General features: G+C 60.2%; 77 protein-coding genes. 29 read left to right on the top strand and 48 right to left on the bottom strand.

All coding sequences use genetic code 11. From position 1 onward, the window contains the following. Nucleotides 1–103: 103 nt before the first annotated feature. The 5 genes from C4885_RS03355 to C4885_RS03335 all read left to right on the top strand — a co-directional run bounded on the left by C4885_RS03355 (nt 104) and on the right by C4885_RS03335 (nt 8,427). Entirely contained in the window at nt 104–2,962 is a 2,859-nt protein-coding gene (locus C4885_RS03355) for a glycosyl hydrolase 115 family protein (protein ID WP_113998991.1), read from the top strand. 51 nt (nt 2,963–3,013) lie between these two features. Further along, on the top strand, nt 3,014–4,411 hold the full coding sequence (gene mnmE, locus C4885_RS03350) for a tRNA uridine-5-carboxymethylaminomethyl(34) synthesis GTPase MnmE (RefSeq protein WP_113998990.1): 1,398 nt from the start codon (nt 3,014–3,016) through the stop codon (nt 4,409–4,411). Between the two features lie 153 nt (nt 4,412–4,564). Next, a complete protein-coding gene (mnmG, locus tag C4885_RS03345; RefSeq protein WP_113998989.1) occupies nt 4,565–6,451 on the top strand; it encodes a tRNA uridine-5-carboxymethylaminomethyl(34) synthesis enzyme MnmG in 1,887 nt (628 codons plus the stop codon). Nucleotides 6,452–6,666: 215 nt separating this feature from the next. Further along, the gene (rsmG, locus tag C4885_RS03340) at nt 6,667–7,371 is read left to right on the top strand and encodes a 16S rRNA (guanine(527)-N(7))-methyltransferase RsmG (RefSeq protein ID WP_113998988.1); all 705 of its coding nucleotides are present in this window, start codon (nt 6,667–6,669) and stop codon (nt 7,369–7,371) included. 135 nt (nt 7,372–7,506) lie between these two features. Further along, nucleotides 7,507–8,427, top strand: a complete 921-nt coding sequence (locus C4885_RS03335) for a ParB/RepB/Spo0J family partition protein (protein WP_113998987.1) — start codon at nt 7,507–7,509, stop codon at nt 8,425–8,427. 724 nt (nt 8,428–9,151) lie between these two features. Here C4885_RS03335 and C4885_RS03330 read toward each other — a convergent pair. Then, complete coding sequence (locus C4885_RS03330; RefSeq protein ID WP_333559382.1) at nt 9,152–9,334, bottom strand: helix-turn-helix transcriptional regulator; 183 nt, start codon at nt 9,332–9,334, stop codon at nt 9,152–9,154. Nucleotides 9,335–9,497: 163 nt separating this feature from the next. Between C4885_RS03330 and C4885_RS03325 the strand changes: the two genes are divergently transcribed. From C4885_RS03325 to serS, 4 genes are all read left to right on the top strand, one after another. Next, nucleotides 9,498–11,063, top strand: a complete 1,566-nt coding sequence (locus tag C4885_RS03325; RefSeq protein WP_113998986.1) for a PT domain-containing protein — start codon at nt 9,498–9,500, stop codon at nt 11,061–11,063. A gap of 224 nt (nt 11,064–11,287) precedes the next feature. After that, the gene (locus C4885_RS03320) at nt 11,288–12,055 is read left to right on the top strand and encodes a ParA family protein (RefSeq protein WP_113998985.1); all 768 of its coding nucleotides are present in this window, start codon (nt 11,288–11,290) and stop codon (nt 12,053–12,055) included. A gap of 36 nt (nt 12,056–12,091) precedes the next feature. Next, nucleotides 12,092–13,012, top strand: a complete 921-nt coding sequence (locus C4885_RS03315) for a ParB/RepB/Spo0J family partition protein (protein ID WP_113998984.1) — start codon at nt 12,092–12,094, stop codon at nt 13,010–13,012. A 69-nt stretch (nt 13,013–13,081) separates the two neighbouring features. Next, complete coding sequence (gene serS / locus C4885_RS03310; protein ID WP_113998983.1) at nt 13,082–14,389, top strand: serine--tRNA ligase; 1,308 nt, start codon at nt 13,082–13,084, stop codon at nt 14,387–14,389. A 268-nt stretch (nt 14,390–14,657) separates the two neighbouring features. Here the strand turns inward: serS and C4885_RS03305 are convergent, their stop codons facing one another. The 10 genes from C4885_RS03305 to C4885_RS03260 all read right to left on the bottom strand — a co-directional run bounded on the left by C4885_RS03305 (nt 14,658) and on the right by C4885_RS03260 (nt 26,309). Next, a complete protein-coding gene (locus C4885_RS03305; RefSeq protein ID WP_113998982.1) occupies nt 14,658–14,987 on the bottom strand; it encodes a zinc ribbon domain-containing protein in 330 nt (109 codons plus the stop codon). 51 nt (nt 14,988–15,038) lie between these two features. Continuing rightward, nucleotides 15,039–16,661 (bottom strand): recombinase family protein, encoded by a 1,623-nt coding sequence (locus tag C4885_RS03300; protein ID WP_014079459.1) that lies wholly within the window; start codon nt 16,659–16,661, stop codon nt 15,039–15,041. Nucleotides 16,662–16,768: 107 nt separating this feature from the next. After that, nucleotides 16,769–16,954, bottom strand: coding sequence for a hypothetical protein (locus C4885_RS03295; protein WP_004849804.1), 186 nt, complete (start codon nt 16,952–16,954; stop codon nt 16,769–16,771). A 270-nt stretch (nt 16,955–17,224) separates the two neighbouring features. After that, complete coding sequence (locus C4885_RS03290) at nt 17,225–18,565, bottom strand: virulence-associated E family protein (RefSeq protein ID WP_009321442.1); 1,341 nt, start codon at nt 18,563–18,565, stop codon at nt 17,225–17,227. Next, nucleotides 18,450–19,190: a CHC2 zinc finger domain-containing protein gene (locus C4885_RS03285; RefSeq protein ID WP_014079457.1), complete on the bottom strand. Its 741-nt coding sequence runs from the start codon at nt 19,188–19,190 to the stop codon at nt 18,450–18,452. Before C4885_RS03285 ends, C4885_RS03290 begins: the two co-directional genes overlap by 116 nt. 47 nt (nt 19,191–19,237) lie before the next feature. Continuing rightward, complete coding sequence (gene mobQ, locus C4885_RS03280; protein WP_074104019.1) at nt 19,238–20,710, bottom strand: MobQ family relaxase; 1,473 nt, start codon at nt 20,708–20,710, stop codon at nt 19,238–19,240. A gap of 2 nt (nt 20,711–20,712) precedes the next feature. Then, on the bottom strand, nt 20,713–21,030 hold the full coding sequence (locus C4885_RS03275) for a DUF3847 domain-containing protein (protein WP_008816380.1): 318 nt from the start codon (nt 21,028–21,030) through the stop codon (nt 20,713–20,715). A gap of 285 nt (nt 21,031–21,315) precedes the next feature. Further along, complete coding sequence (locus tag C4885_RS03270; protein WP_113998981.1) at nt 21,316–24,375, bottom strand: type III restriction-modification system endonuclease; 3,060 nt, start codon at nt 24,373–24,375, stop codon at nt 21,316–21,318. Next, nucleotides 24,375–26,078, bottom strand: a complete 1,704-nt coding sequence (locus tag C4885_RS17175; protein ID WP_256359657.1) for a recombinase family protein — start codon at nt 26,076–26,078, stop codon at nt 24,375–24,377. The genes C4885_RS03270 and C4885_RS17175 overlap by 1 nt, the downstream gene beginning before the upstream one ends. Beyond that, entirely contained in the window at nt 26,079–26,309 is a 231-nt protein-coding gene (locus C4885_RS03260) for an LLM class flavin-dependent oxidoreductase (RefSeq protein ID WP_113998980.1), read from the bottom strand. 612 nt (nt 26,310–26,921) lie between these two features. Here C4885_RS03260 and C4885_RS03255 point away from each other — a divergent pair. Then, nucleotides 26,922–27,764, top strand: a complete 843-nt coding sequence (locus tag C4885_RS03255) for a helix-turn-helix domain-containing protein (protein WP_113998979.1) — start codon at nt 26,922–26,924, stop codon at nt 27,762–27,764. A 153-nt stretch (nt 27,765–27,917) separates the two neighbouring features. Here the strand turns inward: C4885_RS03255 and C4885_RS03250 are convergent, their stop codons facing one another. The 16 genes from C4885_RS03250 to C4885_RS03175 all read right to left on the bottom strand — a co-directional run bounded on the left by C4885_RS03250 (nt 27,918) and on the right by C4885_RS03175 (nt 50,227). Further along, nucleotides 27,918–29,189 carry a cytochrome c biogenesis protein CcdA gene (locus C4885_RS03250; protein ID WP_113998978.1) on the bottom strand — a complete coding sequence of 424 codons (1,272 nt, stop codon included), beginning with the start codon at nt 29,187–29,189 and terminating at the stop codon, nt 27,918–27,920. Continuing rightward, entirely contained in the window at nt 29,179–29,634 is a 456-nt protein-coding gene (locus C4885_RS03245; protein ID WP_113998977.1) for an Rrf2 family transcriptional regulator, read from the bottom strand. The genes C4885_RS03250 and C4885_RS03245 overlap by 11 nt, the downstream gene beginning before the upstream one ends. A gap of 33 nt (nt 29,635–29,667) precedes the next feature. Then, on the bottom strand, nt 29,668–30,591 hold the full coding sequence (trxB, locus tag C4885_RS03240) for a thioredoxin-disulfide reductase (protein ID WP_113998976.1): 924 nt from the start codon (nt 30,589–30,591) through the stop codon (nt 29,668–29,670). A gap of 15 nt (nt 30,592–30,606) precedes the next feature. Next, nucleotides 30,607–30,930, bottom strand: a complete 324-nt coding sequence (locus tag C4885_RS03235) for a co-chaperone YbbN (protein ID WP_113998975.1) — start codon at nt 30,928–30,930, stop codon at nt 30,607–30,609. Between the two features lie 212 nt (nt 30,931–31,142). Then, nucleotides 31,143–33,461, bottom strand: coding sequence for a helix-turn-helix domain-containing protein (locus tag C4885_RS03230; protein ID WP_113998974.1), 2,319 nt, complete (start codon nt 33,459–33,461; stop codon nt 31,143–31,145). A 144-nt stretch (nt 33,462–33,605) separates the two neighbouring features. Further along, nucleotides 33,606–34,418, bottom strand: coding sequence for a polysaccharide deacetylase family protein (locus C4885_RS03225; protein ID WP_113998973.1), 813 nt, complete (start codon nt 34,416–34,418; stop codon nt 33,606–33,608). Nucleotides 34,419–34,423: 5 nt separating this feature from the next. Beyond that, the gene (locus C4885_RS03220) at nt 34,424–35,611 is read right to left on the bottom strand and encodes an oligogalacturonate lyase family protein (RefSeq protein WP_113998972.1); all 1,188 of its coding nucleotides are present in this window, start codon (nt 35,609–35,611) and stop codon (nt 34,424–34,426) included. A 3-nt stretch (nt 35,612–35,614) separates the two neighbouring features. Further along, on the bottom strand, nt 35,615–38,770 hold the full coding sequence (locus C4885_RS03215; RefSeq protein WP_113998971.1) for a GDSL-type esterase/lipase family protein: 3,156 nt from the start codon (nt 38,768–38,770) through the stop codon (nt 35,615–35,617). Between the two features lie 138 nt (nt 38,771–38,908). Then, a complete protein-coding gene (locus C4885_RS03210; protein WP_113998970.1) occupies nt 38,909–40,498 on the bottom strand; it encodes an extracellular solute-binding protein in 1,590 nt (529 codons plus the stop codon). Nucleotides 40,499–40,559: 61 nt separating this feature from the next. Then, nucleotides 40,560–41,498 carry a carbohydrate ABC transporter permease gene (locus tag C4885_RS03205; protein WP_113998969.1) on the bottom strand — a complete coding sequence of 313 codons (939 nt, stop codon included), beginning with the start codon at nt 41,496–41,498 and terminating at the stop codon, nt 40,560–40,562. Nucleotides 41,499–41,516: 18 nt separating this feature from the next. Next, nucleotides 41,517–42,524: a sugar ABC transporter permease gene (locus C4885_RS03200; protein WP_242979463.1), complete on the bottom strand. Its 1,008-nt coding sequence runs from the start codon at nt 42,522–42,524 to the stop codon at nt 41,517–41,519. Between the two features lie 453 nt (nt 42,525–42,977). Next, entirely contained in the window at nt 42,978–43,796 is an 819-nt protein-coding gene (locus tag C4885_RS03195; protein ID WP_113998968.1) for an MBL fold metallo-hydrolase, read from the bottom strand. Nucleotides 43,797–43,886: 90 nt separating this feature from the next. Further along, nucleotides 43,887–45,347 (bottom strand): alpha-N-arabinofuranosidase, encoded by a 1,461-nt coding sequence (locus C4885_RS03190; RefSeq protein ID WP_113998967.1) that lies wholly within the window; start codon nt 45,345–45,347, stop codon nt 43,887–43,889. 13 nt (nt 45,348–45,360) lie between these two features. Further along, a complete protein-coding gene (gene gnpA / locus C4885_RS03185) occupies nt 45,361–47,520 on the bottom strand; it encodes a 1,3-beta-galactosyl-N-acetylhexosamine phosphorylase (RefSeq protein ID WP_113998966.1) in 2,160 nt (719 codons plus the stop codon). Between the two features lie 21 nt (nt 47,521–47,541). Continuing rightward, the gene (locus tag C4885_RS03180) at nt 47,542–49,176 is read right to left on the bottom strand and encodes a GDSL-type esterase/lipase family protein (protein ID WP_113998965.1); all 1,635 of its coding nucleotides are present in this window, start codon (nt 49,174–49,176) and stop codon (nt 47,542–47,544) included. Between the two features lies 1 nt (nt 49,177). Then, nucleotides 49,178–50,227 carry a glycoside hydrolase family 88 protein gene (locus C4885_RS03175; RefSeq protein WP_113998964.1) on the bottom strand — a complete coding sequence of 350 codons (1,050 nt, stop codon included), beginning with the start codon at nt 50,225–50,227 and terminating at the stop codon, nt 49,178–49,180. Between the two features lie 325 nt (nt 50,228–50,552). Between C4885_RS03175 and C4885_RS03170 the strand changes: the two genes are divergently transcribed. The 3 genes from C4885_RS03170 to C4885_RS03160 are packed head-to-tail and all read left to right on the top strand — an operon-like array spanning nt 50,553 to nt 53,116. Further along, nucleotides 50,553–51,482 (top strand): AraC family transcriptional regulator, encoded by a 930-nt coding sequence (locus C4885_RS03170; RefSeq protein ID WP_158538791.1) that lies wholly within the window; start codon nt 50,553–50,555, stop codon nt 51,480–51,482. A gap of 14 nt (nt 51,483–51,496) precedes the next feature. Then, a complete protein-coding gene (locus tag C4885_RS03165; RefSeq protein ID WP_113998962.1) occupies nt 51,497–52,837 on the top strand; it encodes a glycoside hydrolase family 28 protein in 1,341 nt (446 codons plus the stop codon). A gap of 12 nt (nt 52,838–52,849) precedes the next feature. Then, nucleotides 52,850–53,116, top strand: coding sequence for a DUF6171 family protein (locus C4885_RS03160; protein WP_113998961.1), 267 nt, complete (start codon nt 52,850–52,852; stop codon nt 53,114–53,116). 121 nt (nt 53,117–53,237) lie between these two features. On the opposite strand, the gene C4885_RS03155 is transcribed toward C4885_RS03160, so the two are convergent. Genes C4885_RS03155 through C4885_RS03140 form a run of 4 tightly spaced genes read right to left on the bottom strand, consistent with a single transcriptional unit; the run spans nt 53,238 to nt 57,063 of the window. Continuing rightward, nucleotides 53,238–54,914: an ABC transporter ATP-binding protein gene (locus C4885_RS03155; protein WP_113998960.1), complete on the bottom strand. Its 1,677-nt coding sequence runs from the start codon at nt 54,912–54,914 to the stop codon at nt 53,238–53,240. Next, a complete protein-coding gene (locus tag C4885_RS03150) occupies nt 54,905–55,678 on the bottom strand; it encodes an energy-coupling factor transporter transmembrane protein EcfT (RefSeq protein ID WP_113998959.1) in 774 nt (257 codons plus the stop codon). Before C4885_RS03150 ends, C4885_RS03155 begins: the two co-directional genes overlap by 10 nt. A gap of 3 nt (nt 55,679–55,681) precedes the next feature. After that, nucleotides 55,682–56,281 (bottom strand): ECF transporter S component, encoded by a 600-nt coding sequence (locus C4885_RS03145; protein WP_113998958.1) that lies wholly within the window; start codon nt 56,279–56,281, stop codon nt 55,682–55,684. A 29-nt stretch (nt 56,282–56,310) separates the two neighbouring features. Then, nucleotides 56,311–57,063: a nucleoside phosphorylase gene (locus tag C4885_RS03140; RefSeq protein ID WP_113998957.1), complete on the bottom strand. Its 753-nt coding sequence runs from the start codon at nt 57,061–57,063 to the stop codon at nt 56,311–56,313. Nucleotides 57,064–57,237: 174 nt separating this feature from the next. Between C4885_RS03140 and C4885_RS03135 the strand changes: the two genes are divergently transcribed. Beyond that, nucleotides 57,238–57,795 (top strand): cysteine hydrolase family protein, encoded by a 558-nt coding sequence (locus tag C4885_RS03135; protein WP_113998956.1) that lies wholly within the window; start codon nt 57,238–57,240, stop codon nt 57,793–57,795. Between the two features lie 113 nt (nt 57,796–57,908). On the opposite strand, the gene C4885_RS03130 is transcribed toward C4885_RS03135, so the two are convergent. From C4885_RS03130 to C4885_RS03120, 3 genes are all read right to left on the bottom strand, one after another. Then, nucleotides 57,909–58,265, bottom strand: coding sequence for an MmcQ/YjbR family DNA-binding protein (locus tag C4885_RS03130; protein WP_199488070.1), 357 nt, complete (start codon nt 58,263–58,265; stop codon nt 57,909–57,911). Then, nucleotides 58,262–58,432: a DUF3873 family protein gene (locus C4885_RS03125; RefSeq protein WP_113998955.1), complete on the bottom strand. Its 171-nt coding sequence runs from the start codon at nt 58,430–58,432 to the stop codon at nt 58,262–58,264. The genes C4885_RS03130 and C4885_RS03125 overlap by 4 nt, the downstream gene beginning before the upstream one ends. A 102-nt stretch (nt 58,433–58,534) precedes the next feature. Continuing rightward, entirely contained in the window at nt 58,535–59,590 is a 1,056-nt protein-coding gene (locus tag C4885_RS03120; protein WP_113998954.1) for an alcohol dehydrogenase, read from the bottom strand. Nucleotides 59,591–59,715: 125 nt separating this feature from the next. Between C4885_RS03120 and C4885_RS03115 the strand changes: the two genes are divergently transcribed. The 3 genes from C4885_RS03115 (at nt 59,716) to C4885_RS03105 (ending at nt 61,967) form a co-directional block, all read left to right on the top strand. Further along, nucleotides 59,716–60,069, top strand: coding sequence for a gamma-glutamylcyclotransferase (locus C4885_RS03115; protein ID WP_113998953.1), 354 nt, complete (start codon nt 59,716–59,718; stop codon nt 60,067–60,069). 135 nt (nt 60,070–60,204) lie between these two features. After that, nucleotides 60,205–60,936 carry a YoaK family protein gene (locus C4885_RS03110; protein WP_242979462.1) on the top strand — a complete coding sequence of 244 codons (732 nt, stop codon included), beginning with the start codon at nt 60,205–60,207 and terminating at the stop codon, nt 60,934–60,936. A gap of 32 nt (nt 60,937–60,968) precedes the next feature. Beyond that, nucleotides 60,969–61,967 (top strand): Gfo/Idh/MocA family protein, encoded by a 999-nt coding sequence (locus tag C4885_RS03105; RefSeq protein ID WP_113998951.1) that lies wholly within the window; start codon nt 60,969–60,971, stop codon nt 61,965–61,967. A 43-nt stretch (nt 61,968–62,010) separates the two neighbouring features. Here the strand turns inward: C4885_RS03105 and hcp are convergent, their stop codons facing one another. After that, nucleotides 62,011–63,645: a hydroxylamine reductase gene (gene hcp, locus C4885_RS03100; protein WP_113998950.1), complete on the bottom strand. Its 1,635-nt coding sequence runs from the start codon at nt 63,643–63,645 to the stop codon at nt 62,011–62,013. Between the two features lie 17 nt (nt 63,646–63,662). Beyond that, nucleotides 63,663–63,995, bottom strand: coding sequence for a cupin domain-containing protein (locus C4885_RS03095; RefSeq protein WP_113998949.1), 333 nt, complete (start codon nt 63,993–63,995; stop codon nt 63,663–63,665). A 265-nt stretch (nt 63,996–64,260) separates the two neighbouring features. Here C4885_RS03095 and C4885_RS03090 point away from each other — a divergent pair, with 265 nt between their 5' ends. Beyond that, entirely contained in the window at nt 64,261–64,575 is a 315-nt protein-coding gene (locus C4885_RS03090; protein ID WP_113998948.1) for a hypothetical protein, read from the top strand. A gap of 140 nt (nt 64,576–64,715) precedes the next feature. Here the strand turns inward: C4885_RS03090 and C4885_RS03085 are convergent, their stop codons facing one another. Next, a complete protein-coding gene (locus C4885_RS03085) occupies nt 64,716–65,561 on the bottom strand; it encodes a PocR ligand-binding domain-containing protein (RefSeq protein WP_113998947.1) in 846 nt (281 codons plus the stop codon). Between the two features lie 79 nt (nt 65,562–65,640). Between C4885_RS03085 and C4885_RS03080 the strand changes: the two genes are divergently transcribed. Next, nucleotides 65,641–67,224, top strand: coding sequence for a xylulokinase (locus C4885_RS03080; RefSeq protein ID WP_113998946.1), 1,584 nt, complete (start codon nt 65,641–65,643; stop codon nt 67,222–67,224). A 16-nt stretch (nt 67,225–67,240) separates the two neighbouring features. Then, complete coding sequence (gene araA, locus C4885_RS03075; RefSeq protein ID WP_113998945.1) at nt 67,241–68,719, top strand: L-arabinose isomerase; 1,479 nt, start codon at nt 67,241–67,243, stop codon at nt 68,717–68,719. Nucleotides 68,720–68,802: 83 nt separating this feature from the next. Here the strand turns inward: araA and C4885_RS03070 are convergent, their stop codons facing one another. The 3 genes from C4885_RS03070 to C4885_RS03060 all read right to left on the bottom strand — a co-directional run bounded on the left by C4885_RS03070 (nt 68,803) and on the right by C4885_RS03060 (nt 74,589). Then, entirely contained in the window at nt 68,803–70,860 is a 2,058-nt protein-coding gene (locus C4885_RS03070; RefSeq protein ID WP_113998944.1) for a beta-galactosidase, read from the bottom strand. 19 nt (nt 70,861–70,879) lie between these two features. Continuing rightward, nucleotides 70,880–73,540 (bottom strand): glycoside hydrolase family 2 TIM barrel-domain containing protein, encoded by a 2,661-nt coding sequence (locus C4885_RS03065; protein ID WP_158538790.1) that lies wholly within the window; start codon nt 73,538–73,540, stop codon nt 70,880–70,882. Nucleotides 73,541–73,677: 137 nt separating this feature from the next. Next, nucleotides 73,678–74,589: an AraC family transcriptional regulator gene (locus tag C4885_RS03060; RefSeq protein ID WP_113998994.1), complete on the bottom strand. Its 912-nt coding sequence runs from the start codon at nt 74,587–74,589 to the stop codon at nt 73,678–73,680. Nucleotides 74,590–74,726: 137 nt separating this feature from the next. Between C4885_RS03060 and C4885_RS03055 the strand changes: the two genes are divergently transcribed. Further along, nucleotides 74,727–77,984 (top strand): DUF5107 domain-containing protein, encoded by a 3,258-nt coding sequence (locus C4885_RS03055; protein ID WP_242979461.1) that lies wholly within the window; start codon nt 74,727–74,729, stop codon nt 77,982–77,984. Here C4885_RS03055 and C4885_RS03050 read toward each other — a convergent pair. From C4885_RS03050 to aroD, 3 genes are all read right to left on the bottom strand, one after another. Beyond that, nucleotides 77,975–78,406, bottom strand: coding sequence for a hypothetical protein (locus C4885_RS03050; RefSeq protein WP_113998942.1), 432 nt, complete (start codon nt 78,404–78,406; stop codon nt 77,975–77,977). The genes C4885_RS03055 and C4885_RS03050 overlap by 10 nt on opposite strands. A 175-nt stretch (nt 78,407–78,581) precedes the next feature. Further along, on the bottom strand, nt 78,582–78,941 hold the full coding sequence (locus C4885_RS03045; protein ID WP_113998941.1) for a helix-turn-helix domain-containing protein: 360 nt from the start codon (nt 78,939–78,941) through the stop codon (nt 78,582–78,584). Nucleotides 78,942–79,329: 388 nt separating this feature from the next. Beyond that, complete coding sequence (aroD, locus tag C4885_RS03040; RefSeq protein ID WP_113998940.1) at nt 79,330–80,100, bottom strand: type I 3-dehydroquinate dehydratase; 771 nt, start codon at nt 80,098–80,100, stop codon at nt 79,330–79,332. Nucleotides 80,101–80,558: 458 nt separating this feature from the next. On the opposite strand from aroD, the gene C4885_RS16385 reads away from it, so the two are divergent. Continuing rightward, nucleotides 80,559–80,723, top strand: a complete 165-nt coding sequence (locus C4885_RS16385; protein ID WP_158538789.1) for a hypothetical protein — start codon at nt 80,559–80,561, stop codon at nt 80,721–80,723. A 264-nt stretch (nt 80,724–80,987) separates the two neighbouring features. Here C4885_RS16385 and jag read toward each other — a convergent pair whose 3' ends face one another. The 5 genes from jag to rpmH form a co-directional block, all read right to left on the bottom strand. Further along, nucleotides 80,988–82,100, bottom strand: a complete 1,113-nt coding sequence (gene jag, locus C4885_RS03030) for an RNA-binding cell elongation regulator Jag/EloR (protein ID WP_242979460.1) — start codon at nt 82,098–82,100, stop codon at nt 80,988–80,990. Between the two features lie 30 nt (nt 82,101–82,130). Continuing rightward, complete coding sequence (locus C4885_RS03025; RefSeq protein ID WP_113998937.1) at nt 82,131–83,195, bottom strand: YidC/Oxa1 family membrane protein insertase; 1,065 nt, start codon at nt 83,193–83,195, stop codon at nt 82,131–82,133. A 314-nt stretch (nt 83,196–83,509) separates the two neighbouring features. Next, a complete protein-coding gene (gene yidD, locus C4885_RS03020) occupies nt 83,510–83,770 on the bottom strand; it encodes a membrane protein insertion efficiency factor YidD (protein WP_207657580.1) in 261 nt (86 codons plus the stop codon). Further along, nucleotides 83,770–84,162, bottom strand: a complete 393-nt coding sequence (rnpA, locus tag C4885_RS03015; protein ID WP_113998935.1) for a ribonuclease P protein component — start codon at nt 84,160–84,162, stop codon at nt 83,770–83,772. Before rnpA ends, yidD begins: the two co-directional genes overlap by 1 nt. A 242-nt stretch (nt 84,163–84,404) precedes the next feature. After that, nucleotides 84,405–84,539, bottom strand: coding sequence for a 50S ribosomal protein L34 (gene rpmH / locus C4885_RS03010; protein WP_113998934.1), 135 nt, complete (start codon nt 84,537–84,539; stop codon nt 84,405–84,407). Between the two features lie 688 nt (nt 84,540–85,227). On the opposite strand from rpmH, the gene dnaA reads away from it, so the two are divergent. From dnaA to gyrA, 7 genes are all read left to right on the top strand, one after another. Then, complete coding sequence (dnaA, locus tag C4885_RS03005) at nt 85,228–86,544, top strand: chromosomal replication initiator protein DnaA (protein WP_113998933.1); 1,317 nt, start codon at nt 85,228–85,230, stop codon at nt 86,542–86,544. A gap of 483 nt (nt 86,545–87,027) precedes the next feature. Next, nucleotides 87,028–88,137, top strand: a complete 1,110-nt coding sequence (dnaN, locus tag C4885_RS03000; protein WP_113998932.1) for a DNA polymerase III subunit beta — start codon at nt 87,028–87,030, stop codon at nt 88,135–88,137. A gap of 4 nt (nt 88,138–88,141) precedes the next feature. After that, complete coding sequence (locus tag C4885_RS02995; RefSeq protein ID WP_113998992.1) at nt 88,142–88,357, top strand: RNA-binding S4 domain-containing protein; 216 nt, start codon at nt 88,142–88,144, stop codon at nt 88,355–88,357. Then, complete coding sequence (gene recF / locus C4885_RS02990; RefSeq protein WP_113998931.1) at nt 88,357–89,451, top strand: DNA replication/repair protein RecF; 1,095 nt, start codon at nt 88,357–88,359, stop codon at nt 89,449–89,451. Before C4885_RS02995 ends, recF begins: the two co-directional genes overlap by 1 nt. 312 nt (nt 89,452–89,763) lie before the next feature. Then, on the top strand, nt 89,764–90,036 hold the full coding sequence (remB, locus tag C4885_RS02985; RefSeq protein ID WP_113998930.1) for an extracellular matrix regulator RemB: 273 nt from the start codon (nt 89,764–89,766) through the stop codon (nt 90,034–90,036). Nucleotides 90,037–90,213: 177 nt separating this feature from the next. Further along, entirely contained in the window at nt 90,214–92,184 is a 1,971-nt protein-coding gene (gyrB, locus tag C4885_RS02980) for a DNA topoisomerase (ATP-hydrolyzing) subunit B (protein WP_113998929.1), read from the top strand. Nucleotides 92,185–92,524: 340 nt separating this feature from the next. After that, nucleotides 92,525–95,110 (top strand): DNA gyrase subunit A, encoded by a 2,586-nt coding sequence (gene gyrA / locus C4885_RS02975; RefSeq protein ID WP_113998928.1) that lies wholly within the window; start codon nt 92,525–92,527, stop codon nt 95,108–95,110. Nucleotides 95,111–95,482: the final 372 nt, after the last annotated feature.

Genomic DNA, 95,482 nt, shown 5'->3' with positions numbered 1-95,482 from the left:
ATTATCTGCGCTTTTGGCTTAGCAGCTGCCGCACCTCGCTCGCCGTATCGGCACTTAGAATTATGCGGTATTGCCTTTGATAAAAGCAGGAGGGAAACCAACTATGCCGCAGATCACGATCGGCAAAGGGCTTGCTTTTTATGAGGAAGCGCAGGCCCTGCCCGGTGTAAAACGAGTTGCCGGAATGGTAAAGCAGGATATTGAACTGGTGACAGGCATTCTGCCCGCCGGAATTACCGCCGGGCAGGGGAGTGGCTGTGCCGTGCTGTACGGTACCATCGGGCACAGCCCCATGCTGGATGCGCTGGAAGCCGCGGGCAAACTTGACCTGAATGCCATCCGGGGCAAATGGGAATGCTACAGCTTCCAGGTCATTGAGACCCCCCTGGCGGGCATTGGCGCCGCGCTGGTGATTGCGGGGAGCGACAAGCGCGGCACCATTTACGGGCTGTTCCATCTTTCGGAGCTGATCGGCGTTTCCCCGCTGGTCAACTGGAACCATGTCCTGCCGCGGCACCAGGACACTGTGGTATTGGATGATCGGGTGAACATGGTATCCAGGGTGCCGTCCGTCAAGTACCGCGGCTTTTTTATCAACGATGAATGGCCCGCCTTTGGCAACTGGGCCAAGACCCATTTTGGCAGCATGAACGCCGCCTGCTATGCGCCGGTATTTGAGCTGCTGCTGCGCATGAAAGGCAACTACCTGTGGCCTGCCATGTGGAATTCCAATTTCAGCCTGGACGGCCCTGGGCTGGAAAGCGCCGTACTGGCGGACGAACTGGGTGTGGTGATGAGCACCTCCCACCACGAACCCTGTATGCGCAGCGGGCAGGAATACAGCATGGTGCGGGGCAGGGATTCCATTTACGGCGATGCCTGGGATTACATTGCCAACCCAGAAGGCATTACCCGCTTTTGGCGCGACGGCCTGACCCGCAACAAAGATTTTGAGAACGTCATCACTCTTGGCATGCGCGGCGAAAATGACACTGCCATTATGCAGCACGCCACGCTGGAAGAGAACATTCAACTGATCCGCAATGTGCTGAAAACCCAGAACCAGCTGATCCGGGAGATTATTAACCCGGATGTCAGGCAGGTGCCGCGGCAGATCGTTTTCTTCTCAGAAACCGAAGAGTTCTTTTACGGCAGCAAGGAAACGCCAGGCCTAATCGGTGATCCGGAACTGGACGGCGTGACCCTGATGCTGAGCGACAACAACCACGGCTCCACCCGCACGCTGCCAAGCCCGGAAATGCGCAGCCACCCCGGCGGGTACGGCATGTACTACCACATGGACATGCACGGCGGGCCCCACTCATTTGAATGGGTGGGTGCCACCTACCTGCCCAAAGTGTGGGAGGAGATGACCGCCGCTTACGAATACGGCGTGCGGGAGATCTGGGTAACGAACATCGGTGATATTGGCACGCAGGAGTTCGGGCTTTCCTACTTCCTGGACCTGGCTTATGATATTGACGCCTGGGGCGGGCAGGATGCTGCCATTACCACCCAGTACACCGCACAGTGGGTGCGCCGCAACTTTGGCGCGGCTTTTGCACCGGCGGACCTGCCCCGCATTGAGGGCATCATCACCGACTACACCCGCCTGCTGGCCCGCAGAAAGCACGAGAAGATGGGGGAGAACACCTACCACCCGACCCATTACGGCGAGGCGGAGGAAGTGCTGCAAATTTCTGAGCATATCCTTACCGAATGTGATGCGCTGAAAACCGCCTGCCCGCAGGAGGACCTGAGCGCTTTTATCTCGCTGATCTACTTCCCGGCGTGCGGCACGGCCAATTTGATGAAGATGTGGATCCTGACCGGGCGCAACCATCTGTACGCCAAACAGAACCGCGTTGCCGCCAACCGGCTGGCCGATGAAGTGCAGGCCTGCATTGAAGCAGACGAAGCGCTGGTGAACGAATACCACACCGTGGACGGCGGCAAGTATTACGGGTTCGGGTTATCGGAGCACATCGGCTTTGTGTACTGGAACGACGAGGACAACAAGCTGCCCATCCGGATGTACATCACCCCGGCCAACCGGCCGCGGATGATCGTATCCCGCGTGGAAGATACCGAGTATGCCACCGGCTTTTGGTGGAATGGCCGCAAGCCGCAGGTATGGCAGGACTTTTTGCGGCCGGATGTCAGCCAGGTTGCGTTTGACGTTGCCTGCGGCAGCAAGTGCCCCATCAGCTGGCACATTGAGACCGACTGCCCCTGGATGCAGTTCAGCTGCACCGGCGGCACCGTGGCCGAAAATCAGCGCGTGACCCTGACGATTGACCGCAGCCAGATCACCGGCAAAGCGGCTGGACAGTTCGCTGTGGTGAATGAGCATATCCAGGAGGGGACCGGTGCGGCCAACATCATTGTGGAAGTGGACAATACGCCGGTCAGTTACCCCAAAGGAACTTTTGTGGAAGCCAACGGTTGCATTGCCATGGAAGCACAGCACTACACTGCCAAGCGGGATGTTCCCGGCGGCGGTTTTGCGCTGCTCAAGCCGTATGGCCGCCTGGGCACCGCGCTGAAAGTGTTCCCGGCTACCGCCAACTTTGAAAACAGTGAAGAGCGCCCCTATCTGGAATATGCGTTTGCTGCGGCAAAAGATGGAAACTATCACGTACAGTTCCATATGTCCGCCACCACACCGGTCACCTTTGAGCCAAAGCAGTATATCGGTTATTCGGTCAATGGCGGAGCGGTGCAGGTTGTAAACACCGTGCACGAGGAGAACCGACCGTTCTTTGGCAGCGAACAGTGGTACGCCGAGGGCTTTGCCAATGTAAAGCTGACCGAGGCCGTCATCCTGTGCCATGCGGGGGTCAACACACTGCGCTTTTATGCGGTCAGCCCAGCCATCATTCTGGAAAAGATCGTGCTTTGGCCGGACGGCACCACCCTGCCGGAATCCTACCTTGGCCCGCGGGAGAGTTACCGCTGCTGACGCAGCCAAGGCCGGCATAAAGCCAACAACAGATAAGTTCGAGGTATTGATATGAGTTCTACTATTTGCGCCCTTGCCACCCCACCGGGGGCAGGCGGCATTGCGGTCGTTCGGGTATCCGGACCGGAAGCGTATGCGGTGGTGGGGGAGATCTTCACCCCGCGCAACCCGGCAAAACGGGTTGCGGATGCCAAAGGCTACACCGCCATGCTGGGGCATTACCATCTGCGGGGTGAGGAGATGGATGAGACCATCGCCCTGTTTTTCCGCGCGCCACACAGCTACACTGGTGAGGATGTGATCGAGCTTTCAGTCCACGGCGGCAACGCCATGGCCCAGGGCCTGCTGGAAGCGCTGTACCTGGCCGGTGCTGCGCCCGCCGGCCCCGGCGAGTTTACCCGCCGCGCACTGGAAAACGGCCGCATGAGCCTGACCCAGGCCGAAGCCGTGATGGAGATCATCTCCGCCGAAGGGCGGCAGGGGGCAGCGCTGGCAAAGTCCGCTTTGGACGGCGCGCTGGCACAGCGCATTGCGGGCATCCAGGCCGCTTTGCAAACGCTGGCTGCCCACCTGACCGCCTGGATTGACTACCCGGAGGAGGATGTGCCGGAGGTATCGCAGGCAGAGCTGATCGCCACACTGAGCGAGCAGAAGAACACGCTGGACCAGCTGATTGCCGGGTACGGGGCCGGGGCGGTTTTGCGCCGCGGGGTGGACTGTGTGCTGCTGGGCCGCCCCAATGTGGGCAAAAGCACCCTGCTGAACCTGCTGGCCGGGTTTGACCGCGCCATTGTGACCCCCATTGCGGGCACCACCCGCGATGTGCTGGAGCAGGCCGTGATGCTGGGGGATACCGGCATCCGGCTGAACCTGTTTGACACCGCCGGTGTGCGGGATGTGGGGGAACACGGCGATGCTGTGGAAGCCGAGGGCATCCGCCGCAGCTGGAAAAAGCTGGAGGAAGCCGGGCTGGTGCTGGCCGTGTTCGACCTGGCCGCCCCGCTGAATGAGGAAGACCTGGAAATTGCACGCCGCTGCCAGGGCCGCCCTGCGCTGGCCATCCTGAACAAGCAGGATCTGGCCGGGCAGGGGGAAGCATTCACTGCCGCACAGCAGCAGTTAGTGCCTTACTTCAAGGCCATCATTCCGCTGACCGCGCGGGACGCCGCCAGCCTGCAGCCTTTGTGTCAGGCGGTCGCCCAACTGCTGGGCACCGCCAACCTGGACCCCAACGCTGCCGCGCTGTGCAGCGCCCGCCAGCTGAGCGCCGCCAAGGAAGCCCGCGATGCCCTTGCCGAAGCCCTGAACAGCCAGGAGGACGGCTTTGGGCTGGATGCTGCCGGGGTGTGCATCAGCGATGCGCAGCGTGCCCTTGCCCGCCTGACCGGTGAGGACGCCACCGAAGCTACCATTGACGAAGTGTTTTCTACCTTCTGTGTGGGCAAATAACCCACCTGTTCTTCTGCGTTTCAAGAGCGCCTGTTTACCCGCTATTTTCTGCGGGGGCAGGCGCTCTTTTATTGTGTTCCGGGCGCGGCTGTGATACAATGAAGTGACGAAAATTTCTTCCATCAAAGAGTTTTGATTTGAGGCATAGAGATTATGGATTTTTTGGGAAATTATGATGTGGTCGTGGTGGGTGCCGGACACGCCGGAATTGAAGCCGCCCATGCGGCAGCCATGCTTGGCGCCAAGACGGCGATCTTTACGTTGACATTGGATTTTATCGGCAACATGCCCTGCAACCCGTCCATTGGCGGCACAGCCAAGGGGCATCTGGTGCGGGAGATCGATGCGCTGGGCGGTTTGATGGGCATTGCAGCGGATGCCACCTTTTTGCAGAGCCGGATGCTGAACCGCGGCAAAGGCCCCGCGGTACACAGCCTGCGCGTACAGACTGACCGCAAGCGCTACCACATGTGGATGAAGCACGCGCTGGAACTGACCCCCAACCTGGAGATTCACCAGGCGGAGATCGTGCGGCTGGATGTGCAGAACGGCCATGTGTGCGGGGTGGTAACGGCGCTGGGCGGCTATTACAGCTGCAAGTGCGTGGTGATTGCCACCGGCACAGCGCTGGGCGGGCGCATTTTTGTGGGCGAAGCCCACTATGACGGCGGCCCGGACGGCACCCATGCGGCCACCGCGCTGACCAAGGATCTGACGGCCCACGGTGTGCCGCTGCGCCGCTTCAAGACCGGCACCCCGGCCCGCGTACACCGCCGCAGCATTGACTTCAGCAAATTGGACTGCCAGCCCGGCGACCCGGACGAGCTGCTGCAGCCGTTCAGCTTTATGACCCACAAGCCGATGCACAACAAGGTGGACTGCTACATTGCTTACACCAACCCGGAGACCCACAAGGTCATCCTGGACAATCTGAGCCGCTCGCCGCTGTACGGCGGGGACATTCAGGGTGTCGGCCCGCGATACTGCCCTTCGATTGAAGATAAGGTGGTGCGCTTTAAGGGCAAGGAACGCCACCCGGTGTTTGTGGAGCCCTGCGGCGAGGACACCGAGGAGATGTACCTGCAGGGGATGAGCTCCTCCCTGCCGGAAGCCGTGCAGAATGCCATGTACCGCACCATCAAGGGGTTTGAGAACCTGGAGATCATGCGCCCGGCTTATGCCATCGAGTATGACTGTGTGGACCCCACCAGCATGCTGCCCACGCTGGAAAGCAAGGTGATCGGCGGCATGTACGGGGCAGGGCAGTTCAACGGAACTTCCGGCTATGAGGAAGCCGCCGCGCAGGGCCTGCTGGCCGGCCTGAACGCCGCCCGCCAGGCTCTGGGCAAGAGCGAGCTGGTGCTGGCACGGCATACTTCCTATCTTGGCACGCTGGTGGACGACCTAGTAACCAAGGGCGTGATGGACCCCTACCGCATGATGACCAGCCGCAGCGAGTACCGCCTGAGCCTGCGGCAGGACAACGCCGATGAGCGCCTAACCCCCATTGGCCGGGAATACGGCCTTGTGGACGACACCCGCTGGGCGGCGTTCACCCATGATATGGAAGTGAAAAAGGCCGAGCTGCACCGGCTGGAAACCACCAAAGTACCGCTGGCGGAGCTGCGCACCGTTGCCCCGCCGGAAGTGCTGGAAACGCTGGGTGAATCCGGCGGCACGGCGGCGGAGCTGCTCAAGCGGCCCGGCGTACACTATGAGCTGCTGGCCAAGGTGATTGGCCGCGGGCAGGATGTGAGTGCTGCCATGGCCTTGCGCATTGAAACCGAGATCCGCTATGCCGGTTATATTGCCCGTGAGCAGCGCGCTATCCACGAGGTACAGCGCCACGAAAATGTGGTGATCCCCGATGACTTTGATTACGCCCCGCTGGAAACCGTGACGCTGGAAGCCCGCGAAAAGCTGGCGAAGATTCGCCCCCGCACGCTGGCACAGGCCGGACGCATTCCTGGTGTAAGCCCCAGCGACCTGGCCCAGCTGAGCATTGCCCTGATGAAAGCAGGGAAGACTGCGGCAGAATAAGGGGCGGGATACTCATTTTAAATTAAAAAAGAATAGAGAATAATGAATAATTGTTGTGTGATGCCCACGGCATCACATTTTAATTAAGTCAGCTGTTCCGGAAAAAATCATGGTCGCTCCATCGCAGCCAACCTATTTTATTTGCGCCGCAGCGGGCGGCGCACCGACATTGTTCTTTATTCATTATTATTTATTATTTTTATAAAGGAGCTTATATGATCGATAAAGAACGCCTTGCACAAAAATGTTCCACGTGGAACATTGTGCTGAGCGGTGCCCAGCTGGACCTGCTGGACCGCTATGCGGAAATTCTGGTGGATTACAACCAGAAGGTGAACCTGACGGCCATCACCAGCCCGGAGGGCATTGAGGACCGCCACTTTGCGGACAGCCTGCTGTTTGCCGCCCAGCCGGAAGTAACCGGCAAACTGGTGGACGTTGGCACCGGGGCAGGGTTCCCCGGTGTGGTGGCAAAAATTTTCAAGCCGGATTTGCAGCTGACCCTGATGGAGCCCACCGGCAAGCGGGTGGACTTTTTGAAGTACCTGTGCGGGGAACTTGGCCTGACGGGGGTAGAGTTCGCCAAGGAGCGCGCAGAGGAAGCCGCCCGCAAAATCTGGCGTGAACAGTTTGATGTCGCCAGCGCCCGTGCGGTAGCCGCCCTGCCGGTGCTGTGCGAATACTGCCTGCCGCTTGTGCGGGTTGGCGGGGTGTTCATTGCAATGAAAGGCCCTGATGCGGATGCTGAGTTGGGCGGTTCCGCTGCCGCCCTGAAAAAGCTGGGCGGTGCCTACGGCGATACCCGCGCGTTCACCCTGCCGGACGGCAGCGAGCGGCGGCTGGTAGTTTGCAAAAAGATTTCGCAAACGCCGACAGCTTACCCCCGCAACGGCGGAAAAATTGCAAAAAAGCCTCTTTAATTTAACAAAACTCCGGGTTTTACCTCGAATTGCGGCGAACGAATTTTCTTTCTAACCGGTTTGGCCTGTGCTATGCTTTTGATAAAAGGCAAGCACAGGCTTTTTTATTGCCTGTGCGGGGGAGGGAGAAGCCATATGTCCAAACCGGATAAAAAAGCCGCCAATCAGAAACCCGGCAAAATTGTTTTACTGCCGGTGGAGCAGATCGAGCCATCGCCGTTCCAGGCGCGCACCGCCTTTGATGAAACCGAGATTGCGGCGCTGGCTGTCAGCATTTTACAGAACGGGCTACTGCAGCCCATCAGCGTGCGCAAGACAGGCTACCACAAGTACCAGCTTGTGGCAGGGGAGCGGCGGCTGCGGGCCTGCCGCCTGGCGAAGCTGGAACGCATCCCGGCCATCATTCAGGACTTTGACGACAGCGAAACCGCTGCGCTGGGGCTGCTGGAAAATTTACAGCGCGCCCAACTGGATGCCTTTGATGCGGCAAGGGGCATCCGGGAGGTGATCCGGCTTTGGAACTGCACCCAGGCCGAAGCTGCACGCCGCCTGGGGTTAAGCCAGCCCGCGCTGGCCAACAAGCTGCGCTTACTTACCCTGACCACCGCCCAGCAGCAGCTCTGCACCGCTGCCGGTCTGACCGAGCGCCACGCCCGCGCTGTACTGCGCCTGCCGGAAAGCCGCCGCACCGCCGCGCTGGAAAAGATCGCACGGGACAAGCTGAGTGTGCGGGAAGCCGACCGTCTGGTGGACGCCATGCTGGCTGCCCCCAAAGACACCCCCGGCCCCTGCCGCAGCACGGTGCCGATGGTGGGGGATGTGCGGCTGTTTGTAAACACCTTACAGCACGCGGTTGACCTGATGACCCAGCGGGGCATTCCCGCCGTGACCAGCTGTGAGCAAGCGGATGGATTTTTGGAATACACGGTACGCATCCCCACCGCTACCCCTGCACCGCTGCCCGTGCCCAACACGCTGCCGGCGTGCCATGAGCCAGAGATGCCGAGCGGGGAAGGAAGCAGCCTTGGGGAAGTGGATGAGTTAGTTAGGAGTTAGGAGGGAGGAGTTTGGGCGAATGCGAAATTAGGAATTAGAAATGAGGAATTGGAGGTAGGGTGGGGGCACTTGACCCCGCCGGTACTATGGCTTACCTCGCCTGCAAATTTTGTGCCAACCTTTTCCCTGATTTTTGTAGTTGACGGCGTCCTCGACGTCCCGCGGACGGGCGTATATATCATTCGACGTTTGCGGACAATTACGCGGTAGGGCGGCCATCTCCGGCCTAAGAGCCGTGGCGTTGCCCCGGTTGGCCTCCGAAACGCGCCTGCGGGCGCAGAGCCCTCTGGCCGCCGGTGGGGGATTTGCACCATGAATTTTGGGGCACTACCTGTGGAACCACCCCTCAGGCCTCTCCGCGTCCAGCTCCCCTCTAGGGGAGCCATCATTTATTGAAACTTTGCGGCTAATTTAGTAATGGCATATATCGCAAGGCCTCGGAACGGTCGAGACCGTTCTCTACAGTGCATTTTATAATAGGCAATCAACATTTTACCATGCATCCCACCCGTAGGGGCGCACATTGTGCGCCCGCCGTCTCATACCATATAGCAGAATGAAATATTACACAAAGCCCGCCATGCGGGACGATGCAAGCATCGTCCCCTACAAACTGTTTTTATGCACAATCAATCTTACCGACAAAATAGATTTAGCTGAGGTTTGAGGTTCCCATACAAGAAGCGTTAAAATAGAAAAAGACTGGCTGTTCCGATGTGAACAGTCAGTCTTTTTTGGTATCTGGTATATATTCGATTACATCCCAAATTTCACAATCCAATATCCGGCACAAATCATCCAGTGTATTCGTTGTTACATTTCGTGTCTGTTTCAGTCTGTCTAATGTGCCCCGGCTGAACCCATACTGCGAAATTAAGGCATATGTTGAAACACCACGCTGCTTCATTGTCCGCCACAGCGGTGCGTAAGATATCATGGCTACATTTTCCTTTACTTGGTGCAATCCACTTTTATCTTTTATTATATTATGGAATTGATTCTTGACTATTCCCCATATACGGGGTATAATCCAGATATCAAGACGTTCAGCTTTTATAAAGGAGGTAATCATGAAAAAAGCAACTGCGATTCTTTTATCATCCGTAATTTTTGCATCCCTGTTGTGCAGCTGCGGCAAATCGGCGGATTCCTCTGCGGTTTCTTCTGCCGTCTCAACCAAAACTACTTCCCCCACAGCGGCACCGACCGAAGCACCCACGCCAGAACCCACCCAACAACCAGCCGGGCAGCCCGCCAGCCAGTTGTTCAGCAAAGTAACCGGTTTCAGCAGGGAATGGCAGGATGGAAAGCACGTTATCAACGGGCTTGATACTTCCGGTAACAAAATTTGCGGCATTATCGATGGCGGCGGCAACACCGTTTTAATGGATGGGTACACCGCGCTATATCCTTTGGCCGATGGGCACCTGATTGCTGCAACAGACGAAAATGTTTCCGGCGAATGCGTCTACACCGGGCGAACCATGGAGCTTTCCACCGCCGGTTTTGCCGGGGTTATTCTTGATGAAAACGGCAATGTGATTTATCAGCCGGATGAATCTCTGGGGTATGAACGGCTGTATCCGATCAATTCTCATCTCATTCTGTCCATCCGTGCCAAAACGGGTTTTGACGGGAAATCAGCATCCATGTGCGTATTGGACCAGGATGGTCAGTTTTTGTATGACTGCACCGATAGTTCCCACAATCTTGCTGATTTCATGGACTTTGATGACGATGGCATCGTATGGACTTTCTCCGGCGGTTTAATGTGGAAAATATCTTTTGGTCCTGATGATGATCTTGGTGAGAATCGTGTTCTCAAGATGGTCTTTAACTACGGTATTAACGGTATCACCTGCAACTTTTTTGAACATGATACTTACACTAGTAATTATATGTCCTTTTCTGAGTTTCCTTATCTACAAAACTATGGTACTTACTTTTCTTGTCTTGACCCCTATAATTCTTCCTGCTTTATTGTTGGAGGAAGAGCTTTTAATCCTGCAAGTGAGAGCACCTATCTTCTTCCTTGGAGTGCCTTTCCTTCTGACGCACTTGACTGTACCGCCATCAACACCTGGCAAGATACTCTCGCAAATGAAGTATCGAATAGTAAAATTTCATTTTTAGGTTCTGATTCTTCCGGTCTTGGCTACTTCTGCCGCACCATTTACCCTGATATGATGCTCCGCGATTCAACGAAAACTTACTTTACTGCGGCTGGAGATGAAATTGACATTCCTCAAAACTATATGGATGCTCTTGAATCTGTAAACCTTTTGGATAATAAATTTTTGCTTACCCTAAAGGGTGCCGATGGGAAAACTTATTTCACCCTGTTGGATCTTGCCGATGGCAGTACATTCGCTCCTGTCCTTATTCCGGATTCTCCACAAGTTGTCGCACAAAACGGTTCTGTACTTGCAATCTGTTCTCCCGGCAAATCTTTCCGGATTTACAGCGTTGAAAACGGAACGGAACTGGATACATTTGATATCTCTGAATCGGACGGCTACAGAGTTGATGACATTTTCTTTAGTGGTAACTATCTTATCATTTGCTGCTATGATGACAGCAATGAGGATTTTCTCTATCATGTATACTCTTTGAATGACGGCGCACTTATTATTTAAGCAACGCCACAAAAACAGGGTAACCATTTTTTCCTTTATCCATCCCATTCACATAAACCGCACAAAAATGAATCGTTCCCGGTAATTTTCCCCCGGGAATGTTCCACGTGGAACATTCCCGGGGGGATTTTTTGTGTTTTTGGGGGTTAGGACTTCCACAAAAGGGGCTGCTGTGTTATAATAAATAAGTTCTTAGCGGTTCCAAACGATACATGGAGGGTAAAATGGCAAAAGTAATTGCAATCGCAAACCAAAAGGGCGGCGTTGGCAAAACGACCACCTGCGTCAACCTTTCTTCCTGCGTGGCTGCGCTGGGCAAAAAGGTTCTCGTGGTTGACCTTGACCCGCAGGGCAATACCACCTCGGGTTACGGCGTTGCAAAAAAAGGCCAGCAATCCAACATTTACACCTGCCTGATCAACGATGATGACGTTCGGCAGGCCATCGTTCACACTAAGTTCAACGCAGACCTGATTGCTTCCAACACGCAGCTGGCCGGTGCTGTGGTGGAGCTGGTGGAGCTGCCCCGGCGCGAAAACCGCCTGCGCAGCATCCTGGCACCGCTGATTCCTTTGTACGATTATGTGTTCATTGACTGCCCGCCCTCGCTGGATCTGCTGACCGTCAACGGTCTTTGCGCCTGCGATACGGTGCTGATCCCCATTCAGTGCGAGTATTATGCGCTGGAGGGGCTTTCGGAGCTGATGAATACCTTAAAGATCGTGCGCAAAAAATACAACCATTACCTGGACATTGAGGGCGTGGTGTTCACCATGTACTCCGGCCGGTTCAACCTGACCATGCAGGTGGTTGCACAGGTCAAAAAGTACTATGGCAACAAGGTTTACAAAACCGTTGTGCCACGCACCGTGCGCCTTTCGGAAGCGCCCAGTTTTGGTATGCCCATCAATTTTTACGAGCCGAACGGCAAGGGCAGCGAAGCCTATATGGCCATGGCGCGTGAATTTTTGGAAAATAACGAGCGGGAATGACCCTGGTTTTCCTGTTTGGGAAAGGGAAGTGTGTGAATGGCAAAACGCAAATTGGGCGGCCTTGGCAAAGGGCTGGACAGCCTGTTTGAAGACCTGCCCATGACCGAAGATGCTAGCCCGGATCTGACCCGCCTGCCTGTGCGGGAGATTGAGCCGGACCCCGACCAGCCGCGCAAGAACTTTGACGAGGACGCCATGGCGGCCCTGGCAGAGAGCATTGGCGAAAACGGCCTGCTGCAGCCCATTGCGGTGCGCGCCAAAAAGACCGGGCCGGGCTATGTGATCATTGCGGGTGAGCGCCGCTGGCGTGCCGCGCGCATGGCCGGGCTGGATGAAGTTCCGGTTTTGATCAAAGAAGTTACCGATGAACAGGCCGCTGCGCTGGCCCTGATCGAGAACTTACAGCGTGAGGATCTGGACCCCATTGAAGTGGCTGAGGGCTGCAAAAAGCTGATTGAGCGCTATGGTTTAACGCAGGAAGAAGCCGCCAAGCGGCTGGGCAAAAGCCGCAGCGCCATTACCAACGCCATGCGCCTGCTGAACCTGCCGGAGTATGTGCGGGATCAGGTGCGGACAGGGGACATCAGTGCGGGCCATGCCAAAGCGCTGTTAAGCCTTAACTCACCGGAGCAGATGTCCGCCGCGGCGGACCAAATCATTGCCAAGGACATGAGCGTGCGCCAGGCCGAAGCTTTGTGCCGCAAAATGTCCAAGCCGCCGAAGCCCGCCAAGGAAGAGGATGCCTTTACCCGCCCGGTGCTTGCCGTGGAGGTGGAGGGTGCCCTGAAAGAGACCACCGGCAGTGAAGTGCATGTGGACTACAAGGGCGGCAAGGGCGTGCTGCACATTGCATTTTATTCTGATGCGCAGCTGCAGCAGTTCGCCGGGCTGCTGGGACAGTATGACCCTGAGCAGGCCGCCGAGGCGGCTGATCCGTCCGGTGAGGACGAGGCATAACTCTTTCATTTTATCACTTTAGATTTCAGGCATTTGCAAAATTACAAATAGAGGAAAGGATTTTGAATCATGTTGGATATTCGTTTTGTGCGTGAGCACCCCGACGAGGTCAAGGAGAACATTAAAAAGAAGTTTCAGGATGCCAAGCTGCCGCTGGTAGACGAGGTCATCAATCTGGATGCTGAGTACCGCGCCGCCATTGGCGAGGGTGACACCCTGCGCGCCAACCGCAACAAGCTTTCCAAGCAGATTGGCATGCTGATGGGCCAGGCTAAAAAGGACCCCAGCAAGGCCGCCGAAGCCGAGGAAATCAAGAAGCAGGTGACCGCACAGGCTGACCGCCTGAAAGAGCTGGAAACCAAGGAAGCCGAGCTGCAGGACAAGATCCGCGACATCATGTACACCATCCCGCAGATGATCGACCCCAGTGTGCCCATCGGCCCGGACGACAGCTGCAATGTGGAAGTACAGCGCTTTGGCGATCCTGTTGTGCCGGATTATCCCATCCCGTACCATGTTGACATCATGGAAAGCTTTGACGGCATTGACCTGGATGCTGCAGGCCGCGTTTCCGGCAACGGCTTCTACTATCTGCTGGGCGACATTGCCCGCCTGCACGAAGCTGTTCTGGCTTACGCCCGCGATTTTATGATCGACAAGGGCTTCACCTATGTCATCCCCCCGTTCATGATGCACGGCGATGTGGTGAAGGGCGTTATGTCCTTCCCCGAAATGGATGCCATGATGTACAAGATCGAGGGTGAGGACCTGTACCTGATCGGCACTTCTGAGCACACCATGATCGGCCGTTTCATTGACCAGACCCTGGACGGCGCCAAGCTGCCCCTGACCCTGACCAGCTACAGCCCCTGCTTCCGCAAGGAGAAGGGTGCCCACGGCATTGAGGAGCGAGGCATTTACCGCATCCACCAGTTCGAGAAGCAGGAAATGATCGTCGTCTGCAAGCCGGAGGACAGCATGAGCTGGTACGACAAGCTGTGGCACAACTCTGTTGAGCTGTTCCGCTCTATGGAGATTCCCGTTCGCCAGCTGGAGTGCTGCTCCGGCGACCTGGCTGACCTTAAGGTGAAGAGCTGCGACATTGAGGCTTGGAGCCCGCGTCAGCAGAAGTACTTTGAGGTTTGCAGCTGCTCCAACCTGGGCGATGCCCAGGCACGCCGTCTGCGCATCCGCTACAAGGATGAGAATGGCAAGACCCAGCTGGCCCATACCCTGAACAACACCTGCGTTGCCCCGCCGCGCATGCTGATTGCTTTCCTGGAGAATCACCTGCAGGCTGACGGCACCGTGACCATTCCGGCTGTTCTGCAGCCGTACATGGGCGGCAAGACCGTGCTGGTACCGAAGAAGAAGTAATTTTCTTTTTAGAGTTATTTTCCAGCCTTTTTTGAAAAAAGGCTGGGCGAAAAACTTTAATCAGACCAAATATAAAAAGCCCCGTGTGAAGGGAAAGGGAACAGGCGCAGGTCTGTTGAGCTTTCCCCTGCACGGGGCTTTTGGGGGTCAGCCTTTTTCAAAAAGCTGGGCCGCCGAAACAAAACGAAAATTGCAAAACAAAAATCTCAGCCGTGCGGTATCCTACCTGCACAACTGAGATTTTGTTTTGTGTCTGTTTTTATTGCGGTTACTCTTCCTCTTTCCAGTGCTTCAGCCGGGAAAGGTAAGTATCAAACTGGGCGCGGCAAACGGCGGCGGGGGCGTTATCCGGGTTGGGCATATGTGCCATCAGATAATCCAGCAGGGAAGCTTTGGTGGGATAGGCGAACTGGCCATCGGCATAGCACCACTTACAATAATCCTCGTTAAAGGCACCATCCGGCCCTTTGCTCAAGGTGGAATCATCCAGCGGCATGCCGCAGCACTGGCAGACCATGGTGCGCGGGCTGCCCAACAGGGTGTTGATGGAGACATCAAACAGCTGGGACAGCAGTTTCAGAGTTTCGGTGTTGGGCACGGTTTCGCCCGTCTCCCTTAATTAAAGATATTGTTGGGTAAAAAAGAAAGGTCAGTCGATTTTGCCGATGAAGCGGTAGTAGATTTCTACTTCCTGCTCACGGCTTCCGTCCTCGCCCTTGACAGCTTCGTGGACGGTTATTTTTTCAATTAGAGTGTTCAGAAGTTCGGCGGTCAGCTCCACAGGGTTGACATACTGTTTCATCAGGGCAATCCACTTTTCAGCATCCGCTGCGGTCTGTACGGCGGCTTCCATCGTTTCGTGAAGCTGTCTTATTTTTGTTTCAAGCTCCTTTTGCTCGTTCTGGTACTTCTCGGACAGCATATTGAAGTTATACTCGGTTATGCGTCCGGCAGACCAGTCCTCATACATTTTAGCAAACAGCCCGTCAACCTCGGCTTTACGCTTCTCTGCCTTTTTCAGCTCCGCAGCCTGCTTTTTCTTCGCAGAGTTTCTTTCCCTGTCGCTGGCATTGAGCAGGCGTTTCAGCAGATTGTCCTCGTCTTTCTGTGCCAGCATAGACCAGTATTGCAGTCTTGCAAGCACATAGGCATACAGTACATCATAGCGGATATAGTGCATGGAACACTGGCGTAATCCCTGCCCGTTCTTGCTGCAATGGTAGTACCCGTATGGGTTCTTATTCTGCTTGTTTTCCCCATAGGCTAAAGACCATCCGCAGTCTGCACATTTTATCAATCCTGCGAAAATCTGTGTCGTACCGTTTCTGCGTTTCCTGCGTCTGCTTGCAATCAGCTCCTGAACTTTTTGGAACACTTCTTCAGAAATGATGGCTTCGTGGGTATTTTCCACACGATACCATTCTTCCTGCGGCTTCCGCACCTTTTTCTTGTTCTTGAATGAAATGTTGCTCTGCTTGTTGTGAATGCTGTGACCGATGTAGGTTTCCTCTTTCAAAATGCTCTTGACCTGTGCTATCGTCCACGCATAGGCTTTTTCTGCGGGCGCACCGGCGTAGATATTGGCGAAAGTCCCGTATCTTTCATAGTTCAGCCAGCCGGGGGTAGGTACTTTTTCCTCCACCAGAATCCGTGTAATGCTGGCGGCTCCACGCCCGTGTACAGCAAGGTCAAAAATCTTCTCTACAATCCAGCGTGTTTCCGGGTCGATCAGAAGATGACCTTTTTTGTCCGGGTCTTTTACATAGCCCAGCGGTGCATAGGCTCCATAGTGTGCGCCATTGGCAAATCTTGTGTGCATGGCAGCCTTGACCTTTTTGCTGGTCTGTCGGGCGTGCATTTCATTCAGGATGTTTAAGAACGGTGCAAGCTCGCTTTCTCCGTTGATGGTGTCCACATTGTCATTGATGGCAATGTAGCGTACTCCCTTGCTGGGGAAATAGATTTCCGTGTACTGACCGGTCAGGATATAGTTTCTTCCCAGACGGGATAAGTCCTTTGTGACAACGCAGTTGATTTTCCCGTCTTCGATGTCATCAATCATCCTTTGGAAACTTGGACGCTCGAAATTTGTCCCACTCCATCCGTCGTCAATGTACTCGTCTACAACGGTCAGCCCATGCTCTGCGGCATACTGTCTAAGCATCATGCGCTGGGTCTGGATACTGCCGCTTTCCCCCTGTAATTCATCGTCACGGCTCAATCTCAAATATAGTGCAGTGTTATAAATCGTTGTATTGTATGGTTGTTTCACGGTTAAAAATCCTCCTTCTAAAAGAAACAACCCACGCTTATACAATACTCGCTGGTACAAGTATATCATAAGCGTGGGCTGATTGACAGTCGTTATTCCGTATTTTTTCAGGAAGCGGCGGCAGCGTGCTGGATCACATCTTCCAGCAGGCTGTCAAGCGGCTTCCCATCCTGTGCGAAATGCTCCGATACCTTGATACGGACTTTCCCCATGACAAAATACTGGGTGCCGTCTTTTTCGGTAAGCAGGGTGCCGCTGTTTTTGTTATTGCTCTCGTTTTTGCTTTTTGCCATAGGCAGTTACCTCCATAAATGAAATATGCCCGACAAGGGAATGTCAGACAGGTGTACAGCCGCAGACTGTCTCCGTGTCAACCAAACCGTGTCAACCGGCAGAAAAGACTTTGAAAACAATCCATAGGCGCTCTATTATTACTTTTTACTTTTTCTTTGATTTCTTGGTTGACATGGTTGACAAAGGAGAGAAATGCCCCAAATATCAGGCTTTTCCCCGTCAACCGGCTGTCAACCAAAGCGTCAACCAAACTGTCAACCGGTGGCTTTTCAGAATGGAAGTTCCATTTGCCGGGCTTCTTCTTCCGTGATTTCCTGAAAACCGTCCCCCTCCGGCGGAGCTTGGTTGACACGCTCCCAGCCTTTTTGAGAACCGTATTTCTTATACCGCTTCGGGCTTTTGTAGGCTACCCAGCCCTGTATGATGCCGCCCGCAATGCCGGTATTCATAATCTCGCAGATTGCCCGTGTCTCCCAGTCTGCCGGGGAATTTAAGTTCCCCAGCGCTTCCTCATAAAGCTGCTTGGAACATACCCTGTCGCCGGTGTAGTCCTCCAAATAGGCGTAGATCATGCCGGCCTGTGTGTCTTCCTGCATAAAGTCCTGCTGGTGGGCGTTCAGGTATCGGTTCATTTCCATGCTGAATGACAGCTTATACTTCCCACTGCGATAAACCGTCATGGCTTCCGCCCACATCTGTTCGATATACGCCCTCGCCGCCGCTTCATCGTCCAGTATGTGAACCTCCGCCCGTTCCGGGTACACCGTCACGGGGAGAAAGCGCCGGTTGCCGGTGCGGTCACGGGGCAAAAAGTCCTGCCGGTTGGTCGTCCCTCCAAATACACATTGCCGCAGCCGGTCTGCCGGATGTGTCTCATACGGCACTTTGTAGGTTTCTTTCTGGCGGCTTAAGAATGACTTGATTTCCTCAATACTCTTGGCGTTGGCTGTGGCAATCATCTCCGACATCTCGATAATCCAATGCCCTTGCAGCTTGCGGTACACATTTTCATCGTCCAGCTTTTTCAAATCGTCTGAAAACCATTCGTCCCTGCCTGCCAGCAGCCGGAAAAAGGTAGATTTCCCGGCTCCCTGACCACCAACCAGACAGAGCATGACCTCAAACTTGCTCCCCGGTCTGAATACCCGCCGGATGGCTCCCATCAGGAACAGTTTCAAGGCTTCATAGGTGTATTCGTCCGTATCGGCTCCCAGAAAGTGATGCAGGGCGTAACGGATGCGCTCTGTGCCGTCCCATTGCAGGCTGTTCAGGTAATCCCTGACTGGATGGTAGCGGTTTTCATTGGCAACAATCTTGATGGCGCTCTGCACCTTTTTCTCGCTGGTAAGCCCGTAATTTTCTTCCAGATACAAAAGCAGGTAGTTCATGTCCATGTCGGTCAGCGTGGTACTGGTGCGCTCCCAGCCCAGCGGCTTCACAATGTCAATCTGCTCCGTCAAAAGGTTCAGGCGCAGCGCCCCGCGAAACAGAGGGTCACGCTGGAACACCGTCAGGCAGTTTCGGATGCTGTTCTTCACGCCGCCTTTCTGCGTCCCCTCTAATGTTTCCCGGATTTCTGCCGGTGTCTGCGCCGGTTCCATTGTGTCCATCGTCCTTTTGACCGCTTCCTGCGTTTCCGGCGGCAAGCTCTGAAATTCGCTGTTCAAGCCGCAACACCTCCTTTCCCTGTGCGGCGATCAATGCCGCTTTTTCTTCTATTTCTCCGTATAACAAAATATCCAAAAGGTATTCTGTGTAGCTTATCCTCTGCAACGCTTCCACAAAAAGAGGATGCCAGATGGCATCCTGCGGCTGTGGGGCGTGTGCTGTTTTCCAATGCTCCAGCAGGCGCAGATAATCGCATAGCACCCGGAAACAATACCGTTCCGTTTCCTGAAATCTCTGCTCCGCTGATTTTTGTCGGGGCTGTGACCTGTTGTGACGCTTCCTATCTGGCGGCGCATTGCCGGATTTCTCATAGGAAACGCCGAAGTCCTCCGCAAGCCTGACCGCAGCTTCCCGTTTCCCCAATCCATGCAGCAAAGCGGCAAAGTCGATCACATCCCCGGAAGCCCCGCAGCCGAAGCAGTAAAAGCGGCTGTCCACTTTCATGCTGGGCGTGCGGTCATTGTGGAATGGACAGCAGACCATGCCGTTTCTCCCCACCCGGATTCCATAGAATGAAGCAGCCTGCCGGGTGGTAACAGACTGTTTCACCGCTTCAAATACATTCAAATGCTCCCTCCATAAAAATACTGGTAGCGGTAAAGCTGCCGGTTATATCATAGCTCCATCTCATGTTTCTTTCTCTGTACTGCCTGTGGCTGCTCCCTCCGGCGCAGTGCGGTATCTACGGCGTTCTGCACCTGCCGTAGCCGTATGACTTCCTCCCGGAGTGGCTTGTGCTGCGGAGACAGTTCGGCATACTCTGTTTTTAACTGTGCGTATTCCTGTTTCCATGCTTTCAGGGCAATGGGTTTTCCGTCCAGTTTTTCTTTCAAAATACGGCGGGCGGCATAAAACAGCCGTAACTCCGCATCGTGGGATGTTTCAAATTTCTCCCTCTGTTTCTTAAACTTGATATTGTTCAATTCCGTATGAACAGGTTTTAGCCGCTGGTAATTCTCGCCCTCCCGTATCAATTCCTGCAATTCCTTTATCCGGGCAGATTTCTTTTTCATGGAGTCGCTTAACGCTTCAAATTCTTCGTTGACAGAGGAAAGACGCTCCTGCAAATCCTCTAATGTGAGCAGCTTGTTTTCCGTCAGATAATTGACGGCTTCGGCAAACTGCTTTAAGTTTCCGGTTCTGGCTTTATTGCTCCATGCCCCTGCGTTGCGCTGGTTGTAATAAGCGATCAACAGGTCGGCAAGGCTCGGTGTCTGCGGTTTGGAAAGTTCTTCTTTTACCTCTGCCATCCAGACAAACAGGGCTTTGATCTTCTTCCTCACATCCTGCATGAGCCGGTTGGTGGCTTTAATCCAGCGGTTCAGTTCCCCTTTCTCGGTGCGGATGCCCTTTGCTTCCATCTGCCGGACATTAGCTCCCTCGTGGACAGTAGGTATCAGGTCAAGCCCCTGCCGCACATAGGAACGGTGGTCGATACGCACATCCAGCCCTTTTTCCTCAAATTTTGTATTAACGGCAGCCGCCCACTGCTCCCGCCAGTGTTCCAGCGTTTCCGGCTCATGCCAGTCTGTTGTATGGACAGCGTTAAACATATAATCGCCGTTTTTATCCCGGATTCGGTTTCCATCTTCATCAAGAAGATATTCCCGACGCTGTTTTTGTCCCCATGTGCCATCCGGGTTCAAAGGGCGCATGGTTGTCATCACATGAAAATGCGGGTTAGGGATGCCGCCGTCCTCTTTCTCCGGGCTGTGAAAAGCAAGGTCGGCAATCATGCCTTTTGTCACAAACTGCTCCTGTACGAACTTCCTCGCCAGCTCCATGTTTTCTTCCAGCGTCAATTCATTCTGCATGGCAATATCAAAGGAATAGGCAAGCTGTGCTTTTGGATGTTTCTCGCAGTTCTCCACAGCATTCCAGAGGGTCGCCCGGTCAAGATATATTTCCGGCGCATGGGGCGGCAGCATGATTTCCGAAGCGATCACGCCGCCCTTTTTGGTGTAGTCGCTGACTTCTCCATAGTAGCTGCTGTAAAGACGCTCCCCGGCTCGATAGGCTGCGCTGGCAATGGCGCTCTGACCGGCGCTGCGCTTGATCTGTGCGATTGAAAAATGATAAAGTGCTATCCTTAGTCACCGCCTTTCTCCTGCCCGGAAATACGGGCGTGGTTCTCTGTGGCAGACCGGATGAAATGCTCCGCCTGCGGCAGATTCAAAATGCTTTCCATGAGGGAATAAAATTCCGCTTCGGATAGCTCCTTTGTCTGTGGTGCAATGCTCTCAATAGCTGCCCCACGGGTAATCAGCCGGTGCGTCCTCTGTTTCCGGGAACCGCTTTCCAGATACGCCTGCCGGTTTTTCAAACGCTGCATTTTCCGTTTTTCCTGTTCCAGCAGGACAGTGGTTTTTTCATATTCCTGCTTCAACTGTTCCAAAGATTTTTCCATGTTCTCACATCCTTTGCTGATAAGATAAAGAAAGACCATCCGCAGACAGTCCGTGTGTCAGTGCTTCTATAAAACCCGATGAAAAGGGAAAACCGCAGAGCGGATTTCTCTTTGCGGCGGGTACACAGGGGATAGCCGCTTTAGCGGCGCAAGGGGGTGTAGCCACCTTGTCGGAGCGAAGCGAACGCAGACCTCGGATTGCTGATTTTATCAGCGGCAGAGGTAAGCTCCGCAGGACGCACGATACATGGTCTTTAGACTATGTATAGAAGTGCGCCCTTGGGATCAGTTACTTACCAGCTGCATCAAGGTGCTATAATTGTCTACCACGCTGTAAACCACGCTGCCATTGCTGATGGCAGCAAAATGTTTTTTGGCGCATTCGATCTTTGCATTTTCTACGCCGCGTAGCTCCATAGTGTCGAGATTGCCTTTGGTTTCGGCGACAAAGTAGATGTGCTTCACGCTGCCCTCGTTAAAAGCGATCGCCCAGTCAGGGTTGTATTTTCCAACCGGGGTCGAAATATAGAAACTACCGGGCAATTTTACATACACCGCCACTTGGTCACTGACATCCAGCTCTTGTGCAAACCTGCGTTCATTGTCCGAGTCGTAGATCACATGGCTGTACAGGCTGCGGTTGGCCTCCATGGCGTTGACATCCAGTTTGCCGCGCAGTGTAGCCCTGGTAAAAACATCCTGGTCGTAGGCTGCATCCAGCCGGTTATAGGTGATATGCTCGATGATCTGGGTGGCTTTCTCGTCATTAATCAAGCGGGCGGCTTTCAAGATGAACTCCTCCGGGTTGATGCGGAACTGGGAAAAGGTCTGCGGGGCGATTCCCCGCAAAATGGCGGCCACGGTGGCCCGCGTCAGACCGGTTTCCTCCACCAGCTTGCCGACAAGGTCGTACCGCACGCTGCCAAGCGGCGCATACTTGGCGGACTCGCGGTCGCTGCGGGCTTTCTGGAAGCCTTTTCCCTGCTCCAACTGTTCCCGCGATTCCAACCGCGCTGTCTGCTCTCCATATTCCAGGTTGATCTGCACGCGGGTCACATTCAATTTGGAGTCCAGCGCCCGAATGGAGTGGTCGATCAATTCCGGCGTGTCAAACTGAACAGTATAAAAGGACTTGTGGTTGATCCGATTCCATAGGTTTAGAAACTCAGCCTTGTGCAGTTTTTCTTCGTCTACGATGGCTTGCACATTGTTGCTGTGGGCGTTTTCCGGGGCCATGGTATGAGCATCGTATACGCCGGACAAAATCCGCACCACCGAATCTGCATATCCCGACACCTCGCTGGCAACATGAAAGCTCCCGATTTCTTTATCAGCAAAATATTTGTCGGTCAGTTTGCCGCGTTTTACATAATCGTTCTGGATCAGATCTTCGTAGATTGCGTTGGCCAGGTCCTGCGTAACATGGACCTGTTCGCCGTTGGCGTCGACCAGCGTGCGGCCTACAAACAGCTGGGTGTCCACCTTCTGCGGGCGGTCTGCCAGCGACTCCGCCAAGCCGGTTTGCAGTGCCTCGGCAAATTTTCCATACTCCAGGTCGGTGATCAGCGTCAGCTTGTTCAGCTCCTGCACGTCTCGGCCCAGGACGCTTTCGTCCATGCGCTCGCCCTGCTGGTTGACACACAGGCGTAGGCCGCGACCGATCTCCTGGCGGCTGCGGATCTCAGACTCGCTCTGAGGTTTCAGTGTGCAAATCTGGAACACGTTGGGATTGTCCCAGCCTTCGCGCAGGGCCGAGTGGGAAAAGATAAACCGCACCGGTTCGTCCAGGCTGAGCAGCCGTTCCTTGTCCTTCATGATCAGGTCGTAGGCATCCACATCATCGGACAGCTGCGTTTTGCGGTCGATCTTTCCTTCCACAAAGCGGGCTTTTTTGCCCTTCTTTTTGTCGATAGAAAAATACCCCTGGTGGGTCTTGTGCACGTCAATGCCGTCCAGATAATGCAGATAGGCGTCATCGCCAAACTGGCGCTGCATCTGGCCCACAACGTTTTCGTACTCCTCCTCGAACATTTTGGCATACTCGCCGTTGCGGCCATCGTCGTTGTCGCCGTCATATAGGCGGTACTTGGATACTTCGTCGATGAAAAACAGTGACAGCACCTTGATGCCCCTGGGATACAATTCCCGCTCCCGCTGGATATGGGTACGGATGGTCTCCCGGATTTGAATCCGGCGCTGCAAGGCTGTCATCTGCTCGTTGCCGCTAATTTGTCCAGCGTAGAGTTTGAGGCCATTGAGGAAGGTGACCGAGTTGTCCCGCCCATCGATGCCGTCCGGCAAAATCACAAAGCGGTCGGCGTATTCGTCCAGCTCGCCGGAGAGGGTGTACAGGTCGTCGCCGCCCTGCACCTTGCGCACCATGGTGCGGGTGCCGGTCTTGCCCTTTATCTCAAAACCCAGGCGGGCCGTGGGGGCCTTGTTCTTGTAAATGTCCACGCCTTCCACATAGACAAAACTATTGGTGGCGGTAGTACCTGTCAGCGTGATGCCCAACGCCGCGATCTTTTTGACAAGATGCTGGTTGTAGGCATCCATAGCGTCCAGGCGGTAAACCATATCATATTTTTCTTTGTGGGTGGCGGAATAGCGCAGCGTGAACAGAGCGTTGAACTTTTTTAGGCTTTCTTTGGTCTGTTTGCCCTCCACGCTCTGTGGTTCATCGATGATCAGGATCGGGTTGGTTTGGGCGATGATGTCGATGGGACGGCGGCTGCGGAAGCTGTCCAGCTTTTTGTCGATGATCTTCTGGTTTTTGCTGGAATTGAACGCCTGCATATTGATGATCATGGCATAGATGCCGCTGTCCGAGGCAAAGTTGTCCACTTCGGTCAGCTTGTCCGAGGAGTAGGTAAAAAAGCGAATCTTCTTGCCGTACTCATCAGAAAAATGCTGCTGGGTCGTTTCCAGCGATTTGGCCACGCCTTCCCGGATGGCCACCGAGGGCACCACTATAATAAATTTGCTCCAGCCGTAGCGGCGATTGAGCTCGTACATGGTTTTGACGTAGGTGTAAGTTTTGCCAGTGCCGGTCTCCATCTCGATGGTCAGGTTGATGCCGGGACCGGCCAAAGCATCGGATGGTTTCAGATTGTTACGGATCTGCACCGCGCGCAGGTTCTCTAAAATCCGGCTGCGGGTCAGCTCCGGCACCAGCGGATGATTGCGGAAGCCCACCTCGCTAAAATCCATGCGCTGCTGCATATTGGTGGTATCGCCCAGATCGATGCGGTAATTGGCGGTACGCAGCGGCTGGTCGTTGAATACATCACAGACCGCAGCTGCAGCCTCTGCCTGGAAGGGCTGATGTTTGAATTTGAGTTTCATCAGATCACCTTCACCTTCGTGTCGGGCGAAAGATTTTTGAAGATCTCCGTCACGTTGATCTTTTCGGCATCGGTGGCAAAGGCGCTGTCGCGGAATACCGCCCGCAGCGGCTGCAGGTTGGCTATGTACTCGACCACGGCGCGGGGAACCGCCTTGTCAAAGCAGGCGGCCAGGGCGCCGTTGTCCACGTTATGTACGGTGCAGCCCGCCACCTGGGTGCTGGTGTGGGACAGATTGATCTCCACGCCCCAATCCAGCAGGCAGGCGTAGAGCAGGTCCAGGTCGGTGCGGTCCTCCTTGATGTTGCTGACCGTCTCGCCCAGCATCAGCTGGGTGACCTCCTCGGGATGATAGTAGACGTTTTTCATATTGCTCTCATCCACACGGAACACGCGGAAGCCGATGTCCAGATTTTGGGTAGTCAGCGGGTTTTCTTCTTTGATTTTCTCACCGGCGCGGCGGATGCGCTCTTTGCCGATTTCGCAAATGTTTTTGTAACCTGCTTTGAAGGCTTCACTGTTTTCGTCGCAGGGTTCGGGGAGCTGTACCATGATGAACTTGCGGTGCCCGCCGTCCTCGGCGTTGAGCTGCATGACCGCGTGGGCAGTGGTGGCGGAGCCGGAGAAGAAGTCGAGAACGATAGAGTCAGTTTTTGTTGCCAAATCCATACAGAATTTTATTAATTCTACCGGCTTGGGAGTGCTAAAAATGGTTGAATTTCCAAATAAGGATTTAATCTCTCGAGTGGCCTCTTGGTTAGATGCCAAAAAGTCGAGCCAAGTATTTGCCAGCTGTCCTTCAGATTTCTTTTCTGACAGAAACAGTTTATATCTTGGCTTTCCATCGCCGTCTCTAGGAAATACCAAGCGATTATCATTCAGTAAGCGATCATAGGTTTCTCGCTTAAAGCGCCATTCTTCGGTTATGGTCTTTCCGCTTGGCGTCATAACACTATATATGGCACCACCCTTGTTTGTACATGGCATGGTTTTGTAAGGTCCGCGAGGGTCATTGTCGGGATTTTTATAATCACGCTCATTGATATGAGCACTAATTTTATTGAGAAGATTTCCGTTACTCTTGGCGTACAAAACGACATACTCGTGTTTTTCGTAAATTTCTGCCCGGTAGCGGAATGTGGACAGCGGCATCCCACATTCCTTTGCCGCTGCCGTTCCTGTAATTTTCCCGGCTTTCCAGTTTTGATAGGCGCTGTGAAAACCAGCGGGCAACGGTTTCGGCGGTCTGCCAAAGCGGACGCCCCTTGCCTTTGCTGCGGCAATACCCTCGGCCTGCCGCTGGCGGATGTTGGTGCGCTCATTTTCCGCCACAAAGGAAAGTACCTGCAACACGATGTCGCTGAGAAAGGTGCCCATCAGATCTTTGCCCCGGCGGGTATCCAGCAGCGGCATATCCAGCACTACGATGTCGATGCCTTTCTCTTTCGTCAATATCCGCCACTGCTCCAAAATCTCCCCATAGTTCCTGCCCAGACGGTCGATGCTCTTGATGTAGAGCAGATCGTCCTTTTTCATTTTTCGCAGCAGGCGTTTGTATTGGGGTCGGTCAAAATCCTTGCCGGACTGCTTGTCCATGTAAATGTTTTTTTCCGGGACAGCAAGCTCCTGCAAAGCGATGCGCTGCCGGTCCTCGTTCTGGTCCTTGCTGCTAACCCGGATATATCCGTAAATAGTTCCCGCGATTTATCTCACCTCCCGGCGCTTTTGCCAAACAATGTCGTACCCCAGCACATCGGCCAGCTCCACAGCCTCGCCGTAGCGCAGGCTGCCGCGTTTCAGCTTGTCTGACAAGTTGGGAACGCTGCTGCTCCAACCGTATTCGTCGGCCAGAATTTCCACAGCTTCGCTCATGGTCATGCCAGCCCGGATAATATAGGACTTGATTTCGTTTCGGTAAATCTCTTTGTTTCTCATGGCTTATGCCCTCCTTTTTTCGTTTGCTTGGCAGTGAAGCCGGTGCGCTGGTACGTGTATCGAGTTCATCATTAGGCAAATGATGATGGTTTGCGAATAACTGTTTTCTCCGCTCTTTGTGAAGCCCTGCTCACACAGGGCAAGGTTCAGCTTCACCGTTTCGCGTGGATTTTCGCGGGTTGGAATAATCACACGCCAGACAGCGTACCCTCTTCGCTATCCGGTGTATCGTGCTTTAATGGCGTTATCAATATGAAAACGCCGGATTTTTCGCTGTTTTCACTTCCTTTGAAAATATCGCTGTATTTTTGCCGCTCTTTCCGAATGCCGTTCCTGCCCCTGGCTTTTCAGCGGCGTATTCCGGCATTGGCACGCTCTCCCGTGCTTTCAAACACATGGGGTCATGGCGCTGCTTCCCCTGCCGGGGGTATCCCATTCGGACGGTCATGTAATTTTCAAGGTGCTGTTGCCTCCCGACAAGTACAGTTTAACGAAAAATCGGGCCTGTTCCCGTATATCCAAGAGGTTGGAAAAAGGGTGCGAAAAGCGGAAATTTCCACGCTTATAGAAATCTGTGCTATAATGGGAAGCAGAACGAGAGGGGGCGCGGATATGAATATCAAACTGACGATCCCGGAGCGGCTTAAAGATTTGCGGACAGAGCGCAACCTGATACTGGAACAGCTTTCCGAGGCAACAGGCATTTCCCGCGCCGCCCTCGGCAAATATGAGGCGGACGATTTCAAGGACATCAGCCCGTTCAGCATCGCGGCGCTGGCAAAGTTTTATGGGGTATCCGCCGATTACTTGATGGGATTGACAGAAAGAAAAAATCACCCAAACACAGAGCTGGATGCTCTGCATTTGGGTGACGATGCGATTGAAGTATTGAAGGCGGGGCAATTCAATCACCGGCTGCTGTCGGAGCTGATTTGCCACAAAGATTTTCAGCGGTTGATGCTGGATGCAGAAATTTATGTTGACCGTATCGCGGATATGCGGATCAACGACATGAACACTGTGCTGGAGGCCGTGCGTCAAATGGTGCTGTCCAAGCGAGAGGATAGTGCCAACGATCTCTATCTCCGCACGCTGGAATTGGCGCAGGTGCCGGAGGAAGAATACTTCAGCCATGTGGTTTCGGATGACCTGAACGAAATACTCCGCGATATTCGGGAAGCCCACAAGACCGACAGCACAACGGCAGACGAGCCGTCCGCCGCAGCACAAGTACAGCAGCAGTTACAGACTGCCATGAACTTTGAAGGCAGCAGCGACGAAAAGAAGGCGCGGGCACTCTTGGCCACACTCGGCATTGACTACGATGCCATCACCAAAGAGCAGTTTGTCAATCTGATTGAGGTGCTGCGGCTGTCCAAGCACATGAAAAACCCCATAAATCGGCGCGGCAAAAGCAACATGACACACGGAAAAGGGAAAAGGAAGCGTAAATAGGCAAGAAAATACGCCGTATCCAGCAAAATCTGCTGAATACGGCGTATTTATTCGTTACCCAATCCTGCCTGACAGATGCCATAATTGTAATTCTTTCAAATTACTTTCTTATGAGCACCCACAGAATCTGCGGGGGCGTTTTGTCGTTGTGGTTCAGGAGACCCGCTGCCCGGTCATGGTCTGGGTGACGATGCTCTCCATCATGTCGGCGGTCAGCTGACCGGTCACATAGCCGAAGACGTTGCCCTCGGTGTCGATCATGAAGGTGGTCGGGAAGGCGGAAATGCCGTAGGCGCTGAGCACATCGCCGGTGGTGTCCATGACCACCGGGAAGGTGTAGCCGTTGTCCGACAGGAATCCGCTGACCTCGTCGATGCTGCCGTCCACGGCGCGGGGATTTTCGGCGCTGCTGGGGTTGGCGACGCCCAGCACGATCAGGTCCTCGCCGTTGCTGCCGTAAGACTCATAGAGCGACTGGATCTCGGGCATCTCGCTCTGGCAGGGGCCGCACCAGGTGGCCCAGAAGTTCAGGAACACCGTCTTGCCGCGGTATTCCGACAGGGTGTGTTCCTCGCCGTACTGGTCCACCAGCGTGAAGTCGGGGGCCGGGATGGCGTCGGGGTCGGTCTCGGGCTCCTCGGTGGGAGCGGGCGTGGCGGTGACCTGGGGCGCCGCACCGGACGAGGCCGACGGACTGCCGCCCGTCTGGGACAGCACCCCGCTGAGCCGCCCGGTGAAGCCGGTCAGCGTCATCAGACCCATCAGGATCAGCAGGACGGCGCCGATGCGGGTGGTATACCGCACGACGTTGTGGTATTTTTTGAAAAGGTCCAGCACGGTGCCGGTGAACAGTCCCACCAGCAGGAAGGGAATCACAAAGCCGAGGGTGTACACCCCGATGAGCAAAAATCCCCGCTCGGGCGCGCTGGAGGCCATGAGCAGCACGCCGGACAGCGCCGGACCCACGCAGGGCGTCCAGGCAAAGCTGAAGGTAAAGCCGAGGAGCAGCGCGGTCAGGGGGTTCATGGCCAGCCGGTTGAGGGGCAGATGGAAGCGGTGTTCGCTGTCCATCGCGCTGCTGCGGCCAAAGATGCCCAGCTGGTACAGGCCGAACACCAGGATCAGCACGCCGCTGCACCGGGTGAACAGGGTGCGGTTGCCGCTGAAGAAGCGGCCCAGCGCCGTGAAGCCCATGCCGAGCAGGAAGAAGGCGAAGCTGATGCCCAGCACAAAGAACAGGGTGTTGACCAGCACGCGGCGACGCGGATAGCGGATGGTGCCGTCCGGCTGCACCGCCGCCGTTCCGCCGGCCAGATACCCGATATACAGCGGGATGAGGGGCAGCACGCAGGGGGAAAAGACGCTGAGCAGCCCCTGCAGGAAAACGGTCACCGCCGAGATGCCGACGGACAGATCAAATCCCATCTGTCAACTCCTGTTCCGCCGCAAAGAGCGGCTTGCCCGCAAAAAGACGGTCCTCGATATCGGCGATGGTCACACCGGCCAGACGGCGGCGGCAGCCGGCGTCGAGATCGGCATAGATCTCATCCATCACGCCGGCCATGCCGGCACAGATGGCGCAGTTGCGGTCGGCGGCGCCGCTGTGCCAGCCGGACTCCACAAAGGCGGTGTCCACGGCGGCCGCCACCCGGTCCAGCGTGAGCTCGGCGGGGGGAACTTGGGGGCAGAAACCGCCCTCACTTCCCTCCCGGGCGCCCACCAGGCCGGCCTTTTTCAGGCGGGCCATGACCTTGCGCACCCGCGCCGCGTTGGTACAGATGTTGTCGGCCAGCGCATCGCTGGAGAGCGTGCAGCCCTTGACGCTCAGATACACCAGCGCATGGACCGCCACGCTGAAATCGCTCTTCATGCCGTTCCTCCCGTTGCGTACCGGGAAGCGGCGTCACGCCCGGTTCCCGGCCAGATATTCCTCGATATAATGTGCGGCAACGGCACCGTCCGCGGCGGCTGTCAGGATCTGACGGACCGGTTTGCGGCGCACGTCGCCCACCGCGTAGACGCCGGGCAGCGATGTCCGGGTGGTCTCGTCGGCGATCAGGTAGCCCGCCTCGTCGGTTTCGAGCTGCCCGCGGAACAGAGCGGTCTCGGGCCGGCGCCCGACGGCGACAAACAGGCCGTCCACCGGCAGGGTGCTTTCCTCCCCCGTGACCTTGTTGCGCAGGACCAGGCCGGTGAGCCGGTCATCGCCCTGCAGCGCCTTGACCTCGGTGTTCCATACAATATTTACACCATTTTCCCGGAGCTTGTCAAGGTAAACGGCAGAGGCCCGCAGCGCGTCCCGCCGATGGATCAGCGTCACACGCCCGGCCAGCCGGGCCAGCGTCAGGGCATCGCCGACGGCGGTGTTGCCGCCGCCCACGATCGCCACTTCCCGCCCGCGGTAGAGCATCCCGTCGCAGGTGGCGCAGTAGCTCACCCCGCGGCCCCGCAGAGCCGCCTCGCCGGGGACGCCCAGTTCCCGGGCTTCGGCGCCGGTGGCCACCACCACCGTGCGCCCCAGGAAGGTGCCGCGGTCGGTCTCCACCCGCTTGGGGGACTCGGTCAGCGCAACCTCGCGGACTTCGGCCAGCACCGTCCGGGCGCCGAAGCGCTGGGCCTGGCGCTGCATCTTCTCGCCCAGTTCAAACCCGTCCACCCCGTCCTCAAAGCCGGGGTAATTCTCCACCGTGCCGGTGGTGGCCATCTGGCCGCCGGCGGAGAGCCGCTCCAGCACCAGGACCGACAGACCTGCCCGCGCCGCATAGAGCGCGGCCGTGTAGCCGCCGGGTCCCCCGCCGAGCACCAGTACATCAACCGCGTTGTTCATGGCTGCCTCCTTGTCTTACAGTACGCCGTTGGCCGACAGATATTCCCGGATGTCTGCCTGGGAACGCGGTCCCACAAAGGGCCGGCCCAGCAGGCGGCCGTCCTTGAACAGCAGCAGCGTGGGGATGGTGTTGACGCCGAACCGTGCGGCGACATCCGGCGCGTCGTCCACATTGACGCCGGCAACCCGGATGCGGCCGTCCAGCTCATCGGCCAGCGCTTCAACGGCCGGGGCGATCCGGCGGCAGTAGCCGCACCACGGCGCCCACAGATCCACGAGGGTCACACCGTTGGCGATGGTCTGGTCAAAATTGGCGGAAGTCAGAGGATTCTTATTCATAATACTTCTCCTTTATATATAAGGTAGGTGTTCGGATTTTTGCACCGTGTCGGTGCTAAACTGTAAATCTTTTTGTTTCAGATTACACTGTAATTATATAATTTACAGTTCATTTTGTCAACCCCCTTCTGCAAACTTTTTTCCGCAGCTAGTGTTTGCGTTGCGGGGCAAAAAAATACCCCCGGCGGAACAACCGTCGGGGGTGCGGGCCGTCAGGGCTTTTTCTTGCCCGTCTGGTATTCTTTTTTGTACTTGCCGGGGGTCATGCCGACCTCGCGGCTGAAGAACCGGATGAAGTTCTGCACGTTGGAGTAGTGCAGCGTGTCGGCCACCTGGGCCACCGACATATCGGTGGTGAGCAGCAGTTCCTTGGCCATCTCGAGTTTCTGGGAAGCGACGAGGTCGGTGAAGTTGGTGTTGCGCTCGTTCTTGAGGACTTTCCAGATATAGCTGGCCGAATAGTTGAGCTTTTCGGCGCACTCGTTGAGGGTCAGGTCGCCGTTGGTCTGCTTGATGAGGGCGATCACGTTCTTGACCAGCTCGCTGGTATTGTCCCGCCGGAAATTGCCCAGCAGGTCCATGACCGGGACGGCGACCTCCTCCACGAGGAAGGTGCGCATCTTGTCGTTGCTGTAAATGCGGCTGATCTCGGCAAACAGGTTGTCGCTGTGGTTGGACAATACCTTGCTGACCGACAGGCCGGCGTTTTCAGCCACCATCAGCAGGGTGCTGACCAGACGCTGGAGATAGAACATCCGCTCATAGCCGCGCACGCCCTTTTCCTCCAGCCGTTCGAGAAAGACGCCGATGAGCCGCTCGGTCTCGCGCTTGTTGCAGGCCGTCATGGCGGCGATGATCTCGTTTTCCAGCAGGGTGTCATAGCCGTGCTCGGTGTGGTTGTCCTCGGCCGTCGTGTAGTAGGTCAGGTCCTGGCGCATCTCCTCCGACGCGGCGCCCCGGCTGCGCAGTGCCTCGCTGGCCTCGTGCCAGGCCGAGGCGATCTGCTCGGGGCTTGTGAAAACCCGGCTGACGCCCGCCACACACCGGCAGCCCATCCCGGCGCTGACCACCTTGGCCGCGCCCTTGTAGACGGTTTCGACGTTGTGGGCCAGCGTTTCCTCGTTCTCGGCGCCGGCCACCATGACCACCGTGGCATCCACGGCCACCGGACAGAAGAAGAGCCGGCGGCAGATTTCGGCGGGAAGGCGCTGGGCGACGGTCTGGGCGACCGCCTCACGCACCGACCCGGTCATCTGCTTTTCAAAGACAATGCTGAGCACGAGGAGCCGGTAGCAGGCAAAGGGCTGGATGCCGAACTCCTGCATCGTGCTGTGGATGGCCTCGAGGCTGGCCTCGCTGCGCAGGATGTGCAGCAGGAACTGCTGTTCGAGCTGGCGGCGCTGGGCCTGTACCAGCTTTTGCATATCCTTCTGGTTCTGGGCAGCGCGGGTCACGCTGGAGGTCAGATAGTCGAACTCGTCCTGGTTCTGTTCCCGCCGGCCAAACACATCGTAGGCCTGGTCGAGCAGTTCCCGGATGGGACGATAGAGGAAGGCGCTGTTCCACCGGCAGACCAGCAGCACGACGACCGTGGCCAGCAGGATGAGCACCGAGACCCAGAAGGCCGCGACGCTGGACCCGAGGTTCTGCTGTTCGTCGTAGGCGGCATAACAGGTGATGCCGTTGAAGTTGATGGCCTGGCCCTGCACAAGGTAGTTGCTGATGGTGCCGGGGATGCGCAGATGCCCGTCCGAGAGGTCGCCGGCATCGGCCAGCGCGTGGGCCAGCTCGGTGTCGGTGGTGGTGACGGTCTCGCCGTTCGCGTCGAGCAGCACCACGTCATAGCCCAGCGACTTCCACTCCCCTGCCAGCTCGGACAGGTATTCCATATCGAGATGGATCAGCAGCATTCCCACCAGGCCGTTCTTGGCCGAGGTGATCCGTGCCACGAGGCACTGCCCCGACACGTTCAGCCACAGGCTGGAGGTCTGGCGCGGCGCCGCACCGGTGCGGTTGACCCAGTAGAGGGTGGCGGTCTGGCTGGCCTGGTTGTCGATGAAGGTGCGGATTTCCTCCTGATTTTTCATCTGCTCGAGCGGGAAGGTGCCGTAGTTGCTCAGCACCCAGCCGTAGCGGAGATTGATGTATTCGTACCCGACCACATAGGAATCCATATAGGTCCCGCCCCGCAGCAGCTCCTGGGCATCCCGCAGGTCGCTGTACCGGCTGTACGGGATTTCCGAACAGCTTTCCATCCAGGTAAAGCTGGAATTTCGCAGGGCCGCCAGGTAATAGCTGCGCAGTCCGTCAAACACGCTTGTCATCCGCATCGAAGCGTTGCCGGCCACCTCGCCGAGTTTGGCGCGGCCGCGGGCGGGCTCGCTGCGGTAGTACAGGATGCCGCACAGCAGGCCCACAATGAGCAGCGGGACTGCGACCAGCAGGACCAGACGGGTAAAGATCAGCGTCTCATACCGGCTGCGCTGTTTTTCCTTCGCGGTCTGACGGTTGGTAGGTTTCGGGAATTCCACTAGTCTCCTCCCTTGTCGCGGCGGAGTATCCGATCCGGCCGGACGCCCTGCCGCCGCGGGCAGTCCGGCGAAGGAACCGCGGCAGCTTTCGCGGTCCCATCCCTAGATCATACGAGTTTGCCCGGGGAAAATCAAGTCTCCCCCTCATGAAAGCTGCACCGTGGCGCCGCCGGGAATTTCGATCCGGTCGCCGTCCACCTCGATCCAGATGGACCGGGCCGCCGGGTTGTGAACGATGTCCGCCGCAACGGTGAACTGCAGACGGCGGGCGTCTTCCAGATAGTCCACAATCTCGATATTGGTCGCATACCAGGTATCTTCGCGGCCCGCCACCAGATCGCAGAACCGTTCCATCTGCTCCCAGTCGGCCTCGCAGGTAAATTCAAAGCTGTGTCCCCACACATACATCATGTACAGATACTGGGTCTTGAACAGCGCCGCAAACCGTTTTCCGTCCTCCAGCAGCTGATGGGTATGGTGGCAGGTGGATTTCCAGGTCATGAAATCATTGGGAATCGCAAAGTCGTGGGTGTCGCCGACGACGCGGGCGTACCGGATGCCCAGCGAGGGCAGCATCGCCGCGATCTCGGGCGTCCAGCTGCCGTTGGGGTAGGCCAGCCCCCGCACCGGGTATCCCATGACGGATTCCAGCCCCTGGCGGTCCTCCAGAATCTGGCGGGCCACCTGATCCAGCGGGCTGCGGGCGATCGTGGGATGCAGGCAGGTGTGGCAGGCGACCTCGTGACCGCGGTACAGGTCCCGCCACTCGCTGGGCGGAACGCGGTCATCCAGCAGCAGCCCGGCATTGAGGTTGAAGGTGCCCCGCACGCCGTAGCGGTTGAACAGCTCCACCAGGCGGCGGTCCTCCACCCGGCCGTCATCAAAGCTCATTGTCAGGACCTTGTGGCGTCCGCCGGGGAAACAGATGTAGATATTCTTCAGTTTGGGCCATTCCATGATTGTCATTCTCCTTTCGCCGCAGCGCCCGCGGTTTTGGCAAGATACACGCAGGGTTTGCCTTCCCGGTCGGAGGTGAACACCACCCCGCTGCCGTCCGGCGTGAAGCAGGGATGCGGGTGGGCGTCCTGCGGGGTGCCGTGGATGGTCGTCCAGCTGGTGCCGTGGTAGCACAGCGGGATCTCCTTCTTGCGGGCAATGTCCACCAGATAGATGAAGTCGTTGCGGACTTCCTGGCCGCGGCCCTCGCCGGTCTGCAGATGGATGGGCGTTTCCTGGCCCTGGCAGTCGCCGACGAACCAGCGCCGCTGCCGGTCACAGATGAAGTGCGCATAGGGCAGGCAGGGCATGAAGAGCTCCTCCTCGAGGGTTTCGGGGCGCATCATCCGGATGGTCTCGGTGCTGCCGTCGTCCGCCTTGCGGTAGACGTAGGCCAGACGGTCGCCGGTGGGCATCCAGAACTCGTGGGTGATGATGACATCCTTGGGCTGGGGCCGGGCACAGCGGTACCGGCTGCCGTCGCTCTGGATCAGCCACAGACGGGCGTCGATCATGTCGTAGGGGCCCTCGTGGCAGAACAGGATGGTGTCGGGATCGCCGGGGCGCAGCTGCGCATGGCCGAACCAGCAGCGGTCCTCCACGACGATGTGGTGTTCGCCGGTCTGGGTGTCCAGATAGACGATATGGCACAGCGGCTTGGCGGCGCAGGTCAGCGGGAAGAATTCCCAGCCCTTCTTGCCGGTCAGGTCGGGCAGCGTGTCGCGGCGGGTCTCGGTCATGACGAGATAGCGGTTGTCATCGCTCATGCCCCAGTTGCCGCAGTCCCAGCCGTCCGGCGCGGCATACAGGCAGGTGCGCTGCAGAGTGGCCAGGTCCAGCTTCCAGACCTTGCGGTCCTGCTGGTAGTAGACGGACTTGTCATCCGCCGAGATCATCGCGCCGTAATCGTCGAGGGCGTCACCCTCGGTCAGCTGGACGGCATCGCCGGTGGCCAGTTCCATCAGGTAGAGGTTGCGCCGGCCGTTGATCTCGGCACAGTAGAGCAGCCGGGAACTGTCCGAGGTGACCATGCGGTTATAAAAGTACATATGATGGCTGGTGTGGTCGGGCGGCGTGAGCCGGGTGACCGGGCAGCCGGTGTAGGGATCGGGCGTTGTGACGGGCGTTTGATGAAGCAGATCTCCGATAGCCATTGTTTATTCCTCCTCAAAGGCAGCTTTCAGAACATCCAGGCGGGGATCGGTGCTTTGCAGCACCAGACGGGCAAAGGCGCGGGCAAAACGCAGGGCGCCGGCCTGCTGCAGGTGGGCGTCGTCGTGCTTGTCGCCGTGCCACAGGTAGAGGGATTTGGCGTGTTCGGCGCCGGTGGCCGTGACCGCGGCCGCCGTGGCGGCGCCCAGGTCCAGCCAGACCGCGCCGGCCTGCCGGGCAAACCGGGCCATCGCCTCGCGGTATTCGGGGAAGCTCGGGTGGCAGACACCGTTCTCATCGAAGATGCGCATCGCCACCGGAGAGACAAAAATGCAGGTTGCGCCGTGGCGCCGGGCCGCGTCGAGGTAGGGCTGCAGCGAGGCGCCAAACGCCTCGGGCGCCACATAGCGCTCGGCCTTTTCGCGGTAGGCATCGTTGTGGCCGAACTGGACCACCAGGTAGTCCCCGGGCCGCAGCGAGGCCTCAATATCCGCCAGGCGTCCCTCCTCCCGGAAGGAACGGCTGCTGCGGCCGGCCATCGCACAGTTGTCGATCGTCAGGTCGGGCAGATGGTAGCGGCGCTCCTGGGGGAAGGGGCAGCCGGGACGGGTATCCACCCGGCAGAGGTTGGCGCCGCGCAGGCAGCGCCAGAGCTGCTGGCCCCAGCCGGTCTGGGGGGCTTCGGCCTCGGTGTAGCTCTGAACCGTCGAGTCCGCGGCCAGATAGACCGTCGGCCTGGCCCGGAGCTGGGGCAGGACGTTGGCAAAGTCCATATCGCTTGCATAGTAGAAGGAGGGGTACCCCGGCTGGTTGTAGCAGTTGTTCTGCCAGGCCACGCCGCAGCGGTACTGCGGGTCATGCAGCAGGGTGAAGAGCTTGTGGTGGGTCAGGTCGGTGGAGGTGTAGATGCGGATTGCCGAATCATCCTCCAGGCGGAGCAGCAGTTCCTCGCGGAAATCGCCGAAGATGTCGGCCACCAGGCAGGGGTTGCCCTTGGTGCCGTTGTTGGTGGCGGTGCCGCTGGGCATCAGCATCGTGCCGTGGGTCAGGTCGTTGACCGCGCCGCACTTGGGGCCGTGCAGATAATCCCGGCCGTCGGTGACCTGGGTGGAGAGGTCCCCCGCCCAGTAGATCTTCATGTTGGTGCCGGGCGTTTCGAGGGGCAGGCGGTTGCCGCGGCAGTCGTAGACCTCCTTGACCCAGACCTGCAGGCCGCGGGTGGCGGGGTCGATCTTGCCGATCATGCAGCGGCCCAGATCTTCCTCGGCGTACTCGCCGAACCGGACTGCACCGGTCTCGGCATCCCGCAGTGCCCAGCCGTAGGGCGCATTTTCGGCCCCCTCAAAGACATTGAAGAGGTCAAGGCCCGGGCTGTCGGGGTCGATGTCGGCCAGGTGCATGGCATCGCCGTGGCCGAACTTGGCCGGGGTGCCGTCGGGCAGCGTTCCTTCGCTGGAATACAGCAGGCTGCCGTCATGGTCGATGACCGCGGCGCCGCAGACAATCTCCATGCAGCCGTCGCCGTCCACATCGCCGGTGGAAATGCTGTGGTTGCCCTGGCCGGCCAGCGCCCCGAACACCGGATCGCTGCCCCGCGCCAGGTGACAGCCCGCATCCCGGAAGGGGTTATCCATCGGCACAAAGCCGGAATCGACGCTCCACCGCTCCGAGAAATGGCCGTCACGGAAATCGTAGGCCACGAGGGTGGCGCGGGTATAGTAGCCGCGGCAGACAATCAGGCTGGGATGCTCGCCGTCCAGGTAGGCCACGCCGGAGTTGAACCGGTCCACCCGGTTGCAGGGCTCGATGCGGGGCAGCGCGTAGTCGCCCCACAGCAGGCCGTCGTCCACGCGGCCGAACTTGAAGGGAATGGTCTCGAGTTCGCGGCCGTCGCCGCCGAACATCGTCAGGTACTCGGGGCCGGAATAGATGAAGCCCTCGAACTTTTCCAGATGGTTGCGCTCGCTGCGGGAGGGGGCGTATTCCCGGATGAAATAGTCCGCCATCGCCTCGGCGTCCTGGCGGCTCAGCGGGTAGTCGTACCGCTGCGGGATGCCGAAACAGGCTTCCAGCGTGTCGGGCCAGCGGCCGGACCGGACCTCGGGATGATCCCGCCAGCCGGCAAAGACGTCGGCCAGGTGCAGCCGGTAGTCCTCGGCCGAGCAGACATAGTTGTCGCTGTGGGAATACCCGGCTTCCAGGTCGCTGCGGGGCATCGTGATGTAGCGCTGCCACAGCACCGTGCCGTCCGGCGCATAGCGGGTCATCCGGGTGCCGGGCGCGGTCTTGACCGCCATCTCGGCGCGGCCGTCCCCGTCAAAGTCATAGACCATGAACTGGGTGTAGTGGGCGCCGGCGCGGATGTTGGGGCCCATATCCAGCCGCCAGAGCAGCGTGCCGTCCAGCTTGCAGCAGTCAATCAGGCAGCGGCCGGTATAGCCCTTGATGGAGACATCCTGCGAGTTGTCGGGGTCCCATTTGACAAAGAATTCCATCTGGCCGTCGCCGTCCACATCGCCGACGCTCATATCGTTGGCATGGTAGACAAAGGGTTTGCCGTCGGGGGTGACGCCGCCTTCCGGTCTGTGGAGCGGCAGGTCATAGTAGCCGTCCGCCCAGACACTGACGGGATTGCAGGCGGTGCCCTTGTGCCCGGCATACACCGGCGCCACGGCATAGAGGTCCCCGGCCGTGCCGTCGGGGTCCAGGTAGTTGGTGCTGTCCGTCACATCGGCAAGGCGCACGCCGTTCTTGTACACGACAAAATCCGCGCCGGTCAGGCCGGTGGCGGAGTAGCCGTCCACCTCGGAGCGCAGCAGCCGCCAGCTCAGGAACACACCGGCGGAGGTTGCCACCGCGACCAGGCCGCGGTCCAGCGCTTCGAGCTGGGGATACAGCACCCGGGCCAGCGGGGTGGTCAGCACCGGGCTGAGTTCCAGCGTGGAGCCGGCCTCGTCCAGGGCCCGCAGCCGCAGATAATACGGGATATGCGTCGAGCGGACAAACCGGAACCGGCAGTCCCGGGTCTGGCCGGCCGTGCGGAAGCGGACGGTGTCGGACATCCGGTCGGACCATTCCAGAGCATAGCAGGCAGCCCCGGGGACCGGCTGCCAGCCCACGGTGGTCGAGCGGGCATCCTGGGCCAAAAGTGTGAGGTTCATCGAAAGATCCGCCTTTCTGTGCGTTTTTGTAAAAGAATGCCGCGCTGCGGCCGACAAAAAAGGCACCGCGAGAGTGCATCCGCGGTGCCTTTCCGGCCGATGCCGCAGGGGCGCGGCCTGATTCAGATAGGAATGAAATTACTTGTTGGTATCAGCAGCGTAGAGCTCGTTGACTTCCTCAACCAGCTGGGCACCGCCGCGATCCAGCCACTGCTGGGCAGCGTCATCCAGGCCGGCGTCGTCGATCTGGCCGCAGATGTACTGGGTGCGGGCGTCGTCGATGATCTGCTCGATATCGGTGCCGACTTCGGCGTTGGTGGCAGAGTTGGCGAGGTAGCCGAGCGCGGGGTTAAAGACGGCGTACTTCTCGTTGACTTCCTGGCAGGCCTCGGACTCGATCTGGCTCTCGGCCTTCTCGAGCGGATGAGACACGCTGGACATGTTGGGGATGTAGGCGACAGCCTGGTTCAGGCCGCAGTTGGGGGTCTGAGAAGCGTCGTAATCGGGGTTCAGGACGACATTGCCGTTCTCGTTCAGGTCATAGCTGATGCCCTCGATGCCGTAGTCGGCCAGTTCGAGCATCGGATCGTCGTTCATCTTGTCCAGGAAGGTCAGGCAGTTCTTCAGATCTTCCTCGGTCTTGGCGCCAGACTTGGTGATCAGGTAGAAGCCGTTGTAGCCGCTGGTGGCCAGGGTGCGGGGCTCACTGTTGGCATCCTTGGCGATGGGTCCGACCATCGTCATCGTGGCGGTGGTGGAGGGATCCACAACGCTCGCTACGTTGTTGCTGGTGAAGTAGTTCCAGATACGCTTGGCACCGTCCATGGTGTCCAGGAAGCAGCCGGCTTCGCCCTTCTTGCAGCCGTCCTCCCAGGTGGAGGTGTCGACGGTTGCCCAGTCGGGACGGACCAGACCGTCCTCATAGATCTTGCGCATCCACTGCAGGGCTTCCTTGTACTCGGCCGTCTGATGGACCGGGACCAGTTTGCCGTCCTGCTCGACCCACTCGTTGCCGCAGCCGAACCAGGTCTGGATCACGTCCAGAGGTCCGGTGTACTTGCACAGCTCGAGGCCGTAGGTGTCGTCCACGCCGTTGCCGTCCGGGTCATCGTAGGTGAAGGCGTAGAGCATGTTGTAGACATCCTCGATGGTCTTGGGAGGCTCGGTGATGCCCACGGCTTCCGCCCAGTCGGTGCGGTAGGCCAGGCCGTAGCGGCCGATGGCACGGGTACGGGGGATGCCGATGATCTGTCCGTCAACGGTCAGGCCCTTCAGAACGTTCTCGTTGGCCTGGCTCAGGTTGGGGTAGCTCTCGCTGTCCTGCAGGTAGCTGCTCAGATCCCAGAACGCGCCCTTCTTGGCGGCGTCGACGATGTTGGCATCCAGCGCGCCGGAAGCGGTCAGGATCATCGGCATGTTGTCCTTGTCCATCAGGGTCAGGCCGAACTTGTCCTTGTAGGTATCGTTGGCCTCAAGACGCCATTCGACGGTGGTGTTGGTGTAATCCTCGTAGGCCTGGATGACCTTGTCGGAGTTGTCGTTGGCGAACTCGGTGCCGTAGAAGGTGGGGATCATAAAGGTGATGGTCGGGCGGCCGCTGGATTCCGAGGCGCCCTCGGCGGTAGCCGAAGCGGCGCTGGAAGAGGACGAGCTGCCGGAACCGCCGCAACCGGCCAGGGCAGTGACGGCCATCGCGACGCTCAGGGTCAGGGCGATTTGCTTTTTCATGAGTTGTTTTCCTCCTTTTTTTATAACACGCAGACTGCGTGATGAAACCGGATAACGGGGATCAGCCCTTCACGGAGCCGACCATGATGCCCTGGGTGAAGTACTTCTGAACGAAGGGGTAAATGCAGAGCATCGGGACCGTGGCCACGACGGTGGTGGCCATCTTGATGGATTTGGCGGGCGGCATACCGGCAGCGCCCCAGTCGAAGGTGCTGTCCTGAGTGATCTTGTTGGTCAGGAACACCATGCGGCGCAGCACGATGGTCATCAGTTCCATGTCGGGGTCGTTGATGTACATCATGGCGTTGAAGTAGGAGTTCCAGTGACCGACCGCGTAGAACAGCGCGACGGATGCCAGCACGGGGGTGGACAGCGGCAGGATGATGCGCACAAAGGTGATCAGGTCATTGGAACCGTCGATGATGGCGGCCTCCTCCAGTTCGTTGGGCAGTCCCTGGAAGTAGTTCTTGATGATGATCATATTGAATGCGCTCATGGCACCGGGCAGCCACAGGGCCCAGAAGGTGTTGCCGAGGTCCAGGATGTTCATGACCAGGATGTAGCTGGGCACCATGCCGCCGGAGAACAGCATGGTCACGATGACCATGTTGATGAAGCCGTTGCGGCCCTTGAGATAGCTGCGCGAAAGCGGGTAGGCCAGCGTGCAGGATACGAACATGTTGATCAGCGTACCCACGATGGTGACCAGGAAGGAGTTCTTGAGGCCGCGGAAAACCGAGCCGTCCTTGAGGATGTAGGAGTACGCATTGAGGGAGAATTCGTGAGGAATCAGGAAGAAGGGGCGCTCGGTCAGTTCCTGCTCGGTGGCGAAGGAACCGGCGATGACGTAGATAAAGGGCAGCACACAGAGCAGAGCAATGAGTGCAATCAGAACATAGAACAGCACCTGCACCGCCTGATCGCCCGGCGAGCGCTTTTCCAGGGTACCCGTCGCACGGATGGCGTTGGGGTCCTGTTTCTGATGGATGATGCCAGACATGACAGTACCTCCTTGCGCTTAGTACAGGCCGGATTCACCGAACAGCTTGGCGATCTTGTTCGCGCCGACGACCATGACCATACTGACGATGGACTTGAACAGGCCGGCAGCCGTGGCAAGGGAATACTGTCCGTTGACGATGCCTTTGGTGTAGATGTAGGTGTCGAACACGTCGGAGACCGAGCGGTTCATGGCGTTCTGCATCAGGAAGATCTGTTCGTAGCCGGTGTTCAGCAGCGAGCCGACCTTCATGATGAGCATCAGGATGATGGTGCCGCGGATGGCGGGCAGCGTGACGTGCCACATCAGCTGCCAGCGGCCGGCGCCGTCGATCTTGGCGGCTTCATACAGCTGGGTATCGACGCTGGAGAGGGCCGCGAGGTAGATGATCGTGCCGTAACCGGTCTCTTTCCAGAGGTTCTGACCGACGATCATCGTCGAGAAGAGCTTGGGATCGGACATGATGTCGGGGGCGTTCTGTTTGCCGAACACCTGGACCAGCATATGATAGGCGACACCGTCGGTGGTGGAGAAGAGCTGATAGGTCAGCGCCGCCACAATCACGATGGAGACGAAGTGCGGGATATACACCAGCGTCTGGGAAAAGCGCTTGAACCATTTGCAGCGCAGCTCGTTGAGCAGCAGTGCGAGGATGATCGGCGCCGGGAAGGCGAAGATCAGGTTGGCCAGCGAGATTGCCAGCGTGTTGCGCAGCAGACGCCAGAAATCCGGGCCGGTGAAGAGTTTTTCAAAGTACTTCAGTCCGGCGAAGGGGCTGCCGAACAGCGCCTGGATGGCGGTGTCGCCATTGTAGGGGCTGAAGTCCTCGAACGCCATGACCAGGCCTGCCATCGGCGTGTAGTTGAAAATGAGCATGTACAGGATGCCCGGGATCATCAGAATGTACAGCCAGTAATGCTGCATGAACGCTTTGCGCCAGGTGTTGTGCCCGAGCTGCGCATAAGCGCGTTTGTCCTGCTTGGTCCGAGCACCGGCCGCTTTACCTGCCGTCAGTGTTTTCGCCATTGAGGGTTCCTCCTTTTTGTTGTTCCCTGCTGTTTCCGCACCGCCGCAGCCGGCTTGGACGCCGCGGAAGAGGGACTCTGCGCAGGGCCGCCCGTCCGGACGGCTCCCTGCTGCCTTTAGTCAAATTTTACGGCACCCTTTTCGGTATTTCAACAATCAAATCCTCTCATCTTTTTGACTACATTTTTCGCGTATTTACGCAAAATTATCCTCATATTTCCGGCGAAATAATCCCAAACACTCCCGTGCATATTGTCAAGTGTTTCTGCGCGTAGTTGGATAGTTTTTATATAAACCGCCAACGGTATTTATGCAATGCGCTAAAGTGTCAAATTCTCTTCTCGGCCCGGAATTTCACACAATCTTCAAAAATGTGCAAAAGGAAACCGCCCCGCAGACAGCGGAGCGGAAGGGACGTTTTCCGGCTGTCCGGGCAGCCGGGCACCAGGGGTTTTACCGGGTTGCGAGGTCCAGTTCCACCCCGCTGTGCAGCGGGCGGAGCTGCTCCCCCAGGATGGTCTGCATCCGCTCGAAGGCGGGCAGGCCGGTGCAGTGACCGGTGTAAAAGACCGTGTTGTGCCGCGCGAGTTCCCGGGCTGTCTCGTCGATGACATCCAGTTCCTCGCAGTCGTAGGGCTGTTTCTTCATCATATGGAATCCGCTGATCACGACGTCGGGGTCGCCGCCGAAGAGGTCGCGGTAGCGGTCCAGGATGTTCAGGATGCCGTTGTGGGCGCAGCCCGACACCAGCACCCGGTGTCCGTCCTGGCTGACCACCAGGCACTGCTCGTGGGAGAAATCGTCCTGCAGGGTCTGACCGTCCCGCCGGACCCGGAGTGAGAGATTGCTCTGGGGCCAGAACCGCCGGCCGGTGATGCCCGCGAACAGAAAGAGCTCCCCGTCGATGCGCAGATCGCCCCGGACCGGGCGGACCTGGGGCAGCGCCGTGATGGCCTTGTCGATGCCGATGTAGCGGTCGCCGTGGTAGAAATCGCCGTCGGCCCCCGCCTGGAGATAGATCGGCGCCCCGGGATTGAGGGCGGCAAAGCGGAGCAGACCGCCCGCGTGGTCGTAGTGGCCGTGGCTGAGCACGACGGTATCGACGCGGGTCAGATCAATGCCGAGCGCCTCCGCGTTGTCCGCGAAGGCGCCGGTGGAGCCGGTGTCCATCAGCAGCCTGTGGTCATGGGTCTCGAGATAGAGACTCAGGCCATGTTCGCAGGCGCAGCGGGGATCACCGGGGGTATTTTCGATCAAAGTCACAATACGCATGGATGGTACCTCCCTTCCCGGCCGGGACAGCTCGCCGCGGCCGGTCTGTTTGACTGTATTATAGCGGTTCCATCCAAAAAAGCAAAGAGGTTATTTCTGGCAGACCGTGAACGCCGCCACACTGCAGGGCGGCAGCACGGCCGTGAAGCCGGTTTCGGTCGGCGTGACGGCAAGCGGCGCCGGACGGACAGCCTCGGGGCGGTCAAAGGTGTTGTGGTCGAACGGCGCACCGGCCAGGACCCGGGCCGTGACGCCGGCGGCATGGATGCCGCCCAGCAGGCAGTTGACCGGCACGGGCTCGGTGTCGTTGAGGTTGGCGGCGGTGACCAGCACGGTGCCGTCCGACTGTTCGCTGGCCGAGACATGCAGTTCGGGGACCTGCTCCTCGTCGCGGCGCAGCATCCGGGTTTCGGCATAGCTTTCCAGCTGGCGGGCACCCTGATGCCCGCTGTACATCGCAAAGACATGGCTGGTGGGCGTCAGGACCACCTTGTCGCCCTCGGTCAGCAGCATTGCCTGCAGCACATTGACGAGCTGCGCGATGTTTGCCATGACGACGGTATCGCAATGGTTGTTGAAGATGTTCAGGTTGACCGCCGCCACCAGGGCGTCCCGCATCGTGTTCTGCTGGTAGAGGAACCCGGGGTTGGTTCCCGGCTCGACATCGTACCAGGTGCCCCACTCGTCGACGCACAGACCGATGGGCCGGCCCTTGGCAAAGCGGCGGATAATGCGGCTGTGGTTTTCCACCAGTTCCTCCATCCGCAGCGTCTTGTGCAGCGTGGTGTAGTAGGCGTCGCGGTCAAAGTCGGTGGCGCTGCCCTTGTGCTGCCAGTCCGGGCCGGGGACGGTGTAGTAGTGCAGGCTGACGGCGTCGATACACTGGCCGGCGCGCTCCACCACGGTGCGGGTCCAGTGGTAGTCGTCCACATTGGCGCCCGAGGCGATCTTGTAGGGCACAAGGCCGGCATCGTAGGAGCGCAGATAGGTCGCATACTGGCGGCAGAGGTCGGCGTAGTATTCGGCGCGCATCGTGCCGCCGCAGCCCCAGGCCTCGTTGCCGATGCCCCAGTACCGCACACCGAAGGGCGCTTCGCGGCCGTTGCGGCGACGCAGGTCCGCCATCGGCGAGACGCCGGGCATATTGCAGTATTCCACCCAGTCGGAGAACTCCTGCACGGTGCCGCTGCCCACATTGCCGGACAGGTAGGCTTCGCAGCCGAGCTGTTCGCAGAGGCTGAGGAACTCGTGGGTGCCGAAGGCGTTGTTCTCGGTCACGCCGCCCCAGTTGGTGTTGATGATGGTCTTGCGCTCGCTGCGGGGGCCGATGCCGTCCCGCCAGTGGTAGGTATCGGCAAAGCAGCCGCCCGGCCAGCGCAGCACCGGGATGTGCAGCGTTTTCAGCGCCTGCAGGACGGCGGGGCGCAGCGCGCCGTCCTGGTCAGCGATACCGCCGTAGATGCAGCGGCCCAGATGTTCGGAAAACTGTCCGTAGATCGTTTTGCGGATCGTGCCCGCCGAGCGTGCGGCGTTGACAATCAGATAGGACATGACGGTGCCCCCTTCAGCGTTGGATCATCCGGGTGGCGAACGGGGCCAGTTCAGCCCGCACATCGCCCTCCGGTGTGTGGATGACGGTGGTCTGTGCTTGTTCGGTGTTGTTGATGACCACAAGGCGGCGGGCAGCCGGGAACCAGGCACATTCGCAGGCCGCATTGTCGGTCAGGTACGGGACACGGCTGCTGTCGGTCCCGGTGGCCCAGAGCATCAGGTTGAGCAGCATCCGGGCGTTTTCGGGGCTGTAGGCAAAGCCGGCCAGATATATGCCACGGCCGCGGCCGAAGGTGTGGGTGGCAATGGCCGGGCAGCCGTCCTGTTCGGCCAGGACGCGGGTCTCGCCGTCCGTCAGGTAAAGGTGGTCGCGGGTGCAGAGGGTGGCGCCCTCGGGGATCAGGCCCTCCACGAGGTCGGCCTGCACGGGCCAGCGGCCGTGACAGACACGGGCGCCGGTGTCCTCGTCCACGCCGAGGGCGCGGGCCATCCGGAAATAGTCTCCCCAGCCCGGCACGGCGGTGGGCTCATTGACGCCGATCAGCACGCCGCCCTGGGCCACCCAGGCGCTGAGCGCCGTGACCAGCGCGGCATCCTGCCAGGCATCGCCGCCGCTCCAGGCCGTGCCGGCGCGGCCGGCGTTGATGACCACATCGACGCCTTCCAGCTTGCCGGCCTTGACATCCTCAAAGCTCAGGAAGCGGGTCTCGACCGGCAGGCCGGAGAGCGCCTCGTTGATGTGGATGAGGTCGTGCATGTAGGTTTCATGGAAATGGCCGGAGAGCGTCCAGGGGCGCAGTCCGCCCCAGCTGTGCAGCACCGCCACGGTCAGCGGCATCGTGTAGACCTCGCCGGCGGCGTGCAGATCCCGCACCTCGCGGAACTCATCGGCCAGATCGGCGATATACTGGACAAAATCCGGGAAATCCTTCACCAGGTGCAGGTAGCCGCCCAGCCCGATGCGGTCAATCGGGGCACGCAGCAGGGCGCGGCGGACATGGTTCCAGTACGCGCGGGCATCGCGGGTGGGATCGCCGCCCTCGGTGAAGGTCGGCGCACCGCCCAGCCCCACCGGGAAGAGGTAGGGGTGCAGGCGCAGTTCATGGACCTGGGCGGGCACACCGGAGCACATCCGCACTTCATAGCCCGAGAACACGCATTTGATGATGCCGTCAAACCCGATGGACGGGAAATAGGGGCCGTAAGGCTCGACACCGATCCAGCTGTCGTCGTAAAAGACATAGGCCTTTTTGCCGTACTGATGGACCAGGTCCACCAGCGTGCGGCCGTAGGAGGCCACAAACCGCTGGGTGAACGCCATGTAATCCCGCTTGTGGGCCGTGGGCGGCTGGTGGGTGACCTGGAAGTTGCCCTTGTTGATGAAGTCCTCCGCCGTGAGCTCGTAGCCGTACTCGGCCGCGAAATCCGCCAGCGCCTGCTCCGACACCGTGAAGTCATAGCTGCCCCAGTCGGTGAAGAGGCTGCGGTTGCGCTCGTCGGAGCCCCAGATCCAGACAAAGTTGTAGAACAGGCTCGTGAACCGGACCACCGTCGTGTGGGGGTGGGTTTCGCACCAGTTGCGCAGCCAGTCGGTCAGGAAGGCGCGGGCTTCGGGGCGGCGGGGATCAATGGGCATCAGGTGTTCCTTGTCCCAGTGGTTGGTCAGATGGTTGTACATCGAGATCTCTTCCCAGATCCGATAGGCCAGGAAGCTGACCGTATAGCTGTGGTAGGGCGTGGGATGGTCCACGACGACGCAGCCGGTGCCGGGCTGCCAGTGCCAGGCGCCGGCGTCCAGCAGCGTGCCCTCGGTGCGGTCCCAGACCTGCCAGTACCGGCGGGCGGTCTCGCCGTCATTGACGCGGAACTGCTCGTCAAAGAAATCCGCGAGCAGCGCGACCGACAGCGGCCCCTCCCCTGCCAGGCAGGGCCGGGTGGTCAGGAAGGTCTGCTGCAGGCAGTCGGGATGTTCGCGGGCCCACTCGTTGTGGTCCCGGATCAGGCAGATCGTCGAGTAGATCGAATAGCCGGCATCGAGAATCTCGTCGGACAGTTCGGTGCCGTCGCTGTCGCGGATGACATCGGCGCCCCAGCGGTCGGCCAGTTCCAGGGTCAGCGCCTCGCATCCGGCTTCGCCGGGCAGCGTGAACCCGCCTTTCTTGGTTTGTTTCATCGCAATTCCAACCTTTCTCCTTCAAATCTGCACACGGCGGCAGATGGCCGCCCCCTGCGCCCGGGTCAGGACCCCGTTCAGGTCCGCGCCGGCGTCAATCCAGCCGGCCTGTACGGCCTGGTCGGCGACGGCCCCGGCGGGCAGCGGCCGCCGGGCCGCATAGCCGGGGCGCAGCACCTCCAGGAACTCCGCGAGCGTCACGGACTGCCCGGGATGCAGGCAGCCGTCGGCGGTCCAGTGTTCGGGGATCAGCCCGCTCTGCACCGCGCTCTGGACCGCTCCGGCAAAGGGAGCCTGGCCCACCACATCGGCAAAGGGGCTTTTATAGCCGTTGACCGGGAACAGTTTGAGCGTGGCCGTGATCTGGCACAGCGCGTCCGCCCGGGTCAGCGGGGCATCGGGCTGCTGCGTCTCATACACGGCAAAGGGTGTTTCCCCGGTGGGCGCGGCGTCAGCGGGCGGCGTCAGCGGGAGCATCGGGCCGGACGGTTCGCGGACCGGAACGGCCGGAGCCGGACGCCCCGCCAGCGCGCAGAGCCGCCCGGCCACAAAGGCTGCAAAGCGGCAGGCGCCGAAATCGTTGGTGTGGGTGTAGTCGCCGGGATAGAACCACCGCTTGGAGCGCTCCCGGCCCTCGGCACAGATGCCTTCCATCGCATAGCCGTGCAGGTCGATCACCGGGACCTGTTCCTGCCGGCCCAGATCAAAGACCGCGGCCGCATATTCGGCCAGCAGGTCGTTGTACCGGCCGTCGGCGGTCCAGGTGTTGCGCGCCAGCGGCGTGACCAGGACGGGCTGTGCGCCCCTGGTCCGGATGGCCCGCAGATAGCCGCGCAGCCGTTCGGTGTAGCCGCCCCGGGCAGCGAGATGCGGGAGCTTCTGGTCATTGTGGCCGAACTGCAGCAGGCAGAAGTCCCCCGCCCGCAGCCGCGGTTCGACAATGGCCCAGTGGCCGCCCTCGGTAAAACTCTCGGTCGTCAGGCCGGAGTGGGCATGGTTGGAAACGCACCAGTCCCCCGGCAGGAACCGGCCGAGCATCTGGCCCCAGCCCGCATAGCTGGAGCCGGGGGCATAGGGCAGGCCCGCGCACTGGTCGGTGACGGTGGAGTCCCCCATCAGGAACACCCGCGGCATCGCAGCGGGCTGCAGGCACACCGCCTGCAGGTCTGCCCCCGTCACGGCCAGATCGGCCGCCGCATTGAGGGCGGGCTGTGTCTCGCCGTCCGGCACAAGCGGCGTCACATCGAGCGGGAAGCGCAGTTCCCGCACCTGGCCTTCTGTCAGGGTGCCCTGCCACATCAGGCGGCGGCGTCCCGCAAAGACCCGGACCGGTCCGCCCCGGCCGCACAGCCGCAGCGAAACCTGATAGGTCCCCTCGCCCGGCAGGTCGGCCCGGAACCAGACCGGCAGTTCCCGTCCCGCCAGGTCGGCGGCGGGCAGGCAGGGGGCGGGGCTGGCCGCAACACCCCGGGGCCCGGCCGCAAAGCCCGCGCACCAGCCGCCGTACCACCACATCGGCTGCCAGTTGGCGGCCATCTGGGGGGTGTGCAGCCGCGGGGCATCCTGCAAGGCGGCGGCGTCCACAAATCCGGCTCCGGTGCTGCGGCGGTAGGACACCGCCGAACCGGGCACGGTGAAATCAAAGACCGTCTGCATCTTACAGGGCCCCGTCACTGCGCATCTTGTCGTAGTTCAGCACGCCGGACAGGAAGGCCAGCGCCAGGCCCTGGCCCCAGCCCTGAATCCAGTCACGGCTGATGCCGCGGTAGCCCTCGCGGTCCTTCATGACGGCCGTGCCGCCCGAGACATGGAGCACCCGGCCATCCTCGCTGATGTTCTGCAGGATGCCGCCGATGGACTTATTGATATACTTGATGTGCAGCGGGTTGCCCTTGGCGATCATGGCCGCCGCAATGCCCGCCGAGGCGCTGATCTCCTCGTAGGATTCGGGGTCGTCCACGATGGTGCGCCACAGGCCGTTTTCGGTCTGGAGCAGCTTGAGGGCGGCCAGCTGGTCGTTGAGGCTGCCCACCACGTCGAGGAATTTGGGATAGAGGTAGCACTCCGGCAGGCGCAGCCCCACCTGGGACATCGTGTAGGCGGCCCAGGCGTTGGCGCGGCCCCAGAAGATGCCCGACATATGATCGCCGGTCAGGTTGTTGTAGCCGTGATAGTACAGCCCCGTGGCCGGGTCCTGCAGGTATTTGATATGCCAGTAATACTGGTTCAGCGCGTCGTCGATGAGGGCGGCGTCCTTGAGCAGCACGCCCATCCGCAGCAGGAAGAAGGCAGCCATGAACAGCGTGTCGGCCCAGGCCTGCTCGGGGAAATCGTTGTTGACCGAGACGGTGTGCTGCAATACCCGGTCACCGAACCGCAGGGCCTTGTTTTCCAGATAGTCCACCTTGCTCTTGGCGATGTTCAGGTACCGCTCGTCGCCGGTGTGCTCATACAGCGTGATGAGGCAATGTCCCATCGAGCAGGTGTTGACGGTCCACTCGGGCAGGCCCAGCTCGATGTATTCGTCCACACGGTCCTGCACGAGTTTGAGGTACTCCTGCTTGCCGGTGACCTCGTAGGCCTCGCAGATGCCGTAATAGGCCACACCGCAGGGCCAGTCCCAGGTCATGTCCATCCGCATCGTGCGCGCCACCACGGCGTCGATGGTCTGTTCGATCTGTGCTTTGTCAAAAATCAATCCTGCCATCTGATCATCTCTCCTTTTGCAATCCGGCCCCGCGGGCTCCTTCGACAGTTGCTTTTATTATGCACGCCGTCCCGGGCATCGTCTTGGCCTTTTCAGACGATTTCTGTGCAATTTCGATCATTTATAAATTGGGGCGTGGGGCGTTTTCTCCATGATTCAGGACGATTCTTCCATGTATTCCGGGCAGACTTGTCCGTTTCGCACAAATTATGCACTTTTGGTTTGTATGAACTGCACATAAATCGCCGTTTTTGGCAAAGAAGGGTGGTTTTTTCGGCGGACAGGGCGTATAATGGGGCCATTCTATCCGGAAGGAGAATCCGCCATGTCCCGGCCGCCGCGCACCGTCATTGAGTACCGCAACTATGAACTGCCCGCCGATTTTCCGATCCAGATGCTCAGCGGTGAGAACTGGCGCATCTCGGACGTGCCGTCCGGCGTGCTGCATTTCCACAACTGCCTGGAGATCGGCCTGTGTGAGAGTGACGGCGGATTCCTGGGGTTCCGCGGGGAGCAGCGGGCCTTCCGGGCGGGGGATGTGACGATCATTTCCGGCGATGTACCGCACACGACCTGGTCGGACCCCGGCACCGCGAGCAAGTGGAGTTATCTGCATCTGGACCCGTTCGAGCTGGTGCGGCCGCTCTTTCCGGCCGAGGCGCTGCCCAACGGCGAGCTGCTGCAGCAGGCCGTGCAGGGGCATTATTACATCCTTTCGCCGCAGGAATATCCGGCGGTGCAGTCGCTGGTCCGGTCCATGCTGGCCGAGATGCAGCAGCGCCAGATGGACTATGCGATCAGCGTGCGGGGGCTGTTCGTGGCGCTGGGCGTTGAGCTGATGCGGATCACCGCCCGGCGCGAGAGTGCCCGGCTGGCCGCGACGATCCCGGTGGCCCCGGCGCTGGAATACATCAACCGGCACTATATGGAGGATTTCCCCATCGAGACACTGGCCCGGCTGTGCGGCATGAGCCAGTCGCATTTCCGGCGGGTGTTCCGGGAACTGCTGTCGGTGGGGCCGCTGGAACACCTCAACCGCACCCGCATCCTCAAGGCCTGTTCGCTGATGCGGATGAGTGAGGATTCCATCCTGTCCATCTCGGGGCAGGTGGGGTTCCAGTCGCTGTCCAGCTTCAACCGGCATTTCCTGGCCGAGATGGGCACCACGCCCAGCCAGTGGCGCAGTGCGGCCGGCAACAATCCCAAGACTTCCATTCTCAAATACCGCGGCTGGATGACGCCGCCCAAGGACTGAGTCCGGGAGGGACCATGATGCAGGAGTATTGGATCACCGAATACGGCGCCGTCGCGGACGGCGTGACCAACTGTGCCGCCGCCATCCAGGCCGCGGTGGATGCCGCCGCACAGGCGGGCGGAGGCCGGGTCATGGTGCCGGCGGGGCGGTTTCTCAGCGGCAGCGTGATGCTGCGCTCCCATGTGGAGCTGCATCTGTGCAGCGGCGCGGTGCTGCAGTCCAGCCTGCGGCCCGAGGACATCCGCCCGTTCCGCCATGCCGACGCCGACGACGCGATGGACGGCTGGAACGGCGGCTTTTTTCTGGGGGCCTGCGGCGGGCAGGACATCACGATCTCGGGCAGCGGCGTCATTGACGGGCAGGGGCGCCGGGTATTTTTTGACCGCAACGAGGACAACGGGTTCGGGGAATGTCCCAAGGCCGCGGCGGCGTTCCGCCCGCGGATGATCCTGCTGGAGGACATCACCGACCTGACGATCCGGGACGTGACGCTGCGGGATGCGGCTTTCTGGACGCTGCACATGGCGGGATGCCGCCGCGTGCGCATCCGGGACATCCGCATTCTCAACGACGACCGGGGCGCCAACAACGACGGCATTGACCCGGACTGCTGCCAGGATGTGATCATCAGCGGCTGTCTGATCCACACCGGCGACGATGCGATCGTCGTCAAGGCGACCGGGCCGATGACCCGCCGGTACGGGCCCTGCTGCAACGTGACCATCACGAACTGCGTGCTGCACTCCCGGGATTCCGCGCTGAAGATCGGCACCGAGACCTGCGGCGACATCCGCAACATCACCTTCGGGGACTGTCTGGTGAAGGACTGTTCCCGGGCCGTCGGCATCTGGGTGCGGGACGGCGGCACCGTCGAGAACATCCAGGTCCACCATCTGGTCGGGGCCGTGCGGCGGTATGCCGACCGCTATTCGGTGCCGGGGGCCCCGGGCTGGTGGGGCAAGGGCGAAGCGCTCTTTGTCAACGCGACCCGGCGGGCCGGGCAGGACAACTTTCCCGGTGTGATCCGCAATGTCAGCTTTGACCACATCACGATGAAGGCGGAGAGCTGCCTGTTCTTTGCGGGGGAATCCTACGCCCCGCTGTACAACATCCGGGCCGAGGCGGTGGACCTGACGCTCTGCCGCCAGGGCACCCAGCCCGGCGGGCTGTTTGACGAACAGCCGTCGGCGCGGCATCTGTACCCCCATGAGATTCCGGCACTGTATGCGCGCTGTGTGCAAGGGCTGCGGGTGCGGGACTGCCGGGTGCGGTCGGGCGGACCGGGCGACTGGAGCGGCCGTCCGGCGCTGCTGGAGGACTGTCCCGGCGCCGTCGTCGAACTGGATGCCGAGTGAAAGGAGTCTGCCATGGAGGAAGCCACCCAGCCCAAGGTCTGCCGCTGTCTGCTGCGGGACATGACCGGGGAGAATGACTATCTGCGGAGTGTGGAGCGGTACCGCGCCACGATGCCGCGCCGTCTGCGCACCCCCGACGCGCTGTACGAGACGCGGCTTGCCTGCTGCCGGGACTGCGAGGCGCTGCAAAACGGCACCTGCATGCAGTGCGGCTGCTATGTGGAGATGCGCGCCGCCCGCAGCGACATGCACTGTCCGCTGACGGAGCCGCGCTGGTAAACAAAACGGCACGCCGGAAAAGCCTTCTGCGCTTTCCGGCGTGCCGTATTTTTGATGGAAGGGCGCACCTTCCCAGACCCTCGCCGGTCATGCCGAACAGCGGGGGTCCGGGGCAGGCGGATCAGTCCCTGCCGCAGGCGTGCAGGAACTCTTCGACGGTCAGGAAGACGCCCTCGTACCCCAGACGGGTACAGAGCTGCGTGACGTGGGGCGGGTCCAGACGGGCGGCCTGCAATGCCTCAGCGTCCGAAAAGACGCGGCGCGGCGTGCCTTCGGCCACCACGCGGCCCTGGGCCATGACGATGACCCGCTCAAAACATTCGGCCACAAAATCCATATCGTGCAAAATGGCCAGCACCAGCTTGCCGCGCTGCGACAGGGTGCGGACAATCTCGGCGATGCGGCGGCGGCCGCGCACATCCTGGGCGATGGTCGGCTCATCCAGGATCAGCACATCGGGGTCCATGGCCAGCACCGAGGCGATGGCCACCATCTTGCGCTCATAGAGTTCGAGGTCGTAGGGGTTGCGGTCCTCCAGGCCGGCCAGGCCGGTCATGGCGAGTGCTTCGCGGGACTTTTCCCGGGCGGTCTTTTCGTCCATGCCGATGTTCAGCGGGCCGAACATGACCTCGTCGAGGACGTTGTAGCGGAAGATCTGGTCGTCGGGGTTCTGGAACACATAACCGACCTGGGCGGCCAGCGATGCGACGGTGCGCCCGGCGATGTCCTCGCCGCGGAACCGAATGACGCCGCCTTCGGGCCGGAGCAGGCCCTTGAGCAGCTTGACAAGCGTCGTTTTGCCGGCGCCGTTCTGGCCGATGATGGCGGTGGGACGGGCGTCCAGCGTCAGGCTGATTTCATGGAGCACCGGCGTGCCGGGCCGGTAGGAGAAGCGCAGCTTTTCGATCTCAAAGAGAACGGGGCGGGTCTCCACGGGGACGGCGGGCGGCGGCTGGATGGACTCGACGCGGTGCAGGCGGCCGGCGGCCTCCTCGGCCGTGACGGGATAGCTTCCGTCCGGCAGGGCGGCGCCCAGCGCACGGCAGATCCGCGTGAATGCCGGGGGCTGCACCCCCAGCTCCTCGAGGTCGGTGCGGGAGAAGATCTTCTGCGGGGTATCAAAGGCGATCTGCCGGCCCTTGTGCAGCAGCAGGATGCGGTCGCAGTAGGCGGCAATCTTCTCGATCTTCTGCTCAATCATCAGGATGGTGATGCCGCTGCGGGCCAGCTTGTCCACGGTGCGGAACACTTCCTCGCTGCCCTGCGGGTCCAGCTGGGAGGTGGGTTCGTCCAGCACCAGGATGTCGGGGTTCATGACCAGCACGCTGGCGATGGCCACGCGCTGCATCTGGCCGCCCGAAAGGTCAAAGGGGTTGCGGTCGCGGTACTGCCAGATGTCCAGCAGTTTGAGGGCTTCCTCGGCGCGGCGGTGCATCTCCTCCCGGGGGACGCCCAGGTTCTGCATTCCGAAGGCAACTTCCTCATAGACGTTGTCCTTGGCGCCGGAAAGCTGGTTGAAGGGGTTCTGAAAGACAAGGCCCACCTTGCAGCACAGTTCCGAGATGGGGGTGGTCTCGGCGGGCAGGTCCTCGATCAGGACACGGCCGCCATAGGCGCCCTTGTAGAACTGGGGCACCAGACCGATCAGGGCCTGGCTCAGGGTGCTTTTGCCCGCGCCGTTCTCACCGACAATGCCGATGAACTCGCCCTTCTCGACCGTGAAGCTCAGCCCGTCCAGGGCCAGCGACTCGGTGTTGGGGTAGCGGTATTTGAGGTTTTCCACAGCAATCACAGGCATTGGACAATCCTCCACAGCAGTGCGGCCGCAATCATGGCAAGCAGCACGACAGTGATGGGGGTATCCCCGCGGTGCGGCGTGCGGTCGGCAAGGTAAGTTTTTTTCTGTTTGGCGGCAAATCCGCGCACTTCCAGCGCCACCGCGCGTTCCCGGGTGTTGATGAGCGAGCTCATGACCACCGGCGAGATCAGCGGCAGGAAGGCCTTGGCGCGGGTCAGCAGACTGCCCTCGGTTTCCAGGCCGCGGCTGCGCTGGGCATCGGTGATGGTGTTCATCGTGCCGGTCATCTGGGGCACGATCTGGAACACCGAGGTGATGATGTAGCCCATCCGGCGGGAGAAACCGCGCTTTTCCAGTTCCTCGACCAGCTCGGAGGGCTTGGCCGAGAGCACCAGAATCGCAAAGGAGAGCAGCATGTTCAAAACGTTGCAGCCGATGTGCAGCGCATACAGCAGACCCTCGCGGTAAAAGTGCAGCGGTCCGATGCTGAACAGGATGTTGCGGTTGCTCTGGTTGAACAGGCCATGGATCAGAAAGATGGTGATCAGGATCGTGAAGGAGAAGGCTATCAGCGGAACCACCCGCTTGAGCAGCCTGCCGCTGGCCAGCACCGCCAGACTGAGGGCGATGAAGATGGCAAAAAAGGACAGCTTGCCCACCAGCAGCGGCACACTGATGGCCGTGGCAATGTACGCCAGCTTGGTAAAGGGATGAACCTTGCACAGCCAGCTGCCGTTATCCACATAAAGACTGATACTTTTCATAGCTTACTCGAGGTGTTCGATCTTGGCGTTGGCGTCGTAGAGGGCCGTCAGTTTGCGGGGCAGGCCCTTGAGGACAAAGTAGACAACGATGAGGGTGATGATCTTGTCGGGAACATCGACGACGATCTCATCCAGGAAGGAGCCCAGCAGGGTGGAAAGGCCGGCGGCCTGGGTGGCGGCGAACACCATATCGCCCCAGACATTGCCGGTGGTGCCGCCCCAGAAGATGACGTTGAGCGGGGTGGAGATCAGCACGGCCACAAAGCCGGCCACGCAGGCGGTGATGAGCGCCTTGGGGAAGGACTTCATGAAGCCCAGGCGCGCCATGATGCCGGCGGCCAGGCCGATGCCCAGGCTGGTCAGCGCATAGATCAGCGTGATGTTGTCGCCGGCGGTCAACCCGTAAATCAGGTTGTTGGCCGCGCCGCAGATGCCGCCGATGATGGGGCCGCCCAGGCAGCCGCCGATGCAGGTGCCGATGGAATCCAGCCAGAGGGGCAGTTTGAGCAGGCTGGCGAACATCTTGCCCAGATAGTTGATGCCGATGCAGGCCGGGATCAGAACGATCGTTGCCGCATCAAATTTGGTCTTGAACAGATTCACGGGATATTCCTCCTTTATATTCTTCCGGTTCAGGCCCGGGAAGATCCTTGATGAAACACATCCAGCGCATCGAGCGCCGTGCAGATTTCCAGATGCTCACCGGCGGCAGCCGCCTGCTCGCCGTTCTGGTAGCGGCCCACGCTCTCGGCGACGTTCTTGTGGAAGCCCGCCACCACGTTGAGGATGGACGCACAGCGCACGCCCCGCAGCCGGCCCACGACCAGCATGGTCGCGGTCTCCATGTCGGAGGCGATGACGCCGCGGCGGGACCAGGTCTCGTACAGGGCGGGGTTGTCGTCGCGGTACATGCAGTCATGGCTGCGCGCAATGCCGATCTGATAAGGTGCCTGCTGCCGCCGGGCCGCCGTGCGGCAGGCGTTGAGCAGGTCCAGGTCGGGCACGGCGGGGTATTCGGCGGGCAGATACCCCGCCGAGGTGCCGTCGTCCCGCACCGCGCCGCAGACCAGCACCAGATCGCCCAGATCCAGCGTCGGGGTCAGGGCGCCGCAGCTGCCGATGCGGATCATCTGCCGCACACCGGTGCGGGCCAGCTCCTCGACGGCAATCGCCGTGGACGGACCGCCCATGCCGGTGGAGATGATGAGCACCGGGCGTCCCTTCCAGAGTCCGCGGACGCTCTTGTACTCCCGGTTGAACATCAGTTCCTCGGGCTGCTCCAGCAGCGCCGCCACCCGGTCCACCCGGGCCGGATCGCCGGGCAGGATCGCGTCCTCAATGCCGAGATCCTCCGGCAGCTGAATATGTGCCATACGAACGGCCATGACAATCGCTTCCTTTTTGAATATTTTGTGGTGTTTTGTTTAGTTTCTCCGGTATTGTTATTAAAGTAACACCTCCGCCGTCAAAAGTCAAACCTTGTCAATTCCCGGCGCGGTGCGGTATACTGAATCTGAAAATGCCGTCTGGTGCGGCGCGAAACAAAGGAGGAGTCCGCCATGTCCAACCATGATCTGCTGCTGGTGATTGATCTGCAGAACGTCTACACCGAGGGCCAGCCCTGGGCCTGCTGCCATATCCGGCAGGCCGCCCGCAACATCCGCAGGCTGCTGGATGCCGGCGTCTGCGGCGAGGTCCTGTTCACCCGCTTTGTGCCGCCCGCGCAGCCGGAAGGGATGTGGCGGGAGTACAACCGCGTGAATGCGGCCGTCAACGCCGACGCCTTTGCCAACGCGATGCTGCCCGAGATGGCCCCTTATCTGGAGCGGTATCCGCTGCTCGACAAGTCGGTCTATTCGTCCTTTTCGATTCCGAAGGTGCGGGAGGCCGCGGCCCGGGCCGACCGGGTGGTGGTGACCGGCGTGGTGGCGGAATGCTGTGTGCTGTCCACCGTGCTGGCGGGCATTGATCTGGGGCACCGGATGGTCTATCTGACCGACGCGGTGGCCGGCGTGACGCCGGAATCCGAGGCGCAGGCCGAAGCCATTGTCTCCTACCTGACGGTGCCCCACACCGAGGTGCTGACCACCGGGGCGTATCTGGAGCAGAGCCGGTAATTTTTTCCCTCCCCTATATCATAGCGTACCGCAGGCATTGGCACAAGCGTTCCGGCAACTTTTTCCACAAAAAAATACAGGCTTCCCGGGAAAGTTCCGGGAAGTCTGCCAGTTCAGCGGGATTTGGCGGCGCGCGGCGCGGTCAGCCGATAGCTCTCGGCGATCAGGTCAAAGATCTGGTCGGCGGTCATGCTGCCGTCCAGCACAATGCCGATCCAGTGGCGCTTGTTCATATGGTAGGCGGGCACGACGGCCGGGTAGGTCTGTTTCCAGAAATCGCCCCAGGCCGGTTCCGCCTTGACGTTGACCCACAGCCGGCCCTGCCGCTCAAAGATCAGCGCGTAGGACCGCCGGTTGGTGCGGTGCCGCATCACCGTCCAGTTGGGGTCGTCGAAGGGATAGTCCTCGTAACTGTCGGGCAGCCGGCCGCACAGGGCAATGAGGTCGGCGCGGTTGAGCGGCGGGTTCAATAGCGTTCGCGGCGCATCATCCAGTCCTCACAGACTGCCTGCGCGGCCTCCGCGGTCCTGGCAACGCAGGAAAAATACTCCCCGCGCTCCGAACAGTAATCATAACGGACACCGCCGCTGACCGGAACCCAGCGTTCCTGCCCCGGCAGAAGAAAAGCAATCTCCACGTCACAGCACTCCCCATCGGATTTTGCGGGCCTGCGGCCCGCTTTGTATCATACCACGGCCGGGACGTTTTGCCCATGGAGAAAACGCCCCGGCCCTGCCTGTCACTTTGTTGCATCGGCGATCCCGCACTCGATGGCGACCTTGAGCACGCCGTCGCGGTGATGTTCAAACAGATCATACGCGCGGTCGATCTCCCGCAGCGGGAAGGTGTGGGTGATCAGCGGCGTGGTGTCCAGCCGGCCCGCCGCGATCAGGTCCAGGATCTCGCCGCAGTGGCAGCCGTCCACGCCGCCCGTCTTGAAGGTCAGGTTCTTGCCGTACATCCGGGGCAGCGGCAGCGTCTGCGGTTCGTCATAGAGGGCCACCACCGTCACCACGGCGTTGGGCCGGGCACATTCCCAGGCCAGGCGGAAGGTGTCGGGGCTGCCCGCCACCTCCAGCACCGCATCGGCGCCGCCGTGGCGGCTGTTGGCACGGACAACCTCCGGCAGGCCCTCGGGCGGGACGGCCAGCACCTGCGGCGCATGGGCGCGCACAAACGCCAGCCGCCCGGGGTCCCGGTCGCAGACAATGATGCGCCCCGGCTGCAGCAGCTGCACACACTGCAGCGTGCACAGGCCGGTGGGACCGGCACCCAGGATCAGCACGGTGTCGCCGGGACGGATTTCGGCAATGCGGGCCGCCCAGTACCCGGTGGCCAGCACGTCCCCGACAAACAGCGCCTGCCGGTCGGTGACGCCGTCGGGGATGCGGTTGAGCCCCTGGTCGGCGTAGGGCACCCGGACATACTCGGCCTGGCCGCCGTCAATCCGGCAGCCCAGCGCCCAGCCGCCCTCGGGGTCGGTGCAGTTGTTGACCCAGCCGTTGCGGCAGAAAAAACAGTCCCCGCAGAAGGTCTCGACATTGACGGTCACCCGGTCCCCGGGGCGGACTGCGGTCACTGCCTCGCCCACCTCGTCCACGATGCCGACCATCTCGTGTCCCACCGTGATGCCCGGCACCGCCCGGGGCACCGAACCGTGCTTGATGTGCAGGTCGCTGGTACAGATGCTGGCCAGCGTCACCCGGACGATGGCATCCCGCGCATCCCGCAGGACCGGCCGGGGTTTGTCCCGCAGCTCAAATTTTCCGTGTTCGACATAGGTATAGGCCAACATACTGCCACGCTCCTTCGGACCAGGCGGTCCCGTTTTCTTTGAGTGTACCATGCGGCGCGCCGATCTGCAACTGTCGGTGGACCCGGGGCCTGCTTTGTGCTATACTGTCGGCGGGGGTGACGAGGATGAACAATCGTCCGGTTTTTGTTTACGGCACACTGATGACCGGTCAGTGCGCCGACAACCGTCTGGAGGGCGCCGTGTTCGCGGGACCTGCCCGTCTTGACGGCTACGCGCTGTACGATCTGGGGCGGTACCCCGGCATTGTCGCGCAGCCCGGCGGCACCGTATGGGGCGAACTGTGGTACACCGACGACCAGACGGTGGAGCAGATGGACCTCTACGAGGAGGAGGGCTCGCTGTACCGGCGCAGCCCGGTCCGGGTCCTGTGCGGCGGCACGCTCCGCGAGGCGGAGGCCTATGTGTACCTGCACGAAGTCCAGGGTGAGCCCTGGACCGAGCGGTGGCATGCCCGCTGACACGCACCGCAAAACGGCGCTCTCCGGTTACCGGAGGGCGCCGTTTTTTGCTGCCGGGGCGGCCATTTTTGGCTTGCGCCTTTCGTATGGCCGTGTATAATAAAAGGGAACTGAACTGTAGAAAGGGCGCATATCGTGAAAGAACAACATCCTGCCGAACCGCATTACCTGACCTGTGAGAGGAACTGGGTCTACTTCACACTGATCGCCGTCGCGGGGTTCTGGGGTGCCTACACCTATCTGCTGCGCGGCAACGTATTCTGCAACGCCCAGACCGGCAACGTCGTGCTGATGGGCCTGGCGCTGGGGTCCGCCGAATGGGCAAAGGCGGGGTATTATCTGGTCCCGATCTCGGCCTACATTCTCGGCGCGTTCGTGTCGGAGCTGCTGCCCAACCCGATCAAGCACCGGTTCAACGTCCGGTGGGACACCGTGCTGATGCTGATTGAGATGATCGCGGTGCTGGGGCTGGGGTTTCTGCCCGAGACCGCGCCGGTGCAGATCTGCCAGGTGGTCATCAACTTTGTGGCCTCGATGCAGTACAATACCTTCCGGCAGGCCGAGGGCGTCCCGGTGGCCACCACCTTTGCCACCAACCACATCCGGCAGATCGGCGTCGGGCTGGCCAAGGAGCTGCGGCACCGCCACAGCGCCGACAAATCCCACCGCCGCAAGCTGGCCCGCCACTGCGGGATGCTGTTTTTCTTCATCCTGGGCGCCGTGACGGGCACGGTCTTCTGCCATCTGCTGGTGGGCCGGGCCATCTGGCTCACCATGATCCCGCTGGGGATCATCTTCCTCACGCTGCTCCACGCCGACCGCACCACCGAGAAGGAACTGGTGGAACAGAAACCCGCCGGCCACTGACCCGGGCCGCGCCGAACAGAAAGGAACCGTCTATGAAATTTGGAATTCTGGGTGCCGGATTCATCGCCGCCGTCATGGCGGACACGCTGTGCCGGATGGCGCAGCAGGGCGAAACCGGGGCCGAACTGTATGCCGTTGCGGCGCGGGACATCGGCCGCGCCCGCGCCTTTGCCGCCGAGCACAACGTGCCGAAAGCCTACGGCAGCTATGAGGAGATGCTGCGGGACCCTGCGGTGGAGGTTGTCTACATTGCCACGCCCCACTCGCTGCATTACCGCCACATCAAGCTCTGCGCCGACCACGGCAAGCACATCCTGTGCGAGAAGCCCTTCACGGTCAGCGCCCGCCAGGCCGAGGACGCCCTGCGCTACGCCCAGGCCCGGGGCGTGCTGGTCACCGAGGCCATCTGGACCCGGTACCAGCCGATGCGGCGCATCATCCGGGAGGCGGTGGAATCCGGAAAGATCGGCGAGCCCCGGCTGCTGACCGCCAATCTGGGCTATGAGATGACCGGCAAACAGCGCATCATCCTGCCCGAGCTGGCCGGCGGCGCGCTGCTGGATGTGGGGTTGTACCCGCTGCATTTTGCCGAGATGGTGTTCGGCCGCCCCGATGAGGTCCGGGGTCTGTGCACCAAGAACACGCACGGCGTGGATATGACGGACTGCATCACGCTGACCTGGAAGGACGGCCGGGTGGCCAACCTGACGGCCGCGGCGAACGCGGTGTCCGACCGGTACGGCGTGATCTACGGCACAAAGGGGTATCTGATGGTGGACAACATCAACAACCCCCAGGGGCTGCGGATGGTGGATGACACCGGCCGTCTGATCGAGGAGATTGCCTGTCCGCCCCAGCTGACCGGCTACGAGTACGAGGTCCGCGAGACGGTGGACTGCATCCGCCGGGGGCTGCCGGAATGTCCTTCGATGCCCCACCGCGAGACGGTCCACATGATGGAGCAGATGGATCATCTGCGGGCCCAGATGGGCATCCGTTACCCGTGTGAGGAGACCGACGATCCCGCATGATTCCAAAACCCCCGGCACCTTGCGGTGCCGGGGGCATTCTTGTTTATTCGCCGATCAGAAGGCGCAGATCCTCCTCGACACTGCCGATCCCGGCAATGCCGAACTGTTCGACCAGCACCTTGGTCACGTTGGGGCTGAGGAAGGCCGGCAGCGTGGGGCCGAGGTGGATGTTGTGGATTCCCAGAGAGAGCAGGGCCAGCAGCACGATGACGGCTTTCTGCTCATACCAGGCGATGTTGTAGACGATGGGCAGGTCGTTGATGTCGTCCAGCCCGAACACTTCCTGGAGCTTGAGGGCAATCAGGGCCAGCGAGTAGGAGTCATTGCACTGGCCGGCGTCCAGCACCCGGGGAATGCCGCCGATGTCGCCCAGCGCCAGCTTGTTGTACTTGTACTTGGCGCAGCCGGCCGTCAGGATGACGGTATCGCGGGGCAGGGCCCGGGCGAACTCGGTGTAATACTCGCGGCTTCTGGCACGGCCGTCACAGCCGCCCATGACGACGAACTTTCGGATGGCGCCGCTCTTCACGGCCTCCACGATGCGGTCCGCCAGCGCAAAGACCTGGGCATGGGCAAAGCCGCCGACGATCTCGCCGGTTTCCAGCTCGGCGGGCGGCGGGCAGGTCTTGGCCTGCTCGATGATGCGGGAGAAGTCCTTGGTCTCGCCGATGCCGCCCGGAATGTGGGGGCAGCCCGGATACCCCGCCGCCCCGGTCGTGTACAGCCGGTCCTTGTAGCTGTCCTTGGGCGGGACGATGCAGTTGGTCGTCATGAGGATCGGGCCGTGGAAGGCCTCGAACTCCTCCTTCTGTTTCCACCAGGCGTTGCCGTAGTTGCCCACAAAGTTCGGGTATTTCTTGAAGGCCGGATAATAGTGGGCGGGCAGCATCTCGGAATGGGTGTAGACATCCACGCCGGTGCCCTGGGTCTGTTCGAGCAGCATCTCGAGGTCGCGCAGGTCATGCCCCGACACAAGGATGCCCGGATTGCCGCGCACGCCCAGCGACACACGGGTGATCTCGGGGTTGCCGTAGGCCTCGGTGTTGGCCTTGTCCAGCAGCGCCATGCCCGCCACGCCGTACTTGCCGGTTTCCAGCGTCAGGTTCACCAGGTCCTGCACGGTCAGGCTGTCGTCCAGCGTCGCAGCCAGCGCCCGCTGCAGGAAGGCGTCCACCTCGGGGTCGTCCTGAAGCAGCACGTTGGCGTGCTTGGAGTAGGCCGACAGGCCCTTGAGTCCGTAGGTGATGAGCTCCCGCAGCGAGCGGATGTCCTCGTCCCGGGTGGAGAGGACACCCACCGTCCGGGCCTTCTCCTCCCAGTCGCCGCTGCCGTCCCACAGAGCCGCCTCAGGCAGGCCGTCCCGGCGGTTCAGCCGGGCCAGCTGCTCCTGCCGCGCCTCCAGCGTGGCACGGATGCGCGCCTCGATGCTCTCGCGGTCAAAGTTCGCATTCGTGATGGTGGTGAACAGGTTCAGCGTGATCAGGTGATTGATCCCGGCGGGGATGGTCTGCCCTTCCCGGCGCAGCGCCGTCGTCACGGCGGACAGCCCCTTGCTCACATACACCAGCAGGTCCTGCATGGCCGCCACATCGGGCTGCTTGCCGCAGACGCCCACCATCGTGCAGCCTTTGCAGCCGGCGGTCTCCTGGCACTGGTAACAAAACATCTTCTCGTTCATGGGTGTTCTCCTTTGGTTCAGAATACAACCACCAGCAGCATCTTGAACATCTCGGCGCCGCTGACGGCATGGGGATGGCCGGCAGGCATCACGATGGACTCGCCCTCGTGCAGAAGGTACTCGGTGCCGTCCAGCACAATCCTGCCCACACCGTCCAGGCAGGTCACAAAGGCGTCGCCGCCCGCGGCATGGGTGCTGATCTCCTCGCCCTTGTCAAAGGAAAACAGCGTGATGCTCACCGCATCATTCTGGGCCAGCGTCTTGCTGACCACCTGGCCTTTCTGGTACGAGATTTCATCCTTCAGCGTCAGCACTTCGGACTGCGCAATATTCTTCATCTTGACGTTCATTCGATAACCTCCCGGTGTATTCAGTGTTTGTCTTCCGGCCCGGTTTTACTCATTCGCTGCAACCGTTTTCCGCCGGATAACGCCCTTATCATATCTGTCCCGCGCCGGAAAGTATGTTGTCAGAACCACAAAGTCAAAACTTTCCTGGCGCCGATGCAAAAACATAGTGTTGTTTTTTATGAAAAGAATACAAAATGTATTGTGCGGGACCGCTTGCAGACAGGCGCCGCCGGGCTTATACTGAAACCGACAGGAGGGGTTATCCATGAAAGTATACGGAACACACATCTGCATTGACTGCCGCAATTACCAGGCCATCCAGGCCAGCCGCGGGTTTGAGGCGGAGTTCATCGACATCACGGCCGACACGGCCAACCTGAAGGAATTTCTGGCGCTGCGCGACCACGACCCGGTGTTTGCCCCGGTGCGGGAGCACGGCGGCATCGGCATCCCGCTGTTTGTGCGGGAGGACGGCCGCAAGACCTTTGACATCGACGAGGCACTGTCCTGGATCGGTCAGCCGCCGGTGCGCGAGGAAGAGATCGTCGAGCACCGCCCTTGCTGCGACAGCTGCCAGTGAACGGCAAAGCCCCCCGGCCATCCGGCCGGGGGGCTTTTGCTGTGCCGACAACGATTTGCGAACAAAAATCCAGCAATCCGAACATCTGTCACTATACGGGCAGGGGGCGGCGGGGGTATGATAGGAGCAGAAGTGCCCCGTCAGTCGGTGCCTGAGAACTGGCGGCGGTAGGCCTGGGGCGTAAAGCCGGTCTGGCGGCGGAAGACGCGGAAAAAGTAGTTGTAGTCCGCAATGCCGATCTGCTGGCAGATCTGGTTGTTGGTCAGCCGGGTGGTGGTCAGCAGGCGGATGGCGCGCTGGATGCGCAGCCGGCGGACCGACTCGTTGATGCCGCAGCCGTAGGTTTCCTTGGAGAGCTGGTACAGCGCGGTGCGGCCCATGCCGAGCGCCGCGCAGATGCGGTCGCTGGACAGATCCTCGGCCAGGTGATCGGCCAGAAAGCGGTTGAGTGTCTCGGCCGGGCTGCCCGGCACAAGGCGGGCCATGTGGACCTGACACAGCGCCCGGGCCGAGAGGGCGAGCAGGTCGCACGCCGCCCGCAGCCGCTGGTACGGGGTGCGGGGAAGCTGGCGGTAGGCCCGGTAGAGTTCCTCCTGACGAATCGGATACCCGGCGCAGAGCTGCCAGGCGCGCTGCCATTCGGCCTGTTCGTCGGCGCCCTGCACGATATGGCTGAGCAGCAGATACCCCACGACCACACCGTCGATCTGGATGGGCGTGATGGCCTCGATGAGGCCGGCGTGGCAGGGATAGATCCAGGTGGTCTTTTCCTGCCGGGCCTGGCGGCAGGCTTTCTGGTCGCACAGGCGGCAGCCCATCTCGCCCTGGGGGGTGGCGCGCACCAGACGGCAGTAGTCCGGCAGCTGCTGCGGGTAGGACAGAATGTCCATCCCCCACTCGTCAAAGACGACGGTGCGCAGACCGGTCAGCTCATAAAAATCCCGCAGCAGCACCAGCAGCTCCCCTTTGTCAAAGACCGCACGCACGAATCATTCCCCCTTTTTCCTGTATTGTAAACGGCCCCTGCGGCCGTGTCAATTCCCATTTCCGACAGGCGGTGATCCTATGCAGAAACTTGAACAAAAATCCACTTCTCTGGGCCTGGAACTCGGTTCGACCCGCATCAAGGCGGTGCTGGCCGGGCCGGACGGCACCGTGCTGGCGTCCGGCGCCCACGACTGGCAGAACCGTTTTGAAGGCGGGTACTGGACCTACCATCTCGACGAGGTCTGGACCGGCGTACAGCACGCCTTCCGCGATCTGGCCCGCAACTATGAAGCGGCCTTCGGCGAACCGCTGCGGACGGTGGGCGCCCTGGGGGTCTCGGCGATGATGCACGGTTACCTGCCCTTTGACCGGCAGGGCCGTCCGCTGACCGCCTTCCGCACCTGGCGCAACACAACGACCCGGGCCGCGGCCGAGGCACTGACCGAGCGGTTCCGGTTCAACATTCCGCAGCGGTGGACGGTGGCGCACTTTTACCAGGCCATCCTCAACGGGGAGGACCATGTCCGGCAGGTGGACTTCCTGACGACGCTGGCGGGCTATCTGCACTGGCAGCTCACGGGGCAGAAGGTCCTGGGCATCGGGGATGCGTCGGGCGTCTTTCCGATTGACAGCCGTACCTGCGACTACGATGCCGGGATGCTGGCCTCCTTTGACGAGCTGCTGGCCGGGGCGGGGCTGCACTGCCATCTGCGGGACCTGCTGCCCCGGGTACTCTGCGCCGGTCAGGACGCCGGCACCCTGACCGAGGCGGGGGCGCGGCTGCTGGACCCGACGGGCACGCTGGGCGCCGGCATACCGCTCTGCCCGCCGGAGGGAGATGCCGGCACCGGCATGGCCGCCACCGACAGTGTGGCCGTGCGGACCGGCAACGTCAGCGCCGGCACCAGCGTCTTTGCCATGGTGGTGCTGGAAAAGCCGCTGGCAAAGGTACACCCCGAGATTGATCTGGTCACGACGCCGGACGGGCGGCCGGTGGCCATGGTCCACTGCAACACCTGCACCTCCGATCTGGACGACTGGGTCAGGCTGCTGGGCGAGATGGCGGCGGCCGCCGGGGCGACGCTGAGCCGGAATGAGCTGTACACCCTGTTTTACCGCAAGGCCCTCGAAGGGGACCCCGACTGCGGCGGGCTGGTGAATTTCAACTGTTTTTCGGGCGAGCCGGTGACCGGATTGCCGGACGGACGGCCGCTCCTGGTGCGCCGCCCCGATGCCCGGTTCACGCTGGCCAACTTTGCCCGCGTCCAGCTGTACGCCTGTCTGGCCACACTGAAATACGGGCTGGACATCCTGTTCGAGGAGGAACAGGTCACGGCGGATCATCTGCTGGGCCACGGCGGGCTGTTCAAGGTCCCGGTGGTGGGCCAGAAACTGCTGGCCGGAGCGCTGGGCGTGCCGGTCTCGGTGATGCAGACCGCCGGGGAGGGCGGTCCCTGGGGCATGGCGCTGCTGGCGGGCTACCGGCTGCACCGGGCGGAAGGCGAAACGCTGGAACAGTATCTGCACCGCCGCATCTTTGCGGGGGCCGTCGGCAGCACCGTGCAGCCCGATGCCCGGGACAGCCGCGGATTTGCCGCGTTTATGAAACAATACATCCGCTGTCTGGCGGTGGAACGCGCCGCCATCGACGCACTGCCGTGACAAGGAGGTTTTGACAATGCGTATGCAGGAATATGAATTCTGGTTTGTGGTGGGCAGTCAGTTTCTGTACGGACCCGAGGTGCTGGAGACCGTGGCCCGCCGTGCCGCCGAGATGGCGGATCTGCTGAACGCCTCGGGCAATCTGCCCTGCAGGATGGTCTACAAGGTCACGGCCAAGACCAACCAGGAGATTGCCGACGTGGTGCGCGAGGCCAACTACGACCCCCGCTGTGCGGGCATCATCACCTGGTGCCACACCTTCAGTCCCAGCAAGATGTGGATCAACGGCTTTGTGAATCTGCAGAAGCCCTACTGCCATTTTGCCACCCAATACAACCGCGAGATCCCCAACGAGGAGATCGACATGGATTTCATGAACCTGAACCAGGCCGCCCACGGCGACCGGGAGCACGGGTTCCTGGCGGCCCGGCTGCGGATGCCGCGCAAGATCATCGCCGGGTACTGGCAGGATGAGGAAGTCCAGAAGCGTCTGGGCCGCTGGATGCGCGCCGCCGTCGGCGTGGCGGTCTCCCGCCAGCTGAAGGTCATGCGGTTCGGCGACAACATGCGCGAAGTGGCCGTGACCGAGGGCGACAAGGTGGAGGTCCAGGCCAGGCTGGGCTGGCAGGTCAACACCTGGGCCGTGGGCGACCTGGTCCAGGTGATGAACGAGGTCACCGACGCCGAGATTGACGCCCTGATGGAAGTCTACCGCGCCAGCTACGACTTTGCGACGGATGACATCGGTGCCATCCGCTACCAGGCCCGCGAGGAGATCGCGATCAAGAAGATGCTGGATGCCGAAGGATGCCAGGCGTTCTCCAACACCTTCCAGGACCTGTACGGCATGGAGCAGCTGCCGGGTCTGGCCAGCCAGCACCTGATGGCGCAGGGCTACGGCTACGGCGGCGAGGGCGACTGGAAGGTGGCCGCGATGACCGCCATCCTCAAAGCGATGGGCGAGGGCGGCAACGGCTGTTCCCTCTTCATGGAGGATTACACCTACAACCTGGTGCCCGGCGCCGAGTACAGCCTGGGCGCGCATATGCTGGAGGTCTGCCCCTGCTGCGCGGCCCAGCGGCCCCGCATCGAGACCCACCCCCTCGGCATCGGCATGAACGAGAAGGACCCCGCCCGGCTGGTCTTTGAGGGCAAGGCAGGCAAGGCCATCGTCGTGAGCCTGATCGACATGGGCGGCCGGCTGCGGCTGATCTGCCAGGACATCGAGTGTGTCAAGCCGATTCTGCCGATGCCCAACCTGCCGGTGGCCCGCGTGATGTGGAAGGCCCTGCCCAGCCTGACGACCGGCGTGGAGTGCTGGATCACGGCGGGCGGTGCGCACCACACGGTGCTGAGCTACGACGTGACCGCCGAACAGATGCACGACTGGGCCAACATGATGGACATTGAGTTTGTGCACATCGGCAAGGACACCACCCCGGAAGCGCTGGAGCATGACCTGTTCCTGGCCGACCTGGCCTGGAAGCTCCGGTAACCGACCCGACATTTTCACTGTTTCTTCCCCTATTGCAAAAACCGCCCGGCTGCACGGAATGTGCGGTCAGGCGGTTTTTGCTGTCAGGGGTCCATGAACACGGCATCGGAGGGCGGCGTCATGACCAGATAACACTGCCGGCCGTACAGCAGCGAGGCGGGCACCCGCCACGGCTCGCCGTTGTAGAAATTGTCCGCCGCCAGCGCCCCGTCGGCATAGATCTGCGCGACATCGCAGCGCTGCGGGAAGCGCAGGAACCCTTCGCTGCCCGAGACCTCCAGTCGGTACCAATGGCGGGGCACCCGGCCGCCGAGGCAGAGTTCCTCCTCATACGGCGGCGCAAACGGTTCCGGGCAGGGGGTCATGGTGAGCTGCGCCGGGGTGAAGGAGCGCGTTTCCTCCCGCGGGACAAAGTGGTCGTCCTGCCACAGCAGGTACCGGAAACTCCCGGGCTGCACGGCGCGGATGGTGCCGTCCTCCTCGTAGAGGTCGCACCCCTGCCCGAGGACGATGCGCTGGCCGAGCCGCCGCAGCCAGAGCGCCTGCCCGAGCGGGAGGGTGACCAGCCGGACCGGACCCGCCGTCTGCACCGCGATTCCCTGCCCGGCCGTGACCAGCGTGCCGTCCGCGAACCGGTACCGGGCCGGGATGCCGGGGATGGCCGCAAAGAACCAGGTATCGCCGGACCGGCAGATCGGCTGGGCGGTGGCCCAGCGCAGCGTCCGGCCGCCCAGCGAGAGCCCGAACGGGAAGAGGAAGGCCAGGTCCCCCGCCACCGTGATGGGCGGGAAACACACCGTGCCGGTATCCAGCACGACATCGGACACCGGGCAGAGCGCCGCGTGCCGCTGGTGATGGTTGACAAAGACGAAGCCGGCGGTTCCGTCCGTCCGCAGACAGCAGCGCAGTGTCTGCCGGTCCTCCGGCGTCGGATGGGTGAGGGAACTGACATATTCCATGCGGGCCAGTTCGCGGCCGAAGTCGGCGGCCAGCAGATGGAGCAGGTTGAGCCACCGGTACTGGGGGCGGGTTTCGCCGTACTGGCTCAGCGCCGTGGCAAAATCATAGTTGAGGATCGGGTAGTCGTTGGGGTAGCCGGTGGCGCGGGATTCCTGCAGGGTGGAGTCCCGGCCGATGGGGTTGGTGCCGCCGTGGTACATATAATATCCGATCAGGTTGTTGCCGCATCCCAGCTTGACGAGCGAGAGGGCGTAGGCGTCCATGCCGGAGATCCGCACCCGGCGGTGGTAGGTGGACTGCTGGCCCGCGCCGATCTCGCAGGTAGCGAAGGGGTAACGGTCATAGGGCAGCTGCCAGCCGTCCGGCGCGGCGGTGTGCAGCAGGTCGGCGCCCACCGCCGTGTCGTTGCGGGTGGGGTTGAACAGATACTGCGGCGAGAGGGGCAGCGGATCGCGGTGCTGGGTCCAGGGGGCGTCGGGATAGGCCGCAAAGACCGGCAGCACCTCCGCCGTCGGGATGCGCGCCCCGCTGACCGCGTTCCAGCCCGTGACAGTGTAGAGCGGCACCTCGAACCCTTCCTCCACCGCGATCCGTTTGAGCGCCGCGAGATGGTCGCTGTTGTCCACCAGCTCGTTTTCCAGCTGGATGCCGACAATCGGCCCGCCGTCGCGGTAGAGCAGGCCGCGGACCTGCCGGTAGATGCTGCGGTACCATGCCCGGACCAGCGCCAGATAGGCCGGGTGGTTCTGCCGCAGCGGGATGCCCTTGTGCAGCAGCCAGTCGGGGAATCCGCCGTTGCGGCATTCGCCGTGGGCCCAGGGGCCGATGCGCAGCACCACATCCAGCCCGGCCCTGCGGCAGCACAGCACGAACCGGCGCACGTCCAGCCGGCCGGAGAACCGCAGCTCCCCTTCCCGCTCCTCGTGGTGAATCCAGAACAGATAGGTGGAGACCATCGTGACGCCGCCCGCCTTCATCTTGCAGAGCTCGGTCTGCCACTGTGCGGGGTCGCAGCGGGAAAAATGGAACTCGCCCATGACGGGCAGCCAGGGCTGTCCGCCCCGGGTCAGGCAGAGACTGTTGACTTCGATCCGCTCCCCGCCGGGGTTGCTCCCGCCCAGATGCAGGTGTCCGTGCAGGATTTCGGATCTGTGATAGGGTTCAAATTCAACGTGCATCATAATTCTCCTTGTCGGGATCTTACCGGGGCGATACCCGGATCAGCCGGCGCAGCTCCTCCGGCGTGACGGCGGCCATGGGGGCGGCCGGTCCGTCGAGGTAGGCGGCCAGACATTCCAGCAGGTAGCGGCATTCGGGGAACTCAAGGTGCCCCGCAAGGTCCATGCCGCTGACGAGCAGCCGGCCTTTCCCGAGCCGGGCCTCCCACAGCAGGCCCAGGTTGTCCAGCCGGGTCACGCTGTCCAGCACCCGGACGACCGGCTCGATCGTGCGGGGCAGCCGGAAAGCCCGGCCGTGGGACTGGGTCCACCACTGCCAGTTTGAAGCGGTCCCGGTCGGATAGTCCTTGAGGGCCGGGTGTTCCGCCCGGATCAGCAGCCCCATCGTGCCTTCCTGCTCCGGGAAGGTGCCCACCGACCAGAAATCGGTGCTGAACTGGCAGCGCACCGACGCCGGGCATTCCGTGCCGTCGGCGGGCAGGTCGATCAGGGCACTGGCCCCCGCCTCGATCCGCCGCAGGTCTGCCTCGGTCAGGCGGCGCAGCACGGCGGGTGCGGCCTTGGCGCAGGGATAGCTCCACAGCGGATAGCGGCTGTTGAGGTCCCCGGCGGACAGTTCGAGCGTCAGGGCATGGGGACGCGCATCGCCGGGCATCTGCCACCGGATACGGCCCGCCTCCCGCAGGCCGCCCGCCGGCCATCCGGCCGGGGCGTCCAGCGTTCCCTGTCCGAGGATGGTCCGGCCTTCGGCAATCCGCCAGCAGAGCGGCCCCGCCAGCGTCTGCCGGCCGTAATTGGCCACCCGCAGATCCGCCGTGAACCACTCGCCGGCCTCGTAGGTATAGCGGTCAAAGCAGGCCAGCAGCACCACCGGCGCAAAGAAGGCCGCAAACCGCTCCGGTCTGGCAAAGTCGGCGGGTTTGGGGGTGAGGTGCGCGTCCATCATGCCGACGAGCGCCGTCCCCTGCCCCGGAAAATCCTGCAAGCCGAGCAGCGAGAGCCCGCTCATTCCGGGTGTGCGCAGCACGGCCTCGACCTCCTCGCGGTAGCACCGCAGCGCCAGCTCCCCGCTGGCCTGCACGCCCGCCTGCCAGTATGCCGCCGCCCCGGTCTGTTCGGCACGGCGGCGGATGGCCCGAAGATTTTCCGGGATGGTGATGCCCCGGAACCGGTCAATCTGGTCAAAATCCGGCCAGCTCTCGTACTGGCCCACCTCAAAGCCGAACACCGGCACCCCGCCGGTTTGGGCGGCGGCCTCCCGGTAATTCTGCCGGGTGCCGGGCCGGCACCGGTTCAGATGCCCGATCATCGGGGAGCTTGTGGCGCGGAGCATCCGGTCCCCATACGCCGCCGCGGTGTAGAAGTCGCTGACGCCGTCATATCCCTGTTCCCCGTACTGGCCGTTGGAGGACCCGGCATACCGTCTGGTGGGGTCCAGCTGCCGGGCCAGCCGGACCAGCTCTGCCATCCGGCGGTGTCCCTCCTCGCCGGTGCAGAGTTCGTTGCCCAGCGTGAGCATGACAAAGGAGGGGTGGTTGGCGTAGCAGAAGAGGATCTGCCGCAGTTCCGCCTCATAATATGCGGCGCTGTGCGGGGTTTCCAGCGCGTTGGTGCAGTTCCAGTCGGACAGTTCGGGCTGGAGCAGCATTCCCAGTTCATCAGCCGCCGCAAAGGCCGCCTCGGGCGGGCACCAGGAATGGAACCGCAGACAGTTGACCCCGTAGGCCCGGTAGCGACCCAGAACCTCCCGCCAGGCCCCGGTCGTCATGGGCGGGTGGCCAGTCTCGGGAAAGACGCAGCAGTTGGCCTCCCCGCGCAGCAGAAACACCCGGCCGTTGAGGGTGAGCCGTCCCCCGTCCGCCCCGAAGGTCCGCAGGCCGAAGTCCGCCCGGGCGCGGGACACCGTCCTGCCGTCCAGCACGAGCGACGCCGTGATCTGCGTCAGGGCGCCGCAGGCTTCCTCCCACAGCGGGGCCTCGGGGGCAACCGGCAGATCCCGGCACCAGAGGGTGCAAAGCCCCTGCCGCAGCGATTCCGGCTGCCAGTCCCGCCGGAGCAGGCAGAACGGCCGGGCCAGGGCGGGGCCTTCCAGCACCAGTTCGCCGTCGCCGACCGCGTCCAGCGCCTGCCGGGGCACCGCCAGATCCACCGCCGCATCCAGCGTCCGGCCGTGGGGATAGACCCGCACCGACCGCACCCAGAAGTCCGCAACGCTGTGCACGCACAGCCGACCCAGAAGGCCGTTCCAGTTGGTCTGGGTCTCGTCGGTCGCCGCCGAGGCATGGACAATCTCCTCCCGCGGCCAGCCCGGATACCGGTTGTCCGAGAGCAGGCAGAGCCGCACCCGGCGCCCCGCCCAGCGGGTCAGCTCAAACAGGTAGGGGGTGCTCAGCGTCCCCTGCAGGGTGGGGACCGGCTGCCCGTCCACCGTAAGCCGGAGCTGCCGGGCGCGCTCGGCTTCCAGGATCAGCCGCCGGCCGGGGTGGTCGGGCAGCGTCACCTCTCTTGAAAAGACCGCCTCGCCCTCCCACCGGAACCGGCGGGTCAGCCGGCTTTCCAGGGCCGGGGTTTCGGGTTCGCCGAGGCCGTTTTCCTCCAGCGTGCCGGGCAGATGCACCGTGGCCGGCGCCCCGTCGCCCAGCCGCACTTCCCAGAGGCCCGAAAGATCCATCGTTGTCTGCATCGTCATTCTCCCCCACTGTACGGTTTTGGTTTTATTGTACCGTGGCGGTGCGCCGCCGCCAATGGCAAATCCTGAAAAAAGATGGACAATCTTGCTTTGTCCGCGGCAAAAAAAGAACCAACGGAAGGTTCCGTTGGTCAGGTTTCCTCGTCCCCGGGCGGGTCGGACCGGCCGAGGCCGTTCTGGTAGCTGCGCGGCGAGACCCCCATCACCTTCTTGAAGGCCCGCGAGAAATAGTAGGGGTCCCGGTAGCCGAGCTGCCGGGCGACCTCGTAGACATACTCCCCGCCGGAACGCAGCATCCGGCAGGCCTGCTTCATCTTGAGGCGGGTGAAGAAGTCCATCGGCGCATGGCCGGTGCACTGCCGGAACACCGCGCTGAGGGTGCTCGGGGAGGTGCCCATCGCGGCGGAGAGTTCCGCCAGCGTGAGTTCCCGGTCCAGGTGGCGGTACATATACCGCACGGCCCGGGTGACCTGCCGGTTCTGCCGGGCCGTGGTGCCGTCCTCCTGCCGGCGGGCGTAGGTTTCGCCCAGGATGAGCGCCAGCAGCTGGGAGAGGTAGATGAAATTGCCCAGCGTATAGTCCTGTTCCAGCGTGCGGAACAGCTGGTTGAAGAGGAATTCCATCCGGCGGACCGTCCCGGCCGACGAAAACCGGCAGACCTGCGGCCGGTCCAGCGGGTAATAGCCGCAGTCCTCGCCCTGGAAATGCACCCAGAGCAGGCTCCAGGGGTCCTCCTCGTCGGCCCAGTAGCGGTGCGGGCAGAGGCGGGGGATGCACAGCGCCTCGTTGTCCCGCAGCGGGAAGGTCCGGCCCTGCACCTCCACGACGCCGCGGCCGCTGGTACAGCACAAGAAGATGTATTCCTCAATGCCCTCGCTGCGCTCGCGGTAATGGTGGGCGGCATGGGGAAAGAAGCCGGCGTCCGTCAGATACAGACGGCGCACCAGCGGATGCCCGATATAGTCCGAGAAGGCTTCGGTGGGCAGGACGATGTAGGTCTCCCCCGCAAAGCCGTCGGGTTTTCGTTCAATCTGCAGTTCCATACGCACAGTATAGCGCCGCCGTGCAAGATTGTCCATCATTTTTGAGAATAAGCCATTTTTCCCGCCGGCCGTCCGCGGTACAATGGGAGCATCGGGGCGCGGCGGAAAGCCCGCCCTGCCAGGAAAGAGGGTTGCTGATGATGAACCACGCCGCAAAAATCTGGGAGGAGACCGTTCTTCTTCCGACCTATCCAGCCGCCGAGCCGGAAAAATATCCGCTTTTCATTGAAAAACGCGCCTACCAGGGCAGCACCGGCAAGGTCTATCCGCTGCCGGTGACCGAGAAGGTGTCGGATGTCTGCCGGGAGGTCGCCTACCATGCCGTCTGGCTGGAAAACGAGTATCTGCGCGTCATGGTCCTGCCCGAACTGGGCGGACGGATTCACCGCGCCCTCGACAAGACCAACGGCTATGATTTTGTCTATTACAACCACGTCGTCAAACCGGCGCTGGTGGGGCTGACCGGGCCATGGATTTCGGGCGGGATTGAATTCAACTGGCCGCAGCATCACCGCCCGACCACCTTCTCGCCGGTGGACTACCGCGTGGCCGAGCACGACGACGGCTCGGTGACCGTCTATGTCGGCGAGACCGACAAGATGTACGGCACCAAGGGGATGGCCGCAATCAGCCTGTACCCCGGCAAGGCGTATCTGGAAATCCGGGGCCGGCTGTACAATCCCACCGACCTGCCGCAGACCTTCCTGTGGTGGGCCAACCCCGCGGTGCCGGTCAACGATCACACCTACTCGGTCTTTCCGCCCGACGTGAACGCCGTCATGGACCACGGCAGGCGCGCGGTCTCGACCTTCCCGATTGCGACCGGCGAATACTACAAGTGCGACTACTCGGCGGGGGTGGACATCTCGCGCTACAAGAACGTGCCGGTCCCGACCTCCTACATGGCGGCCCACTCGGACTTTGACTTTGTGGGCAACTACGACGAATCCCGCCAGGCCGGGCTGCTTCATGTGGCGGACCACCATGTGGCGCCGGGCAAAAAACAGTGGACCTGGGGCAACGGCGATTTCGGCCGCGCCTGGGACCGCAACCTGACCGACGCGGACGGGCCGTACATTGAACTGATGACCGGCGTGTTCACCGACAATCAGCCGGATTTTTCCTGGCTCAAGCCCCAGGAGGAAAAGACCTTTGTCCAGTATTTCCTGCCCTACAAGGGGGTGGGCCGGGTGGGCAACGCCACCCGGGATGCCGCCGTGGGTCTGCAGCTTCTTCCCGACGGCCGCGGCGAGGTGCGGGTCTATGTCACCGGGGAACAGCCCGGCGCCGTGATCCGGGTGCAGCGCGGCGGGGACTGCCTGTATGAGGCGCGCGCCGACCTCTCGCCGCAGGGCTGGTTCGGGGCAGACTTTGCCGCGGACGGCACGCTGCACGACTGCGAGGTCACGGTGGAGGCCGGGGACCGCACCCTGGTGCGCTACCGGATGTATGAGCCGGAACTGCGGCCCATCCCCGCCCCCGCCGAGCCGCTCGGCGCGCCGGAGGAGCTGCGCACCACCGAGGAACTGTATCTGGCGGCGACCCATCTCGAACAGTACCGCCATGCCACCCGCGACCCGGCCGACTATTACCGGGAAGGGCTGCGCCGCGACCCCACCGACCTGCGGCTGAACGACGGCTACGGGCTGCTGCTCTTCCGCCAGGGACAGATCCGGCAGAGCATCGCCTGTTTTGAAAAGGCCGTTCAGAAACAGACCTGGAAGAACCCCAACCCCTACCAGGGCGCGTGCTTTTTCCATCTGGGGCTGGCGCTGGAGGCGGACGGCCAGCACCGCAAAGCCTACGACGCCTTCTACAAATCCACCTGGAGCGCCGAGACCCAGAGTGCCGGGTTCTACTGGCTGGCCTGTCTGGAAGCGCAGCGCGGCAATTTGGAGCAGGCGCTGGAGTTTGTCGGGCTGTCGCTGGTCCGCAACTGGCACAACATGAACGGCCGCTGCCTGAAAGCCGCGCTGCTGCGGCATCTGGGGCGGGACAACACCGCCCTGCTTGCCGAGAGTCTGGCCATTGACCCGCTGCAGATGGGCTGCCTGTACGAGGAATCCCGCCGGACCGGAACGCCGGAGGTCTGGCGCACCGTCATGCGGCAGGAGGCGCACAACTACCTGGACCTGGCGCTGCACTATGCCAAGGCCGGGCTGCTGGAGGAGGCGGTGGAGATCCTGCAGGCCTGCCCCGAACAGAGCCCGATGCCGTCCTACTACGAGGGGTATCTGCACGGGCTGGCCGGGGACGAGGCGGCGGCCCGCGCCTGCTGTCTGCGCGCCGAACACCTGCCGGCGCCCCGGTGCTATCCCAACCGGGTGGAGGAGATCGCGATTCTGGAATACGCGATCCGTCTGCTCGGCCGGGCGCCCCGGGCCCATGCCCTGCTGGGCTGCCTGCTGTACGACAAGAAGCAGGCGGACGCCGCGATAGCGCACTGGGAAGCGTCGGTGCAGCAGGACCCCGGCCAGGCGCTGGTACACCGCAACCTGGCGATTGCGCGCTACAACAAACAGGGCGACGCCGACGCCGCCCTGCGGGAGATGGAGCAGGCCCGCCGGCTGGACCCCGGCTATCCGCGCCTGCTGCTGGAATACGACCAGCTGGCCGCCCGGCTGGGCCGTTCCAACGCCGCCCGGCTGCAGCTGCTGGAGGAGAACCTCGCGCTCGTGGAGCAGCGGGACGACCTGATGCTGCGGTATGTCACGCTGCTGAACTGTGAGGGCCGCTGTGAGGAGGCGCTGCAGATTCTGCTCACCCGCCGGTTCCACCCCTGGGAGGGCGGCGAGGGCAAGGTCAGCGCCCAGTACCGGTATGCGCTGATCCGTCTGGCCAAGGACTGCCTGAACCGCGGCGAGAATGACCGGGCCGTGCAGCTGCTGGAGCAGAGCAAGACCTACCCCGATACCCTGGGCGAGGGCAAACTGCCCAACGTCCCGGACAACGAGGCGGATTACTGGCAGGGCGTCGCGCTGCGGGCGATGGGCCGCGAACCCGAGGCGGCCGCCGCCTTCCTGCGCGCCGCCTCCGGTCCGCAGGAGCCCGGCCGGGTGCTCTACTACAACGACCAGCCGTCGGATTTCATCTATTATCAGGGACTTGCCCAGCGTGCGATGGGCAACGAAGCCGCCGCCCGCAAGGCCTTCCACAAGCTGCTGACCTACGGGGAAACCCACCTGTTCGATGCGGTGGCCTACGATTTCTTTGCGGTCTCGCTGCCCGAGATCGAGGTCTTTGCCGATGACATTGCGCTGCGCAACCGCCAGTACTGCAACTATCTGCGGGCGCTGGGCTGCGCCGGTCTGGGCCGGACCTCCGAGGCGGCGGAACTCTTTGCCGGGATTCTCGAACTTCAGCCCGACGACCAGGGCGCGCTGCGTCACGCCTGATCGTCCTGCGGGAAAAAGTGCAGCGCGTATCCGTCCAGGGTGAGAATCAGCGTGGGGCGGCTGCTCCCGTCGGCATAGCGGGTCAGGGCCGTGACGGCCATCCCCTCGGTCTGTCCGACCGTGACGGTGTAGACCGCGGACCCGGCGTCGCTCTGCTCAAGCCGGTAGCTTCCCGCATACTGCCGGTCGTTGGTCCCGTCGGTCAGCGTGAGCACCCCGTCCGACGCCGTGCAGACCAGCGTGAGCCGCTCGGCCGTGTCGGGGGCGCCCGGTTCGCCGGGTGCACAGGCGATGATCGCCCCGTTGTCCGCCGTGCTCTGGACGGTGGTCATCTGCCAGGCCTCCTCCTCGATGGCCGGCACCGCGTCGCTGCCGCACCCCGTCAGGAGCAGCAGGCAGAGCAGGATTGCCGCTCGTTTCATCGCGTTCTCCTTTCTATTTTTTCCGGGTCTTCCACAGTCCCGCCACCGCCGCCAGGCCCGCGCCCGCCGTCAGCAGCAGGGGCAGCCACGGTCCCGACGGGCGGACGACCCAGATGCCGGTGGCCCTGTCGGCGCCGCCGATGACCGGCGCACCGGAAAGAAGCTGTGCCGGCAGCTACCGGATCAGGCCCGCGGCGAGCATCACGGCCCCCCACAGGGCCAGGATTCCCACCGCCGCAAAGAAGGCCCGCCAGCGCCTGCGGCTGCGTTCCTCCCGCTCGGCCAGCTGCCGGTTGAGCGCTTCCAGCTCGGCGGCCAGGTCCCGGCCCTGTTCCGGCTCCTCCTCGCCGAGAAGATCATTCACCGTCGTGTCCAGCGCCCCGGCGATGCGGACAAGCATCCCGGCATCGGGCACCGACAATCCGGTTTCCCAGCGGGACACGGCCTGGCGGGTCACATATACTTTTGCGGCCAGTTCTTCCTGCGATAACCCTTTGGCGGTACGCAGCTGCAAAATAACTTGCCTAGTTTCCATGGCATTGCCTCCTTTATCTTTTATCCGTAGGATAGCATAGCGGGCTGCGTTTGCCAAGCAACGGGAAGTTGCATTTTGGACTTTGGGCAATACCGCATAATTCTAAGTGCCGATACGGCGAGCGAGGTGCGGCAGATGCTAAGCCAAAAGCGTAGATAATACTGGATGCTGCAAAGGTGAGCGCCGCCAGTGGCGGAAACAGCGAACCGAAGCAGGGGCAGCGGTCGCAGAGTGCGAGGGGCTTTTGCCCCCGAAGCACGATGCGGGTACCGCAACCCGACATTATCGAGCATTTTGGCAACGCAGATGCCGTGCCGCAGCTGCCGGAGCGGTGCTTAAGCCGCAAGGCGGGAATTGTGCGGTGTTGCCTTTGCTTTTTCAGGACGATTCAACCCAGCATGGCACCCAGGGCGTCCAGCGCCGTGCGCAGGGCGGGGGCGGCGGGCTGGCCCGGTGCGCTGGAAACACCTGCCGTGGCAAAGCCTGCACAGCTGCCAAACGCTGCGCCGCAGATGCGGCTGACCATCCCCTGCTGGCCCATGGACATGGTGATGAGCGGGGTATCGTTCCCTGTGGCTTGGGCTGCCTGGGCGGTGGCTTCCAGCAGGCGGGCGGTATCCGCAGGGGTATGGGGCATTACGGCCAGCTTGGCGATATCTGCCCCGCGGCGGACCATATCAGTCAGGGTGTTGACCATCGTTTCGGTGGGCGGAGTCTCGGCAAAGTTATGGCTGCTGAACACGGTTTTTACGCCGCTTTCCCGCGCCTGCTGCTGGATGGCAACAATGACCGCCGGAGCCGTGCTGGCTTCGACATCCAGCAGATCCGCCAGGCCACTGTGGCAGATAGCAGTGCCGAGTTCGCCGTATGCGGCATCGGTGAGATCAGCCAGACCGCCCTCTTTTTTGGTTCGGATGGTGGCCAGTAGAGGAACGTCCTGCCCAATGGCGGCACGGGCGGCGCACAGCACGTTTTGCACGTTAGGAGCATCCAATATCGAAAGAGCATCCAAACGCAGCTCTACCACGTCCCCAGCCGCCCCAGCGGCGGCAGCGTTGGAAAGGTCGTTGGCCATAACGGATACCAGGATCTTAAAGTTGGTCGGGGCAGCATCCCGCGGGGGCAGCAGCGTTACGCCGCGCACAGTAATGGCAGGCATGGGGGTTCCTCCTTCAATGTTCCACGGGCAGCGGGCAATGCCGCTGCAAAATACACCAGTATTGTAGCACAAGGCGGCGGCTGGCACAAGAAAAAGCCCCCGCGCACAGCACGGGGCTTTGGCAGCCGCCGGGGGCGTACATTGTTCCCGGCGTGGGTCAGTATTATAATAAAAACTTTATCAGAAAGCAGCGTACTTATAACGATGCGGAACAAACGGAATGACCAACATTATACCTATTCCACAAAAATACGATTTTACTGTTTTACAAGCGCATAAAGCAAGGAGAGCTTTAGGGCAATACCGCATAATTCTAAGTGCCGATACGGCGAGCGAGGTGCGGCAGAGGCCGTGCCGCAGCCGCCGGAGCGGTGCTTAAGCCGTAAGGCGGGAATTGTGCGGTGTTGCCTTAGAATGAAAGCGCAGCATGCTGCCCGCTTCGGGATCTATCTGTCAGGATGGTCCTGTTGGCGCTGGGCATTGACAGGCTGGGGGCATCGGCCATTGTATCGGTACCATGCACCGTCAGCCAGGGGACCGGACGGGATTTTGCCAACCTGACCTTGATCGTATACCACATTCCGGTTGCGGCACAGTTCGTGATCAAGGGGCCGGGCGGCTGATTGACCTGCTACAAATCGTGGTCAGCATTGTGTTCACCCGGTTTATGGCGTTGTTCCAGCACACCATTACCTGCCAGAGCGTCCTTTTGCCTGCCCGCAACACGGAACAAAGCGAGAAATGGCGCACTGTGGGGGTTGGACAGCTTTTGTCCGATCGTTTCCTGTAATCTCTCCAGCGTTTTTATCTGTACAAAAAGAGCAGCGTTTCTTCTGCCGCATGGCAAAAACGCTGCTCTTTTTCAAATGCTGATTTTGCGCTGGATCTTACAGTTCGATCTTGCCGAACATATCAAAATCATCCCCATCATGGATGCGCGCGGTGCGGGCCGGGGCCTGCGGGCGGGCGTTGGGATCACGCGGGGCGCTGGCAAATTCGCGCTCCGGCACGCTGGACGGGCGGCCATAGCCGCGGCCGCCATTGCGGCTGCCACCGCGGTTATCACGCGGGGGACGGCTGCTGCTGCCGCGGTAACCACCGCCGCGGCGGTTATCGTTGCGGGGACCGCGATTGCCGTTAAAGCTGCGGCCATTGCGATTGCCGCGGTTGGGGCCGCTGCGGCGGCCGCGCGGTGCATCACGATCCGGCAGGTTGCTGGCGTTGGGGTCGGTGGAATAAATCACCACGCGGCGGTCGGGGCCTTCGCCCTTGCTCTCGCTGCGTACGCCCTCGATCTCAGCCACAGCGGTATGGATGATGTGGCGCTCGTAGGGGTTCATCGGCTCCATCTCGTAATAGCAGCCGGTGCGGATCACACGGTTGGCAATGCGCACAGCCAAGGCCGTCAGGTCGTCTTCGCGCTTATTGCGGTAGCCGCCCACATCAATGCCCAGCTTGACGTAAGGGCCTTCCATCCGGTTGACCACCAGGCTTGCCAGATAGGAAAGGCTCTCCATCGTTTCGCCGCGGCGGCCAATGAGTGCGCCCAGGTGGGCACCCTCAACATGCAGAATGGTAGCTTCTCCCTTTTTGCCTGCGGTAAAGGTGAACTCCTCCACGCCCATCAGGTGGAAGATGGGGGTCAGGTAATCCACCGCAGCCTGCAGGCGGGGGTCAGCGGCAATATCCAGCGGGGTCTCGGCTTCCGCCGGGGCAGCATCCTCTGCCGCGGGTTGTTCGGCCACTTCTTCTGCCGGGGCGGGTTCGGGTTCAGCGGCAGCCACCGGGGCAGCAGGCGTGGTTTCCGGCTCGGTATCGGCAGTTTCCACGGTAACTTTTACTTTTGCAGGGGTCACTTTCAGGCCCAGGAAGCCGGTTTTCTGCGGCATTTCCAGGATCTCATAGCTCACACCCAGGTCGTCACGGTCAACGCTGAGCGCTTCGCAGCCCAGCTGAATGGCTTCTTCCACCGTTTTGGCGGTTGCAACATATTCACGCATGATTACTACCTCCTTCTTTATAGGGCGGTCTTACTTCTTCTTTTTGCCTTTCTGGGCCTTCTGGGCTTCCATCTCGGCGCGCTGCTCGTCCGTCAGGGGGACGGTACGGTCATTGGCGTACTTTTCGGCATCCAGCTTGCGGGCGTATTCAAGGCGCATCTGGTCCAGCTGACGCTTGTTGACGTTCTTTTCGACCTTTTTGCCGCCTTCTTCGACGGTAACGGTCTTGATCTCTTTCTTGGCGGCGCGCTTGGCGGCAACTTCGGCTTCGTACTGAGCCTTGAACTTTTCGGGGTTATACACCTTGTAGGTCAGCACGGTCTGCAGCATCATGAAGATGTTGGAGGTGCCGTAGTACAGGGAGAAGCCGACAGGCATCTGGAAGCACATGAAGACGAACATGATGTTCATGCCCCACATCATGACCTTCATGCTGCCCTGCATCTGGGCCTGCTGGCCGGACATCTTGGTGCTGAGCACCTGGGAGATGCACATGGTAACCGCAGCGATGATGGGGAAGATCATGATCAGGCTGAAGCTGAAGCCGGTGATGGTGCACATATCCATGCCAAGGAAACTGGTGTTAAAGTTGGCAATGGAGCTGAGCTGCTCGGTAGTCAGGCCGGTATCCACACCACTGGCAAGGCCGGCGTGGATTGCTTCGATCAGGCCGGTCTGGGCCGCTGCGCCGTTGGCAGCAATGCCAAGTGCGGTGCAGGCGGCGCTGATGGCGTCCTTGGGGATGCCGAGAATGTACTGCACAGGGCGGTAAACAACCTCCACCATGCCGAACAGGACCAGCATATTGACAAGCATCGGCAGGCAGCCTGCAGTGGGGGAGTAGCCATACTCCTGCTGGAGCTTGACCATTTCCTCCTGCATTTTTTCCTGGTTGTTCTTGTACTTCTGCTGGATTTCATTGACCATCGGTGTAAACACCGACATCTTGGCCATGGACTTCTGCTGTTTGATCATCAGCGGAAGCATGAGCAGTTTGATGATCACGGTGAAAACAATCATCGTGACGGCGAAGTTCGGGATCATCTGATACAGCATACGCATCAGCGGTCCCAGGATCATTGCGAGGAATCCCATATTCTATCCTTCCGCCCTGCCCGCACGCAGGGCATTTATTTTATAAAGAAGGTCTTCGCCGTGCGGTGAGAAGACATGAGAGGCGAGAGTAATAGAGAATAATTAAGAAAGAATAATGAATCATGGTGGTTGGCACCTGCGGTGCCTTTATTTTGGAATATTAGGGATAAGGTCATCCTAAAAGTTCTGCTGCGGGTTTTGGCTCGGCAGAACCCTAATTTTTTGAGCTGCGCCGTTCCGGCGCAGCGGTCCACCAACATTATTCTCTATTCTTTATTCTTTTTTAATTTAGTTTAATTTAGTTTAATTCAGCCTTATCGCTTTTCTCTGAACAGCTTCCGCTCTGGGTTCATCCAGCGCCCCTTTTCCGGCACGGGGTCATAGCCGTACTTGCCAAAGGGGTTGCAGCGCAGAATGCGCCACAGGCCCAGCAGCAGGCCTTTGGCCGGGCCATGCACCTGGATAGCCTGGATCATATACTGGCTGCAGGTTGGGGTAAACCGGCAGTTATGCCCCAGCAGCGGACTAATGACCTTCTGGTAGCCGCGCACCAGGGCAATCAGCACCCGGCTGATCACTCCGGTGCACCGTTCGGCTGCGGTTTGGCCGCTGGCTGCTGCGGCACCGCGGCAGCTTTATCCGGCAGGCCGGCTTTGCGCATCAGGCCCGCCAGTGTTTTGCTCAGTTGGGTGCTTTTCAGGTAGGGCGTGCGGGCACGCGCTACTAAGATTATATCATATCCGCCGATATTTTGCGAGAGGTGTTCCGAAAGTGCTGCGCGCATAATGCGCCGCGCACGGTTGCGCTGCACGGCATGGCCCACCTTTTTAGTGGCGGTCAGTCCGATGCGGGTATAGCCCAGCCGGTTTTTGGCCACATACAGCACCAGATTGGGGTGAACATAGCTTTTGCCGCGGGCATAAATGCGGGAAAATTCCTTATTTTTGGTCAGGGTTCGATAGCGCATGGCGGGGTTCCTCCGGCATGGTAGGATTGTATGGCCTGCACGGCTTAATACGTGCAGGGAGTGAGAATGGATGGTGCACCGGAACTGTTATAGGCCAAGGCAAAACGCCGAAAAAACGGGTTTGCCTTTGTGAAAATGCTCCAAATTTTGGCTTTTTTCCAGTACATCCTAGCAAAAAAGGCCGCTGACAAGAAATCAGCAGCCTTTGTTTGCATGTGTTTGCGAAACCTGTGCCTGAAAAATCAGACGGTCAGGTTCTTGCGGCCCTTAGCACGGCGGCGGGCCAGCACCTTACGGCCGTTCTTAGAAGCCATGCGCTTCAAAAAGCCATGAACGCGGCTGCGCTGACGCTTCTTCGGCTGGAAAGTCTGCTTCATTTCGTATTCCCTCCTTCAAAGTTTCCCCAATACTGGGCATTTTTTGGCGATTTACGCTTGGCAAATGCCCGTAGATACAGGGGCAGCCTTGCAGACTTTGATTATAGCGCAAGGACGGCAAGTTTGTCAATAGCAAACCGCGAAAAAATCCACGCGGCGATCCAATATCAGGCGCGAAGGATTGGATTTTGCGCTCTGCGCGGGCGGGCCCAGCGGACAAATAGATGCAAACGAGCCCGCTGTGAGGTGTGGATTTGGTGGAATGTTGGTTCAAAACCTGCATTTTTTGCCATATTTTCAACTTTTATTGCCCATATCGTGGAAAATTGTACCCTATTATAATTGTATTGGGGGTAAATTTATGCTATACTATATCTGTATCTCTGTGTCTAAAAATCGGCAGAGCGGGCTTTCGGGCCTGCTTTCCGCGGGTTGACACAGCGGTTTTGGCGGACCGGGAAAGGCAACATCTTCCCCGCAGCTGCCGGCTGCTGCATGCTCCGCCCGCCTGCCCAAGAATTTTAGGCCGTGCAGCAATACCCTGCCGGATGCAGCCGGAATTTTGTGGAACGATGCGGCGCTCTTACTTTATAATGGGGGGCGGCTTGTGTTTTGTTTGCAAAAATTGGGCGGCAGCCTGCGGGGCGGCAGTGCATTGCCTTGACTAACACAAAAGTGGGGAGTATCCATGGATTCATTCAACGACGTACTGGACGCGGCCAAAGCCTATTGCCGCGAACATACTGCCGACGCGACGTACCAGTATTACATCAGCGGGCTGAAAGCGGTCAGCTTTGAAAATTCCAACTGCATCACGCTGGAAGTCCGCAATGATTTTATCTGTAAGATCGTGTCTGACCGTTATACGGGTCTGCTGAAGGATGCGTTTAAGGCTGTACTTGGCTTTGATGTTGAGGTCAAGTTCACTGTGCCGCAGCCTGAACCAGAGGCTGCCAAAGAAAAACGCCCAATGGATGAAGCCAGCCTGCCCTCGGGCCGGTATGATTTCACCTTTGAAAACTTCATCCGCGGCCCGTCCAACCAATTTGCCTTTGCGGCGGCGCAGGCGGTTGCGGCAAACCCGTCCGGCGCTTACAATCCGCTGTTCATTTACGGACCGTCCGGTCTGGGCAAAACGCATCTGCTGAACGCGATTCAGATCGAGATCCACAAAAACCATCCGGACTACAATATCGTCTATGTGGACTGCGAAAAGTTTACCAACGAGATCATCACCGCGGTCAAAATGGCAACGACCGAACAGTTCCGCCAGAAATACCGCGAAGCCGATGTGTTGCTGATCGACGATATCCAGTTTTTGGCGGGCAAGGAATCAACGCAGGAAGAGTTTTTCCATACTTTTAATACGCTGCATAATGCCGGCAAGCAGATCGTGCTGGCATCCGACCGGCCGGCCAAGGAGATCAAGAGCCTGGAAGAGCGTCTGCGCACCCGGTTCGAGTGGGGCCTGACGGCGGATATCCAGCCGCCTGATTTCGAAACCCGTGTGGCGATCGTCAAGCGCAAGGCCGAATTGCTGAATCTGGATCTGCCTGATGACGTTGCGGAATACATCGCCAACCATCTGAAGCAGAACATCCGCCAGCTGGAGGGCGCAGTGAAAAAGCTGAACGCCTACTATATGTTGGAGGGTATTGCCCCCTGCATCGGCGTGACGACGACCGCCATCAAGGATACACTGAATGATACCCAGCCCATCCCCGTTACGATTGAAAAGATCATCAACGAAGTGGCGCGCACCTATAATGTGATACCCTCCGACATCCGCGGGAAAAAGCGCAGCGCCAATGTGAGTGCCGCCCGCCAGATGTCGATGTATATCATCCGCGAGATCACCGGTATGAGCATGGAAGCCATCGGTTCCGAATTCCAGCGTGACCATTCCACCGTTGTGTACTCCATTAATACGATGGAGAAGAACATCGGCAAGGACCGCCACCTGAAGGAGACCGTGGACGACATCATGAAGAACATCCGTGCCTGATGCATGCTGCAGGTTGACAATGAAACGCCCGGCGTTCTGCATGTTTATACATGAATATGCAGAACATGCCATGCTTTTTCCGGGTTTTCAAAACGGATATTCCGGGTTCCGACAGCAGTTTTAGACTTTCAACATTTTCAACTGATTTTTCAACAATTAACATGGATTTTCCACAGAGCAGGTTGAAAGGTCAGGTTTTCCACATTTTAGATTTTTCTTTCCACGAGGTTTTGCGGAAAGCCAGGTCCTCAAAAATTGCTTCGGAATCGGAGGTTTCAGGCTTTTCCACAGATTCAACGTAGCCTACTACTATGACTATCAAAGTATCTAGTTTACCCTGACATTTTACGTGTTCTGCACCGTCAGGCCCATCAGCAAATAAGGATTATACAAAACGGATATTTCAGATTTCTGAACTGTCTGCCAGGCTACGACGCTTCACGGTTTTCTGTAAGTTTAGTGATTATATACGAGGTGACAACATTGAAGTTTGAATGTGACAAGTCGCTGCTGTCTGCTGCGATCGACGGCGTTTCCCGCGCCATCACCAACCGCGCGGCGATCCCCGTGCTGGAGGGCATTTACCTGAAAGCCGAAGGGTTCCAGCTGACGCTGACCGGCTACGATATGGAAATGGGCATCACCACCAACATTGAGTGCAATGTTCAGGTACCCGGCGAGACGGTTTTGGAAGCAAAGCTGTTTGGCTCCATGGTCAGCCGTATGCCGTCCGGCACCGTATCGGTGGAGCTGAATAACGAAGGTATGGCAATTATTTCTGGCGGCGTGGCAGAGTTTGAGATCCCCGCCATGAACGCGAGCGATTACCCCAGCCTGCCCAACACGGCAGCCGAAAATACCATGACCATTCCGACTTCGATGATGCGCGAGCTGATCGAAAAGACCATCTATGCGGTCGCTGTGGAAGATAAGAAGCCCGCACACACCGGTGAATTGTTCGTGATCGAGCCGGGCCGCCTGACGGTTGTGGCTCTGGACGGTTACCGCCTGGCCATCATTAAGCGGGATGTGGAATGCACCCGCGATATCCGCATTATCATTCCGGCAAAAACGCTGCAGGAGCTGCTGAAAATCATCGGCGGGCCGGACGAACCGGTCAAAATTGATGCAAACCGCCGCTATGTGGTGTTCACTACCAACGGCTACACCATCATGAGCCGGTTGATCGAGGGCGAGTTCCTGAATTATGAGAGCGTGATTCCCAAAGAGAGCCGCACCAAGGTTGTGATCGACTGCAAGAGCTTTATTGATACGCTGGAACGTGCTTCTTTGATTATTACCGATCGTTTGAAGAACCCGCTGCGCATCAATTTTGCACCGGATAAAGTAACTGTGCGCTGCCAGACCCCGCTGGGCAAGGTGGTGGATGAGTTTACGCCGGAAAGCATGGAAGGCGATTCCATGGAAATCGGGTTCAACAACCGCTACCTGCTGGATGCGCTGCGCTATTCCAAGTGCGAAAAGCTGCGCCTGGAGATCAACGGCCCCTTGAGCCCGGTAAAGGTCCTGCCGGTGGAGGGCGAAGACTTTATTTACCTGGTGCTGCCGGTACGCTTTAAGAATGAAGGCTGATACGATGGAAAAAGTACGAATCCACACGGAATTTATCAAATTGGATGCTCTGCTGAAATTTGCCGGCCTGTGTGAAACGGGCGGCGAAGCCAAGGAGCTGATCCAGGGCGGAGAAGTGAAGCTGAACGGGGAACCCTGCACCATGCGCGGTAAAAAATGCGTGCCGGGCGATGTGGTGGAGCTGGAAGGCCGCCAGGTTCAGATCGCGGAGGGCTGCTGATGCGGCTGAACCGCCTTGCAGTGACGGATTATCGCAATTTATCCGCCGCTGTTTTGGAACCCGCCCCGCAGTTGACGGTTCTGTGCGGGGCAAACGGGCAGGGCAAAACCAACCTGTTGGAAGCCGTCTGGCTGCTGACCGGGGGCAAAAGCTTCCGTGGGGCAAAGGACGCCGAGCTGATCCGGCGCGGCGCTGACTTTGCCGTGCTGGAGGCCGCATTTGAAGCGGGAGACCGCCCCCAGGAAATACGGTTGACCGTTGGCGCTAAAGGAACCCAGCGCCCCGGCCGGACGGTACGTCTGAACGGAGCCGACCGCGGAAGAGCTGCTTCGATCGCAGGAACTTTTACGGCGGTGGCGTTTGACCCCAACCATCTGAGCCTGGTCAAAGGCGGGCCGGAAGGGCGGCGGCATTTCCTGGATGCCGCGCTCTGCCAGCTGTACCCCGGCTACCTGGCGGCGGAACGGCGGTATTTACGCGTGGTAGCGCAGAAAAATGCGTTGCTGAAAGCGTATGACATCACCCCCGGCGGGGATGTTCTGCTGGAAACCTACAACGAAGCGCTTGTGACCTATGGCTGCGAAGTCATGCGGCGGCGTGCGGGGTATCTGGACCAGCTGGCCCCGGCGGCAGCGGCGAACTACCGTGATATTTCCAGCGGGGCAGAAAAGTTGGAGATCCAATACTGCCCCTGCTGCGATCCGGGCAGCCCGGAAGCGCTGGCGGCCAAGCTGCGCGAGGTGAAAAACACCGAGCTGCGGGCAGGCTTTTGCCTGACGGGGCCCCACCGCGAGGACCTGGAAATTTTAATTGACGGCCAGTCGGGAAAAATTTATGGCAGCCAGGGCCAGCAGCGCAGTGCGGTGCTGAGCATGAAGCTGGCGGAAGCCAGCGTGGCGGGCGAGGTGCTGGGCGAACATCCGGTGATGCTGCTGGATGATGTGCTCAGTGAATTGGATGACGCACGCCAGACGTATCTATTGACCCGCATTGAGGACAAGCAGACATTTGTGACCACCTGCGATTCCGCCGCCTTTGCCCGGACCAACGGCAAGCTGGTCTTTGTGGACCACGGAACCGTGCGGGAGGGTTGAGGTTTTGCTTTACGGGGGATTTTGTTCCCTTTTTTGAAAAAAAGGGAACCGGAAAAAACTTTTAATCATCTTTATCATAATAGAAAACTAAAAGTAAAACGCAGTCTTAAAATAAGCACTGATGAATGCAAAGCTCAAAATGAAAACATTGCAAAAATTGACGCGATGCGGAAATAAAATTTCTGAATTTTGAGACGACCAAAGGGCGGCGCAGAGTGCCATCCCATTCCTGAACCGTGATCCCCAAAAGACAAACCCGGCAGTTTGTTCTGTCTCCAATTCCTAATTGCTAATTTCTCATTACTAATTATCATGTATCTTCACTTAGGTCAGGATTTTATCGTAAATACGCGGGACGTCATCGGGGTGTTTGACCTGGATACCGCAACCGATGCGGGCCAGAAGGCAAAGATCACCGATGAATTCCTGCGGCATGCCCAGCAGGAAGGGGCTGTTGTGGATGTGAGCGGCAGTATGCCAAAAAGCTTTGTCCTGACAGATTTCCCCGATGATACGGTTTATATTACCCAGATATCCACCGCCGCCATCCGCAACCGCGCGGCAAAGTTTGATATGGGGCAGTAAAACTGCAGAAAAACGTTAGGCGGACAAAAAAGCGTCTATAATTTTTACAGATACAAAATGCACCCCAGATATACCAAAGGGCAGGTTTTACCCTGATAACGGCAGAAATGCCGGTTTAAGCTTTTGAAAAAAAGCTGCCGAAATCCCCGCACCTCGTAAGAAATGGGAGGAAAGTTCATGTCAGAAGAAATCATCACCGAAACCAACCGCGAAACGGCGACCGACCATGAGTACGGCGGCGCGCAGATCCAGGTCCTGGAAGGGCTGGAAGCTGTGCGCAAGCGCCCCGGCATGTATATCGGTTCCACAGGCCCTTCCGGTCTGCATCATCTGGTTTATGAAATCGTGGATAACTCCATCGATGAAGCTCTGGCCGGGTATTGCACCCATATTGAAGTGACCATCAAGCCGGGCAATATCATTGAAGTCAGTGATAACGGCCGCGGTATCCCGGTGGATATCCAGCCCAAACTGGGCATCCCGGCTGTCACGGTTGTGTATACCGTGTTGCATGCCGGCGGCAAGTTTGGCGGCGAGGATTCCGGCTACAAAGTGGCTGGCGGTCTGCACGGCGTCGGCGCCAGCGTTGTAAACGCGCTGAGCGAATGGCTGGTTGTGCATGTGCGCCGTGACGGCGCTGAGTACGAGCAGAGTTTCAAGCGCGGAAAACCGGATGGAGACCTGAAAAAGATCGGTGTGGCGGCATCTACGGGTACCACCGTTACTTTTAAGCCAGACCCGGAAATGTTCACCGAAACCACCGAATACGATTATGAGATCCTGCTCAAGCGCCTGCGGGAAGAAAGCTTCCTGAACGCCGGTGTGCGCATTACCCTGACGGATGAGCGCCCCGAAAGCATTGAGAAAAACGACGGTGTACCGCCGCAGGAATCCATGTGCTATGAGGGCGGCGTGCGCAGCTTTGTGCAGTATCTGCATGAAAAGCGCGACCTGACCCCGCTGCACCCGCAGGTCATCTATATGAAAGGCGAAGCCAACGGCGCTGTGGCCGAAGTTGCGTTGCAGTACTGCGACAGCTACAACGAGCTGATTCTTTCTTTTGCCAACAACGTGCACACCCCGGAGGGCGGCACCCACGAGGAAGGCCTGAAAACCGCGCTGACCCGCGTGTTTAACGAATTTGGCCGTGCCAAGGGCTACCTGAAGGAAAAGGATGAAAACTGGCAGGGCAGCGATGTGCGCGAAGGCATGATCGCCGTTGTTTCCGTCAAGCTGCAGGAAGCGCAGTTTGAGGGCCAGACCAAAGCCAAGCTGGGCAACACCTACATCAAGACGCTGGTTTCCAACATTGTGTACAACAAGCTCAGCGAATTTTTGGAAGAAAACCCTGCTGTTGCCAAGGCTGTGTTTGAAAAGGTGACCCAGGCAGCCCGCGCCCGTGCCGCAGCCAAAAAGGCCCGCGACCTGGTGCGCCGCAAGAGTGCGCTGGAAAGCAACCGTATGCCGGGCAAACTGGCAGACTGCCACGAGAATGACCCCGCCAAGACCGAAATCTTCATCGTCGAGGGTGACTCTGCTGGCGGCTCTGCCAAGCAGGGGCGTGATTCCAACATCCAGGCAATCCTGCCGCTGTGGGGCAAGATGCTGAACGTGGAAAAAGCCCGTGCCGACCGCATTTACGGCAACGACAAGCTGATGCCGGTTGTGACGGCACTGGGCACGGGAATTGGCGATGAATTTGACATCAACAAGGTGCGGTACCACAAGATCTTTATCATGGCTGATGCTGATGTTGACGGCTCCCACATCTGCACCCTGATGCTGACCTTCTTCTTCCGTTACATGCGGCCGCTGATTGAACACGGGTATGTGTATGTGGCACAGCCGCCGCTGTTCAAGCTGCAAAAGGGCAGCACCGTCAAGTATGCGTACAACGAAGACGAAATGAAGCAGCTTTCGGCTGAGATGCCGGGCGCCAAGGTGAACCGCTACAAAGGCCTTGGTGAGATGAACCCCGACCAGCTGTGGGAAACCACCATGAACCCTGATAACCGCGTGATCGTGCAGATCAAGATCGAAGATGCCGAGCGCGCCGACGAGGCGTTCAGCATCCTGATGGGCGAGCAGGTGGAACCCCGCAAGGAGTTCATTGAGCGCAACGCCAAGTATGCACGTCTGGACGTTTGATTCGCGGCTTTTTTGGAGGCTTTTTTGAAAAAAAGCCTGGCAAAAAACTTTAATCATTTGGGTTAAAGAAAAGGCGGCAGGGGAGAGGGAGCAAAAAGCCCGCAGGTTTTGGAACGGTCAAGACCGTTCCCTACGGGGCAGGGCGAATGGCGGCCCCTGTAGGGGCGCACATTGTGCGCCCGCTGCGTGTGGGCAATCTATTACCACCCCGGATTACGGTGAAAATTTCCGCTGCCGCCAGACGCTGATGAATTTTGTTTTTGATATTTTGATGATAGAGTGAAGATTTTCGGTGAAGCTTTTGCAAAAGGGCTTTGAAACAATCCGAAAGGTGAGTTGAATGGAAGAAAATGTTATCATGGTGCCCGGTTCGGGCACGAAGGTCATTGTGCGCGATGTCAAGCAGGAGATCGAAACGGCATTTTTGGATTATTCCATGTCCGTTATCGTATCCCGTGCCTTGCCGGATGTGCGCGATGGCCTGAAGCCCGTACACCGCCGCATCCTGTACACGATGCACGAGCGCGGCAACGACCCCAGCCACCCGTACCGCAAGTCTGCGGATACGGTTGGTGCTGTGCTGGGTGCTTACCACCCCCACGGCGACGCCAGTGTGTATGACGCGATGGTGCGTCTGGCACAGGATTTCAGCCTGCGTTATCCGCTGGTTGACGGCCAGGGCAACTTTGGTTCCGTGGATGGCGACCCCCCGGCTGCTTACCGTTATACCGAAGCCCGCATGTCCAAAATTGCATGCGAAATGCTGACGGATATTGATAAGGATACCATTGACTGGGACCCGAACTTTGACGAAACCAAGAAGGAACCCCACATGCTGCCCAGCCGGTTCCCCAACCTGCTGGTCAACGGCAGCCAGGGCATTGCGGTCGGCATGGCCACCAACATCCCGCCGCACAATCTGCGCGAAGTCGTCAGCGGCATGATTGCCCTGATTGATGACCCGGAAATTGATCTGGCGGGCCTGATGGAGCACATCAAGGGACCCGATTTCCCCACCGGCGGCGTGATTATGGGACGCAGCGGCATCCGTGCGGCATATGCCACAGGCCGCGGCAAGATCACCCTGCGTGGCCGTGCCGAGATCGTGGAGAAGAAGAACGGCCGGTATGAGATTGTGATCACCGAGATTCCCTACATGGTCAACAAGACCCGCCTGCTGGAATCCATCGGCGACCTGGTCAAAGATAAGCGCATTGAGGGCATCAGCGACCTGAACGACCTGTCCTCCAGCCGCACCGGCATGAAGATCCTGGTCGAGATCAAGAAGGACGCCAACCCGCAGGTAGTGCTGAACCAGCTCTACCGCTACACCCAGCTGCAGGACACCGTGGGTGTAATCATGCTGGCGCTGGATGACGGCGTGCCCAAGATCATGAGCCTGAAGACCATGATGCAGCGCTATCTGGACTTCCAGTTCCAGGTCATCCGCCGCCGCACGGCGTATGAGCTGAAAAAAGCCCAGGACCGCGAGCACATCCTGGAAGGTCTGCGCAAGGCTGTGGATATTGTGGATGAGATCATCGCCACCATCCGCGCCTGCAAGGGCGGCTTTGCAGAGGCAAAGGCGGCCATTATGGAACGTTTCGGCTTCGACGACCCGCAGGCCGATGCTATCGTAAAACTGCAGCTGGGACGTCTCGCAGGCCTGGAAATCCTCAAGATCGACGAGGAGTTGGGCCAGCTGCGCGCCAGCATTGAAAATTACAAGGATATCCTGTCCAACGACGCCCACACCATGGAGATCGTCAAGACCGACCTGACGGCTCTGGCCGACAAGTACGGTGATGACCGCCGCACCTCCATTGAGGCGGTTTCCGGCGAAGTGGACATTGAGGACCTGATCCCCGAAGAGACCTGCGTCTTTACCCTGACCCATGAAGGTTACATCAAGCGCACGGCGGTGGACACCTACAGTGCCCAGAACCGCGGCGGCCGCGGTGTGGCCGGCATGACCCAGAAAGACAATGACTTTACCGAGGAACTGTTTGTTGGCTCCACGCATGACTACATGCTGTTCATGACGGACAAGGGCCGTGTGTACCGCCTGAAAGGCTACCAGGTAGCCGAGGGCAGCCGCACCGCCAAGGGCAGCCACATTGCCAACCTGCTGCAGCTGCAGGAGGGCGAGAAAGTTACCATCATGATGCGCCAGCCCGCCAACATGGACGAGGATGCCAGCTACATCACGATGGTAACACGGCAGGGCCTGATCAAGCGTACGCCGCTTTCCCAGTTCCGCAATATCCGCAAGGGCGGCCTGAACGCCATTGCGCTGAACGAGGACGATGCCCTTGTCTGGTGCCACCTGACAGGCGGCGAGGACGAGCTGATCGTGGCCACTCATGATGGTGCCGCCATCCATTTCAGCGAGGCTGGAGCGCGCGCTATGGGCCGCACAGGCCATGGTGTGCGCGTCATCAAGCTGCGTGATGGTGACTATGTTGTGGGCGTGGGCGTCTGCCGCCCCGGCGCAACCGTGCTGACCGTCACCGAGGACGGCAAAGGCCGCCGCAGTCTGATTGATGACTACCGCATTACCAAGCGCGGTGGTCTGGGCATCCGCAACTACACCCGCGGCGGTGTGGCAGGCATCAAGATTGTGGATGACACCGATGACCTGATCCTCATCAGCCAGGACGGTATTCTGATCCGCATGCACGCCAATGACATCAACGTGCAGTCCCGCTATGGCAGCGGCGTGCGCGTGATGCGCCTGATTGGCGAGGACAAGGTAGCCGTGCTGGCCCGCGTGGACCGCGATGCCACCGCCGAAACAGCCAAGCCGGAGGATGATGGCGAGACTGACCCGACCCCTGAAGAACTGGAAGCCATTGCCGCAGCCGAAGCCGCCGAAGAGGCTGCTGAGGACGCCGCACCGGACACTGAGGGCGAGGACGAAGAATAATTGGAGTGACGAGGTTCCTTCTTTGAAAAGAAGAAACTTTAATACAGAATAAGATAAACAAAAAGGGCACAGCGCCGGGTGAAGAACCGGGGGCTGTGCCTTTTTATTGGGTTTATTTACAGGGAGAAAGCGAAGAGGAAGAGATAAGGCAATACCGCATAATTCTAAGTGCCGATACGGCGAGCGAGGTGCGGCAGCTGCTAAGCCAAAAGCGCAGATAATACTGGATGCTGCAAAGGTGAGCGCCGCCAGTGGCGGATGCAGCGAACCGAAGCAGGGGCAGCGGTCGCAGAGTGCGAGGGGCTTTTGTCCCCGATGTACGATGCGGGTACCGCAACCCGACATTATCGAGCATTTTGGCAACGCAGATGC

The organism is Subdoligranulum sp. APC924/74 (assembly GCF_003324125.1).
Classification (GTDB): domain Bacteria; phylum Bacillota; class Clostridia; order Oscillospirales; family Ruminococcaceae; genus Gemmiger; species Gemmiger qucibialis.
The sequence above is the reverse complement of the archived record's forward strand: the minus strand, read 5'-3'. Positions and strand labels throughout refer to the sequence as shown.

What these genes read in the sequence shown, in the direction of transcription:
- gyrB (WP_113998929.1), top strand. Translation starts at nt 90,214, where the DNA reads ATGTCAGAAGAAATCATCACCGAAACCAACCGCGAAACGGCGACCGAC.
- jag (WP_242979460.1), bottom strand. Translation starts at nt 82,100, where the DNA reads ATGCGTGAATATGTTGCAACCGCCAAAACGGTGGAAGAAGCCATTCAG.
- C4885_RS03255 (WP_113998979.1), top strand. Translation starts at nt 26,922, where the DNA reads ATGAATATCAAACTGACGATCCCGGAGCGGCTTAAAGATTTGCGGACA.
- C4885_RS03025 (WP_113998937.1), bottom strand. Translation starts at nt 83,195, where the DNA reads ATGGGATTCCTCGCAATGATCCTGGGACCGCTGATGCGTATGCTGTAT.
- gyrA (WP_113998928.1), top strand. Translation starts at nt 92,525, where the DNA reads ATGGAAGAAAATGTTATCATGGTGCCCGGTTCGGGCACGAAGGTCATT.
- C4885_RS03070 (WP_113998944.1), bottom strand. Translation starts at nt 70,860, where the DNA reads ATGATGCACGTTGAATTTGAACCCTATCACAGATCCGAAATCCTGCAC.
- C4885_RS03180 (WP_113998965.1), bottom strand. Translation starts at nt 49,176, where the DNA reads ATGCAGACGGTCTTTGATTTCACCGTGCCCGGTTCGGCGGTGTCCTAC.
- C4885_RS03225 (WP_113998973.1), bottom strand. Translation starts at nt 34,418, where the DNA reads ATGGAATGGCCCAAACTGAAGAATATCTACATCTGTTTCCCCGGCGGA.
- rnpA (WP_113998935.1), bottom strand. Translation starts at nt 84,162, where the DNA reads ATGCGCTATCGAACCCTGACCAAAAATAAGGAATTTTCCCGCATTTAT.
- C4885_RS03355 (WP_113998991.1), top strand. Translation starts at nt 104, where the DNA reads ATGCCGCAGATCACGATCGGCAAAGGGCTTGCTTTTTATGAGGAAGCG.
- C4885_RS03275 (WP_008816380.1), bottom strand. Translation starts at nt 21,030, where the DNA reads ATGGAAAAATCTTTGGAACAGTTGAAGCAGGAATATGAAAAAACCACT.
- dnaA (WP_113998933.1), top strand. Translation starts at nt 85,228, where the DNA reads ATGGATTCATTCAACGACGTACTGGACGCGGCCAAAGCCTATTGCCGC.
- C4885_RS03095 (WP_113998949.1), bottom strand. Translation starts at nt 63,995, where the DNA reads ATGAACGTCAAGATGAAGAATATTGCGCAGTCCGAAGTGCTGACGCTG.
- remB (WP_113998930.1), top strand. Translation starts at nt 89,764, where the DNA reads ATGTATCTTCACTTAGGTCAGGATTTTATCGTAAATACGCGGGACGTC.
- C4885_RS02995 (WP_113998992.1), top strand. Translation starts at nt 88,142, where the DNA reads ATGGAAAAAGTACGAATCCACACGGAATTTATCAAATTGGATGCTCTG.
- C4885_RS03175 (WP_113998964.1), bottom strand. Translation starts at nt 50,227, where the DNA reads ATGGCAGGATTGATTTTTGACAAAGCACAGATCGAACAGACCATCGAC.
- C4885_RS03060 (WP_113998994.1), bottom strand. Translation starts at nt 74,589, where the DNA reads ATGGAACTGCAGATTGAACGAAAACCCGACGGCTTTGCGGGGGAGACC.
- C4885_RS03115 (WP_113998953.1), top strand. Translation starts at nt 59,716, where the DNA reads ATGAACAATCGTCCGGTTTTTGTTTACGGCACACTGATGACCGGTCAG.
- C4885_RS03050 (WP_113998942.1), bottom strand. Translation starts at nt 78,406, where the DNA reads ATGAAACGAGCGGCAATCCTGCTCTGCCTGCTGCTCCTGACGGGGTGC.
- C4885_RS03290 (WP_009321442.1), bottom strand. Translation starts at nt 18,565, where the DNA reads ATGGACACAATGGAACCGGCGCAGACACCGGCAGAAATCCGGGAAACA.
- C4885_RS03335 (WP_113998987.1), top strand. Translation starts at nt 7,507, where the DNA reads ATGTCCAAACCGGATAAAAAAGCCGCCAATCAGAAACCCGGCAAAATT.
- C4885_RS03080 (WP_113998946.1), top strand. Translation starts at nt 65,641, where the DNA reads ATGCAGAAACTTGAACAAAAATCCACTTCTCTGGGCCTGGAACTCGGT.
- C4885_RS03170 (WP_158538791.1), top strand. Translation starts at nt 50,553, where the DNA reads ATGTCCCGGCCGCCGCGCACCGTCATTGAGTACCGCAACTATGAACTG.
- C4885_RS03260 (WP_113998980.1), bottom strand. Translation starts at nt 26,309, where the DNA reads ATGAGAAACAAAGAGATTTACCGAAACGAAATCAAGTCCTATATTATC.
- C4885_RS03235 (WP_113998975.1), bottom strand. Translation starts at nt 30,930, where the DNA reads ATGAATAAGAATCCTCTGACTTCCGCCAATTTTGACCAGACCATCGCC.
- C4885_RS03210 (WP_113998970.1), bottom strand. Translation starts at nt 40,498, where the DNA reads ATGAAAAAGCAAATCGCCCTGACCCTGAGCGTCGCGATGGCCGTCACT.
- C4885_RS03140 (WP_113998957.1), bottom strand. Translation starts at nt 57,063, where the DNA reads ATGGCCGTTCGTATGGCACATATTCAGCTGCCGGAGGATCTCGGCATT.
- rsmG (WP_113998988.1), top strand. Translation starts at nt 6,667, where the DNA reads ATGATCGATAAAGAACGCCTTGCACAAAAATGTTCCACGTGGAACATT.
- C4885_RS03200 (WP_242979463.1), bottom strand. Translation starts at nt 42,524, where the DNA reads ATGGCGAAAACACTGACGGCAGGTAAAGCGGCCGGTGCTCGGACCAAG.
- C4885_RS03195 (WP_113998968.1), bottom strand. Translation starts at nt 43,796, where the DNA reads ATGCGTATTGTGACTTTGATCGAAAATACCCCCGGTGATCCCCGCTGC.
- recF (WP_113998931.1), top strand. Translation starts at nt 88,357, where the DNA reads ATGCGGCTGAACCGCCTTGCAGTGACGGATTATCGCAATTTATCCGCC.
- C4885_RS03090 (WP_113998948.1), top strand. Translation starts at nt 64,261, where the DNA reads ATGAAAGTATACGGAACACACATCTGCATTGACTGCCGCAATTACCAG.
- C4885_RS03245 (WP_113998977.1), bottom strand. Translation starts at nt 29,634, where the DNA reads ATGAAGAGCGATTTCAGCGTGGCGGTCCATGCGCTGGTGTATCTGAGC.
- C4885_RS03120 (WP_113998954.1), bottom strand. Translation starts at nt 59,590, where the DNA reads ATGTTGGCCTATACCTATGTCGAACACGGAAAATTTGAGCTGCGGGAC.
- C4885_RS03205 (WP_113998969.1), bottom strand. Translation starts at nt 41,498, where the DNA reads ATGTCTGGCATCATCCATCAGAAACAGGACCCCAACGCCATCCGTGCG.
- C4885_RS03270 (WP_113998981.1), bottom strand. Translation starts at nt 24,375, where the DNA reads ATGAAACTCAAATTCAAACATCAGCCCTTCCAGGCAGAGGCTGCAGCT.
- C4885_RS03160 (WP_113998961.1), top strand. Translation starts at nt 52,850, where the DNA reads ATGGAGGAAGCCACCCAGCCCAAGGTCTGCCGCTGTCTGCTGCGGGAC.
- C4885_RS03320 (WP_113998985.1), top strand. Translation starts at nt 11,288, where the DNA reads ATGGCAAAAGTAATTGCAATCGCAAACCAAAAGGGCGGCGTTGGCAAA.
- C4885_RS03250 (WP_113998978.1), bottom strand. Translation starts at nt 29,189, where the DNA reads ATGGGATTTGATCTGTCCGTCGGCATCTCGGCGGTGACCGTTTTCCTG.
- C4885_RS03150 (WP_113998959.1), bottom strand. Translation starts at nt 55,678, where the DNA reads ATGAAAAGTATCAGTCTTTATGTGGATAACGGCAGCTGGCTGTGCAAG.
- C4885_RS03220 (WP_113998972.1), bottom strand. Translation starts at nt 35,611, where the DNA reads ATGGCTATCGGAGATCTGCTTCATCAAACGCCCGTCACAACGCCCGAT.
- araA (WP_113998945.1), top strand. Translation starts at nt 67,241, where the DNA reads ATGCGTATGCAGGAATATGAATTCTGGTTTGTGGTGGGCAGTCAGTTT.
- trxB (WP_113998976.1), bottom strand. Translation starts at nt 30,591, where the DNA reads ATGAACAACGCGGTTGATGTACTGGTGCTCGGCGGGGGACCCGGCGGC.
- C4885_RS16385 (WP_158538789.1), top strand. Translation starts at nt 80,559, where the DNA reads ATGGTCCTGTTGGCGCTGGGCATTGACAGGCTGGGGGCATCGGCCATT.
- C4885_RS03045 (WP_113998941.1), bottom strand. Translation starts at nt 78,941, where the DNA reads ATGGAAACTAGGCAAGTTATTTTGCAGCTGCGTACCGCCAAAGGGTTA.
- C4885_RS03135 (WP_113998956.1), top strand. Translation starts at nt 57,238, where the DNA reads ATGTCCAACCATGATCTGCTGCTGGTGATTGATCTGCAGAACGTCTAC.
- serS (WP_113998983.1), top strand. Translation starts at nt 13,082, where the DNA reads ATGTTGGATATTCGTTTTGTGCGTGAGCACCCCGACGAGGTCAAGGAG.
- C4885_RS03295 (WP_004849804.1), bottom strand. Translation starts at nt 16,954, where the DNA reads ATGGCAAAAAGCAAAAACGAGAGCAATAACAAAAACAGCGGCACCCTG.
- C4885_RS03315 (WP_113998984.1), top strand. Translation starts at nt 12,092, where the DNA reads ATGGCAAAACGCAAATTGGGCGGCCTTGGCAAAGGGCTGGACAGCCTG.
- C4885_RS03065 (WP_158538790.1), bottom strand. Translation starts at nt 73,540, where the DNA reads ATGCAGACAACGATGGATCTTTCGGGCCTCTGGGAAGTGCGGCTGGGC.
- aroD (WP_113998940.1), bottom strand. Translation starts at nt 80,100, where the DNA reads ATGCCTGCCATTACTGTGCGCGGCGTAACGCTGCTGCCCCCGCGGGAT.
- C4885_RS03330 (WP_333559382.1), bottom strand. Translation starts at nt 9,334, where the DNA reads ATGAAGCAGCGTGGTGTTTCAACATATGCCTTAATTTCGCAGTATGGG.
- hcp (WP_113998950.1), bottom strand. Translation starts at nt 63,645, where the DNA reads ATGAACGAGAAGATGTTTTGTTACCAGTGCCAGGAGACCGCCGGCTGC.
- C4885_RS03325 (WP_113998986.1), top strand. Translation starts at nt 9,498, where the DNA reads ATGAAAAAAGCAACTGCGATTCTTTTATCATCCGTAATTTTTGCATCC.
- mnmG (WP_113998989.1), top strand. Translation starts at nt 4,565, where the DNA reads ATGGATTTTTTGGGAAATTATGATGTGGTCGTGGTGGGTGCCGGACAC.
- mnmE (WP_113998990.1), top strand. Translation starts at nt 3,014, where the DNA reads ATGAGTTCTACTATTTGCGCCCTTGCCACCCCACCGGGGGCAGGCGGC.
- C4885_RS03215 (WP_113998971.1), bottom strand. Translation starts at nt 38,770, where the DNA reads ATGAACCTCACACTTTTGGCCCAGGATGCCCGCTCGACCACCGTGGGC.
- rpmH (WP_113998934.1), bottom strand. Translation starts at nt 84,539, where the DNA reads ATGAAGCAGACTTTCCAGCCGAAGAAGCGTCAGCGCAGCCGCGTTCAT.
- C4885_RS03155 (WP_113998960.1), bottom strand. Translation starts at nt 54,914, where the DNA reads ATGCCTGTGATTGCTGTGGAAAACCTCAAATACCGCTACCCCAACACC.
- C4885_RS03165 (WP_113998962.1), top strand. Translation starts at nt 51,497, where the DNA reads ATGATGCAGGAGTATTGGATCACCGAATACGGCGCCGTCGCGGACGGC.
- C4885_RS03105 (WP_113998951.1), top strand. Translation starts at nt 60,969, where the DNA reads ATGAAATTTGGAATTCTGGGTGCCGGATTCATCGCCGCCGTCATGGCG.
- C4885_RS03055 (WP_242979461.1), top strand. Translation starts at nt 74,727, where the DNA reads ATGATGAACCACGCCGCAAAAATCTGGGAGGAGACCGTTCTTCTTCCG.
- gnpA (WP_113998966.1), bottom strand. Translation starts at nt 47,520, where the DNA reads ATGAAACAAACCAAGAAAGGCGGGTTCACGCTGCCCGGCGAAGCCGGA.
- C4885_RS03190 (WP_113998967.1), bottom strand. Translation starts at nt 45,347, where the DNA reads ATGTCCTATCTGATTGTCAACGCCGCACGCTCGGCGGGCACGATCCGC.